The following is a 112,594-nucleotide window of genomic DNA, read 5'->3' on the forward strand; positions in this document are numbered from 1 at the left end:
CGGGAGCCGGAGCCCCCTTTCTCCCGTAGGACGTATGCGGTATTAGCCTGGGTTTCCCCAGGTTATCCCCCACTACCGGGCAGATTCCTATGCATTACTCACCCGTCCGCCGCTCGTCAGCGGGTAGCAAGCTACCCCTGTTACCGCTCGACTTGCATGTGTTAGGCCTGCCGCCAGCGTTCAATCTGAGCCATGATCAAACTCTTCAGTTTACAATCATTGTGATCCTTACTCGTCACTCGAAAGTAACAAAAGCGGATCAAACTTGGCTCAAGGTTCAAACGAATTCATTTCAATTTACATTGTCATGACCGCTTGCCTTGATATTTGGTGATTTGTCACCAACATCAGCAAGCGCCCACATGAATTACCTGATCAAATTGTTAAAGAGCTGTTTCGCTGTGCTTAACTGGCGAACCGTTGAACTGGCTTGCCGCAGCGAGGAAGGCGTATTCTACGCATTTCCTGGTGGTTGTCAACCGCTGTGTTTAGCGTGTGAAGCGAGCGATGAAACTTGCGCTAACTTCCTGACAAACCAAGGCTTTTACACCTCATTCACCGCTGGCAACGCTTGGCGTCCCCGGCAGCGGATGCGTACTTTACGGTTTCGCGGCCGGGTTGGCAAGGGCTTTTGTAGAAAAATTACAGATTAGCCGCTCCTCGTGGGTTAAACCCCTTCGGCACCAACCTCGTTGGCGGTTACACTAGCCTCATCTACCACATTGCTGAGGTCCGCCATGAGCCACCACCTGCTAACTGTCGACTCATTAAATCGTGAAAGCGTTGATCATTTACTGCGTGTTGCTGCGCGCATGGAGCCAATCGCCCAGCGGCGCAAAGTGACACGCGTGCTGGAAGGGGCGGTGCTTGGCAATCTATTTTTTGAAGCCAGTACACGAACACGGGTCAGCTTTAATGCAGCTTTTTGCCGTTTGGGCGGCAGCGTATGCGACACCACTGGCTTTACCTTCTCCTCTATGGCGAAGGGCGAGTCACTCTACGACACCAGCCGGGTAATGAGTGGCTACTGTGACGCCATTGTGATGCGCCACCCCGACCAGGGTTCAGTCGCTGAATTTGCTGCAGCTACTAACGTACCAGTGATTAATGGCGGCGACGGCCCTGGCGAACACCCCAGCCAAGCGCTGCTTGACCTTTATACGATTGATAAAGAGTTTCAGCGCTTGGGTAAATCGCTGACCGGTGCCCATATCTTACTCACCGGCGATTTGAAATACGGTCGCACCGTCCATTCACTGATCAAGCTCTTATCACTCTATGATCCGCTGCGCATTACGTTGGTATCACCGCCAGGTCTTGAAATGCCCTCAAAACTGATTGATCTAGTGGCATCGCGCGGCCATCGCATTGAGCAGCGCGACTCATTAGCCAACGACTTTGCAGATTTGGATGTGGTGTACACAACGCGTATTCAGAAAGAGCGCTTTACCGACGAGATGAATGAGAGTTTTCAGGGGCTCTCTGACGACTTTATGGTCAATCGCGATTTTCTCGATCACCGCTGCAGCCAAAGCACGATAGTGATGCACCCGTTGCCTAGGGACAGCCGCCCCGGTGCGAATGATTTAAACGTGGACCTGAACGGCGACCCGCGTCTGGCGATTTTCCGCCAAACCGATAACGGCATTCCCATGCGGATGGCAATTTTCGCAACGTTACTAAAGGTCGACGAACTAATTGAGCAGGAGTTGCGGCCGGTGCGCTGGTACGTGCCAACTCAAACAGGCACGCTAGATCGCTAAAAGAAGGGCTTCATAGGCGTTACAGTGAAAGACGCCCACCTGGCAAACCTTCCTGGTGGGCAAACCAGCCTTCAAGAATAAGAATAGCCGCAATGCCATCGACACTATCCTGCCGATAGTTGCCTTTATGCCCCGCCTCACGGGCGATCATTTTCGCCTCCCGCGTGGTACCACGCTCATCGACCATTTCACACGGCTTGCCGTAGCGGCCATGCAGACGATTGCCGAATTTGCGGGCGCGAGTGCTCATCTCTGATTCGCTACCATCCATATTCAGCGGCAGCCCCACCACCATTAGATCAGGCTGCCATTCTTTAAGCAGCCGCGACACGACGTTCCAATCTGGAATCCCATCTCGCGCCGTCAGCGGCGTGAGCTCCCGCGCGCTGTGCAGCAGCTCGTTGCCCACCGCCACACCGATACGCCGAGTGCCGTAGTCAAAGGCCAGGATTAAGCGCTGCCCCGCTTCAGCCATTAAGCGTGCCCCGCATCTCGGGTCATTAGGTTAAGGTCGATACCGAGCAAACCTGCCGCCGCCGTTAACCGCTCGACGGGGGGCGTGTTGAATAGCACGCTGCTCTGAGCTTCTACCGTTAACCAACTATTCTCTTTAAGCTCTTCTTCTAGCTGCCCTACTTCCCAGCCCGCGCAACCCAGGCAGACTAAAAAGTGCTCGGGGCCATCGCCGGCAGCAAAGGCCTGGAGAATATCTAAGGATGTGGTGAGGGCTATGCCATCTTCCACCTGGATACTCGAGTCCCATTGCTGGCTATCGCCGACATGCAGAATGAAGCCACGATCTTTGTGCATCGGCCCGCCGTAATAGACTGGTGCATTGCGGTGCGGGCTTGCCTCACCACCCAGTTCCAGTTGATCAAACAGGGCTTCAAGGGTGATGTCTAACGGTCGGTTAGTAATCACCCCCATGCAGCCGTTGCTATCGTGATCGCAAAGATAGATCAGACTACCGGCAAAATTAGGATCTTCTAAATGTGGCATGGCCATTAAAAAGTGATGTTTCAAACTTTGCATGCGTCTCCCACTGCCTGTTGGTACTCCAACAGGCATAACGTAATAAGTGTCATTATAAGAGTGAAGCCGCGCTTAGGCTAAGCGGCGCTCAATGGCATCCAGCAGCAAACCGGCGATATTCGTTCCCCGCTGGTCATCTATTTCACGTACGCAGGTGGGGCTGGTGACGTTGATTTCAGTAATATAGTCACCGATCACATCGAGACCAACGAACATTAAGCCCTTGTCACGAATCATTGGCTGCACCTGTTGAATAAGCCAATGGTCACGTTCGGTGAGTTCACGACTGACGCCCCGCCCACCAGCAGCCAAGTTGCCACGGGTTTCGCCCGCTGACGGAATGCGCGCCAGGCCAAAGGGTACGGGTTCACCATCGACCAAGAGAATGCGCGTATCGCCATCCTTAATTTCGGGAAGATAACGCTGCGCCATGATTTGGCGTTGGCCGCGAAAGGTAAGCTGCTCAATCACTGCGCCGATATTGCGACCATCCGGCCCAATATGAAAAATACCGGTACCGCCCATGCCATCCAGCGGTTTGAAGATCACATCGCCGTGCTCGGCGTGGAAGGCGCGCAGTACATCATCGCGGCTTGCGACTATCGTGGGTGCACAGCACTGAGGGAACTGCTGGGCAAACAGCTTTTCATTACACTGCAGCAGCGCCGCCGTGGGATTAACCACCAGCACCCCTTCACGTTCGGCAAAGCCCAAAAGATGTACGGCGTTAGTAAAATCAGCATCGACGGGCGGGTCTTTACGCATCAACACTACGTCCAGCTCAACCAATGGGCGCGCAGAAGGTTCGCCCAAATCGTACCAGTGGTTGGGATCACGGTGCACCGTTAACGGCCGCATGCGCGCGTAGGCTTGCCCCGCATTCAAGAAAAGATCTTCCTGCTCCATATAGTGCAGGGTATAGCCTCGTTCCTGGGCGGCCCATAGCATGGCCATGGTGGTGTCTTTCTTGTAAGCGATGTCGCTGATGGGATCCATCACAACGCCGAGATGCAGATTTGATTGGCTCATCGGGGGCACTATCCAAACATGAACAATAGAGGCCCAGTATGCCGCACTGCCCGCTAGGCTCCAACTGCCCCAGCTCACTACTCACTCAGCGCGCCGGGCACTAAGCGAATAGCGTCAGGCTCGAGGGTGATCAACTGCTGCTTGTAAAGCCGCCCAATGGCCTGTTTATAGGCACTTTTACTCACGCCTAAGCGTGCTTTAACTTCATGGGCAGGGCTTTTATCACCCAGCGCCAAATAGCCACCACTTTCACGCAGCGCCTGCAGGATCTTGTCGCCGACCACATCGAGCCGGGCAGCGCCTGGCGGTAGTAGCGAGATATTTAAGCGACCGTCGTCACGGCGCTGCTTCACATAGCCCTTAACTGATTGGCCGCGGCGTAGCGGTTGAGTAACGTCATCTTGATAAATGAGTCCCCAGTAGCGGTGATTGACCACTACTTTCATCCCCAAATCGGTACGCTCAGCAACCACGACGGCCACCTCATCGCCTTTTTCCAGGGCCCAGGCGTCATCCGCCAGAAAGCGATCCAGCTTCATCGTGGCCACTGGCCGCCCCTGGTCATCGCTATACAGCATTACCAGCACGCGCTTGCCGGGATCAGGGCGAAAATGTTGCTCGCTAAAGGGCAGCAACACGTCTTTCGGCTGGCCCCATTGCAAAAATGCGCCAATGTTATTGACGGCCGTGACCGTTAGATACGCCACTTCGCCCAACTGGGCAGATGCATCGCTGGCGGATCGGGGGGATGAGTGTGACTCACGGACCATGGGGAACGTCCTTCAAGGAATATAGAACAACATTATGGTGTCTGGCACACACAGGGCAAAGCGAGTTGTCGATTTTTTAGTGGTCGAAAACGCTTGTGGCACCTGAAAAAGCAATCACCTCACAACCTGCTACTATCAAAACACTAGACAAAATTAGGCGTAGGGGAGCGAACATGGAAGGGTTCACGCTTTTTGATACGGTAGTGCTGATCGGTTATATCGGCCTTATTGCCTGGATTGGTTCGCGTTTTGGCAAAGACCAGCACAATCCTGAGGACTACTTTCTAGGCGGCCGCAAAATACCGGGCTGGGCGATTGGCCTTTCGGTGATGGCGACTCAAGCCAGTGCCATCACCTTTATCGGAGCACCTGGCTGGGGCTTCGAGGGCGGCCTTGAACGCTTGGTGACGTTTATCAATGTACCTTTGGCCATGATCGTGTTGATTTTGGTGTTGGTGCCTATTTTTCACCGCGCGGGCATCTATAGCATCTACGAACTGTTGGAACGTCGCTTTGGCCCGGCCACGCGTACCCTTACCGCCCTGCTGTTTCTTATTGCCCGCGGCCTCGCCACTGGCGTGGTGCTTTATGCGCCAGCGTTAGTGCTGGCGGTGGTAACCGGCTGGAGCGTCAACCTTACTATTATCATCATGGCGGTACTGGCCATCAGCTATACCGTCATGGGCGGCATCAGCGCCGTCATCTGGACGGATGTTTTGCAAATGTTCGTGCTCTGGTTTGGCGCACTATTAAGCATCTTCTTTTTGGTAACCAGCCTTCCCGGCGGCTGGGGAGATGTGTTCAGCTTTGGTGCGGCCAGCGGCATGTTCAACGCCATTGATTTGTCCTTCGACCCCAGCGTGACCTACTCGCTATGGGCGGGGCTGTTCGGTGGGTTTTTCCTGCATGTGGCTTACTTCGGCACCGATCAGAGCCAGATACAGCGTGTCTTATCCAGCCCTTCGGTGCTCGATGCCCAGCGCTCGTTGCTGATTGGCGGTTATCTACTGATTCCACAGATGCTGCTATTTCTATTTATTGGCGTCATTTTGGCGACCTATTACCAGCAGCATGGGCTAACGCCCCCTGATGACCTCAATGAGCTGTTGCCCCGCTATGTCGTCAACGCGTTCCCTTCAGGCATGGCCGGGCTGGTGATTGCCGGGGTGTTTGCTGCGGCCATGTCGAGCCTCGACTCGGCGCTCAACTCGCTGTCGGCGGTGACCGTACGGGATTTTTATAGCCGCTATCTCAAACCCAATGCCAGCGATGCCCATTACTTAAAAGCCTCACGGCTAGCCACTATTTTCTGGGGGCTCTATGCCACGCTGTTTGCTTTTTTTGCAGGTAACCTAGGGCCCGTGATCGAGGGGGTCAACCAGATTGGCTCCTGGTTCTATGGGGCACTGCTCGGTACCTTTTTGCTGGCTATTTTCAGTCACCGTTCCAATGCTCGCGGCGCAATGGCTGGGCTCATTACCGGCATGTTTGCCGTATGGGCAGTCTCTGCGCTACTCGATATCTCCTGGCTGTACAACAACACGGTCGGCGTAGCGGTGTCGATGACCGTTGGCTATCTCGTTAGCCTGACAGCGCCAGCCCCCAGCCAAGAACAGTTAAGCGATGTGATGATGGCAGAAGCCGCGCCAGACATGCAGGCCGTGCTGGCATCCAGAGCTGATAACGCCCAGGTGATTGGCAAAGAGGCCCGCCTGACGCGCCGACGCTGTATCGGCTTATTTATTTGGTTTTGCATCATGCTGGGCATGTTAGCGCTGCTACAGGGTTGGGCGAATGAGTGGTGGGCGAATGGTTGAGTGCTTAACGCTAGCCCGGCGTATTGATACGACAGCGGCTCAAAAGCGGCTACAGCGTCTTGGGGCCAATGCTTGCGAACCGGCCTGGGTTCGCCTGTGGGCCGCAGGCTTGGGAGTGGCTGATGGCAAGCCAGGGGCGTGGTTACTCTCTGCTCATGAAATGCGCCGCGCACTACTATTGGTGGGGGCCGAACTACCCGCTCAAAAAGAAGAACTCAGTGCAGGCGTTAAAATTGATAGCGGTTCACCGCCAACGCCAAAAGCGCTGGACCGACTGTGGCTATGGGAACGCATAGCCACCCCGCGCCACTGGCGAATCCAGATGCTGGATAGCACGCCCGTACCGATATGGCTGCCCTGCTGGCTGGGCTACGCACGTGGCCGACAACTCCGTTTAACGGTGATCAGTGGGCTATCGGGAGAAACGCTACCGATGCTTAAGCCCATCGTGCTTAAGGGGCTTCAACAGGCCTATCGTAATGGTCAGGAATCAGCGACAAAAGCGCGAAGGGAAAAGGCAGTTTGATAGAGTTTTGCTGATAGTAAGTGCTTACAAATCGCCAAAGTAGTGTTGTAGCAGGGAAAGCGCCACTATTGGTGCTGTTTCTGTTCGCAATACCCGGGGACCGAGCGTTAGCGGCGTAAAGGTAGCGACTTGAGCGGCAGCGATATCGCTTTCGCTCAAACCGCCTTCTGGACCAATCAGCAGTGCCACCGACGCCGGTCGGTCTTGGCGATCAAACGCATTGCCGGTCGCTAGATGCAGCATCAAGCGCAGCGGCTCCTGGCGCTCTGCAAGCCATGCTTGGAGTGCCATGGGTGGATGCACTGGCGGAACTACCGCTCGACCGCTCTGCTCGCAGGCGCTGGCAGCCACCGCTTGCCAGTGCGCCAGCTTTTTATCTTCACGGTCGCCTTTCAATCGCACTTCGCCGCGCTCGGTATAAAGCGGGGTAATGGCTGCCACCCCCAACTCAACGGCTTTTTGAATGGCGTAATCCATTCGATCGCCTTTGGAGATGGCTTGTCCTAAATGGACAGACAGCGGCGACTCACCACTGCCCGGCCACACTGCCTCGACTCGCGCAAGCGTCTGCTTGCGGCTAACGTCCACCAAGCGCACCCCGGCCTCAAGGCCTTGGCCGTCAAATAGCACCAGCGGCGCGCCTTCCCCCATGCGCAATACCCGGGTGACATGACGAGCAGGCCCTTCCGGCAGTGCCAGCTCACTCCCTGCTACCAAAGCAGCAGGCACATAGAGGCGTGGCATTTTGCCGTGTTGGGCATACCAATCAGCGGCGTGGGTTGCTGACAAGGCGTTTGACATCGCTTAGTGGGTGTTCTCTTCAGCTTGTTTGGCTTCGCGCTGCTTGCGCTGGGCGTACATCGCTTCGAAGTTAACCGGCGCCAGCATCAGCGGCGGGAAGCCACCACGGTTGACCAGATTATCGACGCACTCGCGGGCATAGGGGAACAGCAAGTTAGGGCAGAAAGCACCCAACGTTTGATCCAGCTGTGCGCCTTCGATACCGGCAATGCGGAACAGGCCGGCCTGCTCAACTTCGGCCAGGAAAGACGTTGTGCCTGTTTCGTTATCGTTCACCTGAGCGGTCACTTTGACAACGACTTCGTACTGGTCGTCAGCAATCTTGGTGCTGGTGGTATTCAGATCCAGGTTCACCTTGGGTTTGAACGCCTGCTTAAATACCGACGGGGAATTCGGCGCTTCAAACGAAATATCTTTTACATAAATGCGCTGCAGCGAAAACTTCAGCTGCGGCTTTTCATCCGTTGCGGCACCGGCCTGTGGGGTATTGTTATCTTCCGCCATGATAAAACTCCTGATTGTTCATTAAATAAAAATAACGTCGCTTACTTCTTAACCACCGGAAGGCCATCGCCTTGCCACTGCGCCATACCGCCTCTTAACTTATAAGCGCGCTCAAAGCCTGCTTTAGCGAGTTTGGCCTGTGCGGCACCAGAACTCTGACCGTGCTTGCATACCACGATGATCGGCTGGGCTTTTACTTTTTCCAGTTCGCTCATGCGGCTATCGAGGTTGCTTTGCGGAATGTTGCGCGCCCCCGCGATATGCCCGGCTTTGAAGTCTTTGCTTTCACGTATGTCCAGCACCACCGCGTCTTCGCGGTTAATAAGCTGAGTGGCCTGCGAGGCGGTCAGTGCATTTGTAGAGGCGCTACGCGTTTCATAAATGATCCACGCGATTAGCACCAGCAAAAATGCCCCGACTAGCAGGGGGTGGTTCTGTACGAATTCGAACACCTGATCGATCATCGCGAACACAATCTCTTGGTCAATGCAGAAAAAAGCGGCCTAACCGCTGCCAAAACGCGACAAGTATACACGTCAGATAGCTTCCCGCGCAGGCCTAGGAGCCTGTCCGGATTAGCCGATCGTCGCGAGAAGCACGGATTTTGAGCCAAATTTATCGATCAATTGAGGCGAATAGCGCGCTATTTAACGAAATTGATCGACTAAAGTTGGCCAAAATACCGGGATTCGCAGTAGATCAGTGTTAAGCCGGGCAGGCTCCTAACTCATGACGCCTGGCAGTTGCCTGCGTTATGATGCCCCAAGCGTGCGTCCGTCGCGACCCCGAATTTTCGAGTCGTTCGGCTTGCCAATCTTAACGAGGTTTTTATGGATACTTCGCGTACCCCGCGCCCAGTGGCGCTGATTATTCTTGATGGCTACGGCCACAACCCCGACAGCGACCATAATGCCGTCGCCGCTGCCCATAAACCGGTGATAGATAAATTGTGGGAAACCTGCCCGCACACCTTCATTCATACCGATGGTCTTAACGTGGGGCTCCCGGAAGGCCAAATGGGTAACTCGGAAGTCGGGCATATGAATATCGGTGCCGGGCGTATCGTGTATCAGGACTTCACCCGCATCAGCAAAGCGATTGAAGACGGCGACCTGGACGTCAATGAAAACCTTACCCAGCCGATTGACGAAGCCGTCGCCAACGGCAAGCCGGTACACTTGATTGGCCTGCTCTCCCCCGGCGGCGTCCATAGCCATGAAGAGCACTTTATTGCCATGGCCGAACTGGCCGCACGCCGCGGTGCCCAGCGTATTTTTATTCACGCTTTTCTCGATGGCCGCGATATGCCACCGCAAAGCGCTCTATCATCAATAGAGCGCGCCAATGCCCGTTTGGCAGAACTGGTGGGCGCTGATAACGGCTTTGTAGCCTCAATTATTGGTCGCTTTTACGCCATGGACCGTGACAACCGCTGGGAACGTGTTGAGCAAGCGTACCGCCTACTGACCGATGGTCATGCGGAGCACTACGCCACCAGCGCCGAAACCGCGCTACGCGACGCCTACCAGCGCGGTGAAACTGACGAATTTGTAGCAGCGAGCAGCATACCGCAGAAAGACGGCACCAAAGAGCATGCGGTAACGCTACAGGATGGCGATGCCGCCATTTTCCTTAACTTCCGCTCCGACCGCGCCCGTGAGTTAACTCGCGCCTTTGCCGAGCCGGATTTCAAGGGCTTCGAGCGGCGTGTATGTCCTAAGCTTGCGGGCAAGGGGCTAGTGATGATGACCCAGTACGCCGCTGATATTCCTGCGCCTGCCGCCTTCCCACCATCGGATCTTAACGACACTTTGGGAGAAGTCGTCGCCAAGCGCGGCTTAAAACAGTTGCGTATTGCCGAAACCGAAAAGTACCCCCACGTGACGTTTTTCTTTTCGGGTGGTAATGAAGCCGAATACGAGGGCGAAGAGCGCATCCTGGTGCCCTCGCCCCGTGATGTGCGCACTTACGATGAAAAACCTGAAATGAGTGCCTTTGAGATTACCGACAAGCTGGTAGACGCCATTGACGGCGGCAGTTTCGATTTCATCGTTTGCAACTACGCCAACGGTGACATGGTCGGCCACACCGGTGACTTTGACGCGGCGGTAAAAGCTATTGAAACCGTCGACACCTGCGTGGGTCGTGTCGTTGAAGCGATTGAGCGCGCTGGCGGCGCCTGCTTGATTACCGCCGATCACGGCAATGCCGAACAGATGGTGCACCCCGAAACGGGCGCACCGCAGACTGCCCACACCACCTTTGTGGTACCGCTCATTTACGTTGGCGATCGCGCGGCCTCACTTGAAGAGGGCAAACTATGCGACCTGGCCCCTACGCTACTGACCATGATGGATCAGCAACAGCCCGAGGCGATGACCGGAAAACCACTGATTCATTACAAGTAGTGCCCATGCGGTGGTATTTAGCACTGACACTCCTGCTGGCGTTAGTTTACCCGCCAGCAGGTTTCGCTCAGCAGGATGAAAGCGCGGCGCGCCAGCAGTTGGATACGATTGGCCAGGAGATCGAATCCGTCGCCCAACGCCTCAGCGCCACTGGCCAAGCCCGCGATGACGCCGAGCGCGAGCTTCAGGAAGTTGAAACGGAGCTTGCCGAAACGCATCAGCGCTTAGACACACTGCAAGCGGAGCGCCGCCAGCTAAACGATGAAACGACCCAGTTACGTCAGCACCGCGACCGGCTAGAGGGCGAGCGCACCGATCAGTATGCGGCCCTGGGCCAACAGCTTTCAGCGCTTTATCGGCTTGGCCCAACGCCACAGCTCAAGCTGCTGCTTAACCAGGGTGACCCTGCTGAGCTTGACCGTATGCAGGCCTACATGAACCGGCTAACGGAAGCACGCAATCGTCGCTTAGAGGCTATCGCCAAGCTAGACACCGCCCTGGCTGAGACCCAGCAAGAGCTGAGCGAGCGCCAGGCCCGCCTTGATACGTTGGCCGACGAGTTAGAAGAACAAAGCGCGCTGCTTGCCAAGCGCACTACCGAACGGCGTGGCGTTGTTTCTAACCTGGATGACCGCTACGGCAGCGAAGAAGAGCGGCTGGCCGACCTCAATCAAAGCCGCGAAGAAGCCGAGCAAGTGCTGCGCAATATCCAAGCCGAGATGGCAAAACTTGCCGAACCATCGCCCACTACGCATATTGTCAGTACCCAAGGTGATTTACCTTGGCCAGTACAGGGCTCCATCAGTAGCAATTTCCACCATCGCGATGGTGTGCACTACAACGGCATTGTCATTCAAGCCAGCGCAGGCACGCCGGTGACCGCCGTTCATACCGGCCGCGTAGTGTTTGCCGACTGGATGCGGGGGTTTGGCAACCTGCTCATTATCGATCATGGCGACCAAATCATGACGCTGCACGCACACTTGCAGCAGTTTAGCGTTAGACCTGGGCAGCAGGTCAGCCGCGGTGATGAAATCGGCCGTGTGGGGGTCAGCGGTGGTCAGAACCGCGCCGCGCTTTACTTTGAAGTGCGCCGAGGCGGTGAACCCATTAATCCGCAGCGTTGGATTGCGCGCCGCTGACGGGATAAGCTGCACTATTATAAATATCTCAGTTTATAAATGACTCAGTTGTTAATGTTATTCCAGCTACTATTTCAAGGTGACGCACCACGACGCCACCTATCGCCCTGCGGAGTCTGCATGACGCTATCTGTTACCGGGGTATCCACCCCCGCCAAGCGCCTTTTGGCTACCCTGCTGCCGATTGTTTTACTGTCGGCCCCGCTACCGTTACTTGCTCAACCAGCCAGTAGCAGCGTGGTGGATGAGCCTGTCTCTAATGAACTCCCCCTTGAAGATATCCAGACCTTCGCCGAGGTGTTTGAACGCATCAAGCGTGCCTACGTTGAAGAGGTCGACGATCGCACGCTGCTGCGCAATGCCATGCGCGGCATGCTGAGCGAGCTTGACCCCCACTCCGCCTACCTGGACGAAGAGGAGTACCAAAGCCTGCGAGAGTCGACCCAGGGCGAATTTGGCGGTATTGGTATCGAAGTGGGCACCGAGAACGGCCAATTGATGGTCATCACGCCTATCGATGACACCCCGGCCTCACGCGCCGGTTTACAGTCCCGCGACATTATCGTGGCCATCGACGGTACGCCTACCGAGAGCATGTCGCTGCAGGAAGCGGTAACCCTGATGCGCGGCGAGCCCAATACCGAGATTCGCATTAGCGTGCTGCGTTCAGGGGAAGATACGCCGCGTGAGTTCATCCTCACCCGCGAGATTATTCGCAGCGAGAGCGTTAAGCACGAGCTGCTTGAACCGGGTTACGGTTACCTACGCATCAGCCAATTCCAATCGCGCACGCCTGATCAGGCCCGAGACGCGCTTGAACGCATGGCACAGGATCAGCCACTGGAAGGGTTAATACTCGATTTACGAAATAACCCCGGCGGTGTGCTGCAGGCCGCCGTCGGCATTACCGACCTGTTCCTGGACGAAGGACTGATCGTCTATACCGAGGGTCGCCTCTCGGATACCGAAATGTCGTTCTCTGCCTCCCCCGCCACGCCGGCTAGTGATGTTCCCCTGGTGGTGCTGATCAACGGCGGCAGTGCATCAGCGGCAGAAATTGTCGCCGGTGCGCTGCAGGATCAACGGCGCGGCGTCATCATGGGCACCGGCAGTTTTGGCAAGGGGTCGGTGCAGCAGATCATGCCGCTGGGCAATGGCGAAGGCCTAAAACTGACGACGGCACTCTACTACACCCCCAACGGGCGCTCTATCCAGGCCCAGGGTATTGAACCCGATGTAGAGGTGGTCCGCGGCCGTCTGGAAGTAGCCGAGAGCCGTCGTGAAATTCGCGAAGCCGACCTTGAAGGCCACCTAAGCGCCCAGCAGGCGCCCCGTGATCGACAGGAGATGGCCGAGCGGCTACTTGACGATTACCAGCTCAGCGAAGCGCTTAATCTGCTTAAAGCGCTCAACGTTGTCGATCGTCAGCGGCGTTAACGGCCGCTTACTTTAACGACGACCTGATTTAACGGCAAGTAAGCGGCAGGCGGCCGCGCTCTCCGGTCGCCTGCCGCATCAACACTCGCTTCAGTGGCACCAACTGGTTCATACCGCTCATGCCCAGGTTGCGCATCATCGTCAATGCTGGATCGTGACTGCCAAACAGTACTTTAAAGCCCTTCATCAACCCCAGCATGGCGCTGTTATCAAAGCGCCGACGCCGCTCATAGCGCCTTAGCGTACTCAGTTCTCCCCAAGGAGCGCCACGCTGCCAAGCGTGTACCACCTCTTCGGCCAGTACCGCCGCATCCATCAGCCCCAGATTCGCCCCCTGGCCTGCCAGCGGATGAATACTGTGGGCCGCATCGCCGACCAGCGCAAAATGCGGCTGCACATAGTGCCGGGCATGGCGCTGCACTAACGGAAAACGGTGGGCCTTGTCGCAGGCAGTAACGCCTCCTAGACGATGACCAAACGCTTCCCCAAGCGCCTCCCCCAGTGCGCCACGAGACAGCGCGCTCAATTCATCGGCGTGCTCTGGGGTGGTTGACCAGACGATAGAGCAGTAATGCTCATTGCCTTCCACGGTTAATGGCAGAAATGCCAGCGGCCGGCCATCGATAAACGCTTGCCGCGCCGTGCCGCCATGGGGCTTGGCGCACTGCACCGTGGTCACGACAGCGTGCTGTTGCATATCGTCGCTGGCTACCTCAATACCCGCCATCTCACGCAGCATCGAGTGGGCGCCATCGGCGGCAACGATTAACGGCGCGTGTAGCTGGCGCCCATCGTCAAGTATGAGCCAGTCCCCGCTAGCACGGTTGCCATTGGCAGCATGGCTATTGGCACGCTGCAGCGCTTGCGGGCTAGCACCAAAAAACGTCGTGACGTTGGGGTGGTCTAGCACTTTACGATTGAGTGCGGCCAGCGTGACCGTGTTCTCAACGATATGACCAAGCACCGCCACGCCCGCCTCATCAGCGGAAAAAGCGATTTCGCCACTGCCTTCGGCATCCCACACCTGCATGCCGCGGTAGGGCGTTACTCGGGTTGCCTGCATGGCGGGCCAAGCGCCCACATGCGCTAGCAAGCGCTGGGAAACCGGCGTTAATGCGCTAACGCGCGGAGCAGGTAGCGGGCCAGTGGCCTTATCCAGACTTATGGGCGCAGGCCTTGCCTCGACCAACGCAACTTTCATCCCCGCTTGTGCCAACAACGCACAGAGCGCGGTACCGACCATGCCGCCGCCGACAATGATGGCCTCAAAGTGCTCAACCGGCGGCTTTGCAGTAGATGAGTCAGTCTGCATAGAAATCCTTTTTAACTAGCGCCAGCGAGCGCAGCTATTGATTGTAGATAGCCTAGCGTTCCAGGCCCATGGCACGTCTGGCCAGTCCTCGCCTTAACGGCCCCACCAGGTTCAGGCCAATCAAGCCCGCCGCACGGGCATGGGGCAACAGCGGAAAGGAGAGCCCGAACAGCCTGACCAGGCCGTCGCTAAAGCGAATCACGTTGGCGCGATCCCGTGAACGCTGCTTCTCGAAGGCCTGCAGTGTGACCATATCCCCCAGCGGTCGCTTCGCCAGCTCCCCCTGCTCCAAGGCATCGACCAGATCCATCACCCCGCGCAGCGCCAGGTTAAACCCTTGCCCAGCAACCGGATGCAGGGCGTGGGCGGCGTTGCCCAATACCGCCAGCCCCGGCCGTACCGGTTCCTCGGCGGTTACCAGTGAGAGCGGATAAGCATGTCGGGCACCCAGCTGCGTAAACCGGCCCACTCGATCACCAAACGCCTGCTGTAACTGAAGCAGAAATTCACGCTCCGGCAGTGCCATACGCGCATTTTCGCTACCGCTAGGATGCGTCCATATCAACTCCATGGCTTGACCCGGCAGTGGCAGCAGGGCCATTGGCCCTTGGGTGGTAAAGCGCTCGTAAGCGACCCCCTCGTGAGGTTGGCTGACGCCCACATGCGCGATCAAAGCTGTCTGCTGGTAAGGTTCTCGGCGGCTGCCAATACCCAATTGCTCTTTAAGCCCAGACCGCCCCCCATCCGCCAATACCGTCAAGCCAGCAGTAAGCTGGCTACCATCCGAGAGCTTGAGATGATGCCCGCCCGCTACGGGGGTCAGCTGCTCCACCTTCGCGGGGCAGTGCCACTCCAGCGGCAGCTCGGCTAGACGCCGATGCAGTACACGCCCCATCCAGGCGTTGGGAATCACGTGGCCCAGCGCAGGGACGCCCAGCTCGTCAGCACTCAGCCGTGTCGCTCCCAGGCGGCCACGCTCACTAATATGAATGCGCTTAATCGGTGTCGCCTCATGACGCATCGCCTCCCACACACCCAACTGCTCGAAGCGTTGGGCAGAGCCTTCGGCAATCGCGCTTGCCCGTGCATCAAAGCTAGGTTGCCATGCGCTTTCCAGTGACTGCGCCGTTAACGGTGCCGATTCAATCACGGCCACCCGCCAGCCGTAGCGCTCAATCAGCGGCGCAAGAGCACAGCCCAAGCTCGCCCCCACCAACCCACCGCCCACAATTACAATGTCATGGGTCAGCGCTGGAGCAGTTTCATGATCAGTCGTCTGTTTAGCCCGTTGCATCGGTTTCTCCCTCGCCATACCGCCGCACTCTAGAGGCAACTAATAATTCGTAACGTAATTTACATAACGCCAAATTAGCGCTCTAAAAACTGGTTATTTTTTAGCCATTAAGGCCTCAATATCCGCTACCTGTTTGGGCACGTCCGCCGTCAGCACAGCATGCCCATCCTTCGTCACGACCACATTGTCTTCAATACGAATACCAATACCGTGATAGGCATCAGGAATATCGTCGTCGCTGGGAATATAGAGGCCGGGCTCTACTGTGAGTACCATGCCAGGGGCAAGAGGGCGCGGCGTTTGCTCGTCCAGGCGATAGGTACCAACATCGTGTACGTCCAGCCCCAACCAGTGTGACGTCGAATGCAGATAAAAGCGTCGATAGCTCTCATCATCAATGCGCGCCTGAACGTCACCTTCCAGCAGACCAAGCTCAATCAGGCCAGCGGTTAAGTCATGCACCACGCCCTGATGAATATCCGCCAGCGTGGCACCCGGCTGGACAGCGCTAACGGCGCGCACCTGGGCGTCGAGTACAACCTGATACAGCGCCCGCTGCACAGCGCTGAACCGCCCTGTGGCCGGAAACGTACGGGTGATATCGCCAGCGTACAGCTCAAATTCGGCGCCCGCATCGATCAATACCAGACCGTCATCACACAGCGGCGCGCTATTTTCAATATAGTGCAGGACACAGGCGTTGGCACCGCTGCCGACAATCGTGCTGTAAGCCGGGCCACTGGCGCCCTGCCAGACAAACTCATGCTCTAATTCGGCCTGGAGCTGAAACTCACTGAGCCCAGGGCGACATACCTGCATGGCACGTCGATGAGCCCCTGCGGATATCATCGCCGCATGTTTGAGCAGGGCAATCTCGGCATCACTCTTGATCAGCCGCATGGCGTGGATCAACGGACTAATGTCCAGCCAGCCCTTCAATGCTGGCCGCCCGCGCCTAAGCCCTGCCTGAGCACTGTGCAGGGCCTCTTCAGCCACGGCGACTGCCTCGCCACTGTCCAACGGCAGATAGAGCAATTCGCGCCCCGTCAGCAGCTCAACCAACTGCTCGTCGCGATCCGCATTTTCGAATGCCTGGTCAATCTCATGCTCGGCCACCACACCAGCAGCTCCCAGCCGACGCCCTGTCCACGCTTCCATGGTGGGGTCTCGGTCCTGGCAGAACACCGCGCTTTCGCCTTCTGCTCGCCCCGGCAGCAGCACCAGCAGCGCGTCCGGTTCGCGAATGCCGGTCAGGTAGTAAAAATCACTGTTCTGACGGAAGGCGAATTCACTGTCCCGTGAGCGGGTCATCAGCCCAGCGCCGGGAAGCACTACCGCGGCGTTATCCGGTAGCTGCGCCATCAAGGCATCACGGCGCTGGCGATACTCCGCTACGCTAATGGCGGGGGGGCGAGGTAACATCTCGGGCAGCACGGTCTCTGACAACATAAAGGCTCCAGGCTAAGTGATTAATGAACGGGGGCGTCGGTTTGCTCTACTTGCGGCATACCTGGGTGCTGCTCGGTATACAGCAGCATGGCGGCCATACGAGCATGCTCAGTCAGCGCAAACAGATCATTTTCGTTCTCGGGGCTGTCATCAATATCTGTATCGATGCGGCCTAACCCTTCCAGATCACTCAGTGCCTCGCGCAGCGCCTGTGACCAACGCTCACGCAATTCACTGTCAGCTACCTCGTCGACCACCTCGATAAAGCCTAGCGTCCACTCTTTCAGGCCCTGCGCCTGCTCGGCCAGTGAGAACAGTTCATCCGGCAGCAGCGGCGTATAGTCCAGGTCGCTGGCGCTGAGCGCCTCTACGGTTTGCCGCCGCCAGCCTAATAGCCGCTCGGCACTTGGCTGATCGCGTGGCTGTTCAACGCCAAGACTCTGGCAGACTTCGTCCAACCAGTCCTCAGCACTCACATCGCGCAGCGCCAACAGCGCACACAGGCGGCCATCCAAGAAAGCCGGAGATTGCATGCTGCCATGCAGTAGAAAAACATCCGCGACGTCAGAAAAGTCCTGACGCTCATCAATCAATGACATAGTATTTGATAACCTCGTATTTATTCGTGGCACTGGAAGTATGGGTGATAGGGCTTGCGCGTTGACCGCGCACAAGCGCCTCTCTTATAGTGAGTGGCACCTGGCACCTATCTTCCTATGCTGTGATGTTAACGCATTGGGCCCCCTGCTGGCCCGTGCTGGAGTCTTTGATGAGTAATGCCAAGCGGCCAACCAAAGAAATAACCCTGTTAGGGCGCGGCTATATCATTGCCTGCGACACGGGCGAAGAAGCCAAACTTGACCGCGCCGCGCGCTATCTTGATCGCGCCATGCAGGGTATCAATGCCCAAAGCAGCGTACTGGGTAGTGAGCGAATTGCTATCATGGCGGCCCTCAATATCACCCATGAACTGCTTGAAGCCATGGATGAACACCGCGCCGGTGAGGCGAACCTGAATCGGTTAAATGATCGCCTTGAACGGGCGTTGGCCAAAACACGCCAGCCCTAGACATTATTTTCCTAGACATTGTTTAAAAGCGCTACAAACCGCCTAAAAACTCGGCGAACGTTTAACCCAGCCCTTTGGCATTAGCCATCGCTCTGTTAGGATGGCGGGGTTCTCTGGGGTGTGCGCCAGTCGTTATAGTCCCTCGAGCCTATGCGTAATACCCAGGGGGCCAAATGCTAGCCAGACCCGTGTGCATGTCCGTGCGTCGGAAAGCCTGACGGTCTGGCTGCGGCCACCCACCTGAACCAGTAGGTTCAGGGCCAGAACGACAGCGGCACTCTGGAGAACACCCCTGCAAGAGAGAACCTATGCATGGAAAGCCTCCATCACGACGAGGATAAGCGCGCACTTCGCCGCTTTTTACGTCGCCAACGCAAAGCCCTTTCTCATCATGAGCAGCGCCTTGCGGCCCAACGCTTGTGTCAGCACCTGAAAACCCTACCTGAAATCCGCCGCGCACGGCGTATAAGCCTGTACCTGCCCGTCAACGGTGAAATTGACCCGATGCCGCTGCTTCCCTGGCTGCGCAAACGTAACGTCGAGGTTTATTTACCTGTTTTACGTCCTTTCAGCACGAATACCCTCTGGTTCGTCGCCTACCGGCCCGATACCCCAATGGTAAAAAACCGCTTTGGTATTTGGGAGCCCGATTTACGCTTTAGCGCTCAGCAGCGCAACCGGCTACCGGCCTGGGCGCTAGATACGCTGATTGTGCCGCTGGTTGGCTTTGATGGTAATGCTAACCGTATGGGCATGGGGGGCGGATTTTACGACCGCAGCTTGGCATTCATGCATCGCCCCGGGCCGTCGCCTACCCTGATCGGCATCGCCCATGCCTGCCAGCAGGTGGCATCTCTGCCTGTGGAGCCATGGGACGTGCCTTTACAAGCCGTGGTCAGCGATCAAGGCGGCGTCCGCCGCCAATAAGCCGCCCACAAAAAAGGCTGACCCCATCAAGGATCAGCCTTTCTCATCTGATATCTGTTACCCGGATTAACAGTGGAGCTGCCGCAGTTGTCAGAGATTAACTACCTGACAACGCCTGTGCATAACCGGTCGCGAGCACCCCTAATGCAAACACCACCATCAACGCCATTACCATATCAGGCTTCTTACGCCGCATGCCGCTTCTCCAACACCTTTGTCATTACCGAATGTGTGAAATCTGCCACCCTTTACTGTCGCCAACAGGGTGGCAAACTTGCTTAATTTCGCTCACGACTATAGGGCGATATGGTCACCACTGACAACAGCTTGAATGATGTTTTCCAGCCTTATTTCAAACATTTTAGTAACGTTATGTTACTGGCTGCTCTGGCATCTAGGGTAAGCAACCACTTACACACATCGTTTTGCTCATTACTGACCAGCACTAGGCCATGAACAGCCGATAAGCCGGATTATCGCTCTCGCGCCAATAGCGGTAACCGATAGCGTCTAAGTACTCTGCCACATGGGTTCGGTCGCCATTAGGCACTTGCATGCCCACCAATACTCGGCCATACGCCGCACCATGGTTGCGATAATGAAACAGCGAAATATTCCAATCGTGGGGCAGTTGGGTCAAAAAGTTCATCAATGCGCCAGGGCGTTCAGGGAACTCAAAGCGATACACCTCCTCTTCGAAGCGCTCGCTGGGTCGACCGCCGCTCAAATGGCGAATATGCAGCTTCGCCAACTCGTTATCGGTCAGGTCTTCCACTTGGTAGCCGCCTTCACGCAGCTTATCAATCACCGCCTGGCGATCTTCGCCACCGGGCTTGACCTGAACACCGACATAGATATGCGCTTCACTGCTATCGGCATAACGGTAGCTGAACTCAGTCACCATGCGCTTGCCCAGGGTACGGCAAAACTTTTTAAAGCTGCCGGGCTTCTCGGCAATGGTTACCGCCAGAATTGCCTCACGTTGCTCACCTAGCTCCGTGCGCTCGGCGATGTGCTGCAGACGATCAAAGTTGGTATTGGCCCCCGAATTGATACACAGCAGCGTCTCGCCTTCGGCACCGGTCTGCTGGATATATTTTTTCAGCCCCGCCAGCGAGAGCGCGCCGGAGGTTTCAGCCACGGCACGGGTATCCTCAAAAATATCTTTCACCGCCGCGCACATTTCATCGGTATTGACAGTAATAACACCATCAATCAGGCCTTGGATCAGTGAAAACGGCACTTCGCCGATCTGCGCAACCGCGACGCCTTCGGCAAACACGCCTACTTGGTCGAGTATCACACGCTCACCCGCCTCTAATGCAGCTTTAAGGCAGGCGCTGTCTTCGGCTTCGACACCAATCACTTTGATATCCGGACGCAGGTACTTGACGTAAGCCGCCACCCCCGCAATCAATCCACCACCGCCCACCGGTACGAAGATGGCATCCAGCCGCCCCGCATGCTGGCGCAAGATTTCCACCCCAATGGTGCCTTGTCCAGCCACCACGTCAATATCGTCAAAGGGCGGAATATAGGTATAGCCGTGCTCTTTGATGAGTTCTTGCGCATGCTCGGCCGCCGCCGCAAAGGCATCCCCTTTTAGGATGACCTTGGCACCCCGGGCGCGTACCGCCTGAACTTTAATATCCGGGGTAATCCGCGGCATCACAATGACGGCTTTGACGCCCATCAACTTGGCGGCCATAGCCAGCCCTTGGGCATGGTTACCGGCGGAGGCGGCTATCACGCCTTTATCTTTTTGCGCCTGGGTGAGCTGCGCCATTTTGTTATAAGCGCCGCGGATCTTGAATGAAAACACCGGCTGTAGATCTTCGCGCTTAATCAAAATCTGGTTGTTGAAACGACGCGACAAAAAGGGTGCAGGGGTAATCGGGGTCTCACAAGCGGCTTCATAAACGCGGGCCTGGAGGATCTTTTTGACGGTTGCTTCGAGCATGCGGGTATCCCAAGGGAAGAACGTGAACGGACAAAAGCTTTTATTGGTAGCAGATTACGCCTAGTCGCGTCTAGGTCGCTATACTAGCGCCATTAACTCTTTACTGACTCACACTAGACTGACTCACTAGGCTTACTCTTTATGAACCAGGATGAACTGAAGGCCGCCGTGGCGGATGCAGCCATTGCAGAAATTAAACCTAAGCTGGAAAAGGATACCATCTTAGGTATTGGTACTGGCTCAACGGCCAATCTGTTTATTGATCGCCTTGGGCCGCTGCGCCATCTTTTTAAAGGCGCGGTGGCCAGTTCAGAAGCGAGCGCCAAGCGCCTTGAAGCCTTGGGCATTGACGTATTTGAGCTCAACAGCGTTGGCACTGTCCCTTTTTATATCGATGGTGCAGACGAAGTAAATGCTAACTTACATATGATCAAAGGCGGTGGCGCAGCGCTCACCCGCGAAAAAATCGTGGCGGCCTGCGCCGAGCGTTTTATCTGCATTGCTGATGGCTCAAAGTACGTGCCTCAACTAGGCAGCTTTCCGCTACCCGTAGAAGTCATACCGATGGCACGCTCGTACGTCGCTCGCGAACTCGTCGCATTGGGAGCTGATCCGGTTTATCGCCAAGGGGTAGTCACCGATAACGGTAATCAAATTATTGATTGCTATGAATTTATGATCGCAGACCCGTTGGTCATGGAAGCGCGTATCAATGCCATCGTTGGTGTGGTCACCAATGGTCTGTTTGCCGCACGTGGCGCCGATGTTCTACTGCTGGGTACAGCGGATGGTGTAGAGCGAATGGCGCGTTAATCAAAATGCGTCAATAAAGGCACTGCGTTATCGGGGGCAGCAGCGCTTCTAATCCAGACAGCGTTCGGGCCAGTGCGCCTTTTTGTGTCTCAATCACCGCGCGGCCAGCACTCCCCGCCTGTTGGGCGCGCTTAGGGTTGGCAAAACAGCCCACCACGGCATCTGCCAGGGCGACAGGGCTATCGACCAGCGTTAGGGCACCGGCGCGCTCAAGCGGCTCAGCCACATCGGCAAAATTTTCGATTGATGAGCCGCTAAGCACGGGCCTGCCTAACGCCGCTGGTTCAAGCACATTATGTCCGCCCAGAGGCACCAGGCTGCCCCCTACAAAGGCTACACTGCCTGCGGCATATAGTATCGCCAGCTCACCGAGCGTATCTCCCAGGTAGACTTGGGTTTGCGCTGTGACGGGCTGATGTTGGCTGCGGCGGCTTAATGCATACCCTTGCGTTTCACAAAGTTTAGCGACTTCATCAAAGCGCTGGGGGTGACGCGGTACCAGCACCAACAGCGCGTCGGGGTAGCGCGCAAGCACTTGGCGGTGGGCCTCCAGCAGCAGCGCTTCTTCGCCGTCACGAGTCGAGCCCGCCACCCAGGTAGGTCGCTCACCCCACTCCTGGTGTAAGCGCTCACCCTCTTTAGTGCTACTGTCTTGGCTGGCCAGCTCAAATTTCAGCGAGCCAACATTGCGGGTGGTTTTCGTGTTACAGCCGAGGGCATTAAAGCGTTCGGCATCTGCCGAGGATTTGGCGGCGAGCCAGCTAACTTCGGCAAGCATACTGGCCATCAATGGGCGCAGGCGCTGGTAGCGTTTGAAAGCGCGGGGCGATAAGCGACCATTCACTATCGCCACAGGCACTCTCTGCTGGCGACAGGCATGAATCAGGTTGGGCCACAGCTCGGTTTCAAACAGGATGGCGAGTTCGGGCTGAACATGGCGTACAAAGCGCTTCGCGGCGCCAGGAAAGTCCAGCGGTAGGAAACGATGGGCGAGGCGCACCTGATCTGCTGCGGTTTGCTCACTAATCAGCGCTTGGGCCTGTTGGGCACCGGTGGCGGTCATGGTCGTGAGCAGCAGGCTATGCGCGGAATAACTCGCTAATAGCCTCTCGATCAGCGGTCGAGCGGCGCGCACTTCTCCCACTGAGGCACAATGTAGCCAAATGCGTGGCGCGTGAGGCAGCGGCCCAAGGTGCAACCCCAGCCGCTGAAGGCGCGAGTAAGTGGGCACTTGCTCACGCCAAATACGCCAAGCGATCAATGGTGCCAAGCCATAGAGTATCGCTGAGTAGACAAGGCGGGACCAGGCAGATAAAGCCATTAGCGCTCGCGATCAATAATGGAGCTAATCATCGCCGAGGTCGAAACACCGTCTTCAAAGCCGAGCACCCTGACCTCGCCACCGTTGGCCACCACCGCCGCGCCTCCCGCAATATCTTCTGGCCGATAATCGCCACCTTTAACCAGAATATCCGGCAATACCGCTTCAATCAGCGCCTGGGGGGTGTCGTTACTAAACGGCACTACCCAGTCGACAGCGCCCAGCCCCGCCAATACCTGCATGCGACGGTTCAGGGGGTTGATTGGCCGTTTAGGCCCTTTCAGGCGACCAATGGAGGCATCATCGTTTACTGCGACAATCAATCGATCACCTAACCGTTTGGCTTGCTCCAAATAAGCGACGTGGCCCGCGTGTAGAATATCGAAGCAGCCGTTGGTCATGACCACCTGCTCACCACGCAGTTGGGCGGCGCGCACGGCCTCCACCAGCACGGTAGGCTCAATCACTCCGAATTCGGCCAGCTTATCACCGTGTAATGCGGTATAGAGTTCGGCAATTGAGAGCGTGGCCGTGCCCGGCTTGGCCACCACCAACCCGGCACCCAGATTGGCTAGCATCATCGCTTCAGGGAAGGCATGCCCTGCCGCTAGCGCTAGCCCCATCAGGCCAATCACCGTATCCCCTGCCCCCGTCACATCGAAGACTTCCTGCGCCCGGGTGGGCAAGTGCAGCGGCGTGTGCCCTTCACGAATCAGGGTCATGCCCTTTTCGCTGCGAGTAACCAATAGCGCTTCCAGCTCAAGCTCGGCACGCAGCGCCTCGCCTCTAATGGATAGCTCCGCATCGGTGGCACACACGCCGACCACGGCTTCAAACTCCGTCAGATTGGGAGTGATTAAGCTCGCCCCGCGGTACTTGCTGAAGTCTTGCCCTTTCGGGTCGATTAACACCCGTTTGCCATGGGCACGTGCCTTGGCAATCAGGCTCTCCACCTGATTCAGCGTGCCTTTACCGTAATCGGAAAGGATCACCACATCGCAGTCAGGCAGCACCTTTTCTACCTCGGTCAGTAGTTCACGGGTATCGACACTGTCGAGGCGTTGCTCGAAGTCCAGACGCAGCAGCTGCTGGTTGCGACTCATCACGCGAAGCTTGGTGATAGTGGGTATTTCTGTGCTGCGCTGGAAGTGAGTGCTTACATCAGAAGCAGATAAACTCGCTTCGAGCAGCTGTGCGTTTTCATCGTTGCCAACCACGCCTGCCAATACGGCATGGCCGCCTAGCGAAGTGATGTTCAATGCCACGTTAGCTGCGCCACCCGGGCGATCTTCCACATCTTCCACTCGCACCACGGGTACAGGGGCTTCTGGCGAGATACGCGACGTGCCGCCGTGCCAGTAGCGGTCCAACATCACATCACCAATGACCAGTACCCGAGCGTGTTCCAAGGCGGTTAAATCAATTTTCATGCAGGCTCCCTGCGCTGGTGTTAGAGGCAGCATGCGCCAACAGTGTATCCAGCTTATTAATGACGTCGTCAGCTTTAATTAGCATCATGGCGCTGGGGTGGCGTACCCGCTGCCCCCAACTCACATCCTCGACCGATTTATGCAGATAAGTGCGCACCGCCTCGGGATAGGCGTTGACCGCAAACTCACGCCACAAATAGGGCGCGGCGCGCTGGGGATTGGTCGATGCATAGAGCCCCAATGCCGGTGTGCCCATGGCATTGGCCATATGAATAGGGCCAGTATCCGGTGCAATCACCGCTTGGGCGTTATCAATCAGCGCCAACACCCCTTTTAGGGAGGTTCCCCCAATGGCATTAATTACACTGCCCGGCTGACAAAGCGCTTCGATTTGATCACCGATCTCCCGCTCCAGGGCACTGCCGCCCCCGGTCAACACACTTTTGAGTCCGTACTGCACCCAGGCGTGTTCGATGACGCTGGCATAGCCTTCCACGGACCAGTTGCGAAAATTGCGCAGGCGAACATTACTGCAAGGGTTGATCACCAAGTAAGGCGCCTCTCCGCTGATGACCAGTGCTTCATTACGTGCCGTGTCGGTGACCGGCAGGTTCCACTCCAAGCGATTATCCTCAACCCCGAGCACCCGCGCGAAATCCATGAATGACTCAAGCACATGGGCATTGGGATGCGGCGCAAGCTGATGCTGAGTGAACCAGTGCTGAGCATCTTTGGCGCGTGCCTTGTCATAGCCCACGCGTACCGTGGCTTTAAGTCCAAGGGACAACACGCTGGCGCGAATGGCCTGCTGCATATGTAGCAGCACATCGAAGCGCGTATCGGCGAGTTGCCGCCAAAGCGCCCGCATACCAGCCATACCTGTCGACTTGTCATAGACAACGAACTCGACCCCGGAAAGCCCCGCCAGTAGACTGTGCTCCCCCTTGCCGATAATCCAGGTAATGCGCGCATCGGGCCACTGGCGCTGCAACGCCCGCACCGTGGGCACGAGATTGCACACATCGCCGAGGGCGGAGAGGCGCAAAATGGCAATGTGGTTAGGCTGAACAGGCAGAGAGGGCTTCATGCGCTTAGCGGCACTCCGGCAGAAAAATGGGCTCATTTTACATGATGCAGACAGTTTATGTGACGCGCCGGGCACACACCAAATTGATCCTACTCTATTCACTGCCGAATACTGGCGTGAGCAGGGCTTAATTGTGGGCGAAGCGCCTGGCCGGGGCAGTAGCCTGTTTGTACAGGCAACGCCGGCCGAGCAGTGGGCGCTAAGACCTTATCGCCGTGGTGGCATGGTGGCCAAATTAAGTACAAAACGCTATTTATGGACTGGCGCAGAGCGCACCCGCGCATTTCGTGAACTGCGCTTAACCGCCAAGCTTTTTGAGCAAGGCCTACCGGTACCCCGCCCCGTAGCGAGCTGCGTTACCCACTATGGGCTTACTTATGAAGCCGCGTTGATTACCGTGCGCATTGCTGGCGCCAAAGCATTCGCTGAGTTACTCGTCAACGATCTGGCGGATGAAGCGTTGTTAAAACGTGTAGGTGCCATGATTTACCGCTTTCATCAAGCGGGACTTGACCATGTTGACCTGAACGCCCGCAATATTTTGATCGACCCCAGTGGCGCACCTTGGTTGATTGATTTTGATCGCTGCCGCCTGCGTGCGGCAGGAAAGTGGCAGGCAGGTAACCTGGACAGGCTGGAGCGCTCCATCAAGAAGTTCACCGAAGCACCGCTTATGCCAACTATTTATCATGGATATCGCAGCTAATATAGAGACTTGCTAGGCCACACTTTCGTCCTGAGCTATGAGGTATCTTTTCCTAGCTTAAGCTGGCAAGCTCGGAAACTCCCCCAAAGCACCACCAGCCAAAAAGTGTAAATCATGACCCCACTGTTGTGAACCAGAAATACTTGAGAGAGACCGAAATCGATATAAGTGACAGGCAGTAAAGCACCCGCTACTGCTAATGAACGAAGCACAAGATTAGATGTGCGCAGCTGTCGCATAAATAATTGCATAGGCACTAAATAAAGTAACACTAAGGCTATAAGTCCCAGTATTCCGCGTTTAGCCGTAGCATCAATGAAATCATTATGGGCATGTCCATAGTGCGCAACACCCGCATCAATTATTCCAGCCTCCCCCAGCGCATGCATCCCTTGTTGATAACCATTGCTACCCCAGCCAAGTATGGGCTTTTCAATAATTAGTTGAGAAGCTCCCTTCCACATCTCAAAACGAGCGCCAACAGACGAGGTTCGACTCTCACCAGAAACATAGCGCTGAATATCATCTACTGCCTGATGAACGCGCTGTTTAACCCCTAACGGCGGTACCGAATAAACAGTTAACCCCCCTACAACGATCACTATTAAAGCGCCTATCTTCGCGCGAGGAGCCAATTCATGACCATAGCCACGATATAGCACCCACAGCACAATAGGTAACCCGACCCACCCACCACGACTGCCGGAAAATAGTGACCCTAGGACACCGCCTATGGCACCCAATCCAAGTAACAATACCCAGCGCTTGGGATTGTTACATTTAACTGCCCAACCCATCCCCGCCAAACAAAGAACGCCTGTCAGCATGCTGATGTTGCCAAACTGGATAACATGGGTATATCCGCCAGCCCTATCCACACCGGAAAACAGCTTTTGCCAAGCCCCCCAGCTTCCGACCGCTATCCCACCCAGGGCCAAACCGCCCCATAAGAAGCTCAGCCGCGGTGGATGGGCCAAGATCAACGCTAATACAGGAATTACCAATAAAAACCGCAAGGGTTTATCTACGCCTCGAAGTCCCTGCCCATCTCTCCAGGCTTCGAATAACCCTACCAGTGCGTAAAAAGCCAATACACCAATAACCCACCAATCTTGACGGCCAAAACGAACGCTTGTACGGATGAACGGGAGCACAAAAGTGCCAAGCAGCAAAAGAACAGCGCCTACTGAATAGCCGGAGGGTACAATTAGCGCAATGGCGCCTAAAAGAAGCACAGCTAAGGAGGTGTACATACGTAATAGAGAAACCGGGGAAGAAGCGGAAGAGAATGTCAATGAAACCATAAATATTTCCGTTTGGAGACGGGAAGGTGAAAGGCAGCCATTCTGACAGAATCACTAATGAACAGCAGCTAGCTTCTTACCAACGTGCGATACCGAGCTGAAAGCGCGTCCAGAAAAAATTGGAAGCGGCTTCTTGGTCAGAGCATTTCCCGGCCCGATTTACGCCATCAAGATCCCCCTATATGTAATGTAAGCTATGCTGGAGCAGCATAATACTCAATTAAACGTTTTACATGCTGCTTGTTGCTGAAGTGCTGCTCAACTCGAAGTCGAGCAGCATCTCCCATTACTTGACGTTTGGCAGCATCACGAATCATGATATCCATGGCATCATGCCACGCGTGTACATCAAATGCCCCCACTAGCACGCCTGAATCCGCATCTACCAACTCCGGCAGCGACCCCGTATTTGAACCAATGATTGGCATTCCGCAGGCCATCGACTCAATAATGGTAAGGCCAAACGCTTCATTTTTCGACGGAATACACACCATATCCAAGACCGGCAAGATTTCAGTTAGATCGTTGCGGTGCCCTAAAAAGGTGATTTTATCGGCTAAGAAGGTGCCCGCAACGGCTTGCTCTAACTGAGCATAAAACGATTCAACGCCACCTGTGGCATGGTCAGTACCTCCTATGGAGAGCGCATAAAAGTTTAACATGGGGTCTAGCTTAAGCAGCGCATTCACCCATACATCTTGCCCTTTGCCTGGGGTAACACGTCCGGGTAGCCCAATCAGCACTGCATCAGTCAGTACGCCCAAGGCCTTTCGCTTGGCACGAATGGCAGCAAAATCATGACAGGGTCGGTACTTAACAATATCCACCCCATGAGGTAAGCAGACCACCCGCTCACGCGGGACAGGTAAATTGCAAATATTGCGCTGATGCGTTGCCTGACTAATGGAGAACACGCGGGCCACGCTACCGTAAGCAATTCGGTGGTAAAGGCTCTTTTTAGGTCGCTGCCCGCCCACATGATCAGTATAAAAGATATTTAATTTTGGCAGTAGCGCTTTTAACAGCGTAGTCAAGCGCAAATCACTCGATTTATGACAATGAATAACGGTGACCTCCTTTTCCACCAGCCAACGCCTTAGCGAGAAGATATTGGCCAGAGCCTGACCATTGCTGGCAAAAGCTTTGTAAGGCACGCCATTGCGCTGCATATAGGCTTCCACCTTTGTGCCTTTCAAACAGATACCGATGACATCCCACCCCTCTGCCTGCAGGTCTTCCATTACACGGTCTACATATAGTTCCATTCCGCCTTTACCATCAGAAAGACACAGTTGCAGTACCTTATTTTTCATAGCTTTCTCTACTCAGCCGCACACCGTTAAACAATCAATGCAATCTCTTGTATTATACAGGCTGCTATTAATGGGGCCTAAATCATGACGCGGAAACTGCTTGTCGTGCGTAACGACAAAATCGGCGATTTTATGCTGGCTTGGCCAGCCCTAGCGTGTTTAAAAAAGGCCTCGCCTGCCCTCCACATTACCGTTTTAGTTCCCTCCTATACGGCTCCGCTGGCCAAGGTGTGTCCTTGGGTGGACGATGTTATTGTTGACCCAGGCAGCAAAGCGAATAAAGCAGCGCAGCAGGCACTACTTCACCACATGAAACAAGCGAAGTTTGATGCGCTATTGACACTTTTCTCAACACCGCGTATTGGCTGGTTAGGTGTTCGAGCGGGCATTCCATTGCGCGTAGCCCCCGCCACTAAGTGGGGTCAGGTATTCTATAATGTTCGGGTGCGCCAGCGTCGCTCACTATCTGCTAAGCCGGAGTACCAGTACAATATCGATTTGGCCTGCGAGTTACTGGCACATTTATCGCTGAAGCTTCCAACCCTGCCCTCGCCGCCTTTTTGGCCGCTGAGTGACGCTCAGTACCATACTCAACGACAAACGCTTATCCGCGAGTCGTCAGAGTATGTGGTGGTAGTTCACCCAGGCAGTGGCGGCTCAGCCGTCAACCTGTTAATTTCGCAATATGCGACCCTCATTACTCAGATCAATCAGCAGTGCCTTAACCTGCCTCTTCGCTGGTTGATAAGCGCCGGACCGAGCGAACAGCCAGAGGCTCAAACATTGATTGACCAGCTGGCCGACAACGGAATAACGGCAGATCACTTTCCTGCCACAACAGGTTTGGACGCCTTTGCCCTACAATTAGGAGGTGCGGATATGCTGATTGCAGGTTCGACGGGGCCATTACATATCGCTGGCTGCCTCAATCTTGCGACAGCCGGTTTTTACCCTGCCAAGCGCTCCGCGACGCCACTGCGCTGGGAAACTTGTAACAGCGCGGAGAAACGTCTCGCGTTTAGTCCCCCCGTGGGTGCTGACCAGCAGGATATGCGCGCGATTGATATTGATGCAGCGGCCCAAGGAATAGTGAAAGCTTTAATAAGCGCAGGAATATAAATGAAGCCAATTACCGGAATTGTCATCACTTTAAACGAAGCCTATAACATAAGCGAATGTTTAATTTCACTTAGCAAAGTATGTGATGAACTTATTGTAGTAGACTCAGGTAGCGATGATAAAACTGTTGAAATAGCCGAAGCCTATGGAGCAAAAATCTACACCCAAAACTATCTGGGTGATGGGCCACAGAAAGCTTTTGGCGTGCCGTATGCAAAAAATGATTGGATTCTTTCTTTAGATGCTGATGAGCGTTTAAGTGAAGATGCTGTAAGTATTATCAAAACATTAGAACTGGGTGACCCTCAAATAGCTTACTGTTTTCACCGTAAAAATTATGTTGGTGAGCACTGGATAAAAGCTGCCGGTTTTTACCCAGACAGTGTTGTAAGGCTATATAACAGAACGACTTCAGGCTATCTCAATAAAAAAGCACACTCGTCTGTAAAAGCCCCATCCATTTGCCAAACAAAAACACATATAGAACACTTAACCTATAGAGACTTATCAGATTGGGTTTCTCGCATCAATGTATTATCAACTAGGGATGCTTGGGCAATGAAAGAAAGTGGAAAGAAGCCATTTTTCTTCAATCCTATACTTCACAGCGCTAATGCGTTCATAAGAAAGCTGATTTTCAAAGGGGGGCTTTTCCAAGGAGCAGATGGCTTTTTAGTAGCAATTACCACCGCCTTCCATGCTTATATGAAGTATGCAAAGCTTAATGAATTGTATAAAAAAACCACCAGCAAATAATACAACTTCATACCAAAACCGGTAAAAAACCATGAAGAACCTTTTTAAAAAATTACTAATTTTAGCTACAAGCCGATTAATAAAACTTTTCGCAAACACTTTAAAAATGTTAAACTATCCTTTTTATTGGCTTTTCCCAAAAACACGCTTTACTCTGCCAGAACATGCTAACCCGCTGTTTAAAAATAATAAAACAAAGAGTATATCGCGCATTATTTGGCAAACTAATTTCACCAATAAAGTAACTCTACCTATCTATCTCAATTACCTGTTCAACCGTATGATGGCTCCACACTTTGAGTATCGCTTCATGAGTACTGAAGCGCGACGTGAATTTATTAATAAATATTACCCTGATGTGCTGCCTCACTATAATCGTTTACAGATTGGTGCAGCCCAAGCTGATTTGTGGCGACTATTGGTGCTTCATAAGTTTGGCGGTGTTTACCTGGATATCGATGCACACCAAATCTGGCCACTCTCTCAAGTAATTGGTTCAGAAAATAAAGAACTCTATGTTAGCACACGTCAAGGTGAATTTAGCAACTACTTTATTGCAAGTGCTCCTAACAACCCCAATATTGCTAATTTAGTTGAGCAAATAGTAAAGAATATTAAAGAGAATACTTTGACAAATGTGTTTCACATAACAGGCCCAGGCGTATTTAATATGCTTTTGGATAGTGAGCAAGTACCGACCGTTTCCTATCGTTATGCAGTGAACCAGGGTAATTTTACCAATGAGCACTTCCAGTATATTGATAAACCACAAGGCAAATGGAATAAGGAACAGCGCAATATACGAGTCATACGCCCAGAAAGCACGGACAACACCAAATCATAAACACGTTGAGTTTTGTCAGAAAAACTTCCTGCTTTTATCTACATTAACCTAACCTACGAATTACTTCTGTATTACATATTTGCATGCCATCTTTATCTTAATTGATAATTTTTTTAAATATGGATTTTCTCTAATATCATTAATAATAATTTCAGAGAAAATTTTAGGATCCCTAGCTAATAAAATTTAGCTTTTGATAAAAAACAGTTATATTCGCTCTTATAAAAATAAAAAGTAGTGAAGAAACGACTACCCAAAAGAGCTTATAAATCCTAAAATAATAGAATAACTGCTTTTAAGAGCTTTTATTTGGAGACGCATGCCTGCATTAATGTCACTCAAACGCACCCCTTGGCTACCGCTGGTTACAATCGGCCTCTGCCTGGGTTATACCGTCACGGTAATGACCCGCCTGCCCTGGTGGACGCTATTTTTTGTAGCCGCGGCATGGATTGGTGTAGGGCATAAGCTACGCTGGGGCCGACCTGCCAACGCCCGTTATCGTAAAATGTGGCCCTGGTCACTGGTACCGTTAAGTCTTTGGGGTGTTTACGTTTACTTGGCGGATAGCTTTGGCATTGTCGATCTGGGTGCGGTGTTTTTTCACCTCCAGGCAGGCATGGCAGAGCATGGTGGCGCAGGCAAAATGATTTCCGCGGTGCTCTATACACTGATAATGATCGGCGTACTAGCAGCCGTGACGTGGCTGTCGCGCCACGACCAGCGCTGGCGGTTAGCCGAGCGCTTTTTCGCTATTTTGTTGCTGGCTAGCAACCCGCTACTTTATGGCCTAGGCCAGCGCAGCGCGGCGATAGTCACTGATGATGGCGCCTGGCTAGACCGACGCTATAAGCCACCCCCCACTGAACATCTAAGGGACGCACCTAACCTACTCATCCTATATCTGGAAAGCATAGAGCGCACCTACTCCAATGACATATTTGGGGATGCTTACGCCAGCCTCAACGAGTTGGGGAAACAGGGCACCGTCTTTGAGGGCGTGCGCCAGATGGATAATACGGGCTGGACGATGGCGGGCATGATTGCCAGCCAGTGCGGCGTGCCATTGATGCCTGCAGGGCTCCTTCATGACAGCCAGTTTGAGCCTCTTTCCAAGGTTGTCCCTGGCGTCGATTGTTTGGGCGACATCCTTGCTGAACAGGGCTACCAACTAAGCTATCTAGGCGGTGCTAGCACTCAGTTCGCGGGTAAAGGACTGTTCTATCGCGGCCACCAATTCAATACCGTTCAAGGACGTGAAGAGTTAGAGCCGCAGTTGAGCGATCCAGAGTATGTCAATAGTTGGGGGCTGTACGATGACACCCTCTATGACATTACCGCTGACGAAATCCGGCGATTGGAAAAAGAGGATAACGGCCCCTGGGGGGTGGTAACGCTTAATTTGGCAGGCCATGCACCCAATGGATACCCTTCCCAATCTTGCGTAAAGCAGCAGGGAGAGTTTGACGGGCAGGATATTCTTTACTCGGTCAAGTGTTCCACATGGCTTGCCCGAGATTTAATTGGCCGCTTGAAGAGCGAAGGGTTACTCGACAATACGCTGGTGGTAATACTCAGCGACCACCTAACTATGCGGGTGTCAGTGTGGGATCAATTAACGGCGCTTGATCGCGACAACACCCTCATCATGATAGGTGATGATATCCAGCCGCAACGTATTCGTCGCGATGCCACCATGCTGGACGTCTTCCCCACGTTGTTGGATGCGCTAGGTTTTCGCTTAGAACGCAGCCGGGCGGGCTTAGGCACGTCGCTGTTTAGTGATCAACGAACGCTGGTCGAAGCGCATGGCATCGAAGTACTCAACGAGCGCCTCAGGGAAGAGACAGCGCTGCAGCACCGCCTCTGGGAAGGCATCTCTCCTCAGCGCCGTGAAACCGACGAGCTCTCTTCGCAACAGCAAACCGTGGAAACGCCCGCCGATCTCGCCGATGAAGTGGAGCTCAGCCATTAGTAATGATGCTTTCCCGAGGATGAGACGCATGGATCTGTTGGTATACCTGCTCGACACTTAACTCATTTAGGCAGTTGGTATGCCCCAAAGGACAGGTACGCTGAAAGCACGGCGAACAGGAAAGCCCTAGATAGTGAATCACCGCATTATCGGTCAACGGCGGCGTGTAGGCGGGCGATGAAGAGCCATATAGCGCATGGATGCGAACGCCTACCGCTGCGGCCACATGCATCAAGCCCGAGTCATTGGTGACCACTTGCCGACAGTCCGCCAGCAAATCAACGGCATCGGCCAATTGTGTTTTGCCGCACAGGTTATGGGCATGGGCAAGCCCCTGCGTTATTTCCTCGCCTGCTGGGTGATCCTTGTCGCCGCCCAACACCCGCACTTCAAAACCTTCGTTTACCAAGCGTTTTGCTAACGTGTGAAAGTAACTGATCGGCCACTGCTTGGCGGGGCCGTATTCAGCGCCCGGCATCATGCCAATCGCAGTACGTGATGAAAGCGAATGCGTCAGGCGTAAATTAACCAGATTATCGCGGTCAATCTGCAGGCGTGGCTTGGGCAGAGCAAAATCACCGCTAGCCGCCTCTTCAAGGGGTAGGCCGAGCGAAACAAAGCGCTTTACCGTTTGATCCAATACCTGCTTATCAAGCTTACGACGCTCTTTGAGAAGCCCATAGCGATGCTCACCGACGAAGCCGACGCGCTCAGGAATGCGGGCAAGAAAGGGCACCAGCGCGGCCTTCCAAGAACGCGGCAATACAATCGCGCGATCGAATCGCCCCCTTAGGCGGCTGGCGAGTTCGCGGCGGCTGGCCAAACCAAATTCGCCATGACCAACCGCCAGCGGCAACACCTCATCCACCTCGGGCATGCGTTCTAAAATAGGCTGCGACCACGCGGGCGCGACCACCCCTATCGTCGCGCCTGGCTGGCGGGCTTTTAAAGTCATAAACAGGCTTTGTGCCATGACCATATCACCGACCCACGAAGGGCCAATTACCAGCAAGCGCTGAGCTGAGTTAGCCATTTAGCCACCCCAAGTAGGCCTTAACCCCTTGAGCAACGGTTTTAAACTCCACATCGCAGCCACTGGCGCGTAGCTGGTTAATGTCCGCCCGGGTATAGCTCTGATAGCGCCCTTTCAACTCTTCAGGGAAGGCAATGTAATCGATCTCGCCTTTGCCATAAAAGTCGATAACGGCTTCACCAATCGCTTTGAAAGGCTCTGCACGACCAGTACCAAGATTGAAGATGCCCGACTGGTCAGGATGATCCAGAAACCAGAGATTCACATCGACCACATCACCGACATAAACGAAGTCGCGGCTCTGCATACCCGCCTCATACCCGCCATAGGCGCCGAACAGCTTCAGGGTTTCGCCGTTACGGATTTGCAGATGATTGTGGTACGCCACGCTGGCCATTTTGCCTTTGTGCTGTTCCCGGGGGCCGTAGACATTGAAGTAACGAAAGCCCACCACTTGTGTGGTCAACTCGCTCCACCGCGCACGCACGTGCTGATCGAACAGCAGTTTGGAATAGCCGTAAACGTTGAGTGGCTTTTCGCATTCCGGTACCTCTTTGAAAACCTCGCTGCCGCCATAGGTCGCCGCCGATGACGCGTACAAGAAGGGGATACCCTGCTGCTCGCAGTAGTTAAGCAGCACTTTGGAGTACTCGAAGTTATTTTCCATCATGTAATGGCCATCCCACTCGGTGGTATCTGAGCAGGCGCCTTCGTGGAAAATGGCGTCAATGGTAGGCAAGTCGACGCTTTCCCCTTTCAAGGCAGCTTTTATCCTGGCAAGGAAATCATCTTTATCCAGATAATCCGCCAGCGTGCAGTCGGCCAGGTTGACGAATTTGGTGCCATCGCGCAGATCATCGACCACCATTACATCGTTTCGGCCACGGGCATTCAGTGCTTTCACTATGTTGGCCCCGATAAAACCGGCACCGCCTGTTACCACAATCATACTGTTCTCCTTACCTAACGCGGCTTGTTGGCATACGTGCCTATAACCCATCTGCCTAGGATTGTATACTTGACGCCTTATGAATTCATGGTCAACGGTGCTTTCCGCGATGAGTGTTTCGACAAACCAATCGACACCTGATGTGTCGACCTTTCAAGGCCTGATCCTTGCTCTGCAGCAGTACTGGGCAGAACAAGGCTGTGTCATCCTTCAGCCGCTCGATATGGAAGTCGGCGCGGGCACCTTCCACCCCGCCACCTTCTTGCGGGCGATTGGCCCCGAAACCTGGAACGCGGCCTATGTGCAGCCTTCAAGGCGCCCTACTGATGGCCGCTATGGTGAGAACCCTAACCGCCTTCAGCACTACTACCAGTTTCAGGTGGTGATGAAGCCATCGCCAAGCAACCTGCAGGATCTTTATCTGGGCTCACTCAAGCGGCTCGGTCTCGACCCACTGATCCATGACATCCGCTTTGTCGAAGATAACTGGGAATCCCCAACGCTAGGCGCCTGGGGCCTGGGCTGGGAAATCTGGTTAAACGGCATGGAAGTCACCCAGTTTACCTATTTTCAGCAGGCAGGTGGCATTGAGTGCTACCCGGTTACCGGCGAACTGACCTATGGGCTTGAGCGTATTGCCATGTACTTGCAGGACGTCGATAGCGTCTATGACCTGATTTGGGCCATTGCCCCAGACGGTAGCAAGGTCACCTATGGCGATGTGTATCTGCAAAACGAACGCGAGCAGTCCACTTACAACTTTGAACATGCCGATGTGGATCAGCTATTTGCTAACTTTGACCATCAGGAAAAAGAGTGTGGCAAATTGCTCGCCGCCAGCCTGCCGCTACCTGCCTACGAGCAAGTTCTGAAGGCATCGCATACATTCAATCTGCTGGACGCCCGTCACGCTATCTCGGTGACCGAGCGTCAGCGTTTTATTTTACGCGTTCGCACCATGGCCCGCGATGTGGCCACCGCCTACTTTGAGTCGCGCAAGGCCGAAGGTTTCCCTATGGCGCCAGAAACACTTCGCCGAGAACTGTTACAAGAGCTACTCGCCGATCAGGGAGACGACTAATGGCTGTTAATACGCTTTTACTAGAACTGGGTGCAGAAGAGCTACCGCCCACGGCCCTGGATGCGCTTTCCGATGCGTTTGCCGCAGGCATTGAGAAAGGCCTGCAAGAAGCCGACGTTCCCTTCGCCAGCGTGACAGCCTTTGCGACCCCGCGTCGTTTAGCGGTTCAAGTGCGTGAGCTGGCCGATAAACAGCCTGACCGCGACGTTGAGCGCCGTGGCCCCGCGCTGGCGGCGGCCTTTAAGGATGGCGTTGCCACGAAAGCTGCAGAAGGCTTCGCCCGCTCCTGCGGGGTTAGCGTCGATGAGCTGATTCATTTGGAAACCGATAAAGGCACTTGGCTTGGCTACCGCGAGCAGCAGCCGGGTGAGTCTATTCAAGCGCTGCTGCCCGAGATTATCCGCAAAGCCATCAGCGCCCTCCCGGTGCCTAAAAACATGCGCTGGGGCGCTTCACGGGTTGAGTTCTCGCGTCCGGTTCATTGGCTGGTAGCACTTTACGGTAGCGATGTCGTGGCTGCTGAGGCGCTAGGCCTACAGGCAAGCTGTACCACTTACGGTCATCGCTTCCACGCCCCTGATGCCATTCAGTTGACCCATGCCGATGAATACGTGGCTACGCTGGAAAATGCTTACGTGCTGGTGGACCGCGAGCGGCGTCGCGAACGCATACGTGAGCAGGTGCTGGCAGAAGCCGAAGTGCAAGAAGCCATGGCGGTTATTGATGAAGACCTACTGGTCGAAGTCAGCGGCTTGGTGGAATGGCCGGTAGCACTGACCGGCAGTTTTGATGAGCGCTTCCTGGAAGTGCCTGCCGAGTGCCTGATCTCTTCGATGAAGGCCAACCAAAAATATTTTCATTTACTAGATGACCAGGGCAAGCTAAAACCGCTATTTATCACCATCGCCAATATCGATAGCGCCGACCCCGACCAGGTCATTGCCGGTAACGAGAAGGTCATTCGCCCTCGCCTCGCCGACGCAGCGTTTTTCTACGATACCGACCGCAAGCATACACTGGCCTCGCGTATCCCGCAGTTGGAAAGCGTGGTCTTTCAACAGCAACTGGGCACTCTGGCTGACAAGGCGCGTCGTGGCACCGCCACTGCTTCTTTCATTGCTGAGCAAATCAGTGGCGATGTCGCGCATGCTCAGCGCGCCGTGTCGCTTGCCAAATGTGACCTCGTGACCGAAATGGTGCTCGAATTCCCCGAACTACAGGGCATCATGGGGCGCTACTACGCCGAGCAGGATGGTGAGCCTGCAGAGGTTTCCCAAGCGCTCGAAGAGCAGTACCTGCCGCGATTCGCTATGGATGTCATTCCCCAGAGCGCGACCGGCAAGGCGTTAGCCCTGGCTGATAGGCTGGATACCCTGGTAGGTATCTTCGGTATTGGACAACGCCCCACCGGCGCAAAGGATCCCTTTGCTTTACGCCGTGCATCGATTGGCGTGCTCAACATTCTGATCAAAGGTGAGCTGGATCTTGACTTGCGCGAGCTGCTCACCGTAGCCGCTGAGCAGCACCAACGTCTACCCAAAGCCGATGGCCTAGTTGAGGATGTGCTGACCTATATGCTGGATCGCTTCCGCGCCTGGGGCCAGGAAGAAGGCATCAGTGCTGAAATGTACCTTGCGGTACGCGCTCGCCCGGTGACCAATCCTCTCGACTTCGCTCGCCGCCTGCGGGCCGTGAAGGCCTTTGCCCAGCGTGACGAAGCAGCCGCGTTGGCAGCCGCTAACAAGCGTGTTTCTAACATCCTGGCTAAGCAAGAGCACAATGGCAGTACCCAGGTCGATCAAAACTTATTGCAGGAAGATGCCGAACGAGCGTTGTTCGATGCGGTGAGCGGAAGCCAGACACAGGTTGCCCCGCTGTTTGCTGCAGGCAACTATCAGCAAGCATTGGATACTCTTGCCACCCTGCGTGAACCGGTAGATGCTTTCTTTGACCAGGTCATGGTGATGACGGATGACCCCGCTATTCAGCGCAACCGCTTGGCCCTACTCGCTAGCCTTCAAGCGCTATTCTTAGAAGTGGCCGATATTTCACTTCTGCCCCAGTAGCCATTGCTTGATTGGTCGCTCACAAGCCCAGCCGTTTAGACGACTGGGCTTTTTTGTTGACTGGTAATACGTGTTTCACGTGAAACACTGTTGCGAGTCCGAAGTAAGATAGTCGATATAAATAGCGGACAGAAAGTATCGCCGACAACCGTACCAATAGGATTTCTATGCTGAGTGCCGAAAAACTTGTCATCCTGGATCGTGACGGCGTCATCAATCATGATTCTGATGCCTATATAAAATCCCTTGATGAATGGGTGCCCTACCCTTCTTCAATTGCCGCCATTGGTCGCCTCAGTCATGCAGGATTTACGGTAGTGGTGGCGACCAATCAGTCGGGCATCGCTCGTGGCTATTATGATGAAGCAACGCTCCAGAGCATGCATGATCGCTTGTTAGCGTTGGTGGAAAAGGAAGGCGGAAGCATCGCTCACATCGCCTACTGCCCCCATGGGCCTAGCGATAAATGTCAATGCCGTAAACCATTGCCTGGAATGCTGCATCAGATTCAGCAGCAGTTGGGGCTGGCAAGCTTGGCAGGGAGCTGGATGGTAGGAGACAGCCTGCGAGATTTACAAGCAGGCGAAGCAGTTGGCTGTCGTACCGTACTGGTTAGAACTGGAAAAGGAGCAAAAACAGAAGCCAAGGGTATTGGGCTTGAAAAAGCACATGCTTTCGATGATTTAGCCCACTTTGTGGACTGGCTGATCACCACGAAGCAGTAGATACCGATCTGCAATAAAAAAGCGCCGCTAGGAGAGATTAGCGGCGCTTTTCGTTAATGATCGTCATATGTTTCACGTGAAACACATGACGGTAGTAGCAAACGTCTCTTATACGTCCAGGTTAGCCACCAGCGCATTAGTTTCGATGAAGTCGCGACGTGGTTCAACGTCATCACCCATCAGCGTGTTGAACATCATGTCAGCACCCACGGCATCTTCGATCGTCACACGCAGCATACGGCGGCTATCAGGATCCATCGTCGTATCCCACAGCTGATCCGGATTCATTTCACCCAGACCTTTATAACGCTGCACCGATAGACCACGCTGGCCCTCTTGCATCAGCCATGCCAGCACTTCGGAGAAGTGAGATACAGGCTTCTGACGCTCACCCCGGGCAATAAATGCGCCCTCTTCAAGGAAGCCATCCAGCGTTTCGCCCAACTCAGCGATGCCCCGATAATCAGCGCTTTCAAAGAAGTCGAGTCCCCACGTGTACTCTGTGGTCACACCGTGAGCCACCAGCGATACGGTAGGTAGGAAAAGTCCACGTTCAGAATCTTCTTGAAGGTGGAAGTGATAACGCGGACCACCTTCATAGGCAACCATGTCATCCATGGTCTTCTGAATTTCATCAATCCAGTTCTGCATGGTTACGCGATCTTTCAGGCTTTCTTCACCTTTAAGCGCGGACGTATGAATGATCTGCTTGAGCACTTCATTGGGGTAAACCCGTGACAAGCGATCAATCCGTTTCATGACGTTACGGTACTGGTTTACTAGCGTTTCTAACTGAGAACCCGAGATGCCTGGTGCATTGGCATTAACGTGCAGGCCAGCACCATCCAGGGCTGTGGTAGTCAAGTAGTCCACCATCGCCTGCTCATCTTTCAGGTAGAGCTCTTGCTTACCGCGCTTGATTTTATATAGCGGCGGCTGGGCGATAAAGATATGGCCGCGCTCGATCAGTTCCGGCATCTGACGGAAGAAGAATGTCAGCAGCAGCGTACGGATATGCGAGCCATCCACGTCCGCATCGGTCATGATAATGACGGAGTGGTAACGCAGCTTATCGGGGTTGAACTCTTCACGGCCAATGCCACAGCCAAGTGCAGTGATCAATGTGCCTACTTCAGCTGAAGAGAGCATTTTATCAAAACGCGCTTTTTCAACATTCAGGATTTTACCCTTGAGCGGCAAAATAGCTTGGGTACGCCGGTCACGGCCCTGCTTGGCACTGCCACCTGCCGAATCACCCTCCACAAGGTAGAGTTCAGACTGGCTTGGATCTTTTTCCTGACAATCCGCCAGCTTACCGGGCAAGCCAGCAATATCCAGCGCGCCTTTACGGCGGGTCATGTCACGCGCCTTGCGGGCGGCTTCACGAGCACGCGCCGCATCCAGCATCTTATTAACGATCGCTTTGGCTTCGTTAGGCTTTTCAACCAGATACTCAGAAAAGAGGCGGCTCATCTCCTGCTCAACGGCAGTCTTAACTTCGCTGGAGACTAGCTTATCTTTCGTTTGCGACGAAAATTTAGGATCTGGTACTTTGACCGAAATAATCGCAGTCAAGCCTTCACGGGCGTCGTCACCCGTGGTATTTACCTTGGCTTTTTTGAGCAGGTTTTCAGCTTCAATATAGTTATTGAGCGTGCGGGTAAGCCCCGCTCGGAAGCCCGCCAAGTGCGCGCCACCGTCTCGCTGAGGAATATTATTAGTGTAACAGAAAATATTTTCAGTGAAGGCTTCGCTCCACTGCATGGCCACCTCAACTTCAACGCCATCTTCACGAATAGCGTTAAAGTGGAATACCGGGTTAATGACACTTTTATTGGTATTGAGGTGATCAACAAAGGCTTTTAAGCCGCCTTCGTAATGGAATAGCTCTTCTTTACCGCTGCGCTCATCCAGCAATCGGATAGCAACACCGGAATTCAAGAAAGAGAGTTCACGCAACCGCTTGGCAAGAATATCGAAATGGAACTCGATATTGCCAAACGTTTCTGGAGAGGGGCGGAAATGAACGCGGGTACCACTTTTTTCGGTTTTGCCTACAACGCTCAATGGTGCTTGAGGCACACCGTGATGGTACATCTGTTCAAACACTTCGCCCTGGCGCCAAATGGTCAAGCGCAGCTCGGCAGACAATGCGTTTACGACAGAAACACCAACGCCATGTAACCCACCGGAAACTTTATAGGAGTTATCGTCGAATTTGCCGCCTGCGTGCAGCACCGTCATGATAACTTCAGCAGCGGATACCCCCTCCCCTTCGTGAAGTTCAGTGGGTACGCCGCGGCCGTTATCACTAACGGTGACTGACTCATCCGGGTGAATGACAACGCGAATTTCGCTGCAGTGCCCAGCCAAGGCCTCATCGATGGAGTTATCCACCAACTCGAAGACCATGTGGTGCAGACCGGTACCGTCGTCGGTGTCACCAATATACATACCTGGACGCTTACGCACTGCGTCCAGCCCCTTGAGCACCTTAATGCTTGATGAATCGTAAGCCTGCTCGCTCATTGACCACTCCGTCGTGAAGTCTGTCTCGTTCCGTATCGTCTACCCTTCGCGCTAGCTAGCCAGCACTAACTGGCTCAGCCCTTGTTCAGTATGTTTCACGTGAAACATCTTCACCAAAGTATCAGGCCGCCAGGTACTACTTAACGCAGAAGGTTCGACGCTGGTAATAAATGCTTGGCACTGCATGTCTTCAAGTAATCCACAAAACTGATGCCGATTTTGCTCATCAAGTTCTGCTGGCAAATCGTCGATGAGATAAATACAGTGCCGCTGTGCTGTTCTTTCCAGAAACCGCCCTTGGGCGAGTTTCAAAGCGCTCACCACTAACTTTTGCTGGCCTCTGGAAAGCACTTCAATAGCAGGCTGCTTATTTACTCTGATACGTAAATCTGCGCGCTGCGGGCCTTGCTGCGTGAAGCCCATTTGTTGATCAGTGGGGCGGCTATCGTGTAACACTGCTGAAAGAGACCGCTCTTTGTCCCAGCCCCTCGCGTAATGAATCGACAACCCAGGTAGTGGAAGTAGCACTTTAAGTGTCTCTTCAAAGACTGGCAAAAAGTCACTGAACCACGCACGGCGCAACGCATCCATCTGTTCACCCCAAATGGCGAGCTCCTGCTCCCACACCACCATTTCCTGAGGGTGTATTCTACCACGCCTGAGCAGTGCATTCCGATGTTTCAACGCACGCCGGTTACGCTTCCAGATTCCCAAAAAGTCATGTTTCACGTGAAACACTCCCCAATCGAGAAACTCACGGCGACCAGCAGGAGAACCTTCAAGCAGTCGAAAAGCGTCAGGGTTGATTAGCTGCAACGGCATCGCTTCGACTAGCTCTGCCAAGCGGGCGTTTTTATCTCCCTTCAGACGAAGCTCTAGCTCTCTCTGGGCACGCAAACGGCGCACGCCAAGGGTAATCTCAGGCTCACCGCTTAACCGTCCGTACAGTGTCATATGCGGCTTATCGGCTTGAATGGCGTGTTTCAACTGCCGCGTACGGAACGAGCGTCCCATACCTAGAATATGCACGCCTTCGAGAAGACTGGTTTTACCACTGCCATTGGCGCCACTAATGACGTTAATACGTGATGAGGGCGTCATTTCAACTGGCTGGAGGTTACGCAATCCATGGAAATTAAGCAGTGTCAGGCTCATCCTATTATCACCACTTAAAATAGTCCGCAAATAGAGAGTATTGCACCCAATGAGGAAGCGGCGCTTCTGCTACCAGAAGCGCCGCTAATGTAGCTTGCATATGCAATGCTATGATCCAAAGACCTTTTACAGGCGCATCGGCATAACAACATAGAGTGCATCACCACCGCCTGGCTCTTCAAGCAGTGCACTGCTATTGGGGTCGGCCAGGGTAATCTGCACGCGCTCTTCGTTCAGCACCGTCAGCACATCGACTAGATAGCCAACGTTAAAACCGACCTCCATCGCGCCGCCGTTATACTCAACAGCGATATTTTCCTCGGCTTCTTCCTGCTCCGGGTTGTTGGCCATTACTTTAAGGTTGTTTTCCTCAAGGTATAGCCGGACACCACGGTATTTCTCATTAGAGAGAATAGCGGTACGCGAAAGCACTTGGCGCAGCGCGGCGCGTTCTGCAATCAGCACTTTATCGCCGTTGCGCGGCACTACGCGTTCATAGTCAGGGAATTTGCCGTCAATGAGCTTAGAGGTGAAGGTGAAATCGCCCGTGTGAGCACGTACATGGCTGGAGCCCAGCGTCAAGCTGACAGGCTCATCACTGTCATCCAGCAAGCGCGACAGCTCAAGGATACCCTTGCGGGGTACAATCAGCTTTTGTGACTGACTAACAGACACTTCAATCGGGCGTGAGCACATCGCCAAGCGGTGACCGTCAGTCGCGACCGTACGCAGCAGGTTGCTTTGGATTTCCAGCAGCATACCGTTGAGGTAATAACGTACATCTTGCTGCGCCATCGCAAATGAGGTGGCTTCAATCAGGTGCTTTAAGGTACCGCGAGGTACGCTGATTTCCTGACTGCCATCCGCATCTTCTATATTGGGGAACTCGGCTACCGGAAGTGTCGACAAGGTAAAGCGTGAACGGCCACTGCGTAAGACCGCACGGCCCTCTTCAACGGCTAGCTGAATATCGGACTGATCAGGCAGTGATTTACAAATATCCATCAGCTTGCGAGCAGGCACCGTTGCTGCACCTGCCTGATCCACCTGGCTGGCCACCGTGCGCCCAACAAGCTCAACCTCTAAGTCAGTACCGGTCAGCGACACCTGGTCGCCCTCTACCTGAATCAGCACATTCGAAAGTACAGGTAGCGTTTGGCGGCGCTCGACAACACCTGCGACCAGAGTCAGCGGACGTAACAGCGCCTCTCGGGAAATCGAAAATTTCATCAATACTCCGGTTCTATATCCTGAAAGACCTGCGCGTAACAGGCCCGTCCCATAGGGTGGTTAACTGGTCAACAGGCGCAGCAGATTCTTGTAATCCTCACGAATATCCGCGCTCTCTTCCTGCAATGATTTCACTTTTCGGCAAGCGTGTAACACCGTTGTGTGGTCACGCCCACCAAAGGCATCGCCAATCTCCGGCAAGCTATGATTGGTTAACTCCTTGGCAAGCGCCATCGCCACCTGACGAGGCCGGGCAACCGAGCGTGAACGGCGCTTGGAGAGCAAGTCCGCTACCTTGATCTTGTAATACTCCGCGACTGTGCGCTGAATATTATCGACGCCCACCTGCTTGTCTTGAAGGGCCAACAAATCCTTCAGCGATTCGCGAATAAAGTCTTGGGTAATCGTTTTACCCATGAAGTGCGAATCAGCGATGACCTTTTTCAATGCACCTTCTAATTCGCGCACGTTGGAACGAATTTTCTGAGCAATAAAGAAAGCTGCATCGTGAGGCAAATCGACCTTAGCTTGGTCGGCCTTTTTCATCAAGATCGCGACACGAGTTTCAAGCTCTGGCGGCTCTATCGCGACCGTGAGCCCCCAACCAAAGCGTGATTTAAGGCGCTCCTCTACCCCACTGATCTCTTTAGGATAGCGGTCAGAGGTCAGGATCATTTGCTGACCACCTTCTAATAACGCATTGAAGGTATGAAAAAACTCTTCCTGGGAACGCTCTTTGCCAGCGAAAAACTGAATATCATCAATAAGTAATGCATCAACGCTGCGATAAAAGCGCTTGAAATCGTTAATCGCATTGAGCTGTAACGCCTTGACCATATCGGCGACAAAACGCTCTGAGTGCAGATAGACCACACGGGCATTTTCGCGCCGCGTTGCCAGTGCATTACCCACGGCGTGCATCAAGTGGGTTTTACCGAGGCCCACGCCGCCATATAAAAACAGCGGGTTATAAGCGCCGCCGGGGTTTTCAGACACCTGACGGGAGGCAGCGCGAGCCAGCTGGTTCGATTTACCTTCAACAAACGTATCGAAAGTAAAATTAGGATTTAGCCCGCTACCATGTTTCAGGCTGCCCTCTACTTGTACTTGGCGCTCATTATTACGCCGACTGGGAGCTTCATCACGTAGCCTGTCTATTTCACGCTCGTCCGCAATATCGCCGCGCGGAGGCGTATGAACAGCCGGTGCCGAAGGACGCGATGGAGAAGCCGATACGGGGTTGCCCAAGTCGCGATGCTGAGGAGCCTGCGTGGCCGGGCGGCGGCTACCTACCGTCAAACTCACTTTCGGCGGCTTGGCCGGCGCGAGCTCACGCATTAGTTCACTAATCCGCTTGGCATACTTATCGCTCACCCAATCGCGCACAAAGCGATTCGGCGCCAATAAGCGCAGCTCGTTGGACTCTCCTTCTTCTGCCTGCAGCGGGCGTATCCAGGTATTGAACTGCTGTGAATTCAGCTCATCCTGCAGGTTGTCCAGGCACTGTTGCCAAAGCGTCAGTGACACTCATCTCACCATCGGTTGAAAACGGCCGACCATTGTAGCGCCCAAAGCTTCGGTTATCCACACGGGTTTAAGGTTGAATATTGCCCTGTGGACAACTTGCAGTGAGCCTACGGGAAAACCGTGTGGAGGAACGGGGATAATTAACAAGAAAGCGACTTACGTTTGGGTTAAACACATCTAGTTAACATCTTGTAGACTGTTTATACGGAACTTACACACAGATTTTTTATGATTATAGGCTATTGATAAATAATAATTAAAACAACTTATCCACAAATAGTATCCCCACTATTAATAACAACAGGTTTAGAACTACCTATTAGTAATAATAGCGAGAGTGTTGTTTGCTATATCCATCGCTGCCAGCATGGCCGCAATGACGCCACAACGCTTTTTATGCAAGGAAAAATTGCACCCAGCAAAGGAAGTCTCTACAATTTCCGGTCTTGAATTGAATCTCCCCGGCTAGTTCCTCACTGGACCGGGCTTTTTGGAATTCACTTTCCGTCCTAAACCACGTGGGAATAACGAGTTATGAAACGCACTTTTCAACCTAGCGTTCTCAAGCGCAAGCGCGCGCATGGCTTCCGTGCTCGTATGGCAACCAAAAACGGTCGCGCCGTCCTCGCACGTCGCCGTGCCAAGGGCCGCAAGCGTCTGAGCGCCTGATCTCGGATTGCGTGTGCCGCAGCAAGGCTTTCCCCGGCAATTACGGTTACTAAATGCTGGGGATTTCAGTCACGTGTTTGAGCAAGCCGACCTGAAAGTGCATGGCAAAGGTATGATGGCGTTAGTTCGCTTGAGTACTCGGGGATACCCCCGCCTTGGACTGGTAGTCAGCAAAAAAAATGTCAAACGCGCCGTAGATCGCAACCGTTTCAAGCGTCTCGTTCGAGAATCTGTCCGTCTTCGTCAAGATCACTTACCCTCTGTGGATATCGTGGTGCTTGCCCGACGCGGCGTTCAGGATATCGACAACGACACCTTGCATCGCCAGTTACACGGCATGTGGAAGCGACTTCAGCGTGACGCACAGGCGGTGATCGCAGCACCAACGCCAGAGCGTGACACGTGACCTTTGGTGCACACCTCGCCGCTCGACCTCGGCCTGCCGCCTGGCAGGCTTTCGTGTGTCAAGGGTCGAGTAAATGACACTGCGCCATTAGCATGTTCACCACCCAGCGGGCAGAACCCTCATGGACGTAAAACGACTTTTATTACTGATTCCACTAGCCGTACTGGCGTACTTGCTAGTCGTCCAGTGGAATCAGGATTACGGGCAGCCGAATTACGATTCAGTGCCTGAAACGACTCAACGCAGTAATTCAGCACCATCTAGCAATTCAGTACCATCCAGCAATGTTGACGATGGCGAGGGCGGCTTAGCCGTTCCGAGTACCACATCGCAGCCAAATGCGGTTGGTGAAGGTATTCCTGGCGATACTGAAAGCGAAACGTCTAGCCGTGATTTCATTGCCGTAACGACCGATGTTCTTGATGTACGCATTGATCCACACGGTGGCGATATTGTTTATGCCGCTTTACCGCAACACAAACTTTCCCTCGACTCAGAGCGGAACTACGTGTTGTTGTCGGATAACAGCAGCCGTAGCTACGTGGCCCGTTCAGGCCTTCAGCTTGATGGCCAGGCAAGCCGCATCGCGTTCACGCCCGAAAATACCGACTATCGGTTAGGCGATAACGATGAAGAACTGAGCGTCGATCTGACCGCCGACGTTAACGGCGTCGAGGTGATTAAGCGCCTCACGTTTGAGCGCGGCAGTTATGCGGTCAACGTCAATTACTACCTAGCCAATAACACCGATGCACCGGTCAGTGCGCGCTTTATTGGCCAGTTAGCACGCGATAATAGCCCGGATCCTTCAAGCGGCGTTTCAATGGGTATGAACTCCTATCTGGGGGCTGCCTACTCAACGCCGGATGCACGCTACGAAAAGATCGACTTCGAGGATATTCAAGCCAGTAACTTTGAAAATCGCGAAGCCCTGGGCGGATGGATTGCGATCATTCAGCACTACTTTGTATCGGCATGGGCACCTCCACAGGATCAGCTAAACCTTTACTACGTTACCACCGACTCAAGTAATCGTAACGTCGTAGCCTTTGCTGGCCCGACTAGCAGTATTGCTGCAGAAGGCGAAGCCACGTTAGGTGCTACCCTTTATATGGGGCCGAAGATTCAGGACTACCTAGAGCAGGTGGCACCTAACCTTCGCTTAACTGTGGATTACGGCTGGCTATGGTTTATCGCCAACCCCCTCTTCTGGTTGCTGGATAAGATCCACGACATCGTCGGTAACTGGGGCTGGTCGATTGTATTGCTAACGGTACTGGTTAAGACCGTACTGTTCCCGCTTTCCGCCAAAGCGTACAAATCCATGGGCCGTATGCGTAAGCTTGGCCCTGAAATGCAGCGCCTGAAAGAGATGTATGGCGACGATCGTCAGAAGATGTCGCAAGAGATGATGAAGTTCTACCAGAAGGAGAAGATCAATCCGCTGGGGGGCTGTCTACCTATTGTGATTCAGATGCCGGTCTTCATCGCGCTTTACTGGATGTTGCTGGAATCGGTCGAACTGCGACACGCACCTTTTATCTTCTGGATTCAGGATCTATCGGTGAAAGATCCGTACTTCATTCTGCCGATCCTGATGGGTATTTCGATGTTTGTTCAGCAAATGTTGAACCCGACGCCCCCGGATCCGATGCAGGCGAAGATCATGAAGATGCTCCCCATCATCTTTACCTTCTTCTTCCTGTGGTTCCCGGCAGGTCTGGTCATCTACTGGGTGGTCAACAACATCATTTCGGTGGCGCAGCAGTACTACATTACGCGCAAAATCGAGAATGACCCGACCATCGGCAAAGGCATGAAGACCAAATAGCCTGCCGTGGTAGTTGAAGCCTTCAGACCCCCGCCCAGTGCGGGGGTCTGGCGTTTTAAAGACGACAAACTCACACTGTACGCATCCATTAAAGAGGCTCGCCATGGTTGAACGACTTTATACTCAGGATACGATTACCGCATTGGCTACCCCTCCTGGACGCGGTGGTGTTGGTATCATTCGCGTCTCAGGGCCTGCCTGCCGCGCTATCGCCGAGGCCATGCTCGGTCACTGCCCCTCACCGCGTTACGCCCACTACGGCCCCTTCCAGGGCGCTGACAGCATTATTGATGAAGGCCTCGCCCTGTTCTTCAATGGGCCCCATTCGTTTACCGGTGAGGACGTCCTGGAATTACAGGGCCACGGCGGCCCCATTATTATGGATATGCTGTTGGAGCGCTGTGTGGCTCTCGGCGCACGTCTAGCGCGCCCTGGCGAGTTTTCTGAACGGGCTTTTCTCAACGATAAGCTCGATCTGGCCCAGGCAGAAGCTATCGCCGATCTGATCGATGCCACTTCCCGTTCAGCGGCCGAAAACGCCGTGCGCTCGCTCCAGGGAGAGTTTTCGAAGCGCGTGTCAGCGTTGGTGCAGCGGCTGATCGAGCTACGTGTTTACGTTGAGGCGGCGATTGATTTCCCTGAAGAGGAAATCGACTTTCTTGCCGACGGCCATGTGGCTGAGCACTTGAACAACGTTCAGCAAACGTTAATCGACGTGCGCCAAGCAGCAGGCCAAGGCGCACTGTTACGCGAAGGCATGAGCGTGGTCATTGCCGGGCGGCCCAATGCGGGTAAGTCGAGCCTGCTGAATGCGCTGACCGAACAAGATACCGCCATTGTGACGGATATCGCAGGCACGACCCGGGACGTACTCCGTGAGCATATCCATATCGACGGTATGCCGCTGCATATCATCGACACCGCCGGACTGCGCGATACACCCGATGCTGTTGAGAAGATCGGTGTAGCACGCGCCTGGGCCGAGATAGAGAAAGCTGATCGCGTACTGCTGTTAGTGGATGCCAGCACGACCGCCTCGACCGACCCCATGGCCATCTGGCCCGAGTTTGTCGCTCGCCTGCCCGATCAGAAGCGCTTGACGTTAGTACGCAATAAGATTGATACCAGTGCTGAACCGCCTGGATTAGATTTATCCACAACGCCGCCCACCGTACGTTTATCCGCTAAAACGGGCGAGGGTGTGGATAACTTAAAAGCACATTTAAAAGATGTCATGGGCTTTGCCGCCACCACCGAGGGTCGCTTCTCCGCTCGTCGGCGGCATTTAGATGCCTTAGATCGTGCTATGGCAGCCCTTGATACAGGCCGCACTCAGCTTGATGGCTACGGCGCAGGCGAGCTGCTAGCGGAAGATCTGCGCGACGCTCAACAAGCGTTGGGCGAAATCACCGGTGAATTCAGCGCCGATGATTTATTGGGCGAGATTTTCGGCAGTTTCTGCATTGGTAAGTAAGAGAGCTACTCTTTACTCTCATTACCAACACTACTCTCCCACCCACCAATCCGCCTGATAGCGACTAGAAGAACCTAGTAACGGGGTAATTTCAGCCATTGCTGCGGCTAGTCGCTCATCCAAACCCCAGGGTGGGTTAATCACCAACATACCGCTGCCAAACATACCGTGAACCTGCTCACCGGGTTCACGCAGCAGCAGCTCGCTGCGCCATATTTTGCGCTGACCGCTCTCTTGCAAGGCATCTAATAGCGTGTGATGGTGACCAGCGGGTAGCAGCGGATACCAGATCAATACTACGGCATGGCGCGCTTTCTCCAGCGTATAAGCGACGGTATCGGCTACTTCCAGGTATTCCACTTTGCGCTCATAGCTGGGGTCGATGAGCACACATAGCCGTGGCGTTATCGCGGGCAACATGGCCTCCAGCCCCGCCAGTCCATCGCCAAACACACGCTGGGCGTTAGCTGGCAACTCCTGGGTAGAAAGTTGCTCGTGCTCGCCGGGGTGCAGCTCAAACAGCCGCAGTTGATCCTGCTCACGCAACGAATGACTCAGCCACCAGGGAGAGCCTGGGTAGTGCGTCAGGGTTACTGAGGAACCTTGAGCAGTGGCTACCGCTGCTTGCCACTCTATCAGCAACGGATCGTTTAGCTCATTGCGGGCTTGCCACAGCGGCCCTATGCCTTCGCGATACTCTTGCAAGCGTTGCGTCTCTTGCGCATTAAGGGGATAGAGACCTCGTCCCGCATGAGTATCGATATATGTAATAGCCGTTTTTTTACGTAATAAATAATCAATCACCGCGTAAAGTGTCAGATGTTTATGCACATCCGCAAAATTACCGGCATGGTAGGCATGTTGATAGGACAGCATGGAGACTCATCAGAAAGTGAATAAAAAAGCCCGCTATGTGAGCATAGCGGGCTTTAGTCGGCAACAGCCAGGTTAATTCAAGAACGTATTAACCTTGACCATTACCGGTAGGGGTTAGGGTAATTTCAACGCGACGGTTCTGGGCACGACCCTGCTCATTGTCATTACTGGCCACTGGCTGAGTAGCACCATAGCCCGAGGTATTAAGACGCGTGGACGAAACGCCATTCTGGGTGAGGTAGCTCGATACGGCTTGAGCGCGACGCTCGGAGAGACGCTGGTTGTAGCTAGCATCGCCGGTGCTATCGGTGTGGCCTGCGATACTAACGCGGGTGTCTTGGTACTGAGTAAGAACATTAGCGACTTCATTAAGAGAGCCGCGCGCTTCGCTGGTCAGCTCAGCTGAATCAAAACCAAAGGTAACGCCGCTAGGCATATTGAGCACGATATCGTCGCCACGGCGATCAATCTCAATGCGCGATCCTTGCAAGTTTTCACGCAGTTGCTGTTCCTGGCGATCCATATAGACACCAATGCCAGCACCCGCTGCCGCACCGACAGCTGCACCAATCAGTGCACGGTCACGGCGGCTAGTGCTACCGTCGCCAGACAGCGCACCGGCAGCGGCACCCACAGCGGCACCAATCCCAGAGCCCATCGCGGTGCTAGAGCGCTGCGTTTGGCCACCGTAAGGATCTGAGCTAGCACAACCTGCTAATAAAATAGCGGCTGCCAGCGGTGTCAGTAGTCGAGAAATACGCATCACTCACTCCTTGTTTGTGTTCGAAACATCTGTTTATTCATTACTGGTCAATCTTCACTAATTAAAGCCAGCAATTCGTTCAAGAATAATAGACCTTGAGGCGATGCACGCAGTTTTTCAGGCATTTGCATCAAAAGTCCTTTTTTCTCGGCGCTTTGTAAACGCGTCAGTAACCTATCAGAAGAGAGCCCAGTATTGGCTTTCCATGTCTCTAGCGACACCCCGTCAGTGAGTCGTAGAGCATTCATAGCAAACTCCAACGGTAGCTCGTCCGCTGATATAACCTGCTTACCCGCTATAAAGCCACGCAGGTCATCCATGCGCTTTAAGTAAGCATCCGGCTGACGGGTTTTCCAACGCCGCTCAATACGCCATTCACCATCTGGGTCAATATGGCTTAGCTTGCCATGGGCCCCGGCGCCAATCCCAAGGTAGTCGCCAAACTGCCAATAATTAAGGTTATGCAGACTCCGATAACCATCGGTGGCATAGGCCGAAATTTCGTAGCGCTTAAACCCGGCCTGCTCCAAAAGCCGATGACCGCTGTCTTGGATATCCCAGAGTGCTTCTTCCTCAGGCAACGTCGGTGGATGGGAGTGAAAGGCCGTATTCGGCTCGAGGGTAAGCTGGTACCAGGAGAGATGCTCCGGCGCTAACGACAGCGCTTGGGCAATATCATCCATCGCCAGTTGAGGCGTCTGACCAGGCAAGCCATGCATAAGATCAATGTTAATATTTGTAAAACCCGCTTGGCGCGCCTGCGTGACCGCAGTGACCGCTTCGTCACCGCTATGAATGCGTCCCAGGGCATGCAGTTGATCGGGCTGAAAACTTTGAATACCTAGCGATAAACGATTAATGCCTGCCTGTCGGTAACCGATAAATCGCGCCTGTTCCGTGGTGCCGGGATTTGCCTCCAAGGTAATCTCGATGTCATCAGCAAACGGCAAACGGGCTTCAATCGCGCTCAGTAAATGGTCATAAAACCAAGGCGACAGCAGGCTGGGTGTCCCGCCACCGATAAAGATTGTCTGAATTTCTCGCCCAGCCGCTAAGGCTAGATCGCTATCCAGGTCTTGTAACAATGCGTCAAGGTAAGCGGCTTCAGGTAAATCGCGAGGTGTAAAACCGTGTGTACCCGGCTCATGAGAATTGAAATCACAATAGGGGCATTTGCGTACACACCAAGGTGTGTGGATATAGAGAGATAGCGGCGGCAACGTATCAACCATGCGCCACCTGCAGTAACTCCACCAAGCCTTGCAGCGCGCGCCCACGGTGACTAAGGCGATTTTTACTTTCGCTTGGCAACTCGGCAACACTCATCCCCTGCTCGGGTAACCAGAAAAGCGGATCATAGCCGAACCCCTCTTTCCCCCGTGGATGGGCAAGAATTTCGCCTTCCCAACTGCGTTGCACAATCACCGGCACTGGGTCTTTCGGGTGACGTAAATAAACAAGTACACACCAATATCGGCCACTACGCTGTCCTTCTGCGTAGTCGCTGAGTGCTGCTAACAGCGTTTCATTATTTCTCTCATCGCTTTTAGGCTCACCACCATAGCGGGCCGAGTAGATACCCGGCGCGCCATGCAGAGCGTCCACTTCCAGTCCTGAGTCATCTGCCAATGCAGGTAAACCACTGATTAAGCTCGCTTCACGGGCTTTCAACAGCGCATTCTCTACGAATGTCAGGCCGGTCTCTTCAACCTCATTAACGCCAAAATCCGCCTGAGGGCGAACATCAAAGCCCAAAGGCGAGAGTAATTGATTGAATTCTCTTAATTTCCCCGTGTTTCCACTGGCAAGAACAAGGGTATTAACAGCGATCATGACACGCCCTCCAAGCTTTGGAGCATCAGTTTACGCGCTCACTGAACGTATCAAAAGCAGCCATTACGTTACTAATTGTATATTTCTAATATTTCTTTAAAAACCATTAGGTTAAAATAAATAGTTGTTTTTTTATACATTTAATTTATTTATATAAAATTATTAGGCGCATATTTAATTTTTTTACTATATTTTTAATAACATAACTTTACGAAAGTTATCTTATAGTCAACACTGCAAGAGTTACCTACTCACTCTTTCTCACCATGAGGGCTACCCAATGCCGCAGGAAAAGGCTACTAACACGGTATTTGTCGTTACCGAAAAAAGCCCACAATCACAACTATTTGCGGAATATCTGGGGACTCATACCGATTGCCATGTGCAACTTCAGTCGCCCCATGAAAAGGTCACTGCACCGTCAGCGGGTGACATCTTACTGCTCATCGATAGCGATCACATTGGCGTTGATACCCTGCCGGACTGGCAGCATCAATTACCCGAGGCGCTTAGCAATGCGCCATTGGCCGCGTTTAACATTCGCGATATGGATCACGCGCTTGAAGCCTTGTCCTGCGCGCAGTTGAAAGGCGTGTTTTATCGCCACGAGAGCCTGGATGTCATTTGCAAGGGTATTCATGCGCTGCTGGAAGGCGAGCTGTGGATGTCCCGCGAACTTATGACCCGGTTGATCCTGTTCTATCGCAAATATCAGAACAACGCCTTCCGCCCCGCCTGCGGTCTCACTAACCGAGAAATGGAAATCATCTCGCTGCTAAGTGCCGGGGCGTCGAACCATCAAATCGCCGAAAAACTGTTCCTCAGTGAGCACACCGTCAAGTCTCACCTGTACAACATTTTCCGCAAAATCAACGTGCACAACCGTATTCAGGCGTTGAACTGGATTCATCAGAACCTGGGCCCGATTCTGCCCAACCTCGAAACCGCACGAAGCCTGCAACGCCACCGATAGCGTCTTACAAGAGTGAACTGGCTATGGCACCGCTACGATACTGTCAACACGCCCTAACAGGGTTATTGATATGGATGGGTCTATCACTGGCGCTAGCCGATGAACCTGCGGCCCCAAATGAACCAGCGCCCGTCGATGAGCAGGAGGCGGTGGACGCTATTAACCAACTATCAAGCCCCGATGGCCCCGCCATTCAAGAGCACAGCAGCCCCAGCAGCGAGCTCACCGGCGTATTGGTCGACCGCACTATCACCATGGCAGGTAAAACCTTCTATCGTGCCTTTAGCCAGCGGGCCATGGGAAACATGATCATTGGCAACGCCACCATCACTATTCAGGAACGCCCGGACGCCCGATGGGGAAGCCAGCTTTGGATCATGCAGGGTAATCAGATGTATTTCCGTACACAGCTCTCTCCGCGCATCAGTGAAGCTGACCGTGCCGCGGAGGAAGCTGTACAAACCGTGGAAGAAGCACTACTGCGTCAACAATTGAACTCAGCGCTATCTTCCGACAAAGACTTGGGAAGAGAGGAGTTACGATAATGAAAAAACAGGCCATTCGCACCGTAGGTATAAGCTCAGCGCTACTAGCCGGGCTGTTAACGCTACAAGCTCACGCAGGAGATCTGGTCTACGAACCCATCAACCCGTCATTCGGCGGCGACCCTTTTATGGGAAACCATTTACTCGGTAAAGCCCAGGCACAGGATACCAACACTGATCCAAATACCCGAAGTTCAGAACGATTATCTGAAACAGAGCGGCTGGTTCAACGTCTAGAAAGCCGATTGATCTCTCAATTAATTTCAGACGTTAGTCGCGGCGAAATTCAAGAAGGTAGCTTTGATAGCGATGAGTTTGGCGTCGTGGTTAGTGATAGCAGTGGGGAATTAGTGGTGCGAATAGTGGATAAATTTACTGGCGATGTAACAGAAGTAAGCGTAGGTGGATTGTTTAATCCCTAACGCTCATTCATGTCCGAAAAAATTAATAAAAGACAGATCTAATCCGTTTAGCTCTACATAATAACGTCTTTAAGAAGAGGGTTCTCATGAAAACTGCAGCGGCATTGATCATCGTCAGTTTATTAAGCGGCTGCGCCGGTATGGTAGCCAATTCAGAAAACCTGGAGGGCACAGAGGCAACATTGACACCCAGAGGAGCCACGTATCAAGACCTTGTTTCGCTGCCGAGCCCAGCGGGGAAAATATTTGTCTCGGTATACGATTTTCGCGATCAAACCGGCCAATATCGCCCAGCGCCTGCGAGTACGTTCTCGACCGCCGTCACCCAAGGGGCGGCCGCCATGCTCACCGGCGCGCTGGCCGACTCAGGTTGGTTTATACCGCTAGAGCGAGTGGGGTTACAAAATCTGCTGACCGAACGACGCATTATACGCGCCGAATTTGAACGCTTTGGCAAGCCCGACACCCTCCCTTCATTGCGGGCAGCTTCAGTAATGCTCGAAGGCGGCATTATTGCCTATGAATCCAATATAAGGACAGGAGGCGCTGGGGCTGAGTATTTTGGTATTGGCGCCTCAGGGCAGTACCAGGTTGACCAGGTCACCGTCAATTTACGCGCCGTCGAAATATCGACGGGCGAAGTACTTGCCAACGTCACCACCACCAAAACGATTTACTCCAAGGAACTACGCGCTGGCGTTTATCGGTTTATTGATTTCCGGCGTCTGCTAGAAGCCGAAGCAGGCATTACCACCAATGAGCCGGTGCAAATGGCGGTGATGGCTGCCATTGAGTCGGCTGTTATTCACTTGGTTGCACGTGGTGTCGAAAATCGACTATGGAACCTGGAACCCGGCGTCAACATACACGAGACACTCCTAGGAGAATATCTGGAAGCCGCTATCCCTATGTTATAACCGCTATACAAAGAAGATATAAAACAATCTAGAAACAAGCGTCGCGGCCATGCATTCACACGGCCGCTTTTTTATTTTCCTACTTTTCTTTTATAAGAATTTGATTTTTCATTGAAAATTAGCTTTATGCCTAATAATGATAAATCTAATACTATTCAATTGAAAAACACATAATAAAAAATAATAAAAAAAGGAAAAATACCACCTCATCAATAGAAAATCTTCCGATAGCGCATTTTTATAAATCGTCCAAACTCAAACCATGAAACACAAACTGATACATAAAGTTTCAAAAGGGATAACATCATGGAATCGCTACATTCCTACAAAAAAAGCAGATTGGTAAATAAAACAGCCAGTATTGCCTTTACTGTAGCGGCCTCATTTTCAATAGCAACATTTCCTGTACAAGCCAGTGGAAGTTGGGAAAATTATCGGGAAGCTAACCGGGTTGCTCAACATAAGTTCCATACTGATATTACTGCCATCCAAGGCAATATTAGCATTATTAAGCAAAACGGCAATGATAACCAAGCAAGCGTTATTCAATCTCGTTCTGCCAGTTATCAACTGGGCAACTTTGCCTACATTAACCAACGTGGCGAAAATAACCAGGGCAGCATCTCACAATATAGTGGCCGCAATATCGGCATCATTGTACAAGTGGGTAATGACCATACCGCTGATATTGTTCAGGAAGGTAACAATTTTCAAGCCAAGATTAACCAGATTGGCTTTAATAGTGATATATCGCTTTCACAATCGGGCAGTGGCCAAAAAAGCATTAGCGTCGAACAACAAAACTTTTCGGGCAATGCACGACCGGTCACTATCGATACTTACTGAGTCGCATCCTGCTTCTCAGTAAACTACCAAGCAAGACGATCAAAACCAAAGGGGAAATACCATGAAACTGCAACTTACCGCACTCGCCGCCGCTGTTAGTTTTTCTGTCTCTGGTGCCGCAATGGCTGCTCCAGGAGATATAACCGACTTACAGACTGGACTAGGTAATGTACAATCAGAATCGCTTACTGATCCAGCTGGGGTCACCATCGACACCGAGCAGCAAGGTGATGATAACTCCGCAACAGTAACTCAGGAAAATGAAAGTACTGCCGATTCACGGGTATTCCAAGACAGTGATAATTCCTCCGCTACTGTAGACCAAGATGGTACTGACTTGTACTCGGATGTTGATCAGCAGATCTCAGAATATGGAGAAGCTGTAGTAGATCAGAGTGGAGCTGGCCACCGTTCTCGCATTCTTCAAAACGGTGCTGATGATAGCTATGCAGAAGTAATCCAGACTGGTGACACAAACACAGCCTTCATTAACCAAGCTGATGTTGGTGGGCCAGCAGAGCTAAATGATGCATACATCGAACAAAACGGCGATGATAACCAAAGTGCTATCCGTCAACTAAGCTCTAACAACATAGCAGATTCTTATCAAGAGGGTAGTTTGAATGAAAGCTATATTGTCCAGCGTGCCGGTAGTGGTTCAGGACATTATGCTGAATCAGCACAATATGGTACTGAAAATTATTCAGAGATCGATCAAGGTTCTCTAGGTACTACCACTAACCATGAAGCTTATCTTGAACAAGATGGGGATTATAACGAGTCTTATATTACCCAAAATGGTTCAACAGGAAACTTCATTGCTGATGTAACTCAGTATAGTGATAATAACTACTCAGAAGTAGTGCAGACTGGTGTAAATGATGGTACTGCAACCGTTATGCAAAATGGTAATGATAACTTTGCATACAGCTATCAGTATTAATAAAAAATTAGCCTATCAAGCCGCCCCTTTCAGGGGCGGTTTTTTCGTTAACGAATCGATACCGTCAACGTGCCGCCCTTGCCTTGAGTAGACGACCGCGAGCGGTTAGTGCCTTTCTGAATATCCACTTCCAGCCGATCGCCGTCGCTCAGCAGCGTTACCGTGCCGTCAAGTGCTTCGCCCTCATAGCTGAATTCAGCCGGTACGCGACCGTTTTTCTCGACGTGTTCGGTGGTTTTACCCTCGTGGGTCACTTTCCAACGGGCGGAAAACGCAGCGCCCTGTGTGCCTTCCATGGTGATGCGGATTTGAGACATCGATGCCTCCTGTTGCGACTGTGCATTAATCGACGGATGAAAGGTTAGCCCTATGGCCAATAGCGCGGCGCCTGGCCACGTAAAGTGTTGTTTCATGATGGCCCCCTACAAAAAGAGCCGCTGGTTGTCAGCGGCTCTAAGAGTATAGCGGCATTTCCGTTACTTGCTGTTACATAGCGGCAAAGGCTTTTTCCGCGGCGTCCAGGGTGTCCTGAATATCTTCCGGCGTATGGGCGCTGGACATGAACCCGGCTTCGAATGCCGATGGCGCCAGATAGACGCCGTGGTCGAGCATGGCACCGAAGAAGCGGCGAAACGCTTCCGGGTCACAGGCGGTGGCCTGAGCAAAGTTATCCACACGGCGTTGGCCGGTGAAAAACACCCCAAACATGCCGCCAGCCGATTGGGTCATCATCGGGACGTTGGCCGCGTTCGCGCGTTCCTGCAGACCGTTGCACAGCGTTTCTACTCGTTGTGCCAAGGCATCGTGGAAGCCGGGCACTTGAAGCTTGGTCAGCAGCGCAATCCCCGCGGCCATAGCTAGCGGGTTACCTGAGAGGGTGCCTGCCTGATAGATCGGCCCCATCGGCGAGATGTTCTGCATGATCTCGCGTTTGCCACCAAAAGCACCGACTGGCATGCCGCCGCCGACGATCTTGCCCAGGCAAGTAAGGTCGGGGATCACGCCGTAGTGGGCCTGAGCACCGCCAAGCGCTACCCGGAAGCCCGTCATCACTTCATCGAAAATCAGCACGCTATCGTGCTCATTGCACACCCGGCGTAGGGTTTCCAGAAAGCCCGGCTGGGGCGGAATACAGTTCATGTTGCCGGAGACCGGCTCGACGATGATACAGGCAATCTCGTCGCCCATTTCTTCAAAGCAGGCCTCGACGCCTTCGGGGTCGTTGTATGAAAGCGTAATGGTGTGCGCCGCCAGCGACGCAGGCACACCCGGCGAGCTGGGTTCACCGTGGGTCAACGCACCGGAGCCTGCTTTGACCAGCAGCGAATCAGAGTGGCCGTGGTAATTGCCTTCAAACTTGACGATCTTGTCGCGACCCGTCGCGCCGCGCGCCAGCCGGATCGCCGACATGGTGGCCTCGGTGCCGGAGCTGGTCATACGCACCATTTCCATCGACGGAATCATCTCGCAGATCAGATCCGCCATGGTGGTTTCGACCGCCGTGGGCGTGCCAAACGACAGGCCGTTGTCCAGCCGCGCGCGCACGGCTGCCAATACATCTTGGTCAGCGTGCCCGGTAATCATTGGTCCCCAGGAACCCACATAATCCACGTACCGATTGCCTTCGACATCGAATAGAAACGCGCCCTGGGCACGCTCCATAAAGACCGGCGGGCGGTGTAGCCCTTTAAATGCCCGGACGGGAGAGTTTACGCCGCCTGGGATATGGCGACTGGCAAGATCAAACAATTCAGCTGATGTGGTCATGGCATCCTCTCGGTCAATGGCAGATAGAAGATAGGATTAAAAACGAACAGGCCGTGAAAAACGGCTGGGCAAACACTGGCCACTCGGCGGCTGAAAGCCTTGTGACAGGCTCTGCCAGGTAAAGTGCTGCGCCTGTTCACACGCTGTTGGTAAGCGCTCACCAACAGCAAGACGAGCCGCAATGGCTGAGGCTAGCGTACAGCCAGAGCCATGAAACAGTTCAGGCAAACGTGGCCACTGCCACTGGCGAGTGGTATCGGGTGAGTGCAGGGTGTGCACGACTTGCTGATCATTACCGGGCAGCGGATCGTCAGTGGCCGTCACTAGAATTGCTTGGCAGCCCTGTGACATCAACGCCACCGCACGTGCCGTATCATCAAAAGGGGTGACGATGTCTGGTGTCAGTTGACAAAGCTCAGCACGATTGGGCGTTAAGATATCCACAAGCGGTAGCAAGCGATCGATGAACAGCCGACGTAAACCGGGTGTGGATAACTCAGTTCCACCACCAGCCTTAAATACCGGGTCCGCCACCACAGGAATGCCTGGAAAGCGGCGGATAATTTGTTCCGCTGCACGCAAGGTAGCTTCATCGGCGAGCAAGCCAATTTTAATCGCCGCCACTTGCATCTCGCCAAGTACCTCGGCCATTTGGCGCATCGCGGTAGGATCAGCGGGAATCACACGCGTCACATTGTGGCAATTTTGAACCGTCAACGCAGTAGGGATCGTTACCGCCCAGCCACCACAGGCGGCAATGGATTCACTATCAGCCACTAAGCCTGCGCCGCCGGTGGGGTCGTGTCCCGCTAATACCAATACGACAGGCGGAAGTGGTTGGCGCATCAAAAGGGCTTCACAACGGCTAATAGTATAATCGCCACTAGCGCAATCACCGGCGCTTCGTTAAACCAGCGGAAAAACACATGGCCTTTGGTGCAACGATCCTGGGCAAACTGCTTTAAATAAATCAAACAAACATGATGATAGCCAATGAGCAAGACCACCAGCGCTAGTTTGACGTGCATCCAACCCTGGCTAAACCATTCGGGCACTAAATAGAGCATCCAGCCACCAAACAGCAGTACCGCAATCATCGATGGCGTCATGATTCCACGGTAAAGCTTGCGCTCCATGGTTTTGAAATACGCCATTGCCTGGTCATCACCGTTATCCCGCGCGGTGGCGTGATACACATACAAGCGGGGTAAATAAAACAGTGCAGCGAACCACGTCACCACTGCCATCAAGTGAATAGCCTTCACCCATAGGTACATTGTTGCTCCTTAAAATGGTTAATCCTTTTCGCGTGTCTCATTCTCTCGTAGATCATGCTCTCGTAGATAATTATCGCGAGTGTCAGCGCCACGGGGATCTGTATAGTGATAATAACGCTCAATGGCGCCACGGGTGATAATACCTGAAATACGCTGCTGTTTAGGGCGGTAACCGTGTACCACATAGAGTGCCCCCAGCGCGTTATCCTGCAGCTTCAAGAATGCTTCGGAAAGCGTTGCTTGCAAGCCAATCGGCGCAAGCTCCAAACGCTGCCCAGGAATTTCCAGCAGATCAATCAATTCATCCTCGGGCGGTTCTTTACCCTGCAGCGCTTCATCGTGTTCAAGTAACCACCGCGCCAGTTCAGCGGCTTTGAGCGCCAGCACCGGTTTTTCCTCGCTGGAGCGCTCAATCACCAACCACACCGGGTTTGTTTCCAGCAGGTGGCGTGCCTGATCAGGGGTAATCATCCGCTCGGTACGCACCAGTTGCCGCTCCATCACCGCTGGCACCGAAACCCGTGAGAGCGCTTGCATCAACGGCTGCTGAAGCGGATGCAGCCCATAACGCACCGTGCTGATAAAGAACCCTTCACAGCCGGTTAACTGCCGTGATGTCAAACACGCAACCACCACCGCCAGCATTCCAGGGAGCATAATACTCGGCGTATGGGTTAACTCCAAAAGCGCCATCAGCGCAGCCAGGGGCGCTTGCAGAACGGCCCCCATCATTGCCGCCATACCTAGCATGGCGTAAATCCCCGGGTCAGCGGCTTTGTCTGGCCACATCCAGCCCCCCAGCATACCAAACAGCGCGCCTGTAGCCGCTCCCACCACCAGCACCGGGCCAATAATGCCGATGGGTACACCGCCAGCAACGGTCAGCGCCGTTAGCAGTAGTTTGGCAATCATCAGCGCCAGCAGTACTTTAATTTCCAACTGATTATTGAGCGCTGCCGCCACGCTGTCATAACCGATGCCCTGCACCTGGGGGAACCACCAGGCAACGGCGCCAGTCGCCACTCCGACCAGCCCAAGACGCACCCAAAGCGGCCAGTCCATAATCCGCTGACTGCGGGAAATATGGATAAACAAACCGGCCAGCAAGCCAATCACCAACCCCGTCAGCACGATCCACGGAAGATTGATCAACGACCCCAGGGCCACTTCGGGAATGCGAAACGCTGGTTCATTACCGTAAGCCAACTGCGCCACCAGCGCACCCATGGTGGAGGCCAGGATGACGGGCATAAAGCTCATCAAGGTATACTCCATCATCACCACTTCCATGGCGAAGATCACCCCGGCAATCGGCGTATTAAAGGAAGCGGAAATGGCGGCTGCAGTGCCACAGGCCACTAGCACTCTTAGGCTGTTATTGGGTAAGCGAATCTGCTGGCCGAGACCACTGGCCGCTGCGGCTCCCAAGTGAATCGCCGGCCCCTCACGACCTGCAGAGAGGCCACCTAACACCACCACCACCCCGACCCACCACTGATTCAACCAGTTACGCAGCGGAAAACGCCCTTGGTGATAGGTGAGTCGCTCAATCACATGACCCACGCCCAGCTTGCGCGCTGCCGGTTTTTGCCGATACAACAGCACGCCCACTAACGTCACCGCCAGCATGGGTAACAGCGCACGTAACCAGGGCGTCATATTTTCAAACGCCTCTGGGTCGCCCTCCGCCATATAGAACGTGGCCCCTGCTTCCAACAGCAGGCGAAACGCCACCATCACCGCGCCGGTAATAATCCCCGAGACAAGGCCCAGCAAGCAGAGTTGCGGCAAGGCGTCGACGTTGGCCAACTGACGACGAAAACTTTCTAACGTAAAATCCGATCGGGAAAAACGCGCCACAGCAATCTGCCTTGTTTTTGGTCTTAGTGTTCTTATCTCTTAATCCTCTTGTGTATCATAGCCCGATACACTTCGACAGCCCGCAGCAATCCGCATAGGCTGATAACACATAGCGTTTTGTCATAGGTTGCTGTGCAAACTGTCCTAAAAAACTATTCTGGAAAACGTTCTGCGTAGCCCGCAAGGAGTGATTTGTGATTAAGGTCGGCATTGTTGGCGGTACCGGTTATACCGGCGTTGAATTACTGCGGCTACTTGCCCAGCATCCCCACGTCGAGGTAGCCGCTATTACTTCGCGCTCGGAAACGGGCGTCAAGGTGTGCGATATGTACCCAAACCTGCGCGGCCACTACGACACGCTAGCGTTTAGCGAGCCGGATGCTAAACAGCTGGGCGCCATGGATGCGGTCTTTTTTGCCACACCCCACGGCGTTGCCCACGCACTAGCGGGTGAGCTGCTCAAAAATGGCACTCGGGTAATTGATCTGTCGGCCGACTTCCGGCTGCGCGATGCCGACGAGTGGAGCCGCTGGTACGACCAGGCCCACGGCGCGCCAGAATTGTTGCATGAGGCGGTATACGGCCTACCGGAAATGCATCGGGAAAAAATCAAAAATGCACGCTTAATTGCCGTGCCCGGCTGCTACCCCACGGCGGTTCAATTAGGCTATCTACCGCTGTTGGAAGCAGGTCTGATCGACCCAAGCCAACTGATTGCTGACTGTAAATCCGGGGTTACCGGGGCAGGCCGTGGCGCAAAAGTAGGGTCACTGCTCGCTGAAGCCAGCGAGTCGATGAAAGCCTACGGCGCCTCGGGCCACCGCCATCTACCCGAAATTAGCCAAGGGCTTAGGGATATTCAGCAATCCACGGTGGGTTTAACCTTTGTGCCCCACTTAACGCCGATGATCCGCGGCATTCACGCCACACTTTACGGCCAGCTCACCACTGAGCCCGGCGATCTGCAGGCTCTATTTGAGCAGCGCTACGCTAACGAACCCTTTGTCGATGTGATGCCTGCTGGAAGTCACCCAGAGACGCGCAGCGTCAAAGGCATCAATACCTGCCGCCTAGCAGTCCATCGCCCCGGCAATGGCAACACCGTCGTCGTACTATCGGTGATTGATAACCTGGTCAAAGGCGCTTCGGGCCAAGCAATCCAAAACCTCAACCTGATGTTTGGCTTTGACGAGAACACCGGACTTACTGCCCCCGCGCTGATGCCTTAAACACCTCACCAAAACCAGCATGCAGAGGGCAGCTCAGAGAGGAGGTCATTTGCCAAGGAAGGCAAATGTAGCGTCCATGGAAGGATTCACAGCGCCTCCTCGGCGAGCTGCCCTCTGCTTGATATACCAACACAATAGTTGACCAATTTGCTGGGAATTACCCATAATCACCCCCCAATGCCGATTTATTCGTTCTTTAAGCTCGCGGGAGGTACCCATGAGCGGTGCAGAAGCCTTTGTTCCTACTCCATTACTGCTCTCTGATAGTGCACGCAAACGTATTAACGCACTGATTGCAGAAGAAAATAACCCATCACTCAAACTGCGGGTCTACGTGACCGGCGGCGGCTGTTCAGGTTTTCAATACGGCTTCGACTTTGCTGACAATGTCGCCGACGATGACACTGTGATTGAGTTCGGCGAGGCCGCGCTGGTCGTCGACCCCCTCTCTTACCAGTATCTGGTGGGCTCCACGGTCGACTACGAGGAAGGCTTAGCGGGCGCGCGTTTTCGCGTTCAAAATCCCAATGCCACCACCACCTGCGGCTGCGGCGCTTCCTTTATGGTCTAAACAGCGTTGGCCCACGACGCTCCCCGTGACTTGACGCCCTGACGGTTTCTCGCCAAGGTTGATAGGTCAATAACGGCTAAAAAGGGTATTCGAACGCCATACATTGTTCGGAAACCCGCTACTAGCCACATAAAGCACGGGGAAACTTATGAAAGTAGCACTACCACTCAGCCTAACCAAAACCACACTCGCTCTCGCACTGGGATTGGGCAGCGCCACTGCCGCCATGGCCCAAACGCCATCGGTGAACGTGGCCACTGACCCAAGCTTTGTGCCGTTTGAAATGATGGATCAAGAGACCGGCGAAATGGTCGGCTTCGATATGGATATCATCAACGAAGTCGCCGAACGTGCAGGCTTTGAAGTCAACCTGACAACCATGGAATTCTCCGGCATCATTCCCGCCGTGCAAACGGGTAGTCAAGAGATAGCCATCGCCGGTACCACCATCACTGACGAGCGCTCTGAAGTCGTTGACTTCTCCGACCCCTACTACGATTCAGGTTTACGCATCATTGTCCGCGCCGATAACGACAGCGTCGAGACACTAGAAGACCTCCAAGACCTCGCCGTCGGTACCAAAATTGGTTCCACCAGTTATGACTACCTTCAGCAAGAACTCGGCGAAGATGCTGAAATCACCCCCTTCCCAGGTACTGCCGACATGTACATGGCGCTGCTAGGCCGCAACGTCGACGCCGTGCTCTATGATGCCCCTAACGTCTCTTACTTCTCGCAAACTCGCGGTGAAGGCCGTACCAAGGTTGTTGGCCCTCTGTATGAAGGTCAGCAGTACGGCATCGTGTTCCACAAAGGCAGTGAGTGGGTAGAGCCGACTAACGAAGCGCTGGCCGCCATGCGCGAAGATGGCACCTACGATGAGATCTACACCAAGTGGTTTGGTGAAGCGCCTAGCGAAGAGTGAGTATAAAAGCTCTCTATTAGCGTAACGCTGTTACAGGGCCGGGTGGCCACAACCCCCGGCCCTGCTGCATTTCTCATGTGTTTTTTGTCATCTGCTTTTTTGTCATCTGCTTTTTTGTTTCAGGAGTCTACGCGTGGACGTCAATTTTCAGTTTGATTGGTCGGCAGCGTTTGGGTCTATCCCTTACCTGCTGCCGGGTATTCCCTGGACGCTGCTTATCTCGTTTGGCGGTCTCGCCATCGGATTCTTTATCGGAATATTCTTTGGCCTATTACGTATTAGCCGCCTGCGTTGGCTACGCTGGCCAGCCATCGTTTACGTCGAAGTATTTCGCGGCACGCCTATCCTGGTACAAGTGCTGTTTATTTTTTACGGCTTGCCGCAACTATTAGGTAGCCCAATTAACGCGCTGGTCGCCGGTATTGCTGCGATCGCGGTTAATTCCGGTGCTTACATTTCAGAAATTGTGCGCGGCGGTGTGCAATCAATTGAACGCGGCCAGGGTGAAGCATCACTCTCCCTAGGGCTCTCCCGCACTCAAGCATTTCGCTACGTTATCTGGCCCCAGGCGTTTCGGCGCATGATTCCTCCCCTCGGTAACCAGGGCATCATAAGCATCAAAGACACCTCACTGTTTTCAGTGATAGGCGTCGGTGAGCTAGTGCGTCAGGGGCAGATCTATATCGCCACCACCTTTACGGCGCTTGAGGTCTACTTCATGGTCGCCCTGATGTACTTGGCAATCACCTGGACCCTCTCCATCATCCTGCGTCAACTCGAGCGCAGAGGCCTGGCCGGACAATAAGGACACGCGCAATGAGCGAGACAATGAGCAACACAACGCAACCAATTGTGCGTATGCAGCAGCTCAATAAACACTTTGGCAGTCTGCACGTACTCAACGATATTGATCTGACGATTGTGCCTGGTGAAGTGGTGGTGATTATCGGTGCCAGTGGCTCAGGCAAATCCACACTAATTCGCTGTATTAACGGCTTGGAAGAGTTTCAGTCCGGCAGTCTGGTGGTCGACAGCAACGAACTATTACCGCACGGCAAGAGCACTAAAGCGCTGCAAACCATCCGTACCGAAGTGGGTATGGTGTTTCAGCAATTCAATCTCTTTCCCCATCTCAGCGTGATCGATAATGTCACTCTGGCGCCGATGAAAGTGCGTGGTTTAAGCCGTGACGACGCAGTCAGCAACGCCAAACGCTTGCTTGACCGGGTAGGTATCGCCGACCAGGCCGACAAGTACCCCAGCCAGCTCTCAGGCGGCCAACAGCAGCGCGTCGCACTCGCCCGCGCCCTGGCGATGGAACCCCGCCTGATGCTGTTTGACGAGCCCACATCGGCGCTTGACCCGGAAATGATCGGCGAAGTGCTGGATGCCATGCGCGAGCTGGCCAAAGAGGGCATGACCATGGTGATTGTCACCCATGAAATGGGCTTTGCCCGCGAGGTCGCCGACCGGGTGATTTTTATCCATAAAGGCGAGATTACAGAGCAGGGCCACCCTGAAAAACTGTTCGATTCTCCTCAACACGAACGTACTCAATCCTTCCTTGCTCGCGTACTCAAACATTAAATTGAGCCCTTTTTACGCGTTAAAATAACCGCTAATTTGCTCTGAATTACGCTTTTTTACTGGCCTGTCGACACGACAGGCCATTTTTTTGCCTGTGGATAAACTTTTTTTACATTGATCGGCTTTATCTCCGTAAGGCCTACCATGTACGTCGCTTAGCGTTAGCTCCACATCAATCGGAGGTTGTTCACAGGTGCGGTAACAACCCAGGTACTGGCCGGTGGATAAGCCGTGCTTAATTGACTCTGTGGATAAAGCGCTATTCCATCCACAGGCTTAACACCCCTTCTACCCAGGCACTCCCGCCTTCAAACATGTAGAAGTCAACAATATAAGCACATGAAAATATTAAGGATAAGTCGCTTATACACAGAAATTGTCCACACTAGTAATTACAACATTTACAGAACTTCTCTTATTTTATATTTATGTTGTTATTAATAACGGAGGGTTGGTGATTTGGGGTGTGGAAAAACCTGACGGTTACCCACAGGGGGTTTATACTTGCCGGCTCATTGATCTAAGGTGGCCATGTCCGAGAACTGCACTGGCCACATCATCCGTGCCGAAAGGCGCAAGACGAGGTGCCTCTTGAATTATCCCGACCGCTTTGACGTGATTGTCATCGGCGGTGGCCATGCGGGAACTGAAGCCGCATTGGCCTCTGCTCGTATGGGCTGTCAGACCCTGCTGCTCACCCACAACATCGAAACCCTGGGCCAAATGTCGTGTAACCCCGCGATTGGCGGCATCGGCAAAAGCCATTTGGTTAAGGAAATCGATGCGCTGGGTGGCGCCATGGGGCTTGCCACGGATTTAGGTGGCATCCAGTTTCGCGTGCTCAATGCCCGCAAAGGGCCTGCCGTTCGAGCAACCCGTGCCCAGGCTGACCGCATCCGCTATAAATCCGCTATCCGCGGTATGTTGGAAAACCAGCCCAACTTGACGATCTTCCAGCAGGCTGCTGGTGATCTCATTGTGGATAACGACACCGTGCGTGGCGTTGTCACGGAAACCGGTATTCGCTTCCATGCTGAAAGCGTCGTGCTGTGTACCGGCACATTTTTGGGTGGTGTGATTCACATTGGCTTGGATCAAAGCAAGGGTGGTCGAGCAGGTGATCCGCCTTCCAACGCACTGGCCGAACGGCTGCGTGCGCTGCCATTTCGCGTCGATCGGCTGAAAACCGGCACACCGCCGCGTATTAATGCCAAAACCGTGGATTTTTCCCAGTTGGAAGAACAACCCGGTGACAGCCCTACACCGGTCATGTCCTACATGGGGTCACGGGAAATGCACCCTCGGCAGGTGAGTTGCCACATTGCTCACACCAATCAGCAAACCCACGATCTGATTCTGGCGAACCTTGATCGCTCGCCGATGTATTCCGGTGTGATCGAAGGAATTGGGCCCCGTTACTGCCCGTCGATCGAAGACAAGGTTCATCGCTTTGCCGATAAATCCAGCCATCAGGTGTTCATCGAACCCGAAGGCCTGGATACCCACGAGCTTTACCCCAACGGTATCTCTACCTCGCTTCCGTTTGACGTGCAGATTCAAGTCGTGCGTACGATCAAAGGCCTGGAAAATGCCCATATCACCCGGCCTGGCTATGCTATCGAGTACGACTTTTTTGATCCGCGAGACTTAAAACACTCGCTGGAAACAAAATTTATCCACAACCTGTTTTTCGCTGGTCAGATTAACGGCACTACCGGTTACGAAGAAGCTGGCGCTCAAGGTTTGCTAGCGGGTTTGAATGCCGCACGCCGTGCTCAAGAGTTGGACGCCTGGTATCCCCGCCGCGATGAAGCCTATCTCGGCGTACTGGTCGACGACCTAATCACCATGGGTACCAAAGAGCCGTACCGCATGTTTACCTCACGGGCCGAATACCGCTTGCTGCTGCGTGAAGACAATGCAGATTTGCGCTTAACCGAAGCTGGCCGCGAATTAGGCCTCGTCAATGACGAACGCTGGGCCGCGTTTAGTCAAAAGCGCGAAGCCATTGAGCAAGAGAGTGCGCGTCTGGATACCATTTGGATCCAGCCAGGTAGCCCGGCTGCGGCACAGGTGGCGGAAACTACCGGTGCGGCGCTCACGCGTGAATATCGTCTGAGTGATCTGCTTAAACGTCCTGAGCTGAACTATAGCGACTTGGCCAATCTACCCGGCATCGAAGGCACGCTGGTTACCGATCCAGCGGTTGTCGAACAGGTGCAAATCCAGGCCAAGTATCAAGGCTATATTGATCGCCAGCAGGATGAGATTGACAAGCTAAAACGCCATGAAGGAACGGTGCTGCCTGCCGAGCTGGACTATTTGAAAATAGAGGGGCTATCCATCGAAATTCGCCAAAAGCTGGCTGAAGCACGGCCGGAAACGCTTGCTCATGCGGCGCGTATCTCGGGTGTCACGCCAGCGGCTGTGTCTATTTTGCTGGTGCATCTGAAAAAGCGCCGGTTAGTCGCAGCGGCAGAGGTGGTTAACGGATGAGTTCGTTGAACCCACTGTTAAAAACTCTGCCTGCAAGCGTTGCGCCACGTCTCGACCAAGGGCTTAGCCAGTTGGCTATCAGCGTTGACGACCATCAGCGCGAGCAACTGCTAGGCTTATTGGCACTGTTGCACAAGTGGAACCGGGCTTATAACCTCACAGCGGTGCGCGATGTGGACGAAATGGTGTCGCGCCATGTGCTGGACAGCGCCGTTGTACTGCCCTATGTGCAAGGGCCGCGGCTGCTGGATGTTGGCGCTGGCCCGGGTCTACCCGGTATAGTGCTGGCCATTTTAGCGCCCGAGCTTGATGTCACGCTGCTGGACAGCAATGGCAAAAAAGTGCGTTTTCAGCGTCAGGCGGTGATGGAGCTCGGTCTTAGAAACGTGACCCCTGTCCAGGCGCGGGTGGAAGAGTTCGAGAACGCCGCTTTCGATCAGGTGATTTCTAGAGCGTTTGCCAGCTTGGTCGATTTCGTGACCTTGACTCGCCAGCTACCCGGTGCCGAAGGCCAGTGGTTAGCCATGAAAGGCCCAGGAGCAGACGAGGAGTTGCGTGACCTCCCTCCCGGTATTCGTTTACACCAACGTCACCTGCTGGAAGTACCTTTTGAAACGGCCCAGCGGCAGCTATTGATCTTGAATGTTGAAAGCTGAATGTTGATTCTGACCCAGGAAGGAGTTGAGTAAGTGAGCCAGATCATTGCCCTGACCAACCAAAAAGGCGGCGTGGGCAAGACCACCTCGGCCGTTAACCTGGCGGCCAGTCTCGCTGCGCTCGACCGTCGTGTGCTGTTGGTGGATCTTGACCCCCAAGGCCATGCCAGCATGGGCAGCGGCATCGATAAATATGAGCTCGATAAAAGCGTGCTTGATGTACTGTTGGGCGAAGCAACGGCCGCTGAAACGATTGTTAAAAAGCTGGCGGTCAAGTATGACGTGCTGCCGGGTAACGGTGATCTCACCGCCGCTGAAGTCGAGCTATTAGACCGCGAGAAAAGTGAAAGCTGCTTAACCACCGCGCTTGCCTCGGTCTCCAGTGAGTACGATGTGGTGCTTATTGACTGCCCACCCTCGTTGAACATGCTTACCGTGAATGCGTTAACGGCTTCTGACAGCGTATTGATCCCACTACAATGTGAGTTCTATGCGTTAGAAGGGTTATCGGCACTGCTCGATACCGTTGAGCAGATTAAGCAAAATGTGAATCCTGACCTAGCGATTGCAGGCATTTTGCGCACCATGTACGACAAGCGCACCAGCTTAACGCGGGAAGTGGATAAGCAACTGCGTGACTACTTTGGCGACATGCTGTTGAAAACGACCATCCCGCGTAACGTAAAAGTCGCCGAAGCACCAAGCCACGGGTTACCCGTGACACAATATGCCCGGTTCTCCCGGGGTAGCCAGGCCTATCGCGTGCTGGCGAAAGAGATGATTCGTCGTCTTTCACTGTAACCACTCTTCACTTCAACTCTTCAAATCAAAAAAAGGGGCGCTGAAAAAATGAGGGAAAGCGAATGACGCGTAAACCCGCGCTGGGACGTGGCCTGGATGCCCTGATTGGTGCCGGTGCCCGTCGCCGTGACAGCTTGGAACTTGCCGGTAGCGGTACGCCTTTGGAGCTTACTGACGCAGCGCGTAGCGCCGCGGCTGAAGACGTTACCGAAGATCGCCTTGAACGCCTTCCGTTAGGGCAACTAACGCGGGGTAAATATCAGCCGCGCCGCGATATTCAGCCTGAAGCGTTAGAAGAGCTGGCGGACTCCATTCGCGCCCAGGGCGTCATGCAGCCTATCGTGGTGCGCCCGATCGGTGTTGATCGCTACGAAATTATTGCCGGTGAGCGCCGCTGGCGTGCCGCACAGCTGGCTGAACTGGACGTTATTCCGGCCGTTATTCGCGATGTCAGCGATGAAGTCGCCTTGGCACTGGCGTTAATCGAAAACATCCAGCGTGAAAATCTTAACGCTATTGAAGAAGCCATGGCACTCAAGCGCCTTGGGGAAGAGTTCGAGCTTACTCAGCAGCAGATAGCCGACGCGGTGGGGAAATCGCGCACTCAGGTGGCTAATTTGTTGCGCTTGCTGGCGCTAGACCCCGAAGTACAAACCCTGCTCGAACGTGGCGATTTGGATATGGGCCATGCGCGGGCACTGCTAACGTTAAATAGCGCCCAGCAGCGGCAAGTAGCCCATGAAGTAGTCAATAACGACATGACCGTTCGGGCAACCGAAGCGTTGGTGAAAAAAGTGCAGACCAGCCAAGCGCCCATCAAAACGCCTAGCCGTCCAAACAAACAGCCCGATGTGGCAAAACTGGAAACCCATCTTGGCGAGTTACTTGGCGCGCCCGTCTCTATTGATCATGGCCAAAAAGGCAAAGGTAAATTAACGATCCGCTATACCAGCCTGGAAGAACTGGATGGGATCTTAAATCATATTAAATAGCAGGCTATTAAATATCGTGTAAGAAGTAACCACGTTTTCCCTCTTTGGTCGCAAATCGACCCCTTAACGAGCAAAATCGGTGCGACTTCGGTTGAAGGTGTGATAGCGCTTCCCTATAATCGCGCAAGATTTGTGCAGGTTGCCTGTGATTGTCTAGGAATACGCTTGTCGAGATATAACGATTTTTATGTAAAAGCTGGGTTTTTTCAGAGAGCCATTTAGAAAGCTATGCAGCGATACGAAACCCAGCGGCGAAGAGCCTATATCGTTCGACTTACGATCGTGCAATTGTCGATTACTGTTTTAGGTATGCTGGCAGCCTATCTAATCGAAGACGTTGAAGGTATGTCATCGATTTTTAAAGGAGCTTTGGTAGCCTTGTTACCGCACGCCTTTTTTATTAAGCGAATGGGTGTTTTGCGAGCAAGTAGACCTTCACAGGCAGCGATGCGATTATTTCGCGCCGAAGCAGGTAAGTTTGGTTTGACGGTGGCACTGTTTGTTGCAGTGTTCGTGGCAGCGCCCCCCTCAAACCCTGCTTTCTTTTTTTATGCTTATGTTGCGGTTGTTCTAACGCATTGGCTTACGCCTTGGTTAATGCCAAAAAACGTCAATGCCTAGAAAATTGCACAATTAAATTGAGGTGACACATCCATGGCCGCAGGAAACGAAGTCTCGACGACTTACTATATCCAGCACCACTTACAGAACCTAACGTTTGGCAACCACCCTGTTAATGGCTGGTCACTGGCGCATTCGGCGGAAGAAGCCAGTGAAATGGGCTTTTGGGCCATTCACTTAGACACCATGGGCTGGTCAATTGCCATGGGACTGCTGTTTATCTGGATTTTCCGCAAGGCGGGAAAAATGGCCACCACCGGAGTACCGAGTGGTTTGCAAAATGCGGTTGAGATGGTCGTTGAGTTTATCGAGGACATGATTCAGGGAACGTTCAAAGGTCATAACCCGATCATTGCCCCCTTGGCCTTGACGCTGTTCGTGTGGATTCTCTTCATGAACACGCTAAAAATTATTCCGGTCGATTACTTCCCGGTGCTGTTCAGCAAGCTAGGCGTGGACTACATGAAAATCGTACCCACCACGGATGTGAACGCTACGCTAGGGTTAGCATTAGGGGTCTTCGGGTTAATTCTCTACTATAGCTTTAAAGTGAAAGGTGTAGGTGGCTTCGCCAAAGAGCTGTCACTGACCCCATTCAATCACTGGGCTTTAATTCCCTTCAACCTGCTGCTTGAAATAGTTGCTCTGCTGGTGAAACCGTTCAGCTTGGCAATGCGTCTTTTCGGCAACATGTTCGCTGGGGAAGTAATCTTCATTCTGATCGCCATGTTGCCATTTTGGGCTATCTGGGTGCTGGATGTACCGTGGGCGATCTTCCATATCCTGATCGTCGTACTTCAGGCCTTCATCTTTACAGTGCTATCCGTGGTGTATCTAAGCGCTGCACACGAACATCACTAACCCGAGCAATGCTTGCAACACATTAACCCTTAACCTCAACCCTCGACCTTAAACTTGAAAAACTAGGAGCATTACCATGGAACTTATCTACATTGCCGCTTCCATCATGATCGGTCTCGGCGCTCTAGGTACCGGCATTGGCTTCGCTATTTTGGGCGGTAAGCTGCTGGAATCTACAGCGCGTCAGCCAGAACTAGGCGACCAACTGCAAACCAAAACCTTCCTAATGGCAGGTCTACTGGATGCCGTTCCGATGATCGGTGTTGGTATCGCAATGTACCTGATCTTCGTTGTTGCCGGTTAATGACAGCTCAGCCGAGCGTTAAACGCTCGGTTTTGTTTCACTCCGGTCGCCACGAACTTGTCAGAGGTACATTCCTGTGAATATCAACATGACGCTAATCGGGCAGACGATCGCCTTCGCGATCTTTGTCTGGTTTTGCTTAAAGTATGTGTGGCCTCCGATCAGCAACGCGCTTCATGAGCGTCAGAAAAAAATTGCTGATGGCTTGGACGCAGCCAGCCGTGCTAACCGTGATCTTGAGCTTGCTCAAGAACGCGCTGAGCAGACGCTGCGTGAAAGCAAGGAGCAAGCTTCTCAAATTCTTGAGCAGGCCAATAAGCGCTCTGCCCAGATAGTTGAAGAAGCACGCGAACAGGCCCGCGCCGAAGGCGAACGCCTAGTAGCGAGCGCACGTTCCGAGATTGAGCAAGAAGTGAATCGCGCTAAGGATGAACTTCGTGCCCAGGTCTCTTATCTCGCCGTTATGGGTGCCGAGCGTGTTCTTGAAGCGTCGGTCGACGAACAAGCCCATCGCAAGTTACTTGATGAGCTTGCTGCTGAACTGTAAGGAGGTGAACCATGGCGGAATTACTGACCGTCGCTCGTCCTTACGCTAAGGCAGCGTTTGAATACGCGCGTGATCATGAGGCGCTTGATAGCTGGTCACAAGCGCTGAGTTTTTTAAGCTTTGCGGTAGCAGACGTTAACGTTCGCCATCGGTTAAGCAGTCCAAAACTAGACAGCGGCCAAAAAGTGTCGCTGCTTGTTGAGCTGATTCCTGAGCAACAAGATGACGCTTTACAGCGGTTTTTGACTGTCCTGGCTGACCAAAGTCGCCTGATGGCGCTGGCATCGATTGCTGTACAGTTCGAGCACCTGCGTGCTGAACACGAGCAGCGGGTTGAAGTGAATGTCACTTCTGCTTATCAGCTAGATAGCGAGCAAGAAACGAAGCTAGCGAACGCGCTTAAAAAACGTCTGAATCGCGAAATCTCTATTACTACTCAAGTGGACAAGTCGCTGATTGGCGGTGTCATCCTACGTGCTGGCGATACCGTTATTGACGGGTCGGTCCGTGGTCGATTGAACCGTCTTTCTGACGCGCTAACCGCTTGAGTCTGAGGGACATGGCATGCAGCAACTGAATCCTTCCGAGATCAGCGACATCATCAAGCAGCGAATTGAAAAGCTTGACGTCGCATCCGAAGCCCATAATCAGGGCACCATCGTCACTGTTTCCGACGGTATCGTGAAAATTCACGGCCTCGAAGACGCGATGTTTGGTGAAATGATCGAATTCCCCAACAGCATCTTTGGCATGGTACTGAACCTGGAGCGCGACTCCGTAGGTGCCGTGGTACTGGGTGACTACCTACAGCTCGAAGAGGGCATGACCGCCAAGTGTACTGGTCGTATTCTCGAAGTGCCGGTAGGCCCCGAGCTGATTGGCCGTGTTGTCGACGCGCTGGGTAATCCCATCGATGGCAAAGGCGATATTAACGCTAAAATGACCGACGCCGTCGAGAAAGTGGCGCCGGGCGTTATTACCCGTCAGTCTGTTGATGAGCCGATCCAAACCGGTCTCAAATCCATTGACGCCATGGTGCCGATCGGCCGTGGTCAGCGTGAGCTGATCATCGGTGACCGCCAGATTGGTAAGTCCGCCATTGCCATTGATGCGATCATCAACCAGAAAGGCAAAGGTGTTACCTGTGTCTACGTTGCCATTGGTCAGAAGCAGTCGACCATTGCCAACGTGGTGCGCAAACTCGAACAGCACGGCGCGATGGAACACACCATCGTCGTGGCTGCGGGCGCTGCCGACCCGGCGCCGATGCAGTTCCTGGCACCTTATGCGGGTTGCACCATGGGCGAGTACTTCCGCGATCGCGGCGAAAACTCACTCATCGTGTATGACGACCTTTCCAAGCAGGCCGTTGCGTACCGTCAGGTATCGCTGCTGCTGCGTCGTCCGCCGGGCCGTGAAGCTTATCCTGGTGACGTTTTCTATCTCCACTCACGTCTACTTGAGCGTGCTGCGCGGGTTAACGTCGACTACGTTGAGAAGTTCACCAACGGTGAAGTGAAAGGCAAAACCGGTTCCTTAACCGCACTGCCTATCATCGAAACCCAGGGTGGCGACGTTTCTGCGTTCGTTCCGACCAACGTCATCTCGATTACCGATGGTCAGATCTTCCTGGAAACCAACCTGTTTAACTCCGGTATTCGTCCGGCGATTAACGCAGGTCTCTCGGTTTCTCGTGTCGGTGGTTCGGCGCAGACCAAAATCATCAAGAAGCTGGGCGGTAGTGTACGTCTGGCACTGGCTCAGTACCGTGAATTGGCTGCCTTCTCGCAGTTCGCGTCTGACCTGGATGAAGCCACGCGTAAGCAGCTCGAACACGGTCAGCGTGTTACCGAGTTGATGAAGCAGAACCAGTACTCGCCGATGTCGGTAGCTGAAATGGCGCTTTCGCTTTACGCCGCCAACGAAGGTTATCTGGACGATGTCGAAGTAAACAAAGTGTTGGACTTTGAGCGTGCCCTGCACGACTACATGAAGTCCGAACATGCTGATCTCCTCGACAAGATCAACCAGAGCGGCGACTACAACGGTGAGATTCAAGACAGCTTGAAGTCGGGTCTCGAGAAGTTCAAGGCGACTCAGAGCTGGTAATGTCTGGCCCGCCCCTTATGGGCGGGTTTGCATGCTTTCTGAGAGCCACGAACGAAGGGTAGATCGCTATGGCAGCTGCAAAAGAGATACGCACCCAAATCGGGAGCATTAAAAATACGCAGAAGATTACCAGCGCCATGGAAATGGTGGCTGCATCGAAAATGCGTAAAGCGCAAGATCTGATGAGAGCTAGTCAGCCTTACGCTAAGCAGATCCGTAATGTGGTTGGCCACTTAGCCAACGCGAACCCTGAGTACAGGCACGACTATATGGTCGAGCGTAGCGAGGTTAAGCGTGTTGGCTACATTGTGGTGTCCACTGACCGCGGTCTGTGTGGTGGCTTGAACCACAATCTTTTCAAAGCCTTACTGAAAGAAGCCGTTAGCTGGAAACAGCAAGGTGTCGAGCAGGATTTTTGTGCGCTTGGCGCCAAGGCGAGCACCTTTTTCCGCAATTACGGCGGTAATTTGGTCGCAGCGAAAAGTGGATTAGGTGAAGCCCCGACGGTAGAAGGCTTGATTGGCAGTATTAAGGTCATGCTCGAAGCGTACGATGAAGGACGTCTCGACCGGCTGTACGTGGTGCACAACGAGTTTGTGAACACCATGACGCAAAAGCCAGTGGTTCGTCAGCTTCTTCCCCTGTCGCCCGATATGGGCGCAGGCGCTGAGCAAGACGACGAAAACGCCCGTCCCGGAAGCTGGGACTACCTGTATGAACCGGATGCCAAGGCGTTGCTCGATAGCCTGTTGGTTCGTTTCATCGAATCGCAGGTGTATCAGGCGGTAGTGGAAAATGGCGCTTGTGAACAAGCCGCTCGAATGATCGCTATGAAAAGTGCCACCGACAACGCAGGCGGCCTGATCGACGATCTGGAGATGGTTTATAACAAGGCCCGTCAGGCCGCCATCACCCAGGAAATTTCTGAGATCGTCGGCGGCGCTGCTGCCGTATAACGCCTAGGGAGCCGACGCTTTTAGCGGCTCCCGGCAGACAGGTTTCATTTGCAGGTTTTAGAGAGGAACCAAGATGAGCGGACGTATCGTACAAATCATCGGCGCGGTGATTGACGTAGAGTTTCCGCGGGACTCTGTGCCCAAGGTCTACGACGCGCTGAAGGTCTCCGATGTTGAGACTATCCTCGAAGTCCAGCAGCAGCTGGGCGACGGCGTGGTGCGCACCATCGCCATGGGCTCCACTGAGGGCTTGAAGCGTGGCATGGCAACGACCAGCACAGGTGCTGCTATTTCCGTACCGGTAGGTAAGGAAACGCTGGGCCGTATTATGAACGTACTCGGCGAGCCGATCGACGAAGCAGGACCGATCGGTGAGCAAGAGCGTATGCCTATTCACCGTAAAGCACCGAGCTATGCCGACCAGGCAGCCTCTAACGAGCTGCTGGAAACCGGTATCAAGGTTATCGACTTGGTCTGCCCGTTTGCTAAGGGTGGTAAAGTTGGCCTGTTCGGCGGCGCCGGTGTGGGTAAAACCGTTAACATGATGGAGCTTATCCGCAACATCGCCACCGAACACAGCGGCTACTCTGTATTCGCCGGTGTTGGTGAGCGTACGCGTGAGGGTAACGACTTCTATCACGAAATGACTGAATCCAACGTTATCGATAAGGTATCGCTGGTTTACGGTCAGATGAACGAGCCCCCGGGTAACCGTCTGCGCGTGGCGCTGACGGGCCTGACCATCGCTGAGAAATTCCGTGATGAAGGCCGCGACGTACTGCTGTTCGTCGATAACATCTACCGCTATACCCTGGCAGGTACCGAAGTATCGGCACTGCTTGGCCGTATGCCGTCAGCGGTAGGTTATCAGCCGACGCTGGCTGAAGAGATGGGCGTTCTGCAGGAGCGTATTACCTCGACGAAAACCGGTTCAATCACTTCCGTACAGGCCGTATACGTGCCCGCGGATGACTTGACCGATCCGTCGCCGGCGACCACCTTCTCGCACCTGGATGCTACCGTGGTATTGGCGCGTTCTATCGCCGAATTGGGTATTTACCCGGCGATCGACCCGCTCGACTCCACGTCGCGCCAGTTGGATCCGCTGGTTGTCGGTGAAGAGCACTATGCGACCGCTCGCGGTGTGCAGAACGTTCTTCAGCGCTATAAAGAGCTTAAGGATATCATCGCCATTCTGGGTATGGATGAGTTGTCTGATGAAGACAAGCTAGCCGTATCTCGGGCGCGTAAAATCCAGCGCTTCTTGTCGCAGCCGTTCTTCGTAGCTGAGGTGTTCACTGGTTCACCAGGCAAGTATGTTTCGCTGAAAGACACCATCAGTGGCTTCCAGGGCATTTTGGCTGGTGAATACGACGAATTGCCGGAACAGGCCTTCTACATGGTCGGCTCCATCGACGAAGCCGTCGAGAAAGCCAACCAGATGAAGAAGTAATCCCGTCCATGAGGGGGATTCGCTATGGCGAATAGCTTTACTTGCAATATCGTCAGCGCTGAAGCATCCATCTTCTCAGGTACCGTTGAGCAGGTGATTGCTTCCGGGGTGATGGGTGATCTGGGCGTTTTGCCAGGTCACGCTCCGTTGCTGACTGAGCTTCAGCCGGGTCCGGTTCGCGTGATCTATGATGGTGGCGCAGAAGAGAACTTCTACGTCACTGGTGGCTTCATGGAAGTCCAGCCGGATGTGGTAACGATACTGGCTGATGCCGCATCACGGGCCAGCGACCTCAATGAGGCTGCTGCCGAAGAAGCGCGTCAGCAAGCGCTGAAAGCCTTTAACGATAAGTCATCGGAGCTTGATTATACTCGAGCGGCCGCTGAACTTGCCGAAGCCGTTGCTCAGCTGCGAACGATTCAGCAGCTGCGTAAAAAGGCGGGTAAAGGCTAATACCCACGCATTTGGCGTGGTACAGCGCCCCTTAAGCCCGTTATCAGGGTTTAAGGGGCGTTTTTTTGTTGGGTAGTAAGGATAGTAATATAAGTAAGTATGATGAGTTAGGTAATGGATTTTGTAATGGATTAAGTCGGCAGCACGACGTTTGTCAGTGTGAAGGGGAGAGCCATGGCACTTAACGATGAAAGCCTACAGCAATTAAAAGCCGAACTACTCGACGAGTTGGCCAAGGAAGTGCCTAGTAAATCGGTGCTCTCTTTGCGTTTGGCCGAAACCCGCTCCGCGGATATCGGTGAAGTGCTTGAAGAGATGATTGAAGACGATGAGGAGCTGCCAGCCGCGCTCGCGTTGCTCAATATTCTCTCTGCCGAGCGTGCTGCAAACGTACTGGGTTACTTGCCCGGTGAGAGCCAGCTTGAGGTCGTCAGGGAGCTGGACGACAGCCAGGTACTCAAGCTGCTGGAAGAGATGGGTTCAGACGAACGCGCCGACCTGTTTAATCTACTCAGTGAAGACCGCCGGGAAGCGCTGCTGCGTCGCATGGCCCATCGCGAGCGGGAAGATCTCAAACGGCTTGCCAGCTACGAAGAGGGTACCGCTGGCGCCATCATGACCTCTGACTATGTCTCTATAGCCAGTGGCATGACGGTGTCACAAGCGATGATGCGGGTACGCCAAACCGCCCCCGATGCGGAAACGGTCTATCAGCTCTATATCCTCGATAGTGATGGGCATTTGATCGGTACTATGTCGTTACGCCAACTGATGGTGGCACGCCCTGGCGCCATTGTGGATGACATCATGATCAAGGATGTTATCAGCACCCGCGTTGATAATGCTCAGGAAGATGTTGCCCGAATTGTGGCAAAGTACGACCTGTTAGCGCTGCCGGTGATCGATGCGGACGGCCGGATGGTTGGCATCGTGACCCACGATGACGCCATGGACGTGGCCGAATCCGAGGCCACCGAGGATTTCCATAAAGGGATGTCGATCGGTCAGTTAGAGGATGGCGTGAGCCGTGTGAAGCTCTGGAGCCTCTATCGCAAGCGAGTGTTTTGGCTAGTACTGCTGGTCTTTGCCAACCTGTTTTCGGGTGCCGGGATTGCCTATTTTGAAGAGACCATTGCCGCCCAGGTGGCGCTGGTATTCTTTTTACCGCTGTTGATCGGTAGTGGCGGTAATGCCGGAGCCCAGGCCGCCACGCTAATGGTGCGCGGTATGGCAACTGGTGATGTGGGTGTTAAAGACTGGGGGAAACTGCTTGGTCGCGAACTGCTCGTCGCGGGCTCGCTAGGCATTACCATGGCTATTGCGGTAACGCCTATTGGCATTATGCGTGGGGGTGAAGCGCTGGCCATGGTGGTTGCCTTTAGCATGGTCACCATCGTGTTGTTCGGCAGCCTGCTGGGGATGTGTTTACCCTTTGTACTCGAGCGCTTCAAGGTCGATCCTGCCACGGCCTCGGCACCGCTGGTGACCACGCTTATTGATGCTTCTGGGGTCGTGATCTACTTCAGTATCGCCACGCTGCTGCTCTTGTGACGAGTGAGTAATTGGGGGCTTAGCGCATTGAGCTACTGGCGGCGCGGGTAATAAACAGCACCTCGACGTGACCGAGCCACTCAATATCGCTAGCCAGCGCTTTAAGCTGGCTAGCAAGGCACTGAGGCGGCTGATGAACGGCGTCATCAATAATCAGCGATACCGATACCTTATCGTCCAGGTAGTGCAGCTGAAGTTCGTTAAGCGTGCGCCATACCGGATGTCTGTACCAACGGGCATCCAGGGCAGCTTCTACTTCAGGACGCAATGGTAGGCCTGGCAGGCGGCTGGGGTCGCCCGCCCCAGCGTCGTCTTCGGGATCAACGTGAAAGATGACATCGGTGAGTGCGGGGAATTCATGGCGTAGACGCCGGCTCACTTCGTTACCGATCTCATGGGCTTCTGAGACGGTAATTTTGGGGCCCACCACTACGTGCAGATCGACCATGACCCAGCCAGCCGACTGGCGTGTGCGAAGGTCATGAACGCTATCCACCCCCGGAACACTGCAAGCCACATCATGCATCTGATTCTGTATATCCACGGGCAGCGCGGTATCGACTAACTCGCGCGCTGACTCCCATAGCAAGTCCAAGCCTACCTTACCCACTAATAAACCGACGATGATGGCAGCGACGGCATCCAGCCAGCCTAAACCAAACTGAGCGCCTACCAGCGCTACCAGCACCACCGCAGTGGACAAGGCATCGCTGCGTGAGTGCCAGGCGTTGGCTTCGAGCAATTTTGACTTCACCCGCTTGGCCACTCGCATGGTGTAGCGAAAAATCCACTCTTTGCTAAACAGTGCGATCACTGTAATGACAATGGCCAGCATGCCTGGCGCATTGACCTCCGTGCCGCTAAACAGGCGATCCAGACTCGACCAGGCAATACCGCCCGCGACGAAGATCAACACACTGCCCAGTAGCAGTGTGGTCAGGGTTTCAATTCGGCCATGGCCATAGTGGTGGTCTTTATCCGGCTCTTGGCGGCCATAATGAATGGCCGCCAGAACAAAACCATCGGTGACTAAATCTGATAGGGAGTGAATGCCATCGGCGATCAGGGCCGCTGAGCCGACCATAAAACCGATCGTGACTTTGACGATACTCAGCAGGGCATCCAGCCACGCACCAATATAGGTAACGCGCTTGGCCTCGTGGCTAAGTCGTGCCTGGTCTTGAACCACTGGCGTTTCGATGGTCTGAGTCATGGGTACCTTGCAAGGACGCACGCATTCAATAGACGCCTATTGTAGCGTATTCCTTATGTCCTCTATAGCATCCGCTGCTTTTAGGCTGTGAAACAGCGCCTTAAACTGGCAGTAGTGGGTAAGGCCAGTAAAGGCAATGGCGGACAAGGAATTAGCGGATGTGTATCCTTAAGCGCCATTGCAAACCATCAATTGTTTCTATGCACAGGATTTTTTATGGATTGGCTTCAGGTAGTAGTGTTAGCGGTGGTTCAGGGGATTTCTGAATTTTTACCCGTTTCAAGCTCTGCTCACCTGATTTTGGTGCCTGTGCTGACAGATTGGCAAGATCAAGGGTTAGCCTTTGATGTGGCGCTGCATTTGGGCAGCCTTTCCGCGGTGATTATTTATTTCCGGCAGGAAATTTGGCAGATGGTGACCAGCAGCGTAGCGGCGGTCAGCGGTAAGGGGGTGAATGAAGATGCTCGACTCGCTTTTTGGGTGACGTTAGCGACCATCCCCGTGGGTATTATTGGCTTACTGTTACACGATGTTATTTCTCACTATATGCGCTCTACGCTGATTATCGGCTTCAGTTTAATTGGTTTCGGTCTATTGTTGGGGTATGCCGATTGGCGTAAGCAGGGAACGCGTAGCGAGTACCAACTGCGTTTAAAGGACGTACTCATTATTGGCGGTGCCCAGGCGCTGGCGCTAATTCCTGGTACGTCGCGCTCAGGTATCACTATTACGGCAGCGTTAATGGTGGGGATGAGCCGGGAAGGGGCTGCACGCTTCTCTTTCTTGCTGTCGATTCCGGTGATTGTGTTGGCCGGTGGTTTGGAAGCCATAGGCCTATTTAGCTCCCCGCAGTCGATCGATTGGGTAGCGATGTTAGTGGGGACGTTATTGTCAGGGGTCAGTGCTTATTTGTGCATTCACTACTTTTTGGTCGTCATTAACAAATTGGGAATGCAGCCTTTTGTTATTTATCGCGTGCTGTTTGGCGCTTGGCTGCTGTGGTTTTTTCATTTTTAAGCGCTTCATTTTAAGAGCTTCATTTCCAGGGCATGGCCGCTATGAAAAAGTCAGATAAGAAGGCGTTTGCAGTAAGTATCGGCAAGTGGGGACGTTTACTGGTAGTGCTAGGAGTGCTGGTCGCAGTGGCTGGATGCTCAGAGAGTGATCGCCCGCTGGAACCACCCGTACGCTTTGAGGGGAACATTTTCGGCACTTTCTATCAGGTAACCATTATGGATCCGCTCACTCAGGGCGAGTCCCTTGAATTGGAAGAGGGCTTCAAAGCAGAGCTGGAGAGCGTTGATCAGGCGATGTCCACCTATCGCGATGATTCTGAGCTGATCGCTTTTAACGAAGCGCCGTTGGAAGAGTGGCAGCCGCTTTCAAATGAATTGATTGAGGTGTTGGCGATCAGCCAGTCTGTGGCTGAAGCCAGCCATGGGGCCTTTGATATTACCGTGGGTGACCTGGTTAATTTGTGGAGCTTTGGGCCCGGGTCTCGGCCTGAAGAAGTACCGGCTGATGAGGAACTGGCCGAGCAGCTTTCCCAAGTGGGTTTTGATGCGGTAGACGTTGATACTCAGGCAATGCAGGCAAGGCGTACGCGAGACGTATTTGTCGACCTTTCCGGTGTCGCCAAAGGCCATGCCACTGACCGGGTGGCCGCTTACTTGGACCAGCAGGGGATCGAGCATTACCTGGTTAATTTAGGTGGTGACCTGATCGCCCGTGGCGTTCGCGATGAAGACGAACAGACCCCATGGCGAATTGGCATCGAAGTACCCGAAGATGGCCAGCAGCGTGCTCAGCATGTCATTCCGCTAGAGAGCATGTCCGTGGCGACCTCAGGGGATTACCGTAACTATTTTGAAGTCGATGGCCAACGCTTCTCGCACACCATTGATCCGCGAACGGGTCGACCAGTGACGCATCAGCTAGCGTCGGTGTCTGTCTTCCACCCCTCTAATGCTTGGGCGGATGCCTGGGCGACGGCACTGCTGGTGGTGGGCGAACAAGACGCTATGCAGATGGCCATCGAGAATAATCTGAAAGTACTTTTGCTCGTTCGTGATGGAGAGCAGTGGCGCAGCATCGCTACGCCTGAATTTGTAAATTATTTTGGTGAAACGCTGGTTAATGAGTTGGGGATTGAACAACTGCCAGCCCCGGCGTCTGTCGGCCAACCGGTAACAGGTGAATAACATGCAAGAACTGGATATCGTCATACTCGCCGCGGGTAAAGGCACGCGCATGCGTTCTCAAACCCCTAAAGTACTTCATACCCTGGCGGGTAAGCCCATGGTGCAGCATGTACTGGATACGGCCTCAGGGCTGCAGCCTGATCGCACCCATGTCGTTATCGGCCATGGGGCGGAACAGCTGCGCGAGGCGCTGGCCGACACTGCGGTGCAGTTTGCGGTGCAGGCCGAACAGAAAGGCACCGGTCACGCGGTGGCCCAAGCGCTTGAGCAGCTCGGTAGCGGCAAGGTGCTTATCCTCTATGGCGATGTCCCCCTGTTACAGCGTGATTCACTGAGAGAGCTGTTGGCCCAAGTGGATGAACAGCACATGGGGCTGTTGACGGTGACGCTGGATGACCCAACGGGCTATGGCCGGATTGTGCGCAACGACGCGGGCCATGCCGTGGCGATCGTTGAGCAAAAAGATGCCAACAGTGCCCAGCTTGAGATCACCGAATGTAATACCGGTATTATGGCCATGACCAGCGCTCAGCTAAAACGCTGGTTACCACAGCTTTCCGCCGAGAATGCCCAGGGTGAGTACTATCTGACCGATGTAATCGCCATGGCCGCCGATGAAGGCATCAAGGTCTGCACGGCCCAGCCAGCCACTGCGGTTGAAGTGGAAGGCGTTAATAATCGCGCGCAAATGGCCCGCCTGGAACGTGCTTATCAGCAGCAGCTTGCCTATAAGCTGATGGCAGAGGGCGTGGCGCTTGCCGACCCCGCACGCTTGGATGTGCGCGGGCGTTTAACCTGCGGCCATGATGTCTTTATTGATGTGGGCTGCGTTTTTGAAGGCGACGTTGAACTGGGTGAGGGTGTGCGTATTGGCCCTTACTGCGTGATTAAAAATAGCACCATTGGTGCCGAAAGCGTGGTAGACACCCATAGTGTGATAGAGGGCACCGTGGCAGCGGGCTTGAACCAGATCGGCCCCTTTGCGCGGCTACGCCCCGGGACACGGTTGGCGGTAAAAGCCAAGGTGGGCAATTTTGTTGAAACCAAAAATGCCGATGTCGGTGAGGGTAGTAAGATTAATCACCTAAGCTATGTAGGTGACGCACGCTTAGGCCGGGATGTGAACGTTGGTGCGGGCACGATTACCTGCAACTACGACGGTGCCAACAAACACCATACAGAGATTGGTGATAATGCCTTTATTGGCTCGAACACAGCCTTGGTCGCGCCTGTTTCGGTAGGCAAAGGCGCTACCGTAGGGGCAGGGTCGACAATTGCTAAAGACGTTACCGATTACGCCTTAGCCGTCACGCGTGGTCGCCAGCTAGAAAAAATCGACTGGCTGCGCCCCAGCAAGCGCACAGAGCCATAGTTCTTAAAGCCGTAGTTTTTAAAACCATAGTTCTTAAAATGGTGCTAAGAATCATTAAAAAGCCGTATTCATAATCAGTGGCCGTCGTTTTACCGTTCTGCGGATTGGTTGAGTAGTATTTGTAAAGTGCTCTGGTTAATGACCTAGGAGAGTGATTATGTGTGGCATTGTTGCCGCCGTTGCCCAGCGCAACGTCCAAGAAATTCTATTAGAAGGTCTAAAACGCCTGGAGTATCGCGGCTATGATTCGGCCGGTATGACGGTGTTTAGCGATGGCGTGCTGACCCGCCGCCGGGCGCTCGGAAAAGTGGCGGCGCTCGCTGCGCAATTGGAAGCTTCCGCGCTACCGGGTTTTTCGGGCATTGCACACACCCGCTGGGCAACCCACGGCAAACCCTCTGAAGCTAATGCCCATCCGCATCATAGCGGCTCCCACATTGATGAAAACCAAGTGGCGGTGGTGCATAACGGGATTATTGAAAACTACGAGAATATAAAAGATAACTTGCAGCGCAGCGGCTACACGTTTGACTCCGAAACCGATACCGAAGTGATTGCCCACTTACTTTCCGAAAAGCTGAACGATGGCCTCTCCATTTTTGACGCGACGCAACAGATCGTTAACGGCTTAGGTGGCGCTTATGCCTTGGGCGTGATGAGCGCTAAAGAACCAGGTGTGGTGGTCGGTGCCCGCCAGGGCAGCCCTCTGGTGGTTGGTGTGGGCATTAATGAAGCCTTTTTAGCCTCTGACCCGCTGGCACTACTGCCAGTGACGGATCGCTTTATTTATCTTGAAGAAGGCGACCTGGTTGAGCTACGCGAGCAGGGCGTTATTCACATTGTGGATCGTCATGGTAACCGCGTTGAGCGTCCTATACAGACTTTTGAGCACGGTGACGGTGCTGCCAGCAAAGGCGAATACCGCCATTACATGCTCAAGGAAATTTTTGAACAGCCGAAGGTGATCGAGGCAGCATTAGAAGGGCGGCTGAGTGCTCAAAGCGTGTTAGTGGAGAGCTTTGGCCCCGATGCACAGGCGCTTTTCCAGCGTACCCGCCAAGTGCATATCATCGCCTGCGGCACCAGCTACCACGCCGGGCTGGTGGCGCGTTACTGGCTAGAGCGTTACGCCGGTGTGCCGGTTCAGGTTGAAGTGGCCTCTGAGTACCGTTACCGCCACCCGGTCGTGCCCGAAGGTACATTGTTCGTCAGCCTCTCCCAATCGGGTGAAACCGCGGATACGCTGGCGGCGCTGCGTTTTGCGAAAACGCTGAACTATGTCGGGTCGTTGGCGATTTGCAACGTACCTGGCAGTTCATTGGTGCGTGAGTCGGACATTACACTGATGACTCGTGCAGGCCCTGAAATTGGTGTGGCCTCCACCAAAGCCTTTACGACTCAGCTTGTGGCGTTAATGCTACTCACGCTTTCCGTGAGCAAAGCAAAAGGGCAAGCCGAACACCCAGATATCATCGCCGCACTGCGCACGCTGCCCGAGGTGTGCCAACGGGTGCTGGCGCTAGACAGCCAGATCGAAGCGCTTTCCCAAGCATTTGCGGAAAAAAATCATGCACTCTTCTTGGGACGCGGCGCCCACTATCCGATTGCGCTGGAAGGGGCACTTAAGCTCAAAGAGATCTCCTATATTCATGCCGAAGCGTACCCCGCCGGGGAGTTAAAGCACGGCCCGCTGGCACTGGTGGACAGCGAAATGCCGGTGATTTCGGTCGCCCCCAATGACGACCTGCTGGAAAAGCTGAAATCCAACCTTCAGGAAGTCCGCGCCCGCGGCGGCCAGCTGTTCGTGTTTGCCGACGAAAGTGTGGGTATGGATGCCCAGGAAGATATTCGCGTTCTGACGCTTCCCCACGTGCATGAAGCGCTGGCGCCGCTACTCTATACCCTGCCGTTACAACTGCTGAGTTACCACGTAGCCGTGCTTAAAGGCACCGATGTTGACCAGCCGCGTAACCTAGCTAAAAGCGTGACAGTAGAGTAATTAATACGCTAAATAATATTTAGCATTAAGCTAACAAAAACGCTTTACAAGATGCGGCAATACGCCGCATCTTATGCGCAACCGTTGCGTTGCAGCATGTCGTTAGGGTGCTTATGATCGTGGCGGTCTTTCTCCCTCCTGATTGGATAATATTGCCATGAAACCACCAAACGTCCTCGCAACTCGGCATTACGCTAGCCGAGTCGCTTGGCTGTTGCTCGCCTGCACTCTTTTTATCTTTCCTTCGATCTCTTATGCCGCCGCCGGGCCACTTGACCTTACCCTCACGCTAACCGGTATCTCTTCTGTCGTGATCTTCGTGCTCGCCTATGCGTTGGTGATGACTGAAGAGTTACTGCATATGCGTAAGTCTAAGCCTGTATTGGTTGCTGCAGGCCTTATTTGGGCGCTCGTCGCCTGGGTTTATGTGCAAGCAGGCATGCCGGAAGAGGCGGAAACCGCCTTCCGTGAAACGCTGCTTGAATACGCCGAGTTGCTGCTGTTTTTGCTGGTCGCGATGACCTATATCAACGCCATGGAAGAGCGCCGAGTATTTGACGCACTGCGCTCTTGGTTAGTCCGCAAAGGCTTCAGTTATCGTAGCCTGTTCTGGATTACCGGCGTCATGGCGTTTGGTATTTCATCGATCGCGAACAATATGACCACCGCCATGTTGATGTGTGCCGTGGTACTTAAAGTGGCCGAAGGTGATGATAAATTTATCGGCCTTTGCTGCGTTAACGTGGTGGTAGCGTCTAACGCAGGCGGTGCCTTTAGCCCGTTTGGCGATATCACTACCCTAATGGTGTGGCAGGCGGGTCAAGTGCCGTTCGAAGGCTTCTTCGCGCTGCTAGTGCCTGCGATAGTCAATTTCATGGTGCCTGCGGTGATCATGAATTTCTTTATCGCGAATCGTCAGCCGGCCGCATTACAAGAGAATGTCTGGCTCAAGCGCGGCGCGCGGCGGATTATCGTGCTGTTTTTGATAACGGTGGCTATTTCCGTACTGTGCCACTCGATCCTTTATCTACCGCCGGCCATGGGCATGATGTTTGGCCTAGGCTTGCTGCAGTTCTTTGGTTACTACCTGCGCCGCAGCCTACCGCGTTCGCTGGAACGCAAACGTGAACGCTATTCGCGCCGAGGCGATTGGAAAAAGCTCGAACAGCTGGGTAGCGTGGTGCCATTTGATATTTTCAGCCGTATTGCGCGCTCAGAATGGGATACGCTGCTGTTCTTCTACGGGGTAGTGATGTGTGTCGGCGGGCTTGGCTTTATGGGCTATCTCAGCCTGCTTTCCGAAACACTTTACGGCAACTGGAACCCGGTGTGGGCTAACGTGGTGTTGGGCCTGATCTCGGCTGTTGTAGATAACATCCCGGTCATGTTTGCGGTACTTTCCATGGCCCCGGACATGACCGAGGGTAACTGGCTGTTGATTACTCTGACCGCAGGCGTAGGCGGCAGCTTGCTTTCGATGGGTTCCGCTGCGGGCGTCGCCCTGATGGGTCAGGCGCGCGGGATCTATACCTTTGCCGTGCACCTGCGCTGGGTACCGGCTATCTTATTGGGCTATATCGGCAGCATCTTTACACACCTGTGGATTAACGCTTCCATGTTCTAGATTGGAGTGTTCTAGACTGGGGCCTCGGCCCAAATGCGAACGCCCTTCACCGAGGAATCGGTGAAGGGCGTTTTGTTAAAGGCTAACTACTTTAAAACGTTACAGGTCGTGTCCGGTCACTACTTGGCAGATATCGGCAAAGCTTTTCGCCATCGGCACCGGATTAATCTCTTTGCCGACCGCACTGTGTATATCGCTTGCCGAGATAATGCCGCGAATTCTTAGTTCGTGATTATCATTTTGCTCGGTGATCAACAGATGCTGGTCGGTAACGGCTTCCATCGACAGCACCAGGTCTTCAATGGTCAGCGATGCCAGCTGCGCGACAGGCATAGCACTCAGCTTGTGCCATGGTGTCATGATCATTTCAGCGGTGACTTCTGCACGGGTCAGGTTACGGTGCTGCATGGCCAGATTGATGCGCCGGGTACCGATCACTTCTTTCGATGTAATAACGCCGATACAGTGCGCCTGTTTATCCATGACAAACAACAGCCGTACACCGCCATGCCGCATCTTAAGGTGTGCCTCGTCGATAGGCGTGTCGGCTTCAACCGACTGTGGCACTACCTGGGAAAAGTCGGTAAGCACCGTCATGGCAGGACTGGTGGGCAACAGCCGCCGTGGGGCAGGCATCGCCAAAAGAGGGGGTGAGCCTAGTTGAACTAATGGCTTAGGTGAAAAGGTTACTTGGTTCATCGGGGGACCTCCATGTGGAGCAAAGAGCGAGCCGTGGATATCTGGCTCGCAGTGTGCCTCCACAGTTGCATGCAATTCTTATCAGAACCTTAAGAGATCCATAAAACTCAGCTTAGGAAGAAAAGAAAAATTTATTGCTTTTCTGGACGTTGCAGAACAATACGTACGCGTAGCCCCCCGCTGGGCGCATCATCAAGTTGAAGAGTGCCGCCATGGCGAGTGACCAACCGCTCAACGATGGAAAGCCCTAACCCCGAACCCGCGCTGGGGCCTGCGCGCTGAAAGCGCTCGACTACTTTTTTGCGTTCATTGACCGGGATGCCGGGTCCCTGATCATCCACCATGAGCTGAAAGCCGTGTGGCGTCGTCGCCAGCGTGATGCTGATGGTGCTCTGGTTAGGCGAGTGCTGGATGGCATTACCGACCAGATTTTGTACCAAGGTTTCAATCGCGCCGGGCTCTTCTGTGATGGACCACTCCCCTTGCTCATCGGCGTTTAGCAGCAGTTGCTGTTGGCGTTCAGCGGCTAGTGGCGAAAGCTTGGCCAGGGTTTCCCGCACTTCACTTAGTAGGTTAGTGGTGCGGTACTCAGGTTGTGACTCGTCTTCAGGGTCCAGACGCGCCAGTGTTAACAACTGGGTAACCAAGCGCGTGGCCCGGGCAACACCGCCGCGCAGGTGGCTGAGCGCCTCCTGGCGATCTTCAAGATTATCAGCAGTTAGCGCGTTCTGGGCGTGTAGGTCAAGCACTGCTAAGGGGGTGCGTAACTCATGGGCAGCATCGGCAATAAAGCGTTTTTCGCGTACGCGCATGAGGCGGATGCGCTCTAACAGCCGGTTAAGCGCGCCGGCGATAGTGTCCAACTCGTGGGGCAATGGGCTAAGCGTCAAGGGCTGCAAATTGTGCGGATCACGACTGCGAATCTGCTCGGCCATGCGGGATAACGGTGCCAGCCCCCAGCCAATCGTCCACCATAGCAGCGCGGAGAGGAGCGGCAGGCCGATCAGGTCGGGCAGAAGCGTGCGAAGCGCGACTGCCCGGATCAGCTCGCCACGCACGTCTTCGCGCTCACTGACAACTACCCGGTTTGAGGAGTCCGGCACATCTAGTACATACACACGCCAATCGTGTTCACCCACGGTCAGCGTCGAATAGCCGACGGGCTGTTGGGCAAGGGGTGTTTCGGGGGCACTGGCGGAGCGCAGCAATAGCTGGTCGTCTTCCCATAGCTGAAACGCTAATTTGCTCTCGTAACGGTGTCCCGCAAAGCGTTTGTCTGACTCACGGGCGCGCTGCAAGGCGATTTCCAGACTGGTTAGCAGAACATTGCGGTCGGTGTCGGGCAGCGGTGCTTGCAGTAACCCTTCAAGTAAACGCGCATTCTGCGCCAGGCTGGCATCGTAAAGCTCTTCTATTTCATGAGCAGCATAGCGGTAACTAATAAAGCCAATCACGAGCATGCTAAGGCCAAAGACCAGCAGCGAAAGCCCCAGGGTCCGCTGACGAATAGACGTCATGCGTCATCCTTTGACTTATCCATCACATAGCCAATGCCGCGCACCGTGCGGATGACGTCGGTGAATAGCTTGCGGCGTAAATGGTGGATATGGACCTCAATGGCATTGCTCTCGACATCCTCGTCCCAGCCGTAGACCAAGCGGGTCAAGGTATCACGGGTAAACACCCGGCCCGGGTGGCTCATAAACTCTTGCAGCAGCGTCAACTCGCGCCGCGACAAGCTCACATCTTGGCCCTGATAGCTGACGTTAAAGGTGTGCGGGTCCAGGCGGATGCCACGACAGCTCAATATGCTGCTGATCTGGCCCTGGCTGCGGCGCAGCAAGGCGCGTAGTCGGGCTTTCAGTTCCGCCACTTCAAAGGGTTTGGTTAAATAATCATCGGCGCCAGCATCCAGCCCCGCGATGCGGTCATCCACCGCATCGCGGGCCGTCAGGACCAAAATAGGGACTTGGCTACCGTGGCGCCTGACAGCGTTCAATACCGCCATGCCATCCATGCGCGGCAGCCCCAGGTCAAGAATTACCGCATCAAAGGGTTCCCCCTCTGTTAGCGCATTTAGCGCGGTAGTGCCGTCACTCAGATGATCCACAGTGTAGTGCTCTGGCTTTAAAGCCAAGCGGATGCCTGAGGCTAGGCTTGGGTCATCCTCTACCAGCAAAATGCGCATAGGGCTCCTTCCTATTGAAGTTCTGACATCAATTGACGGATGTCGTCACGGCGGCCACTGTCCGCCAGTTCGCGACCAGGCCGGGGCGCTGCCATCAAGGCGCGTTCTAGCGCTTGGCGTGCTTCTGCATCGCGACCCTGCTCATGTAAATAGTCGCCCCAGAAATAGAGACTGTCGATCCCTTCGGGGTTAATCGCAAGGGCTCTTTGCAAATGCCACTCAGCTTTTTGTTCATCGCCAAAGCCGAGTGGCCAGCCGGGAACCTGATAATAGAGCGCGCCCAGGCTGGTATAGGCCGAACCATCCAGCGCCAGCGGGTTCAGTTCCAGCGCGGTTTCAAGCTCCTTTTTAGCTTGTTTTACCAGCCCCAGCGCGCCCAGCCCACCGCTGGCACCTGCTTCTGTCGAGCGGATAATGCCAGCCCAGATATGCAGTTCGGCGGCGTCCGGGTAGCGCTTGACGAGCTGTTCAGCTTGGTTGCCCAAGCGGCTGAAGGCTGCCGCCTGTTCATCTGGCGGCAGCGTATAGTTAATTTCCGCCCAACGCTGCTGTAGTTCGGCAAGCGATGCGGCGACAGCCGCGCTATCCCCCTCACTGGCGATCCCCTGAAGGCTTATCAAGCCAATGGCGCTAGCCAGTAGCGTGGTACGCAGCGTTTTGAAAGATAGCATGATCATGAGGAAGACTCCTTGGTGGCAACGAACCGGCGAATGACGGGCAGTTGACGTAACAGGGCCCGGTCAACAGCGCCTGGCCATAGCGTATTGAGGCGGGTAAAAAAACGTTCTGGCAGGCCAATTTGTAGTTCCTCACCCTGCTGTTCCACGGCATTGATAATGGCCAGGGCAACGGCGTCAGGAGAGTCGACGGTATTGCCCAGCGCCGCATTGAGTGCCTCGGTTTGTGGCGAGTTCATCGCGGTGCGAGTGGCCCGTGGGGCGATATACATCACCCGCACACGGGTATCGGCCAGCTCCCGGCGCAGCGCTTGGCTAAAACCGCGCAGGGCGAATTTGGTGGCGCAGTAAGTGACTTGGCCTGGGTAGCCCAGCCGCCCGAGCGTCGAACCAATGGTGATAATCGTCGCTTGGGGGCCAGCCATTAGCTGCGGAAGCAGCGCGCGGGTCAGTTGCAGGGGGGCGGTCAGATTAATCGCTACCAGCTGTTCGATATCGCTGTCGCTGGCAGTATCAAAAAAAACCTGCTGATTACTGCCAGCGGCATTAATCAACATATTGCAGTCTGCCTCTTGGGCAGCGCTGACTAAGCGGCTGCGATCACTGGCGTTGGTTAAATCAGCGCTAACGGCGGTGATGTGATTGGGAAAACGGTCGACTAACGAAGCCAGCGCGTCTTGTTGGCGACCACTTACCAGTAGGTGCGCGCCCCGCTGCGCCAGCGCTTCGGCCAGGGCCATACCAATACCGCCGCTGGCGCCGGTGATTAAAATCCGCTGGGCCGGCCATCCGCCGGCCAGCCTGTTTGTTCTAGGCCAAAGCAGTCTAGGCAAGCGCATGACTTAGTTCCTCCACCGCGCTACCACCCTGACAACGGGCTTCTATACCTCTAAACATCGCCCCATACAGGCGGTAGAACATATTGGCGCTATCAATCACTACGGCCAGATCGTCGGCACCTAGCTGATTGATCTGCTCTTCAAAAAAGGCCAAATGACCAATATCCAGACTGCCGTGGGAAGTCAGGTAACGCACGGCATTGTTGGGAAGCGAAAGACTCGCCTGTAAGCGTTCGGCGGCCTGGGTGGCAAGCGCTGTACTGGTGCCTTCCAGCACCTGCACCATGCCGAAAAACGCCACCGGGTTGCCGTGCTCTACGGCATCACGAATCCAGGCCACCATTAACCGAGTGGCGGGGTCTGGAAGGGCGGCAGCGGCGGCTTCTGCATCCCCGCCTGCGGCGCGGATATCATCCAGAATCCATTTTTCATGGCCGTGCTCTTCTTCGATGTACTCCACCAGCGCCGTGCGCAGCCAGTCGAGCCGGTCGGGCAGCCGTGCGCCGCAGGCCATCATTAGCGGCACGGTGAAACGAACGTGATGATACGCCTGACCTAAAAAGGCGAGATACTCCTCTAGGGAGACATTGCCCGCCAGAGCGCGGGTCACGATGGGGGTGGTCAGCAACCAGTGACGAGCGTCCTGGGTAGCGTCTTGCAGCTGTTGGTAAGCGGTCATGGTGTTACTCCTTTGGGTGTGTCGTTTACGACGGCCCTTAGCCAGTGGCCATAGGCGGCTAGCAGGGTGTCGCGGCGTAGGCGGCCGTTGGCCGTGAGTTGTTGGTTGTGGGGTGTAAAGGGGGCGGCGCGCTGCCACTCATGCACTTGGGCGTAATCGGGTAGCGTGCGATTCACTGCATTGAGGGCAGCGTCTATTTGGGCATTGGTAATATGGGGCGTCGCGGGCACGATCAGCGCGCGATTAGCGGGTAGGGCCTCGCCATACACCATGGCTTGGGCAATGGCAGGCTGTGTGCAGAGCTCGCCCTCTACCCATTGCGGGTTGACGTTACGGCCATAGGCGGTAATAAAGACTTCCCGCTGGCGGCCATTGAGCGCGATGGTGCCGTCTTGCCACTGGCCGGTGTCCCCTGTGGCGTACCAATCGCCGCAAGGTGCTTCGCCGATATAACCAAGCATCAAGGCACCACGAATATGCAGCTGGCCTTCGCGATCAATGCGGATCTGGGCATGGCGCAGTGGGCGTCCAACGCCGCAGCTTGGCTCTCCTGGGCGATTCAGACAGACCACCGAGGTGCCTTCGGATAAACCATAGCCTTCATAGACCGGCCATCCGCCACGCCGGGCGTGAGTAAGTAGTGTGTTGGCTACCTGCGCGCCGCCCACCGCCACAAAGCGCAGGCTATCAGGTGCCTTTGTGGACTCGCCGACCAGCGCTTGAAGCAGTTGAGGCACCAAAATCATGCTGTGGGTTTGGTAGCGCTCAATGGCGTCAAGGGCGAGCCGAGCGTTAAAACCGCTAGCTCCCTGCCAGCCTAACGTGGCCATACCCGGTAAAATGCTGCAGGCACCCAACCATAGCGGTAGATAAAGCCCGCCGATATTTTCGAGCAGCGTTGAGAGGGGCAACATGGCTAAGTGGCGGCGTATATCAAGCGGTGCCACTATCTCCGCCAGGCTTTCAGTCACGGTCAGCAGCGCCGCGTTATCCAAGCACACGCCCTTGGGGGTGCCGCTGGTGCCCGAGGTAAAGGTAATGCGCGTGGTGCCTTCGTGTAACGCGGGGGGATGGTCAACCCGACGCTGAGCGATGGCTGGGTCGGGGGTAGCTTGAAAACCGTAGGGCTCCCCGCCATGCCCAACCCAACTATCCAGGCCCGCCTGCTGAACCAGGTGGCGGCGCTGCTGTTCACTGAAAAAGTCGGGAATAGGCACTGCCACACACGCTTCGGCCATCAAGGCTAAATCCCATAGTGCCCACTCCAGACCGTTATCCAGCGCTAGCGCAACACGTCGGGCATTAACATCGCGTAAGCGCTGGCGTCGTTGGGCGACGTGGTGAATGACATCTGCATACGACAAAGTCTGTTCACCATCGCTAAGTGCGGTACGCTGTGGGGTTTGCTGGGCATGGTGGGCAAGCCGCGCCATTAGCGCATTAGGCAAGGCGTGCATGCAGTACCTCTTCACTATCTGTTTCTGTGAAGGCTGACTGAGCCTGGAGCGTGTGCATGGCGCTGCGAAGATCACCGGCCATCACCCAGGGGCGATGCTGGTAATAGCGCCCCCAGAGATGCGACTCTTCGCCTAGTCGATTAGGGTCGGCAGGGGTAATCGGTTGTGGTTCAAGCCCTAGGCGGCGCAGGCCGTTGGCGACTTCAGGCGTGGCCGTAAATAGCAGCCAAGCGATGCCTTCCGCCGCCAGTTGATGAGCGAGGTAGATAAACAGCTGCCGCTGTAAGCCAGGGCGCAGGCTGGCCAGATTGCCAATTTCGGCAATATCTCGACGGGCAAGTGACTGCTGAAACCCATGGTTAATAACCTGTTCGGCCTTGCCATCCAGGTAGCGCTCCAGAAAGAGTGGCCCGCTGCTGGCAAGGCGCAGCCCTACCGCCGCTTGCGGTTGCCCCGCCTGCCACAGCCCAAACAGGCGGGGCAGAAAATGCTGGATATAAGCACTGTGTTGCTGGGCGAAGCGTTGCTGAATCAGTTGCTGAAGCATCGCTTTTTCCTGCCAATTGAGGGCTTCGTGCCAATCCAGTGTTGCCAGCGCAGTGGGGAGTGAACGTAGGCGAGCCATCGGGTGATCTCCATCGTGTTTTCCGACACTCTGGGCGGGTTTACTTAACGAAAACTTAAGCAGGGATAAATATTTATCTCTGTGTTGACCGAGCAATGGAGAGGTAACGCATTGATGACCTCCGCGCAGGTAACGCCCCTTGAGACCGTGCAGTGTCCTCCCTCGCTACGTCGCGAGGCGCTGCTGCAGTTGGCGGCCGCTCATGCTCCTGAGCAGCAAACCGCCCTGAGCGAGGCGGTAAAGGCAATGTACGATCTGCCAGACGAACAGTGGGGCGGGTTATGGATAAGCCTTGACGCGGGACGGTTAACGGGCGCTATCTGGGTACAGCCCTTGCCAATGAACATGGCCCAGCTGTGGTTACCCAAGGCCGAAGGCGCACATGCCTACGCGCTGTTACATGCCGCCTATAGGTGGGTAAATAATCAGCCTATTCGCCTCTGCCACCTGACGCTTTCACCCCAGGCCGCTGAAACAGAAGCGCTGTTGCTAGAGCATGGCATGCAGCGCTTGGCCAACCTGGCGCATTTAACCGGTAGCAGTCACCGCCGTTTAGTAATGAAGGAAGCAAGGCCATTGTCACTGCAGCCATTTGACGAGTTTTCGCAAACGCAACAGCTGGCCCTGTTGGCCGCCGTGGGGCACGATTCGCTGGATAGTCGCCCCTTACGCGACGTACTCTCGGTGCAAGAGTTGTTGACCGGGTTCCATCAACAGGACCCCCAGGCGCCACAGCACTGGTACACCGTCAATTATCAAGATGCCGTGGCTGGTGTTTTGCTGCTGGCGCCACGCCCGTCGTTAGGCCGTTGGGAGCTTATGTTGATGGGGCTAGCGCCTGAATGGCGTGGGATTGGCTTGGGCCGCGCGCTATTGAATAGCGCCCTTGAGCTTGCCCAGCAGGCGGGTGTGCAAGAGGTGATGCTGGCGGTGGATGGCGTCAACCTACCGGCCAAACGGCTCTATCAAGAGGCTGGTTTTGTGCATTATGCACAGCAGCGTTTATTAGCGTGGAAAGGGGGTGGCGGAAGGAGTGAAGCACCTCAATAAGGCCTAAATAGCAGTCGTTGGTGGCATAGGCGCGCTTAGTAGCATTTTCTTGCGCTTTGCGTTGCCGTTATACTAGCCCCATACGCACGTCTTGGCGTCTCGTCGGTGCATCGTCGATTGTGGCGCTGCCGCGCACAGGGGTTAAGAACAAACGTTTGATGACAATACTCAAGAGGTGGTGAGAGTGAAAGCTAAGCTGATCATGAGCGGGCTGGTGGCCCTCGGCTTCATGGCGGGCACATCCAGTGTTTATGCCCAAGATGATGCCGCACGTGATGCGATTGCCGAGCGTTTAGCGCCGGTGGGTCAACTCTGTTTGCAAGGCCAAGACTGTGGAACGGCAGCCGCACCTGCAGGCGATAGCGCCAGCAGTGGCGGTGATATCGACGGTGAAGGTATTTACGGCAACGTGTGTAGCGCCTGCCACGAATCCGGCGCTGCGGGTGCACCTATCCGCGGTGATGAAGAGGCCTGGGCTGAACGTACCGAACAAGGTTTCGCCACGCTGTTAGATCACGCGATTAACGGTATTGGTGCCATGCCAGCGAAAGGCGGCAACGCTAGCCTCTCCGACGAAGAAGTCGAAGCAGCGGTTGCCTATATGGTTGAACCGGTAATGGAAGTACCAGAATTAGGCGGTGGTGATGACGCTGCTTCTGAAGAGGCGGCAACAGACGAGGGAGCGGCTGAAGAGACTGCCGCTGCTGAAGGCGAGGGTGCTGCCGCTGAAGAAGAAATGGCTGCTAACGACGACGCAGCGAGTGAAGAAGACGCGGCAGCCTCTGAAGAAGCCAGTGGCGGTAGCGACTTAGACGGTGAAGCCCTCTACGCAAGCTCTGGCTGTGTGGCATGCCACGATAATGGCGTTGCGGGTGCTCCCACCAAAGGCGACTCCGAAGCTTGGGCGGCGCGTTTAGAGAAAGGGGCTGATGAGCTTTACGCCAGCGCCATTAACGGCATTGGCGCTATGCCAGCCAAGGGCGGCAACCCTAACCTATCTGATGAAGAAGTGATGGCCGTTGTCGATTACTTAATGGCGGAAGCCCAGTAACGTTAAGCAGTAACGACAAACAGCAGCTTTATTCAGCTTGGTAACTTTATCCACAGGGCGTTTTAGTCACCGCCCTGTGGATTATTTTTATCTGCCTATCTTATCAGTCACCCCAGCAGCGAGCGCAGCCCGGCAATGGCATCTTTACCCCGGGCCTGTTTTTTCTCTGGGTCTTCTTTATCTGCTCGGCCTTCCCACTCCAGGTCCTCGGCGGGCAGCTCTTCTAAAAAGCGGCTCGGCTGGCAGTCCATGAGTTCACCGTAGGCTTTACGCTGGCGGGCAAGCGTCAACGTTAGCGTACGTCGCGCCCGGGTAATACCCACATAGGCCAAGCGCCGCTCCTCTTCCACGGTGCCTACTTCAATGGCGTTGCGGTGGGGCAGCAGGTCTTCCTCTAGCCCCATCAAATAGACATGCGGGAACTCCAGCCCTTTGGAGGCGTGCATGGTAAGTAGCTGCACTCTATCCGAGTCATCCTCTTCTGCCTGCTGCTCCAGAATATCGCGCAGTACCAAGCGTGAAATAGCCGCTTGAACGCCGTCGGTTTCGGTGGAATCGGTATTCTCTTCCGGGTCCCGGTTAAGCGACTTCTCTAGCTGGTCGATCAAAATCCACACGTTGGCCATGCGTCGCTCGGCCACGGTGGGCGCGCTGGCGTTTTGATACAGCCACGCTTCGTAATCCATATCCCGCAGCATATCGCGAATGGCGGCAATCGCATCGCCTTGATCCATGCGCTTACGCACGCCATCAATAAAGTGGGTAAAGCGGCTTAAGCGCTCTGTCGCTCGGGTCGGCAGTACTTGCTCCAGCCCAAGCTCGTGGCAGGCGGCAAACAACGATATCGAGCGTTCGGTGGCGTAGTTGGCGAGTTTCTCTACCGTTCCAGGGCCCACTTCACGGCGCGGTACGTTCACAATGCGCAAAAAGGCGTTGTCGTCCGCGGGGTTAATTAGCAGGCGCAGGTAAGCCATGGTGTCTTTGATTTCGTTGCGGGAGAAAAACGACGTGCCGCCTGAGAGCTTGTAAGGGATCTGATAGTGCTGGAGCTTAAGCTCTAATAGCCGTGCCTGGAAATTACCACGATAAAGCACCGCAAAGTCGCGCCACTCGGCCTTCTCTTTGATCCTGCGCGTGAGCATTTCGCTGGCGACCCGCTCGGACTCCGCCTCTTCATGGCGATTCACGATGACCCGAATGGCCGCGCCATCGCCCATATCAGACCACAGTGTCTTCTCGTAAACGTGGGGGTTATTGGCGATCAGCGTATTGGCGGCGCGCAGTATCGTGGCGGTAGAGCGGTAGTTCTGCTCCAGCTTGATGACTTTCAGGCGCGGGAAATCTTCCCCCAGGGTAATCAGGTTCTCAGGGCGGGCACCGCGCCAGGCGTAGATCGATTGGTCATCGTCGCCCACCACGGTAAAGGTGGAACGCTCCGCCATCAGTAGCTTCACCAGCAAGTACTGTGAAACGTTGGTGTCCTGATACTCATCCACCAGCATGTAGTGGATTTTGCGCCGCCAGCGCTCGAGCGCTTCCGGATCGTTCTTGAGCAGTACCACCGGCAGCAGAATCAGGTCGTCGAAATCCACCGCGTTGTAGGCTTTTAAATGGCGTACGTAGGCTTCATACACCCGGGCGGCAAAATGCTCATCGTCATCGGCGGCAAACGAGAGGGCATCGCTGGGCAGTACCAAGTCATTCTTCCAGGTGGAAATTTTGCTCTGCACGGCATTGATCTGCTCGGCATCCACCTGGGCGTCTTTGTTCATCAAATCGCGCAGCAACGCCTTGGCGTCTTCCGGGTCAAACAGCGAAAAGCCCGGCTTGTAGCCCAGGGTTTTAAGCTCGCCGCGGATAATATTCAGCCCTAGGGTGTGAAAGGTAGAGACCGTGAGCCCGTGGCCCTCTTTGCCGTGGAGCATCTGGCCGACGCGCTCTTTCATCTCCCGCGCAGCTTTGTTGGTAAAGGTCACCGCCGCGATTTTGCGCGCGCTCATCCCGCATTCTTGTACCAAATAGGCAATTTTGGTGGTGATCACGCTGGTTTTACCGGAACCAGCGCCCGCCAATACCAGGCAAGGGCCATCGATGTAGCGCACGGCTTCCTGCTGGCGCGGGTTTAGCCCTTTAATGCGGCTAAGAATGCTCTTGGGCGTGGCAGGCGTCATGGCGTCGGTCATCCTCTACGAGAGTTGCTAGTCGGCTTCAAGTACGGTTTCAAGTACAATCAGCCGCTTGGCGAAGGCATAATAAACAGGCAGGTGGAGATGTTTGAAGTAGCGCTTTTTGAACCGCGCATGGCGCCTAATACGGGCAATATCATGCGCTTGGTGGCCAACAATGGCTGCCGATTACACCTGATTGAGCCGCTTGGCTTCGACCTGGAAGAGAAAAAGCTGCGCCGCGCTGGGTTGGATTACCGTGATATCGACAACGTGACCCGCCACGCGGATTTTAACGCTTTTCAGCAGGCCATGCAGGGGCGGCGTATCTGGGCGATCACCACTAAAGGCACGCGCACCTACAGCGATGCCGACTTTGCCCCGGGCGATGTGCTGCTATTTGGTTCTGAAACCGCTGGGCTCTCGCCTCAAGTACACGAAGCGCTAACCGCTGAGCACAAACTGCGCCTGCCTATGCAGCCCAATAACCGTAGCCTGAACCTTTCCAACGCCGTGGCTATTGTGAGCTACGAAGCGTGGCGCCAGCAAGGTTTCACTGGCGCGCTGTCAGTCTAATCAGTTGGCAATGCCGTAGCGGTCACGATAGGCCCTGATGGCTTCGGCGTAGGCAAGCATTTCGCCACCAGCGTGCTCTTCAAGGTAAGTAAGCACTTGCTCTAAAGTGACGATACTGACGACCGGCATACCGTATTCGGCCTGTACTTCCTGGATCGCACTCTGCTCGCCCTGGCCGCGCTCTTGGCGGTCTAGCGCAATGATGACGCCGGCGGCGTGAGCGCCACTCTGCTTGATCAGGCTCATCACCTCGCGAATGGCGGTACCGGCGGTGATGACGTCATCAATAATTAAAATACCGCCAGCGAGTTCGGCACCCACGATATTGCCGCCTTCGCCATGAGTTTTAGCCTCTTTGCGGTTGAACGCATAGGGCATGTCCCGGTCGTGATGGTCGGCCAGCGCTGCCGCCGTGACCGCTGCCAGCGGAATGCCCTTATACGCCGGGCCAAACAGCACATCAGCGTTTAAACCGCTATCGGCAATTGCCTGGGCATAAAAGCGCCCCAGCTTGGCCAGTGCGCGCCCGGTTTGAAACAGCCCAGCGTTGAAAAAATAGGGGCTAACACGGCCGGATTTAAGCGTAAACTCACCAAACTTAAGCACACCTTGCTCAATGGCAAAGGCAATGAAATCGCGCTGGTAGGGTTGTAGAGTGGTAGCCACGGCGTTCCTCACTAGGCGGTAGGTTTAAATCGGCACGAAAGCAACAATAAACGCGGGTAAATGGCAAGTTTTAGGCGCTGCCTTTACCCAAACGTCTAAACGTCGGGTATCATACAGCAGCGACGCAAAAGGGACGATTTATGAAAATTGCCAGCATCAATGTCAATGGTATTCGTGATGCCGTCGATCGTGGCTTCCTGGACTGGCTGGCTCAGCAGGATGTCGACGTGGTCTGCGTGCAGAACATCAAGGCAAAAAGTTTTGAACTGGGTGACCACATTCTGTATCCGGAAGGCTATGAAGGCTACTTCCTAGATGCCGAAGAGGATGGTTTCTCCGGTGTGGCACTCTATTGCCGCAAAATCCCCAAGGCGATTATGTATGGTCTTGGGTTTCCTCAGTGTGATCATGAAGGACGTTTTCTGCAGGCGGATTATGAACGCTTCAGTATCGTCTCCTTCCTGATGCCTGATGGAAGCGACCAGAAAGCCAAACAGGCGTTTATGGAGCAGTATCAAGAGTACCTCACCAAGATGTCGCGCAAACGCCGCGAGTACATCCTCTGTGGTACTTGGCATGTTGCCCACAAAACCGTCGACTTGGCTAACTGGTCGGACAATCAACTGACCTCAGGCTTCCGCCCGGAAGAGCGCGCCTGGATGGATCAGGTGCTTGGCCCCACCGGTTTTATCGACACCTTCCGCGAAATCAATCGCGATGCAGGTGAATATACCTGGTGGCCGAAGCTTGACCAAGACGTACCCCGTGAGCGCCAGGAAGGCTGGCGGATCGACTACCAGTTAGTCGGCCCCAACTTCCGCCGCCACGTGGTCGACGCGTGGATTGATTACGATGCGACCTTCTCCGAGTTCGCACCGCTAATCATTGAGTACGACCTGGCGCTCTAAGCGCTAGGCAACGAACTTTTCCCGCGTCGCCTCTCGTTCTTAGAAACAGCTCGTTCTTAGAAGCAGTGAGTGGTAATAAGCAACAAGCCGACCCTTGGGTCGGCTTGTTGCGTTGTGGCGGGCGTTAATCCTTAGCCACGAATACCCAGCGCTTCGCGCTGATGGTCGCGAAGTGCATCACCTGCCTTCTCGGCCAAATCGAGCATGCCGTTTAGCTCGGCACGGTTGAAGGCGCTGGCTTCGGCGGTGCCCTGTACTTCGATTAACTCGCCGCTTTCGGTCATCACCACGTTCAGGTCGGTATCGGCTTTGCTGTCTTCTGGGTAGTCCAGATCCAGCACCGGCACGCCTTTATAAATGCCCACGGAAATAGCGCTTACCAACTGCTTGAAGGGGTCGGCTTTGATCTTCTTTTCTCGCTGCAGGTAGCGAAGCGCATCCACCAGCGCCACGCAGCCGCCGGTAATGGCCGCCGTACGCGTGCCGCCATCGGCCTGGATGACATCGCAATCCACGGTAATGGTGAACTCGCCCAGCTTCTTCAAATTCACCGCCGCGCGCAGGCTGCGGCCAATCAGGCGCTGAATCTCCAGCGTGCGGCCACCCTGTTTGCCACGGGTCGCTTCACGGCCACTGCGGGTGTGAGTGGCGCGGGGCAGCATGCCGTACTCAGCGGTGACCCAGCCCTGATTCTTACCGCGCAGCCAGCGCGGCACACCGGCTTCTACGCTGGCATTACACAGCACTTTGGTATCGCCAAACTCCACTAGCACAGAGCCTTCCGCATGACGGGTGTAATCGCGGGTCAGGCGAATGTCACGGAGCTGGTCGGCCTCGCGACCGCTGGGACGCACAACATCAGGACGCTTAGCGCTGCTCACAAATAGTACCTCTCAATAAACGCACAACTGGAAAAGCCCTCCATTGTACACGTCTGAGCGTGCGCTGATGGGCCTATCGGGTAGACTGTTGGCAATGCTTTATACACCGTTGTTCTCTATTAGGATGAAACATGGCCACTTCCAGCCGCGTACACAGCATGACCGCCTTCGCCCGTACCGAGCAGGCCGCCCCGTTTGGCACCCTGCAGGTCGAGATTCGCTCAGTGAACCAGCGCTACCTAGAGCCGCACTTTCGCCTTCATGAAAGCCTGCGAGATTTAGAGCCGGTGCTGCGCGAAGCACTGCGTACTCGCCTGGTCCGAGGCAAAGTTGAATGCAGCGTGCGGTTCGAGAGCGCCGACACCGCCCAAGCACCGGCAGTGAACGCTCAGCGCCTAAAAGAGATTGCCGATGCCCTGGCCGCTATTCAGCAGCAGGTGCCCAGTGCCGTTCCTCCGACAACCTTGGAGCTACTCAACCAGCCCGGCGTACTGGAAACCCAGCACCTCGACCAAGACGCCATTAAAGCCGCCGCCAAAGCGCTATTTAACCAAGCGTTGGATGAACTGATCGACGCCCGCGCCCGTGAAGGCGATAAGCTGGCCGAGATGATCACCACCCGCCTAGACGCGGTAAGCGAACAAGTGGCCACCGTACGCAACCTGCTCCCGCAAATTCTGGAGCGCCAACGCGCCCAGCTGCTGGAACGCCTGGAAGTCGCCAAGACCGAACTCGACCCCCAACGCCTGGAAGCCGAGCTGGTGCTGGTGGCGCAAAAAGCCGATGTGGATGAAGAGTTAGACCGTCTCACCGCGCATATCGAAGAAGTCAGCCACCAACTCGCCCAAAAAGGCCCCAAAGGCCGACGCTTGGACTTTCTGATGCAGGAACTCAACCGCGAAGCCAATACGCTCTCATCAAAATCCGTGGTGGCAGAGACGACCCGCTGCGCGGTGGAGTTGAAGGTATTGATCGAACAGATGCGGGAGCAGATTCAGAATATTGAGTGATGTTTTCAACTACTAAAAATCGCTGTTAACCACCAGGCAGACGAAAATCAGTATGGAGACGCTGCCAATGTTCACGCAGTACCTGCTTATGGGGCTCATGCATTGGTAACTCCGTCAGTGCTTTAGGCCATAAGGTGCGGGCTTTATCAAGCGTGTCATCTAGGTGAGGCTTGATTAAGCGCCAAGGAATATCGGCTTTTTTAGCCCACTGCTGAAAGCTTTCCATGGAGGTTTGATACCACGCTTTTTGGCCAGCCAAATTAAGCGCAGTAGTACGTTCGTTGTCCATATATACGCTGGTGGTCACAATATCGTAAGCGGGTGATAACCGTGGTGTGTAGCGGTCAGTGTACAAAAGGCTCCAGTTTTTTAAGTGCGCATCGCCATTGGCTAGCAAAATATTTACCAGCAGGCGACGGGCAAATTGCTGGGCATCCGTAATAGCATCACCGGAAAACTGGTACAAAATACGGCCGATTTGCGCATAGTTAGCCGAGCCATACTTCTCATGGGGATATTTCGCTAAGACTTGAGCAAAATCTTCCATATGAACGCGCTCGGTGCCGTGCACTCCGCTCTGACGATCGAAACGCTTGATAGCAAACGCCATAGGCTCTTCTGGTAAACGGATAGCAGGCAGGTTGTCTAACGTATCAAGCGCAACCAAGCGAGTTTCGGGCATATCGATGCCTGCCAGGGCCGCCAGTTGCATTGCCGAAAATTCGTTTAAAGGAACGTAAGCATGTTGGATGGAGGGCGTTTTGATAATCCACTCACCCAACGCCTCATGGCCATCATTTACGGCGCTATGGACTAAGTTATAACGGCCATCTTTCTCCTTCATGGAGAATTTCATCTGTACGCCAGCCAACGAGAATTTATTGCCAGGCGTTAGTATAGGTGGGTATTCAATGGTTTCAGATCGTGCGTGTGGTAACCGAGCCAGTACTTTCGCCGGGATGTTGTCTGTGGTGAGAGGGCGAGCGATAAGGGCGCCGGGGAGGTCAAGACCAAGCCATGCTAGAAGAGAGAACTCATGGTCAATATGGGTTTTCAAACTATGCGCTATCAATTCACGCAGCGCACCTTCAGGCAGCAGGTTAGATAATAAGGGATGCAGCCGTTGGTGCTTCGACCAGTCTCTCGCTAAGATCTCTTCCGATTTAGGGAAATTAGGGTGCGTAATCAGGCTTAGCGTTGGGCGCTCAGAATTGTGGCGAAATTCATCAGCGAACAGCAGGATATTCTTGCCATGGGAGTAACCCGCAAGATGGCCCACCACGCTCCCATGCAGAGAGAGCTGCAGAATACTCAATCGATCCATTTAGCCCGCCTTTAAACGGTTAATCATCCCCTAATAAGCCTTTCCAAGGGTTATCGATGACGCTATCGCTGGTATCTTCCTCACTGGGAGCCGCTGCGTCTGCCGTATGGCTCGCGAGTAGAGCCAACACGGCGTCGCGCTTCTCACGGGGGATCAGCATAATCTCGCTATTCAGCCCTTTAGCCACCAGCTCTAACGTGCTGAGGCGCGGGTTACCACTGGCTTCAAGCCGCTGATACTGCTGGCGCGACATTCCCACCCGCATCTGCATGTCACTCTGCTTGAAACCCAGCTCAACACGGCGCGTTTTGATCTGATCCAGTAGCGGCATAGTGATGTCGTCAAATAAGTTGCTTTTTAGTCTATGGCAACACATTAGTTGCTATTTTTTTAAAAAGCAATTTATAAGATGACAAAAGATAGGCGAGCGCGTAGTGCTTGATTGGGGTTAAAGCTTCGGTATGTGCGCCGGTTCTTTTCGCTTTTTTAGCCCTTCAAAAAAATCAATAAAGCCAGTGGTTATGCGCCAAGGGCATGCTATTAAGCAGGTTTCTGCGTTCACGCCAATCGGGCAGGTATTTGTCCATATAGGCCATAAAGCATTCGTTGTGGTGGCGTTCCAACAAATGTACTAATTCGTGCACCAAAATGTACTCAAGGCACTCCGGTGGCTTTTTTGCCAGTTCGAGGTTCAGCCAGATGCGTTTCGCGTCGGTGTTACAGCTGCCCCATTTGGTTTTCATCTTTTTGACGCCCCAGCCAGACGCTTCAACGCCGATTTTATCCTGCCAGTAGGTGAGCAACTCGGGGATGCGGGATTTGATTTCTGCCCGGTAAAACTCGATTAATACCCGATGTTTATTATCGAGCGATGTGCCTGGATTTACATGCAAATTGAGCTTGCGCCGACTGGCTTTGATGTCATGTTTGCCGCTTCGCTCAACAAGGTTAAGACGATGCGCTTTTCCCCATAGGTAATGGCACTCACCACTAACCATTTCGCGTTCGGACTGGCGTGGTTGTTTCGCAAAATCACGCTGCTGCTGTTTAATCCAGGGAATGCGGCTGATGACCGCCATGCGTATTGATGTATCCGACATGGCGGTAGGCGCAGACACCCGCACACGACCATCCGGTGGCAGTACGCTAATATGCAGATGCTTGATCGGTTTACGATTGAGCTGCATGGCTATCGTGCCAATCTCGATGTTTGCCATCAGGCTGCGTCTCTACTCATAAATAATCTTTCTGGGCTTTAGCGAGTTCCAGTACGCTTTGGATATCTACCTCGTAACCTGCGGTTTCTTGGCGTACGGCATTGGCAATTTCACGTTCTTTAAAACGATCCCCCACCCAATCCGCTTTTTTGGTATGGCGAATTGCTTCATCGATTTTCGTGGCAAGCTGCTCATCCTTGCCGAAGTTATCGTAAAGCGCACGCTTAGCACCCGAATCAATGGTGGCTGGATAATCCGTTGTGGTGTCCCCTGGGCGAATGACCCTTCTGGATAAATCACGAATGCGTTGCAGGTATTCCTGATACGTAACGGCTTGCTGCCTGCGTTGCTTGATCAACTCGTCTAGTAACACGGACATCTGTTCGTAATATTTGGGGTTGACCGGGTTTTCATCAACAATCGTTTTGCGTACGTTGTTTTCGATGGTTTCCGCCATGGCATCGGCGTTTTTGCGAATATTTTCCGGCAGTGCCTTCACCGCATCCTCGCCTTTCTCGACGATCAGCTCAATCAGCCCCAGCTCTTCAAAATCCATCAGCACTTCGCTGTCGTCTGCACGGATATACATATCCAGCAGATGGCGCATGGCCGGTTCAAAGCGCTTCATTTCGACGAGATCACCGCTCGCCAGCTTCACTTCATCGCGTACACCTTCAAAATGCGTGACTTCCCGGCGTACAGCGTCAATCTCAGCGCTGGAGTAGCCCGCATCAGGCATTTCATTGGCGATATTGGCAAAGGCGCGCAACAACTTAGCAACGTACTGATAAAGACTTAAACGCAGAGCCTCTTTTTCCGTTAGTTCATCTTGATTGCTTCCAGACTCGCCGCAGAAGTAGTGAATATAGTCTTGCGTATGGCGGGGGGCTTTTACCGGTTCGCACAGGGCGCGCACCATTTCCAGCGCGTTATCGAGATCCTCACGGGCCTGCTCTAAACGGTCTTTGAGCAAGCCTGCGACATCCTCTTTGTCGTAGCCGTCAAACGCCTCCTGGGTGTAATCAGTAATCGCTTTATCCAGGGAGCGGAACAGGTCTTTGTAGTCGATAACGTAGCCGTACTCTTTGTCATCCCCGTCCAGCCGGTTTACGCGGCAGATAGCCTGGAACAGGTTGTGATCGGCCATTTGCTTATCAATGTAGAGATAGGTAGCTGATGGGGCGTCAAACCCCGTCAGCAGCTTATCGACCACGATCAGCAACCGCATCTGCCCTGGTTCATCGACAAAACGCTTTTTCACCTCTTTTTCAAACGCTTCTACTTGGCTGGCTGCTTTATCTTCGGGCTGCTCGAAGTAATCCGCCAGCATCTTGCGGTAGGTGTCGTACTTGAAGAGCTTTTCAGTCAGGCCTTCACCCGTTGTCTCGCCTTTAATGCTGGCTGCCGTGGGCTGAAAGCTGGTGACGATGGCAACTTTACCCACCAAATCTGACTGATTGAACATCTCATAGGCTTTACAGGCTTGGTAGACGCTGGCGCACACCAGCATGGCGTTGCCGCGACCGTCCATCAGCCGGGGTTTGGTATCCATATCCAGCAAAATATCGTTAACGATCTGCTGTAACCGAGACTTGCTAGAGAGCACCTTCTGCATGGTGCCCCACTTCTGTTTGAGCTGTGTTTTAGCGATATTGGATAAGCCGCGCGTCTTGGCGTCAAACCAATCATCCACCTTTTTCTGCGAGGTAATGGTCTGGTCGATATCCCGCGCTTCATAGCGCAGGTCCAACACCACACCATCGGCCACCGCTTCATCAAACTTATAGGTGTGAATATAAGCGCCAAAGACCTCGATGGATTTTTTCTTATCCTTTTTCATCAATGGCGTGCCGGTAAAACCGATAAACAGTGCATCTGGCAGGAGCACTTTCATTGCCTCGTGCAGCTTGCCGGTTTGGGTGCGGTGGCACTCATCCACAAACACGAACAGGTCTCCCTTGGCGCGGAAACCTTGCGGTAATGACTGCTTTAGCTCTTCGATAAACGCATCGGTGGCGGCGTCGCTTTGCGACTCTGAGTGATGTCCAAACTTGTGTACCAGCGAACATACCAGCCAAGGGTTCGGTTGGTTGAGGGTGGCGATGAGATCGGAGCCGCTTTTAGTGCGGTAAATATCCTCATCCACGCCTGTAAACACCTTCTCGATTTGCTCGTCCAGCTCCGTTCGGTCGGTCACGATTAACACACGGCTATCTTTAATATGTTCGCGAATCCATTTGGCCAGCCATACCATGGTGAGGCTTTTTCCCGAACCTTGGGTGTGCCAAATAATCCCGCCTTCGCGACGGGCAATATGCTGTTTTGACGCTTCAACGCCGAAAAACTGGTTATGGCGGCAGGTCTTTTTCACCCCGGCATCAAAAACGATAAAGTCATGGATCACTTGCAGGAAGCGCGCTTTGTTGCAAAGGCGGCTCAGGTGAAAGTCCAAGGTGTAATCAAAAGGATTGGCGATGTCTTCCTTCCACTCCAGGTAATACTTTTCCGGAGTTTCGATGGTGGCGTAGCGCAGCCCTTGAGTGTCATTGCCTGCCATCACCAACTGCATAGTGCTGAAAAAATCACGGATAAAGGCTTTTTTCTGGTTATCCAGGTTCTGACGAATACCTTCCGCAACCGACACCGACGAGCGCTTAAGCTCAATCACGCCCAGCGCAATGCCATTCACATACAGCACAATGTCCGGGCGCTTTTTGTTTTCACCCTTGATGGAGACTTCTTCAGCAATGGCAAAGTCATTGGCTTCCGGGTATTCCCAGTCGATAAGCCAAACGGTCTGGCTCTGCTCGCCCGCGCCTTCCTTGCCCTTTATGCCATAGCGCAGCAGTCGGTAGACCTCTTTGTTGGCGTAATAGAGCTTTTTGCCTTCGCCCAACGCCGCGGCGATCTCCAATTGGCGCATCGCCCGCGTAATCAGCATCTCACTGGTGCCACGCTGCCTTAGCCAGGTGCTGAGCTGCGCCACATCAATATTCTTGTTGTCCTGATCATGCTTATCGCCCAGGTGGCGATAGCCCAGCTCGGACTGAAAAAACGCAACGATACGCTGTTGGGTGGCGCGCTCACGCTGGCCGACGTTGCTCATAGCCCTGTTCCCTTTTTTTATCTTTTACACAAGCCTGCTAAATCGGCCTGTGTATTGGCGACTTAAGCAGCTGGCGCCACCAAGCGCGTTTTGCCAGTGAGCAGCTCTTGCATCATACCCTGCTTAATTTGGCGGATTTTGCCAAGGCGTTGTTCCAGTGCATGAATTTCCTCGTCTATATCAGAGAGGATATTGGCGATTGTTTTTTGCTCAAGCTTTGTTGGTGGCAGCGCAGTTTTAAAGCTATGTGCATCATTTCTATTTAATGTAGGAACTCCTGAACCGCTAGCAAATCTTTCAAAATCAATATATGTAAATAAAAAATATACAAATTTTGGTTCAGCTTTACAAAAATTAGTTACCCAGAGCGACGTGTTGTGAGGCCAGTAATCAGTATCTACAAAATGTACTTTTCCTAAAGTTCCTGACCTCCCTGTTACAACCCCTGGCCCCTTAACTTGGAATTGGTGATGAGTGTTTGCAATTCCATTTGAATAAACAACAGGATATTTGCCGTCCTTCCTTATCGTTGAAGGTAAATCGAAGCCTCTTTGCAAAGGTGCAAATTTTCCAACTTCTAGTAACTCCCAATCTTCCGGTATCTCTCCCAGCTCACTTTGCTTATAACTCTTTGTCGTACCATCCTCACGTAACGCAAATTGCGGCAAGCGAGTGCGCCCCGTCAGCAGCTGCTGCATGGTGGCGGTTTTGATGGCCTGTTTTTTAGCGATCAGCTTTTCCAGCTCGCTGATTAGCGCATCAACATCGGAGAGGGCATTGGCGATGGCGGTTTGCTCAGCTTTGGTTGGTGGAAATGCAGTTTTGAAGCTATGAGCATCATTTCTATTTAATGTAGGAACTCCTGAACCGCTAGCAAATCTTTCAAATCCAATATATGTAAATAAAAAATATACAAACTTTGGGTCAGCTTTATTAAAATTAGTTACCCACAGTGATGTGTTGTGAGGCCAATAATCAGTACCTACAAAATGCACTTTTCCTAAAGTTCCAGATCTTCCTGTTACAACCCCTGGCCCCTTAACTTGGAATTGGTAATGAGTATTTGCAATTCCGTTTGAATAAACAACGGGATATTTGCCGTCCTTCCTTATGGTTGAAGGTAGATCGAACCCTCTCTGCAGAGGCGCAAATTTGCCGATTTCTAGCGTCTCCCAATCCTCTGGAATAATCCCAATTTCAGTCTGCTTATACCCCACCGGCACGGCACCCCCCCTCTGTCAGCCTAGTTGTCCGGTTGGCGATATCGCCTAAATCTAATCCAGAGGGAGCGGCATGGAGCCCTTGTGCCACGTTATTCTGCAGAGCGTAAAGCAGCCGTCCTGAAGAAGT

Annotated in this window: 105 protein-coding genes, 1 rRNA gene and 1 other RNA gene; 57 read left to right on the plus strand and 50 right to left on the minus strand. The window is 54.0% G+C overall.

Features of this window, described 5'->3' with window-relative positions; genetic code table 11:
• Nucleotides 1-212, minus strand: a 16S ribosomal RNA gene (locus tag V8L71_RS11670); the annotation flags it as partial.
• A 525-nt stretch (nt 213-737) separates the two neighbouring features.
• Here V8L71_RS11670 and V8L71_RS11675 point away from each other — a divergent pair.
• Complete coding sequence (locus V8L71_RS11675; protein WP_336274213.1) at nt 738-1,763, plus strand: aspartate carbamoyltransferase; 1,026 nt, start codon at nt 738-740, stop codon at nt 1,761-1,763.
• A 19-nt stretch (nt 1,764-1,782) separates the two neighbouring features.
• On the opposite strand, the gene ruvX is transcribed toward V8L71_RS11675, so the two are convergent.
• The 4 genes from ruvX to V8L71_RS11695 all read right to left on the minus strand — a co-directional run bounded on the left by ruvX (nt 1,783) and on the right by V8L71_RS11695 (nt 4,594).
• Nucleotides 1,783-2,238 (minus strand): Holliday junction resolvase RuvX, encoded by a 456-nt coding sequence (ruvX, locus tag V8L71_RS11680; RefSeq protein WP_336274214.1) that lies wholly within the window; start codon nt 2,236-2,238, stop codon nt 1,783-1,785.
• Nucleotides 2,238-2,795, minus strand: coding sequence for a YqgE/AlgH family protein (locus V8L71_RS11685; protein ID WP_336274215.1), 558 nt, complete (start codon nt 2,793-2,795; stop codon nt 2,238-2,240). The genes ruvX and V8L71_RS11685 overlap by 1 nt, the downstream gene beginning before the upstream one ends.
• Before the next feature lie 72 nt (nt 2,796-2,867).
• A complete protein-coding gene (gshB, locus tag V8L71_RS11690; protein ID WP_008959144.1) occupies nt 2,868-3,824 on the minus strand; it encodes a glutathione synthase in 957 nt (318 codons plus the stop codon).
• A gap of 77 nt (nt 3,825-3,901) precedes the next feature.
• Entirely contained in the window at nt 3,902-4,594 is a 693-nt protein-coding gene (locus tag V8L71_RS11695; protein WP_336274216.1) for a CvfB family protein, read from the minus strand.
• A gap of 173 nt (nt 4,595-4,767) precedes the next feature.
• On the opposite strand from V8L71_RS11695, the gene V8L71_RS11700 reads away from it, so the two are divergent.
• Together V8L71_RS11700 and V8L71_RS11705 are read left to right on the plus strand one after the other, a co-directional pair.
• Entirely contained in the window at nt 4,768-6,411 is a 1,644-nt protein-coding gene (locus tag V8L71_RS11700) for a sodium:solute symporter family protein (RefSeq protein ID WP_336274217.1), read from the plus strand.
• Nucleotides 6,389-6,937 carry a hypothetical protein gene (locus V8L71_RS11705; RefSeq protein WP_336274218.1) on the plus strand — a complete coding sequence of 183 codons (549 nt, stop codon included), beginning with the start codon at nt 6,389-6,391 and terminating at the stop codon, nt 6,935-6,937. The genes V8L71_RS11700 and V8L71_RS11705 overlap by 23 nt, the downstream gene beginning before the upstream one ends.
• A 24-nt stretch (nt 6,938-6,961) precedes the next feature.
• Here the strand turns inward: V8L71_RS11705 and V8L71_RS11710 are convergent, their stop codons facing one another.
• The 3 genes from V8L71_RS11710 to V8L71_RS11720 are packed head-to-tail and all read right to left on the minus strand — an operon-like array spanning nt 6,962 to nt 8,706.
• Entirely contained in the window at nt 6,962-7,738 is a 777-nt protein-coding gene (locus V8L71_RS11710; RefSeq protein ID WP_336274219.1) for a 16S rRNA (uracil(1498)-N(3))-methyltransferase, read from the minus strand.
• A gap of 3 nt (nt 7,739-7,741) precedes the next feature.
• Nucleotides 7,742-8,242 carry a protein-export chaperone SecB gene (secB, locus tag V8L71_RS11715; protein WP_035556433.1) on the minus strand — a complete coding sequence of 167 codons (501 nt, stop codon included), beginning with the start codon at nt 8,240-8,242 and terminating at the stop codon, nt 7,742-7,744.
• Nucleotides 8,243-8,283: 41 nt separating this feature from the next.
• Nucleotides 8,284-8,706 (minus strand): rhodanese-like domain-containing protein, encoded by a 423-nt coding sequence (locus tag V8L71_RS11720; RefSeq protein WP_336274220.1) that lies wholly within the window; start codon nt 8,704-8,706, stop codon nt 8,284-8,286.
• 366 nt (nt 8,707-9,072) lie between these two features.
• Between V8L71_RS11720 and gpmI the strand changes: the two genes are divergently transcribed.
• The 3 genes from gpmI to V8L71_RS11735 all read left to right on the plus strand — a co-directional run bounded on the left by gpmI (nt 9,073) and on the right by V8L71_RS11735 (nt 13,229).
• Nucleotides 9,073-10,650, plus strand: coding sequence for a 2,3-bisphosphoglycerate-independent phosphoglycerate mutase (gene gpmI / locus V8L71_RS11725; protein ID WP_336274221.1), 1,578 nt, complete (start codon nt 9,073-9,075; stop codon nt 10,648-10,650).
• A 5-nt stretch (nt 10,651-10,655) separates the two neighbouring features.
• Entirely contained in the window at nt 10,656-11,792 is a 1,137-nt protein-coding gene (locus tag V8L71_RS11730) for a murein hydrolase activator EnvC family protein (RefSeq protein WP_336274222.1), read from the plus strand.
• A 120-nt stretch (nt 11,793-11,912) separates the two neighbouring features.
• Nucleotides 11,913-13,229 carry a S41 family peptidase gene (locus V8L71_RS11735; RefSeq protein WP_336274223.1) on the plus strand — a complete coding sequence of 439 codons (1,317 nt, stop codon included), beginning with the start codon at nt 11,913-11,915 and terminating at the stop codon, nt 13,227-13,229.
• A gap of 28 nt (nt 13,230-13,257) precedes the next feature.
• Here the strand turns inward: V8L71_RS11735 and V8L71_RS11740 are convergent, their stop codons facing one another.
• The 4 genes from V8L71_RS11740 to V8L71_RS11755 form a co-directional block, all read right to left on the minus strand.
• A complete protein-coding gene (locus V8L71_RS11740) occupies nt 13,258-14,541 on the minus strand; it encodes a UbiH/UbiF/VisC/COQ6 family ubiquinone biosynthesis hydroxylase (RefSeq protein WP_336274224.1) in 1,284 nt (427 codons plus the stop codon).
• Nucleotides 14,542-14,593: 52 nt separating this feature from the next.
• A complete protein-coding gene (ubiH, locus tag V8L71_RS11745) occupies nt 14,594-15,835 on the minus strand; it encodes a 2-octaprenyl-6-methoxyphenyl hydroxylase (RefSeq protein WP_336274225.1) in 1,242 nt (413 codons plus the stop codon).
• A 93-nt stretch (nt 15,836-15,928) separates the two neighbouring features.
• Nucleotides 15,929-17,269, minus strand: coding sequence for a Xaa-Pro aminopeptidase (gene pepP, locus V8L71_RS11750; RefSeq protein ID WP_336274272.1), 1,341 nt, complete (start codon nt 17,267-17,269; stop codon nt 15,929-15,931).
• A gap of 35 nt (nt 17,270-17,304) precedes the next feature.
• Nucleotides 17,305-17,883 carry a UPF0149 family protein gene (locus V8L71_RS11755; RefSeq protein ID WP_101145052.1) on the minus strand — a complete coding sequence of 193 codons (579 nt, stop codon included), beginning with the start codon at nt 17,881-17,883 and terminating at the stop codon, nt 17,305-17,307.
• Nucleotides 17,884-18,053: 170 nt separating this feature from the next.
• On the opposite strand from V8L71_RS11755, the gene V8L71_RS11760 reads away from it, so the two are divergent.
• From V8L71_RS11760 to V8L71_RS11770, 3 genes are all read left to right on the plus strand, one after another.
• Nucleotides 18,054-18,353 (plus strand): cell division protein ZapA, encoded by a 300-nt coding sequence (locus V8L71_RS11760; RefSeq protein WP_101145053.1) that lies wholly within the window; start codon nt 18,054-18,056, stop codon nt 18,351-18,353.
• A gap of 107 nt (nt 18,354-18,460) precedes the next feature.
• Nucleotides 18,461-18,643, plus strand: a non-coding RNA gene (gene ssrS, locus V8L71_RS11765) — 6S RNA.
• A 22-nt stretch (nt 18,644-18,665) separates the two neighbouring features.
• Complete coding sequence (locus V8L71_RS11770; protein ID WP_336274226.1) at nt 18,666-19,280, plus strand: 5-formyltetrahydrofolate cyclo-ligase; 615 nt, start codon at nt 18,666-18,668, stop codon at nt 19,278-19,280.
• A gap of 445 nt (nt 19,281-19,725) precedes the next feature.
• On the opposite strand, the gene ilvA is transcribed toward V8L71_RS11770, so the two are convergent.
• Nucleotides 19,726-21,240, minus strand: coding sequence for a threonine ammonia-lyase, biosynthetic (ilvA, locus tag V8L71_RS11775; protein ID WP_101145055.1), 1,515 nt, complete (start codon nt 21,238-21,240; stop codon nt 19,726-19,728).
• A gap of 141 nt (nt 21,241-21,381) precedes the next feature.
• On the opposite strand from ilvA, the gene rpiA reads away from it, so the two are divergent.
• Nucleotides 21,382-22,053, plus strand: a complete 672-nt coding sequence (gene rpiA, locus V8L71_RS11780; protein WP_336274227.1) for a ribose-5-phosphate isomerase RpiA — start codon at nt 21,382-21,384, stop codon at nt 22,051-22,053.
• 10 nt (nt 22,054-22,063) lie between these two features.
• Here the strand turns inward: rpiA and waaA are convergent, their stop codons facing one another.
• From waaA to V8L71_RS11795, 3 genes are read right to left on the minus strand one after another with little or no spacing between them, the layout of a single operon-like run.
• The gene (waaA, locus tag V8L71_RS11785) at nt 22,064-23,374 is read right to left on the minus strand and encodes a lipid IV(A) 3-deoxy-D-manno-octulosonic acid transferase (RefSeq protein ID WP_336274228.1); all 1,311 of its coding nucleotides are present in this window, start codon (nt 23,372-23,374) and stop codon (nt 22,064-22,066) included.
• Nucleotides 23,374-24,804, minus strand: a complete 1,431-nt coding sequence (gene hldE, locus V8L71_RS11790; protein WP_101145058.1) for a bifunctional D-glycero-beta-D-manno-heptose-7-phosphate kinase/D-glycero-beta-D-manno-heptose 1-phosphate adenylyltransferase HldE — start codon at nt 24,802-24,804, stop codon at nt 23,374-23,376. The genes waaA and hldE overlap by 1 nt, the downstream gene beginning before the upstream one ends.
• Entirely contained in the window at nt 24,794-25,891 is a 1,098-nt protein-coding gene (locus V8L71_RS11795) for a glycosyltransferase family 9 protein (RefSeq protein WP_101145059.1), read from the minus strand. Before V8L71_RS11795 ends, hldE begins: the two co-directional genes overlap by 11 nt.
• Here V8L71_RS11795 and V8L71_RS11800 point away from each other — a divergent pair.
• The gene (locus V8L71_RS11800) at nt 25,890-26,597 is read left to right on the plus strand and encodes a 3-deoxy-D-manno-octulosonic acid kinase (protein ID WP_101145060.1); all 708 of its coding nucleotides are present in this window, start codon (nt 25,890-25,892) and stop codon (nt 26,595-26,597) included. The two genes, V8L71_RS11795 and V8L71_RS11800, sit on opposite strands and share 2 nt — an antisense overlap.
• A 35-nt stretch (nt 26,598-26,632) precedes the next feature.
• On the opposite strand, the gene V8L71_RS11805 is transcribed toward V8L71_RS11800, so the two are convergent.
• Both V8L71_RS11805 and V8L71_RS11810 read right to left on the minus strand, forming a co-directional pair.
• Nucleotides 26,633-27,901, minus strand: coding sequence for an O-antigen ligase family protein (locus V8L71_RS11805; protein WP_101145061.1), 1,269 nt, complete (start codon nt 27,899-27,901; stop codon nt 26,633-26,635).
• Between the two features lie 194 nt (nt 27,902-28,095).
• Nucleotides 28,096-29,214 (minus strand): glycosyltransferase family 4 protein, encoded by a 1,119-nt coding sequence (locus tag V8L71_RS11810; RefSeq protein WP_101145062.1) that lies wholly within the window; start codon nt 29,212-29,214, stop codon nt 28,096-28,098.
• An 84-nt stretch (nt 29,215-29,298) separates the two neighbouring features.
• Here V8L71_RS11810 and V8L71_RS11815 point away from each other — a divergent pair, with 84 nt between their 5' ends.
• The 4 genes from V8L71_RS11815 to V8L71_RS11830 all read left to right on the plus strand — a co-directional run bounded on the left by V8L71_RS11815 (nt 29,299) and on the right by V8L71_RS11830 (nt 33,908).
• The gene (locus V8L71_RS11815) at nt 29,299-30,333 is read left to right on the plus strand and encodes a glycosyltransferase family 9 protein (RefSeq protein WP_101145063.1); all 1,035 of its coding nucleotides are present in this window, start codon (nt 29,299-29,301) and stop codon (nt 30,331-30,333) included.
• The gene (locus V8L71_RS11820; RefSeq protein ID WP_101145064.1) at nt 30,334-31,089 is read left to right on the plus strand and encodes a glycosyltransferase family 2 protein; all 756 of its coding nucleotides are present in this window, start codon (nt 30,334-30,336) and stop codon (nt 31,087-31,089) included.
• Between the two features lie 31 nt (nt 31,090-31,120).
• Entirely contained in the window at nt 31,121-31,933 is an 813-nt protein-coding gene (locus tag V8L71_RS11825) for a glycosyltransferase family 32 protein (RefSeq protein ID WP_101145065.1), read from the plus strand.
• A gap of 319 nt (nt 31,934-32,252) precedes the next feature.
• Nucleotides 32,253-33,908: a sulfatase-like hydrolase/transferase gene (locus V8L71_RS11830; RefSeq protein WP_101145066.1), complete on the plus strand. Its 1,656-nt coding sequence runs from the start codon at nt 32,253-32,255 to the stop codon at nt 33,906-33,908.
• On the opposite strand, the gene waaF is transcribed toward V8L71_RS11830, so the two are convergent.
• Nucleotides 33,898-34,941: a lipopolysaccharide heptosyltransferase II gene (waaF, locus tag V8L71_RS11835; RefSeq protein ID WP_101145067.1), complete on the minus strand. Its 1,044-nt coding sequence runs from the start codon at nt 34,939-34,941 to the stop codon at nt 33,898-33,900. The two genes, V8L71_RS11830 and waaF, sit on opposite strands and share 11 nt — an antisense overlap.
• On the minus strand, nt 34,934-35,890 hold the full coding sequence (gene rfaD, locus V8L71_RS11840; protein ID WP_101145068.1) for an ADP-glyceromanno-heptose 6-epimerase: 957 nt from the start codon (nt 35,888-35,890) through the stop codon (nt 34,934-34,936). The genes waaF and rfaD overlap by 8 nt, the downstream gene beginning before the upstream one ends.
• 109 nt (nt 35,891-35,999) lie before the next feature.
• Between rfaD and glyQ the strand changes: the two genes are divergently transcribed.
• From glyQ to gmhB, 3 genes are all read left to right on the plus strand, one after another.
• Nucleotides 36,000-36,971 carry a glycine--tRNA ligase subunit alpha gene (glyQ, locus tag V8L71_RS11845; RefSeq protein ID WP_101145069.1) on the plus strand — a complete coding sequence of 324 codons (972 nt, stop codon included), beginning with the start codon at nt 36,000-36,002 and terminating at the stop codon, nt 36,969-36,971.
• Nucleotides 36,971-39,037, plus strand: a complete 2,067-nt coding sequence (gene glyS, locus V8L71_RS11850) for a glycine--tRNA ligase subunit beta (RefSeq protein WP_101145070.1) — start codon at nt 36,971-36,973, stop codon at nt 39,035-39,037. Before glyQ ends, glyS begins: the two co-directional genes overlap by 1 nt.
• A 167-nt stretch (nt 39,038-39,204) precedes the next feature.
• Complete coding sequence (gene gmhB / locus V8L71_RS11855) at nt 39,205-39,762, plus strand: D-glycero-beta-D-manno-heptose 1,7-bisphosphate 7-phosphatase (RefSeq protein ID WP_101145071.1); 558 nt, start codon at nt 39,205-39,207, stop codon at nt 39,760-39,762.
• A gap of 108 nt (nt 39,763-39,870) precedes the next feature.
• Here the strand turns inward: gmhB and gyrB are convergent, their stop codons facing one another.
• The 4 genes from gyrB to dnaA form a co-directional block, all read right to left on the minus strand.
• The gene (gyrB, locus tag V8L71_RS11860; RefSeq protein ID WP_101145072.1) at nt 39,871-42,291 is read right to left on the minus strand and encodes a DNA topoisomerase (ATP-hydrolyzing) subunit B; all 2,421 of its coding nucleotides are present in this window, start codon (nt 42,289-42,291) and stop codon (nt 39,871-39,873) included.
• A 51-nt stretch (nt 42,292-42,342) separates the two neighbouring features.
• Nucleotides 42,343-43,446, minus strand: a complete 1,104-nt coding sequence (recF, locus tag V8L71_RS11865) for a DNA replication/repair protein RecF (protein WP_101145073.1) — start codon at nt 43,444-43,446, stop codon at nt 42,343-42,345.
• A gap of 126 nt (nt 43,447-43,572) precedes the next feature.
• A complete protein-coding gene (dnaN, locus tag V8L71_RS11870) occupies nt 43,573-44,676 on the minus strand; it encodes a DNA polymerase III subunit beta (protein WP_101145074.1) in 1,104 nt (367 codons plus the stop codon).
• A gap of 60 nt (nt 44,677-44,736) precedes the next feature.
• Nucleotides 44,737-46,203 carry a chromosomal replication initiator protein DnaA gene (gene dnaA / locus V8L71_RS11875; RefSeq protein ID WP_008959106.1) on the minus strand — a complete coding sequence of 489 codons (1,467 nt, stop codon included), beginning with the start codon at nt 46,201-46,203 and terminating at the stop codon, nt 44,737-44,739.
• A gap of 534 nt (nt 46,204-46,737) precedes the next feature.
• Between dnaA and rpmH the strand changes: the two genes are divergently transcribed.
• The 4 genes from rpmH (at nt 46,738) to mnmE (ending at nt 50,583) form a co-directional block, all read left to right on the plus strand.
• Nucleotides 46,738-46,872 (plus strand): 50S ribosomal protein L34, encoded by a 135-nt coding sequence (gene rpmH / locus V8L71_RS11880; RefSeq protein ID WP_008959105.1) that lies wholly within the window; start codon nt 46,738-46,740, stop codon nt 46,870-46,872.
• 13 nt (nt 46,873-46,885) lie between these two features.
• Complete coding sequence (gene rnpA, locus V8L71_RS11885) at nt 46,886-47,278, plus strand: ribonuclease P protein component (RefSeq protein WP_101145075.1); 393 nt, start codon at nt 46,886-46,888, stop codon at nt 47,276-47,278.
• Between the two features lie 121 nt (nt 47,279-47,399).
• On the plus strand, nt 47,400-49,109 hold the full coding sequence (gene yidC, locus V8L71_RS11890; RefSeq protein WP_101145076.1) for a membrane protein insertase YidC: 1,710 nt from the start codon (nt 47,400-47,402) through the stop codon (nt 49,107-49,109).
• Nucleotides 49,110-49,212: 103 nt separating this feature from the next.
• Nucleotides 49,213-50,583 (plus strand): tRNA uridine-5-carboxymethylaminomethyl(34) synthesis GTPase MnmE, encoded by a 1,371-nt coding sequence (gene mnmE / locus V8L71_RS11895; RefSeq protein ID WP_336274229.1) that lies wholly within the window; start codon nt 49,213-49,215, stop codon nt 50,581-50,583.
• Nucleotides 50,584-50,613: 30 nt separating this feature from the next.
• Here the strand turns inward: mnmE and V8L71_RS11900 are convergent, their stop codons facing one another.
• From V8L71_RS11900 to rdgB, 4 genes are all read right to left on the minus strand, one after another.
• Entirely contained in the window at nt 50,614-51,459 is an 846-nt protein-coding gene (locus V8L71_RS11900) for a 23S rRNA (adenine(2030)-N(6))-methyltransferase RlmJ (protein ID WP_336270267.1), read from the minus strand.
• 88 nt (nt 51,460-51,547) lie between these two features.
• Nucleotides 51,548-52,222 carry a YiaD family glycine zipper/OmpA-like lipoprotein gene (locus tag V8L71_RS11905; RefSeq protein ID WP_336274230.1) on the minus strand — a complete coding sequence of 225 codons (675 nt, stop codon included), beginning with the start codon at nt 52,220-52,222 and terminating at the stop codon, nt 51,548-51,550.
• 47 nt (nt 52,223-52,269) lie between these two features.
• On the minus strand, nt 52,270-53,454 hold the full coding sequence (hemW, locus tag V8L71_RS11910; protein WP_336274231.1) for a radical SAM family heme chaperone HemW: 1,185 nt from the start codon (nt 53,452-53,454) through the stop codon (nt 52,270-52,272).
• A complete protein-coding gene (gene rdgB, locus V8L71_RS11915) occupies nt 53,447-54,055 on the minus strand; it encodes an RdgB/HAM1 family non-canonical purine NTP pyrophosphatase (protein ID WP_336274232.1) in 609 nt (202 codons plus the stop codon). Before rdgB ends, hemW begins: the two co-directional genes overlap by 8 nt.
• Before the next feature lie 280 nt (nt 54,056-54,335).
• On the opposite strand from rdgB, the gene V8L71_RS11920 reads away from it, so the two are divergent.
• The 6 genes from V8L71_RS11920 to V8L71_RS11945 all read left to right on the plus strand — a co-directional run bounded on the left by V8L71_RS11920 (nt 54,336) and on the right by V8L71_RS11945 (nt 58,701).
• Nucleotides 54,336-55,028 (plus strand): LuxR C-terminal-related transcriptional regulator, encoded by a 693-nt coding sequence (locus tag V8L71_RS11920; RefSeq protein ID WP_336274233.1) that lies wholly within the window; start codon nt 54,336-54,338, stop codon nt 55,026-55,028.
• Between the two features lie 23 nt (nt 55,029-55,051).
• The gene (locus V8L71_RS11925) at nt 55,052-55,573 is read left to right on the plus strand and encodes a CsgE family curli-type amyloid fiber assembly protein (RefSeq protein WP_336274234.1); all 522 of its coding nucleotides are present in this window, start codon (nt 55,052-55,054) and stop codon (nt 55,571-55,573) included.
• Complete coding sequence (locus tag V8L71_RS11930) at nt 55,573-55,995, plus strand: curli assembly protein CsgF (protein ID WP_336274235.1); 423 nt, start codon at nt 55,573-55,575, stop codon at nt 55,993-55,995. The genes V8L71_RS11925 and V8L71_RS11930 overlap by 1 nt, the downstream gene beginning before the upstream one ends.
• An 86-nt stretch (nt 55,996-56,081) precedes the next feature.
• A complete protein-coding gene (locus tag V8L71_RS11935) occupies nt 56,082-56,912 on the plus strand; it encodes a CsgG/HfaB family protein (RefSeq protein ID WP_336274236.1) in 831 nt (276 codons plus the stop codon).
• Between the two features lie 306 nt (nt 56,913-57,218).
• Nucleotides 57,219-57,758, plus strand: coding sequence for a hypothetical protein (locus V8L71_RS11940; protein WP_336274237.1), 540 nt, complete (start codon nt 57,219-57,221; stop codon nt 57,756-57,758).
• A 61-nt stretch (nt 57,759-57,819) separates the two neighbouring features.
• Nucleotides 57,820-58,701: a hypothetical protein gene (locus V8L71_RS11945; RefSeq protein WP_336274238.1), complete on the plus strand. Its 882-nt coding sequence runs from the start codon at nt 57,820-57,822 to the stop codon at nt 58,699-58,701.
• 47 nt (nt 58,702-58,748) lie between these two features.
• Here V8L71_RS11945 and V8L71_RS11950 read toward each other — a convergent pair whose 3' ends face one another.
• From V8L71_RS11950 to V8L71_RS11970, 5 genes are all read right to left on the minus strand, one after another.
• The gene (locus V8L71_RS11950) at nt 58,749-59,114 is read right to left on the minus strand and encodes a hypothetical protein (protein WP_336274239.1); all 366 of its coding nucleotides are present in this window, start codon (nt 59,112-59,114) and stop codon (nt 58,749-58,751) included.
• Nucleotides 59,115-59,187: 73 nt separating this feature from the next.
• On the minus strand, nt 59,188-60,468 hold the full coding sequence (hemL, locus tag V8L71_RS11955; RefSeq protein WP_336274240.1) for a glutamate-1-semialdehyde 2,1-aminomutase: 1,281 nt from the start codon (nt 60,466-60,468) through the stop codon (nt 59,188-59,190).
• Nucleotides 60,469-60,504: 36 nt separating this feature from the next.
• Nucleotides 60,505-61,314 carry a bifunctional hydroxymethylpyrimidine kinase/phosphomethylpyrimidine kinase gene (gene thiD / locus V8L71_RS11960; RefSeq protein WP_336274241.1) on the minus strand — a complete coding sequence of 270 codons (810 nt, stop codon included), beginning with the start codon at nt 61,312-61,314 and terminating at the stop codon, nt 60,505-60,507.
• Nucleotides 61,314-61,745 carry a protoporphyrinogen oxidase HemJ gene (gene hemJ / locus V8L71_RS11965; RefSeq protein ID WP_336274242.1) on the minus strand — a complete coding sequence of 144 codons (432 nt, stop codon included), beginning with the start codon at nt 61,743-61,745 and terminating at the stop codon, nt 61,314-61,316. Before hemJ ends, thiD begins: the two co-directional genes overlap by 1 nt.
• Before the next feature lie 18 nt (nt 61,746-61,763).
• On the minus strand, nt 61,764-63,605 hold the full coding sequence (locus tag V8L71_RS11970; RefSeq protein ID WP_336274243.1) for a chloride channel protein: 1,842 nt from the start codon (nt 63,603-63,605) through the stop codon (nt 61,764-61,766).
• 194 nt (nt 63,606-63,799) lie between these two features.
• Between V8L71_RS11970 and argC the strand changes: the two genes are divergently transcribed.
• The 19 genes from argC to mgtE all read left to right on the plus strand — a co-directional run bounded on the left by argC (nt 63,800) and on the right by mgtE (nt 81,717).
• Entirely contained in the window at nt 63,800-64,834 is a 1,035-nt protein-coding gene (gene argC, locus V8L71_RS11975; RefSeq protein ID WP_336274244.1) for an N-acetyl-gamma-glutamyl-phosphate reductase, read from the plus strand.
• A gap of 217 nt (nt 64,835-65,051) precedes the next feature.
• Nucleotides 65,052-65,405 carry an iron-sulfur cluster insertion protein ErpA gene (erpA, locus tag V8L71_RS11980; RefSeq protein WP_008959085.1) on the plus strand — a complete coding sequence of 118 codons (354 nt, stop codon included), beginning with the start codon at nt 65,052-65,054 and terminating at the stop codon, nt 65,403-65,405.
• A 148-nt stretch (nt 65,406-65,553) separates the two neighbouring features.
• Nucleotides 65,554-66,330 (plus strand): transporter substrate-binding domain-containing protein, encoded by a 777-nt coding sequence (locus V8L71_RS11985; protein WP_035556337.1) that lies wholly within the window; start codon nt 65,554-65,556, stop codon nt 66,328-66,330.
• Nucleotides 66,331-66,463: 133 nt separating this feature from the next.
• A complete protein-coding gene (locus V8L71_RS11990) occupies nt 66,464-67,135 on the plus strand; it encodes an amino acid ABC transporter permease (protein ID WP_007112208.1) in 672 nt (223 codons plus the stop codon).
• A gap of 23 nt (nt 67,136-67,158) precedes the next feature.
• Nucleotides 67,159-67,917, plus strand: a complete 759-nt coding sequence (locus V8L71_RS11995; RefSeq protein WP_008959083.1) for an amino acid ABC transporter ATP-binding protein — start codon at nt 67,159-67,161, stop codon at nt 67,915-67,917.
• Nucleotides 67,918-68,508: 591 nt separating this feature from the next.
• Nucleotides 68,509-70,413: a tRNA uridine-5-carboxymethylaminomethyl(34) synthesis enzyme MnmG gene (gene mnmG / locus V8L71_RS12000; protein ID WP_336274245.1), complete on the plus strand. Its 1,905-nt coding sequence runs from the start codon at nt 68,509-68,511 to the stop codon at nt 70,411-70,413.
• Entirely contained in the window at nt 70,410-71,069 is a 660-nt protein-coding gene (gene rsmG, locus V8L71_RS12005) for a 16S rRNA (guanine(527)-N(7))-methyltransferase RsmG (protein ID WP_336274246.1), read from the plus strand. The genes mnmG and rsmG overlap by 4 nt, the downstream gene beginning before the upstream one ends.
• A 33-nt stretch (nt 71,070-71,102) precedes the next feature.
• Complete coding sequence (locus V8L71_RS12010; RefSeq protein ID WP_008959080.1) at nt 71,103-71,870, plus strand: ParA family protein; 768 nt, start codon at nt 71,103-71,105, stop codon at nt 71,868-71,870.
• Nucleotides 71,871-71,932: 62 nt separating this feature from the next.
• Nucleotides 71,933-72,862 (plus strand): ParB/RepB/Spo0J family partition protein, encoded by a 930-nt coding sequence (locus tag V8L71_RS12015; RefSeq protein WP_008959079.1) that lies wholly within the window; start codon nt 71,933-71,935, stop codon nt 72,860-72,862.
• Between the two features lie 228 nt (nt 72,863-73,090).
• The gene (locus V8L71_RS12020; protein WP_336274247.1) at nt 73,091-73,483 is read left to right on the plus strand and encodes an ATP synthase subunit I; all 393 of its coding nucleotides are present in this window, start codon (nt 73,091-73,093) and stop codon (nt 73,481-73,483) included.
• A 33-nt stretch (nt 73,484-73,516) separates the two neighbouring features.
• Nucleotides 73,517-74,344 carry a F0F1 ATP synthase subunit A gene (gene atpB, locus V8L71_RS12025; protein ID WP_336274248.1) on the plus strand — a complete coding sequence of 276 codons (828 nt, stop codon included), beginning with the start codon at nt 73,517-73,519 and terminating at the stop codon, nt 74,342-74,344.
• 76 nt (nt 74,345-74,420) lie between these two features.
• Complete coding sequence (gene atpE, locus V8L71_RS12030) at nt 74,421-74,648, plus strand: F0F1 ATP synthase subunit C (protein WP_022521051.1); 228 nt, start codon at nt 74,421-74,423, stop codon at nt 74,646-74,648.
• 76 nt (nt 74,649-74,724) lie between these two features.
• Nucleotides 74,725-75,195 carry a F0F1 ATP synthase subunit B gene (locus V8L71_RS12035; protein WP_022521052.1) on the plus strand — a complete coding sequence of 157 codons (471 nt, stop codon included), beginning with the start codon at nt 74,725-74,727 and terminating at the stop codon, nt 75,193-75,195.
• Nucleotides 75,196-75,206: 11 nt separating this feature from the next.
• A complete protein-coding gene (locus tag V8L71_RS12040; protein ID WP_336274249.1) occupies nt 75,207-75,743 on the plus strand; it encodes a F0F1 ATP synthase subunit delta in 537 nt (178 codons plus the stop codon).
• Between the two features lie 16 nt (nt 75,744-75,759).
• Entirely contained in the window at nt 75,760-77,304 is a 1,545-nt protein-coding gene (gene atpA / locus V8L71_RS12045) for a F0F1 ATP synthase subunit alpha (protein WP_336270499.1), read from the plus strand.
• A 68-nt stretch (nt 77,305-77,372) separates the two neighbouring features.
• On the plus strand, nt 77,373-78,260 hold the full coding sequence (atpG, locus tag V8L71_RS12050) for a F0F1 ATP synthase subunit gamma (RefSeq protein WP_336274250.1): 888 nt from the start codon (nt 77,373-77,375) through the stop codon (nt 78,258-78,260).
• A gap of 73 nt (nt 78,261-78,333) precedes the next feature.
• Nucleotides 78,334-79,713, plus strand: a complete 1,380-nt coding sequence (gene atpD / locus V8L71_RS12055; protein WP_101145102.1) for a F0F1 ATP synthase subunit beta — start codon at nt 78,334-78,336, stop codon at nt 79,711-79,713.
• Between the two features lie 24 nt (nt 79,714-79,737).
• A complete protein-coding gene (locus V8L71_RS12060; RefSeq protein ID WP_008959070.1) occupies nt 79,738-80,166 on the plus strand; it encodes a F0F1 ATP synthase subunit epsilon in 429 nt (142 codons plus the stop codon).
• Nucleotides 80,167-80,340: 174 nt separating this feature from the next.
• Entirely contained in the window at nt 80,341-81,717 is a 1,377-nt protein-coding gene (gene mgtE, locus V8L71_RS12065; RefSeq protein WP_336274251.1) for a magnesium transporter, read from the plus strand.
• A gap of 19 nt (nt 81,718-81,736) precedes the next feature.
• On the opposite strand, the gene V8L71_RS12070 is transcribed toward mgtE, so the two are convergent.
• Entirely contained in the window at nt 81,737-82,930 is a 1,194-nt protein-coding gene (locus tag V8L71_RS12070) for a cation diffusion facilitator family transporter (RefSeq protein ID WP_336274252.1), read from the minus strand.
• 216 nt (nt 82,931-83,146) lie between these two features.
• On the opposite strand from V8L71_RS12070, the gene V8L71_RS12075 reads away from it, so the two are divergent.
• The 5 genes from V8L71_RS12075 to nhaD all read left to right on the plus strand — a co-directional run bounded on the left by V8L71_RS12075 (nt 83,147) and on the right by nhaD (nt 90,126).
• A complete protein-coding gene (locus tag V8L71_RS12075; protein WP_176302939.1) occupies nt 83,147-83,947 on the plus strand; it encodes an undecaprenyl-diphosphate phosphatase in 801 nt (266 codons plus the stop codon).
• Nucleotides 83,948-83,988: 41 nt separating this feature from the next.
• A complete protein-coding gene (locus tag V8L71_RS12080; RefSeq protein ID WP_336274253.1) occupies nt 83,989-85,131 on the plus strand; it encodes an FAD:protein FMN transferase in 1,143 nt (380 codons plus the stop codon).
• 1 nt (nt 85,132) lies between these two features.
• Complete coding sequence (gene glmU, locus V8L71_RS12085; protein WP_336274254.1) at nt 85,133-86,503, plus strand: bifunctional UDP-N-acetylglucosamine diphosphorylase/glucosamine-1-phosphate N-acetyltransferase GlmU; 1,371 nt, start codon at nt 85,133-85,135, stop codon at nt 86,501-86,503.
• 157 nt (nt 86,504-86,660) lie between these two features.
• A complete protein-coding gene (gene glmS / locus V8L71_RS12090; protein ID WP_336274255.1) occupies nt 86,661-88,502 on the plus strand; it encodes a glutamine--fructose-6-phosphate transaminase (isomerizing) in 1,842 nt (613 codons plus the stop codon).
• 157 nt (nt 88,503-88,659) lie between these two features.
• Entirely contained in the window at nt 88,660-90,126 is a 1,467-nt protein-coding gene (gene nhaD, locus V8L71_RS12095; protein ID WP_336274256.1) for a sodium:proton antiporter NhaD, read from the plus strand.
• A 99-nt stretch (nt 90,127-90,225) separates the two neighbouring features.
• Here nhaD and V8L71_RS12100 read toward each other — a convergent pair whose 3' ends face one another.
• From V8L71_RS12100 to V8L71_RS12135, 8 genes are all read right to left on the minus strand, one after another.
• The gene (locus V8L71_RS12100) at nt 90,226-90,825 is read right to left on the minus strand and encodes a CBS domain-containing protein (protein WP_336274257.1); all 600 of its coding nucleotides are present in this window, start codon (nt 90,823-90,825) and stop codon (nt 90,226-90,228) included.
• A 131-nt stretch (nt 90,826-90,956) separates the two neighbouring features.
• A complete protein-coding gene (locus V8L71_RS12105) occupies nt 90,957-92,342 on the minus strand; it encodes an ATP-binding protein (RefSeq protein WP_336274258.1) in 1,386 nt (461 codons plus the stop codon).
• Complete coding sequence (locus tag V8L71_RS12110) at nt 92,339-93,013, minus strand: response regulator transcription factor (protein ID WP_176302946.1); 675 nt, start codon at nt 93,011-93,013, stop codon at nt 92,339-92,341. Before V8L71_RS12110 ends, V8L71_RS12105 begins: the two co-directional genes overlap by 4 nt.
• An 11-nt stretch (nt 93,014-93,024) precedes the next feature.
• Entirely contained in the window at nt 93,025-93,690 is a 666-nt protein-coding gene (locus tag V8L71_RS12115) for a tetratricopeptide repeat protein (protein ID WP_336274259.1), read from the minus strand.
• Nucleotides 93,687-94,529, minus strand: coding sequence for an SDR family oxidoreductase (locus V8L71_RS12120; RefSeq protein ID WP_336274260.1), 843 nt, complete (start codon nt 94,527-94,529; stop codon nt 93,687-93,689). Before V8L71_RS12120 ends, V8L71_RS12115 begins: the two co-directional genes overlap by 4 nt.
• A complete protein-coding gene (locus V8L71_RS12125) occupies nt 94,516-95,208 on the minus strand; it encodes an iron-containing redox enzyme family protein (protein WP_336274261.1) in 693 nt (230 codons plus the stop codon). Before V8L71_RS12125 ends, V8L71_RS12120 begins: the two co-directional genes overlap by 14 nt.
• Entirely contained in the window at nt 95,205-96,665 is a 1,461-nt protein-coding gene (locus tag V8L71_RS12130) for an AMP-binding protein (RefSeq protein ID WP_336274262.1), read from the minus strand. The genes V8L71_RS12125 and V8L71_RS12130 overlap by 4 nt, the downstream gene beginning before the upstream one ends.
• The gene (locus tag V8L71_RS12135; RefSeq protein ID WP_176302951.1) at nt 96,649-97,290 is read right to left on the minus strand and encodes a thermostable hemolysin; all 642 of its coding nucleotides are present in this window, start codon (nt 97,288-97,290) and stop codon (nt 96,649-96,651) included. The genes V8L71_RS12130 and V8L71_RS12135 overlap by 17 nt, the downstream gene beginning before the upstream one ends.
• Nucleotides 97,291-97,404: 114 nt before the next feature.
• On the opposite strand from V8L71_RS12135, the gene V8L71_RS12140 reads away from it, so the two are divergent.
• Nucleotides 97,405-98,340 (plus strand): GNAT family N-acetyltransferase, encoded by a 936-nt coding sequence (locus tag V8L71_RS12140; RefSeq protein WP_336274263.1) that lies wholly within the window; start codon nt 97,405-97,407, stop codon nt 98,338-98,340.
• A 184-nt stretch (nt 98,341-98,524) separates the two neighbouring features.
• Nucleotides 98,525-99,391: a c-type cytochrome gene (locus tag V8L71_RS12145; protein ID WP_008959053.1), complete on the plus strand. Its 867-nt coding sequence runs from the start codon at nt 98,525-98,527 to the stop codon at nt 99,389-99,391.
• Nucleotides 99,392-99,498: 107 nt separating this feature from the next.
• Here V8L71_RS12145 and rep read toward each other — a convergent pair whose 3' ends face one another.
• Nucleotides 99,499-101,562, minus strand: a complete 2,064-nt coding sequence (gene rep / locus V8L71_RS12150; protein ID WP_336274264.1) for a DNA helicase Rep — start codon at nt 101,560-101,562, stop codon at nt 99,499-99,501.
• Nucleotides 101,563-101,661: 99 nt separating this feature from the next.
• On the opposite strand from rep, the gene V8L71_RS12155 reads away from it, so the two are divergent.
• Nucleotides 101,662-102,132 carry a tRNA (cytidine(34)-2'-O)-methyltransferase gene (locus tag V8L71_RS12155; protein WP_298964731.1) on the plus strand — a complete coding sequence of 157 codons (471 nt, stop codon included), beginning with the start codon at nt 101,662-101,664 and terminating at the stop codon, nt 102,130-102,132.
• Here the strand turns inward: V8L71_RS12155 and pyrE are convergent, their stop codons facing one another.
• Nucleotides 102,133-102,798, minus strand: a complete 666-nt coding sequence (gene pyrE, locus V8L71_RS12160) for an orotate phosphoribosyltransferase (protein WP_336274265.1) — start codon at nt 102,796-102,798, stop codon at nt 102,133-102,135.
• A gap of 140 nt (nt 102,799-102,938) precedes the next feature.
• On the opposite strand from pyrE, the gene V8L71_RS12165 reads away from it, so the two are divergent.
• Nucleotides 102,939-103,706: an exodeoxyribonuclease III gene (locus V8L71_RS12165; RefSeq protein WP_008959049.1), complete on the plus strand. Its 768-nt coding sequence runs from the start codon at nt 102,939-102,941 to the stop codon at nt 103,704-103,706.
• A 131-nt stretch (nt 103,707-103,837) separates the two neighbouring features.
• On the opposite strand, the gene rph is transcribed toward V8L71_RS12165, so the two are convergent.
• Entirely contained in the window at nt 103,838-104,560 is a 723-nt protein-coding gene (gene rph / locus V8L71_RS12170; RefSeq protein ID WP_336274273.1) for a ribonuclease PH, read from the minus strand.
• 158 nt (nt 104,561-104,718) lie between these two features.
• Here rph and V8L71_RS12175 point away from each other — a divergent pair, with 158 nt between their 5' ends.
• Nucleotides 104,719-105,597 (plus strand): YicC/YloC family endoribonuclease, encoded by an 879-nt coding sequence (locus V8L71_RS12175; RefSeq protein WP_336274266.1) that lies wholly within the window; start codon nt 104,719-104,721, stop codon nt 105,595-105,597.
• Between the two features lie 25 nt (nt 105,598-105,622).
• Here V8L71_RS12175 and V8L71_RS12180 read toward each other — a convergent pair whose 3' ends face one another.
• From V8L71_RS12180 to V8L71_RS12200, 5 genes are all read right to left on the minus strand, one after another.
• Nucleotides 105,623-106,921, minus strand: coding sequence for a type II toxin-antitoxin system HipA family toxin (locus tag V8L71_RS12180; RefSeq protein ID WP_336274267.1), 1,299 nt, complete (start codon nt 106,919-106,921; stop codon nt 105,623-105,625).
• A gap of 19 nt (nt 106,922-106,940) precedes the next feature.
• Nucleotides 106,941-107,252, minus strand: a complete 312-nt coding sequence (locus V8L71_RS12185) for a helix-turn-helix domain-containing protein (protein ID WP_336274268.1) — start codon at nt 107,250-107,252, stop codon at nt 106,941-106,943.
• 172 nt (nt 107,253-107,424) lie between these two features.
• Nucleotides 107,425-108,138, minus strand: coding sequence for a M48 family metallopeptidase (locus V8L71_RS12190; RefSeq protein WP_336274269.1), 714 nt, complete (start codon nt 108,136-108,138; stop codon nt 107,425-107,427).
• A gap of 16 nt (nt 108,139-108,154) precedes the next feature.
• Nucleotides 108,155-111,244 (minus strand): type I restriction endonuclease subunit R, encoded by a 3,090-nt coding sequence (locus V8L71_RS12195; protein ID WP_336274270.1) that lies wholly within the window; start codon nt 111,242-111,244, stop codon nt 108,155-108,157.
• A gap of 62 nt (nt 111,245-111,306) precedes the next feature.
• On the minus strand, nt 111,307-112,467 hold the full coding sequence (locus V8L71_RS12200; RefSeq protein WP_336274271.1) for a restriction endonuclease subunit S: 1,161 nt from the start codon (nt 112,465-112,467) through the stop codon (nt 111,307-111,309).
• Between the last annotated feature and the right edge of the window lie 127 nt (nt 112,468-112,594).

This window comes from Vreelandella indica, assembly GCF_037070225.1.
Lineage (GTDB): Bacteria > Pseudomonadota > Gammaproteobacteria > Pseudomonadales > Halomonadaceae > Vreelandella > Vreelandella arctica.

Bases quoted from the DNA above. Each gene is read 5' to 3' on its own strand.
- V8L71_RS11905 (WP_336274230.1), bottom strand. From the start codon at position 52,222: ATGCGTATTTCTCGACTACTGACACCGCTGGCAGCCGCTATTTTATTA.
- V8L71_RS11945 (WP_336274238.1), top strand. From the start codon at position 57,820: ATGAAACTGCAACTTACCGCACTCGCCGCCGCTGTTAGTTTTTCTGTC.
- glmU (WP_336274254.1), top strand. From the start codon at position 85,133: ATGCAAGAACTGGATATCGTCATACTCGCCGCGGGTAAAGGCACGCGC.
- rfaD (WP_101145068.1), bottom strand. From the start codon at position 35,890: ATGATTGTGGTAACAGGCGGTGCCGGTTTTATCGGGGCCAACATAGTG.
- waaA (WP_336274228.1), bottom strand. From the start codon at position 23,374: ATGGCTTTATCTGCCTGGTCCCGCCTTGTCTACTCAGCGATACTCTAT.
- glmS (WP_336274255.1), top strand. From the start codon at position 86,661: ATGTGTGGCATTGTTGCCGCCGTTGCCCAGCGCAACGTCCAAGAAATT.
- V8L71_RS12115 (WP_336274259.1), bottom strand. From the start codon at position 93,690: ATGATCATGCTATCTTTCAAAACGCTGCGTACCACGCTACTGGCTAGC.
- gshB (WP_008959144.1), bottom strand. From the start codon at position 3,824: ATGAGCCAATCAAATCTGCATCTCGGCGTTGTGATGGATCCCATCAGC.
- V8L71_RS11740 (WP_336274224.1), bottom strand. From the start codon at position 14,541: ATGCAGACTGACTCATCTACTGCAAAGCCGCCGGTTGAGCACTTTGAG.
- V8L71_RS12175 (WP_336274266.1), top strand. From the start codon at position 104,719: ATGGCCACTTCCAGCCGCGTACACAGCATGACCGCCTTCGCCCGTACC.
- rep (WP_336274264.1), bottom strand. From the start codon at position 101,562: ATGACGCCTGCCACGCCCAAGAGCATTCTTAGCCGCATTAAAGGGCTA.
- rsmG (WP_336274246.1), top strand. From the start codon at position 70,410: ATGAGTTCGTTGAACCCACTGTTAAAAACTCTGCCTGCAAGCGTTGCG.
- V8L71_RS11950 (WP_336274239.1), bottom strand. From the start codon at position 59,114: ATGAAACAACACTTTACGTGGCCAGGCGCCGCGCTATTGGCCATAGGG.
- V8L71_RS12060 (WP_008959070.1), top strand. From the start codon at position 79,738: ATGGCGAATAGCTTTACTTGCAATATCGTCAGCGCTGAAGCATCCATC.
- V8L71_RS12135 (WP_176302951.1), bottom strand. From the start codon at position 97,290: ATGGCTCGCCTACGTTCACTCCCCACTGCGCTGGCAACACTGGATTGG.
- V8L71_RS11815 (WP_101145063.1), top strand. From the start codon at position 29,299: ATGACGCGGAAACTGCTTGTCGTGCGTAACGACAAAATCGGCGATTTT.
- V8L71_RS11900 (WP_336270267.1), bottom strand. From the start codon at position 51,459: ATGCTGTCCTATCAACATGCCTACCATGCCGGTAATTTTGCGGATGTG.
- rpmH (WP_008959105.1), top strand. From the start codon at position 46,738: ATGAAACGCACTTTTCAACCTAGCGTTCTCAAGCGCAAGCGCGCGCAT.
- V8L71_RS11940 (WP_336274237.1), top strand. From the start codon at position 57,219: ATGGAATCGCTACATTCCTACAAAAAAAGCAGATTGGTAAATAAAACA.
- hemL (WP_336274240.1), bottom strand. From the start codon at position 60,468: ATGACCACATCAGCTGAATTGTTTGATCTTGCCAGTCGCCATATCCCA.
- V8L71_RS12190 (WP_336274269.1), bottom strand. From the start codon at position 108,138: ATGGCAAACATCGAGATTGGCACGATAGCCATGCAGCTCAATCGTAAA.
- atpG (WP_336274250.1), top strand. From the start codon at position 77,373: ATGGCAGCTGCAAAAGAGATACGCACCCAAATCGGGAGCATTAAAAAT.
- V8L71_RS12075 (WP_176302939.1), top strand. From the start codon at position 83,147: ATGGATTGGCTTCAGGTAGTAGTGTTAGCGGTGGTTCAGGGGATTTCT.
- mgtE (WP_336274251.1), top strand. From the start codon at position 80,341: ATGGCACTTAACGATGAAAGCCTACAGCAATTAAAAGCCGAACTACTC.
- V8L71_RS12180 (WP_336274267.1), bottom strand. From the start codon at position 106,921: ATGGATCGATTGAGTATTCTGCAGCTCTCTCTGCATGGGAGCGTGGTG.
- glyS (WP_101145070.1), top strand. From the start codon at position 36,971: ATGGCTGTTAATACGCTTTTACTAGAACTGGGTGCAGAAGAGCTACCG.
- ilvA (WP_101145055.1), bottom strand. From the start codon at position 21,240: ATGCTCGAAGCAACCGTCAAAAAGATCCTCCAGGCCCGCGTTTATGAA.
- V8L71_RS11675 (WP_336274213.1), top strand. From the start codon at position 738: ATGAGCCACCACCTGCTAACTGTCGACTCATTAAATCGTGAAAGCGTT.
- V8L71_RS12070 (WP_336274252.1), bottom strand. From the start codon at position 82,930: ATGACTCAGACCATCGAAACGCCAGTGGTTCAAGACCAGGCACGACTT.
- gpmI (WP_336274221.1), top strand. From the start codon at position 9,073: ATGGATACTTCGCGTACCCCGCGCCCAGTGGCGCTGATTATTCTTGAT.
- waaF (WP_101145067.1), bottom strand. From the start codon at position 34,941: ATGGCTAACTCAGCTCAGCGCTTGCTGGTAATTGGCCCTTCGTGGGTC.
- V8L71_RS11995 (WP_008959083.1), top strand. From the start codon at position 67,159: ATGAGCAACACAACGCAACCAATTGTGCGTATGCAGCAGCTCAATAAA.
- ubiH (WP_336274225.1), bottom strand. From the start codon at position 15,835: ATGCAACGGGCTAAACAGACGACTGATCATGAAACTGCTCCAGCGCTG.
- V8L71_RS11935 (WP_336274236.1), top strand. From the start codon at position 56,082: ATGAAAACTGCAGCGGCATTGATCATCGTCAGTTTATTAAGCGGCTGC.
- V8L71_RS11685 (WP_336274215.1), bottom strand. From the start codon at position 2,795: ATGCAAAGTTTGAAACATCACTTTTTAATGGCCATGCCACATTTAGAA.
- V8L71_RS12125 (WP_336274261.1), bottom strand. From the start codon at position 95,208: ATGACCGCTTACCAACAGCTGCAAGACGCTACCCAGGACGCTCGTCAC.
- V8L71_RS12140 (WP_336274263.1), top strand. From the start codon at position 97,405: ATGACCTCCGCGCAGGTAACGCCCCTTGAGACCGTGCAGTGTCCTCCC.
- V8L71_RS12015 (WP_008959079.1), top strand. From the start codon at position 71,933: ATGACGCGTAAACCCGCGCTGGGACGTGGCCTGGATGCCCTGATTGGT.
- glyQ (WP_101145069.1), top strand. From the start codon at position 36,000: ATGAGTGTTTCGACAAACCAATCGACACCTGATGTGTCGACCTTTCAA.
- erpA (WP_008959085.1), top strand. From the start codon at position 65,052: ATGAGCGGTGCAGAAGCCTTTGTTCCTACTCCATTACTGCTCTCTGAT.
- nhaD (WP_336274256.1), top strand. From the start codon at position 88,660: ATGAAACCACCAAACGTCCTCGCAACTCGGCATTACGCTAGCCGAGTC.
- V8L71_RS12100 (WP_336274257.1), bottom strand. From the start codon at position 90,825: ATGAACCAAGTAACCTTTTCACCTAAGCCATTAGTTCAACTAGGCTCA.
- V8L71_RS11800 (WP_101145060.1), top strand. From the start codon at position 25,890: ATGCGCTTAGCGGCACTCCGGCAGAAAAATGGGCTCATTTTACATGAT.
- secB (WP_035556433.1), bottom strand. From the start codon at position 8,242: ATGGCGGAAGATAACAATACCCCACAGGCCGGTGCCGCAACGGATGAA.
- gmhB (WP_101145071.1), top strand. From the start codon at position 39,205: ATGCTGAGTGCCGAAAAACTTGTCATCCTGGATCGTGACGGCGTCATC.
- V8L71_RS11720 (WP_336274220.1), bottom strand. From the start codon at position 8,706: ATGATCGATCAGGTGTTCGAATTCGTACAGAACCACCCCCTGCTAGTC.
- V8L71_RS12020 (WP_336274247.1), top strand. From the start codon at position 73,091: ATGCAGCGATACGAAACCCAGCGGCGAAGAGCCTATATCGTTCGACTT.
- V8L71_RS11695 (WP_336274216.1), bottom strand. From the start codon at position 4,594: ATGGTCCGTGAGTCACACTCATCCCCCCGATCCGCCAGCGATGCATCT.
- hldE (WP_101145058.1), bottom strand. From the start codon at position 24,804: ATGAAAATTGATTTAACCGCCTTGGAACACGCTCGGGTACTGGTCATT.
- V8L71_RS11810 (WP_101145062.1), bottom strand. From the start codon at position 29,214: ATGAAAAATAAGGTACTGCAACTGTGTCTTTCTGATGGTAAAGGCGGA.
- thiD (WP_336274241.1), bottom strand. From the start codon at position 61,314: ATGCGCCAACCACTTCCGCCTGTCGTATTGGTATTAGCGGGACACGAC.
- mnmE (WP_336274229.1), top strand. From the start codon at position 49,213: ATGGTTGAACGACTTTATACTCAGGATACGATTACCGCATTGGCTACC.
- V8L71_RS12110 (WP_176302946.1), bottom strand. From the start codon at position 93,013: ATGCGCATTTTGCTGGTAGAGGATGACCCAAGCCTAGCCTCAGGCATC.
- atpE (WP_022521051.1), top strand. From the start codon at position 74,421: ATGGAACTTATCTACATTGCCGCTTCCATCATGATCGGTCTCGGCGCT.
- atpB (WP_336274248.1), top strand. From the start codon at position 73,517: ATGGCCGCAGGAAACGAAGTCTCGACGACTTACTATATCCAGCACCAC.
- V8L71_RS12130 (WP_336274262.1), bottom strand. From the start codon at position 96,665: ATGCACGCCTTGCCTAATGCGCTAATGGCGCGGCTTGCCCACCATGCC.
- V8L71_RS12165 (WP_008959049.1), top strand. From the start codon at position 102,939: ATGAAAATTGCCAGCATCAATGTCAATGGTATTCGTGATGCCGTCGAT.
- hemJ (WP_336274242.1), bottom strand. From the start codon at position 61,745: ATGTACCTATGGGTGAAGGCTATTCACTTGATGGCAGTGGTGACGTGG.
- rpiA (WP_336274227.1), top strand. From the start codon at position 21,382: ATGAACCAGGATGAACTGAAGGCCGCCGTGGCGGATGCAGCCATTGCA.
- V8L71_RS11700 (WP_336274217.1), top strand. From the start codon at position 4,768: ATGGAAGGGTTCACGCTTTTTGATACGGTAGTGCTGATCGGTTATATC.
- atpA (WP_336270499.1), top strand. From the start codon at position 75,760: ATGCAGCAACTGAATCCTTCCGAGATCAGCGACATCATCAAGCAGCGA.
- gyrB (WP_101145072.1), bottom strand. From the start codon at position 42,291: ATGAGCGAGCAGGCTTACGATTCATCAAGCATTAAGGTGCTCAAGGGG.
- V8L71_RS11920 (WP_336274233.1), top strand. From the start codon at position 54,336: ATGCCGCAGGAAAAGGCTACTAACACGGTATTTGTCGTTACCGAAAAA.
- V8L71_RS12195 (WP_336274270.1), bottom strand. From the start codon at position 111,244: ATGAGCAACGTCGGCCAGCGTGAGCGCGCCACCCAACAGCGTATCGTT.
- V8L71_RS11830 (WP_101145066.1), top strand. From the start codon at position 32,253: ATGCCTGCATTAATGTCACTCAAACGCACCCCTTGGCTACCGCTGGTT.
- V8L71_RS11820 (WP_101145064.1), top strand. From the start codon at position 30,334: ATGAAGCCAATTACCGGAATTGTCATCACTTTAAACGAAGCCTATAAC.
- V8L71_RS11755 (WP_101145052.1), bottom strand. From the start codon at position 17,883: ATGTCATTGATTGATGAGCGTCAGGACTTTTCTGACGTCGCGGATGTT.
- hemW (WP_336274231.1), bottom strand. From the start codon at position 53,454: ATGGTTGATACGTTGCCGCCGCTATCTCTCTATATCCACACACCTTGG.
- V8L71_RS11825 (WP_101145065.1), top strand. From the start codon at position 31,121: ATGAAGAACCTTTTTAAAAAATTACTAATTTTAGCTACAAGCCGATTA.
- yidC (WP_101145076.1), top strand. From the start codon at position 47,400: ATGGACGTAAAACGACTTTTATTACTGATTCCACTAGCCGTACTGGCG.
- V8L71_RS12080 (WP_336274253.1), top strand. From the start codon at position 83,989: ATGAAAAAGTCAGATAAGAAGGCGTTTGCAGTAAGTATCGGCAAGTGG.
- dnaN (WP_101145074.1), bottom strand. From the start codon at position 44,676: ATGAAATTTTCGATTTCCCGAGAGGCGCTGTTACGTCCGCTGACTCTG.
- V8L71_RS12185 (WP_336274268.1), bottom strand. From the start codon at position 107,252: ATGCCGCTACTGGATCAGATCAAAACGCGCCGTGTTGAGCTGGGTTTC.
- V8L71_RS11710 (WP_336274219.1), bottom strand. From the start codon at position 7,738: ATGTCAAACGCCTTGTCAGCAACCCACGCCGCTGATTGGTATGCCCAA.
- V8L71_RS11730 (WP_336274222.1), top strand. From the start codon at position 10,656: ATGCGGTGGTATTTAGCACTGACACTCCTGCTGGCGTTAGTTTACCCG.
- V8L71_RS12105 (WP_336274258.1), bottom strand. From the start codon at position 92,342: ATGACGTCTATTCGTCAGCGGACCCTGGGGCTTTCGCTGCTGGTCTTT.
- V8L71_RS11705 (WP_336274218.1), top strand. From the start codon at position 6,389: ATGAGTGGTGGGCGAATGGTTGAGTGCTTAACGCTAGCCCGGCGTATT.
- V8L71_RS11985 (WP_035556337.1), top strand. From the start codon at position 65,554: ATGAAAGTAGCACTACCACTCAGCCTAACCAAAACCACACTCGCTCTC.
- V8L71_RS11795 (WP_101145059.1), bottom strand. From the start codon at position 25,891: ATGAAGCCCTCTCTGCCTGTTCAGCCTAACCACATTGCCATTTTGCGC.
- V8L71_RS11805 (WP_101145061.1), bottom strand. From the start codon at position 27,901: ATGGTTTCATTGACATTCTCTTCCGCTTCTTCCCCGGTTTCTCTATTA.
- V8L71_RS11735 (WP_336274223.1), top strand. From the start codon at position 11,913: ATGACGCTATCTGTTACCGGGGTATCCACCCCCGCCAAGCGCCTTTTG.
- atpD (WP_101145102.1), top strand. From the start codon at position 78,334: ATGAGCGGACGTATCGTACAAATCATCGGCGCGGTGATTGACGTAGAG.
- V8L71_RS11930 (WP_336274235.1), top strand. From the start codon at position 55,573: ATGAAAAAACAGGCCATTCGCACCGTAGGTATAAGCTCAGCGCTACTA.
- V8L71_RS12155 (WP_298964731.1), top strand. From the start codon at position 101,662: ATGTTTGAAGTAGCGCTTTTTGAACCGCGCATGGCGCCTAATACGGGC.
- V8L71_RS11925 (WP_336274234.1), top strand. From the start codon at position 55,052: ATGGCACCGCTACGATACTGTCAACACGCCCTAACAGGGTTATTGATA.
- V8L71_RS12040 (WP_336274249.1), top strand. From the start codon at position 75,207: ATGGCGGAATTACTGACCGTCGCTCGTCCTTACGCTAAGGCAGCGTTT.
- V8L71_RS11770 (WP_336274226.1), top strand. From the start codon at position 18,666: ATGGAAAGCCTCCATCACGACGAGGATAAGCGCGCACTTCGCCGCTTT.
- ruvX (WP_336274214.1), bottom strand. From the start codon at position 2,238: ATGGCTGAAGCGGGGCAGCGCTTAATCCTGGCCTTTGACTACGGCACT.
- recF (WP_101145073.1), bottom strand. From the start codon at position 43,446: ATGAGCCTGACACTGCTTAATTTCCATGGATTGCGTAACCTCCAGCCA.
- V8L71_RS11760 (WP_101145053.1), top strand. From the start codon at position 18,054: ATGAGTAATGCCAAGCGGCCAACCAAAGAAATAACCCTGTTAGGGCGC.
- V8L71_RS12120 (WP_336274260.1), bottom strand. From the start codon at position 94,529: ATGCGCTTGCCTAGACTGCTTTGGCCTAGAACAAACAGGCTGGCCGGC.
- rdgB (WP_336274232.1), bottom strand. From the start codon at position 54,055: ATGATCGCTGTTAATACCCTTGTTCTTGCCAGTGGAAACACGGGGAAA.